Genomic DNA, 113,174 nt, shown 5'->3' with positions numbered 1-113,174 from the left:
GCCGCGCGCCGGGAGTTCGGCGAGGCGACGACAGGCATCGAGCGCTACCGCAACACCAACCCGCAGCGGATCCGCCAGACCGAGAGCGTCCTCTCCGCCCTCGGTGCCTACCGCGAGACCTTCGACGCCATCGAGACCGTCATCGTGCGCCGCAACGCGCTCCTCCGGGACGAGATCATCCCGCTGGAGACCCGGATCCTCGCCGACGTCCAGCACCTCGCCGAGGCGCAGGAGGCGGCGCAGCGCACCCTCGACGCCGAAGCCCCGTCCGCCGTCGCCTCGACGCAGTCGACGACGTTCCTGCTGTCGATCGTCGCCGTCCTCGTCGCCGTCGCCGCCGGGTTTGCCATCGTGATTACCGTCGGACGGCCGATCCGCGCCCTGACCGGCGTGATGAACCGCCTCGCCGACGGGGACACCGACTTCGCCGTCCGGCCGGACAACAGCCGGGACGAGTTCGGCCAGATGTGGACCGCCCTCGCCAAGATGCGCACCACCACCGAGGACGCCTTCAGCCGGGCGCAGATGATCGATCAGGTGCCGATGCCCGTCATGGTGGCGGACCCCAACGACGATTTCCGCATCACCTACATGAACAAGGCGACGCGCAAGCAGCTCGGCCTCATCGAGCACCTACTGCCGATCCGGGTGGACGAAATGGAGGGCGCCTCGATCGACCGCTTCCACAAGAACCCGGCGCATCAGCGGGCGATCCTCGCGAACCCGTCCATGCTTCCCTATTCAACGACGATCAACCTCGCCGGGGAGGAGCACCTGCACCTCACCTGCTCGGAGGTGCGCGACCGGGCGGGCCGCTACTCTGGCACGCTGCTGTCGTGGGAGATCGTCAGCCAGAAGGTCCGCAGCACCCGCGTCTTCGAGACGACGGTGAAGGCGACAATGGACCAGATGGCGGCGACCTTCACCGGCATGCGCCATCAGGTCGACGGGATCGTCGGCAGCGTGCGCACCACGCAGGGCGAGCTGACGGCCGGCGTCGGCGCCGTCGGCCAGGCGGCCGCCAGCGTCCAGATGGTCGCGTCCGCCGCGGAGGAGCTGTCGTCTTCCATCACCGAGATCACGCAGCGGATCTCGAGCTCGTCCGAGCGGATCCGGCGGGCGTCGCACGACACGCAGTCTGTGGCTGCGCAGGCCAACGAGCTCCTCGCCGTCAGCGGGCGGATCAGCAAGGTGGTGGAGACGATCTCCGACATCGCCGGGAAGACCAACCTCCTCGCCCTCAACGCGACCATCGAGGCCGCGAGCGCCGGGGAGGCCGGCAAGGGCTTCGCGGTCGTGGCGCATGAGGTGAAGGACCTCGCCACCCAGACCGCCGAGGCGACGCAGGAGGTCACCCAGCAGATCGACGCGATCCAGAAGCAGGTCGAGACCGTGGTCGGCGGCATCACGGAGGTGTCGCAGACCATCGAGTCGATGCGCGAGACCTTCAGCGGGGTCGCCGCCGCGGTGGAGGAGCAGCAGGCCGCCACGCACGAGATCACCGTCAACGCCCAGTACGCGGCGAGCGGCGTCTCGACCGCGTCGGACACGCTGCGCAACGTGGAGGACCTTTCCAAGGGCAACCTCACCGCCGCCCAGCTCCTGTCGACGGCGACGTCCGAGCTCAGCGAGGCGAACGACAACCTCGGCCGCGAATCCGACTCCTTCCTCGTCGAGATGAAGCGGAGCTGAGCGGGCGTCAGGCCGCGGCGCGTCAGTCCCGGGCGCCGGCGGGGTCGAACGCCTCGGGCGTCGCCGGGAGGTCGCTGAGGAGGAGGTCGTGCACGTGGCTGATCGCCATGGCGACGGCGCCCACCTCGGCCGCCTTGCCGCCGAGACGGCTCGCCTCCACCGGCACGGGGTCGGGCATGCACCGCGCGAGCTGGGCGCGCACCAGCGCCAGAAGCTCCGGCCGCACGCCGATGCTGCCGCCGAACACCACCGCCTCCGGGTCGAGCAGCGCCCGGATCGCGACGATCACCACTGCCAGCGTGCGCGCCACCTCGTCGAGCACCCGCGCGGCGGCAGGCGCGCCGGCGTTGTAGGCATCGAAGAGGGCGATCATCGACGCGTCCTTCGGGCCGCCGTACGCCCGGTAGCGCTCGAGGATGGCAACGCTGGAGATCGCCCGCTCCAGCGTGCCGGCGTGAAAGTTGCGGCTGTCGAACGGGTCCCCGCCCAGCGGGAGCCACGCGATCTCGCCCGCCGCACCGCGGGCGCCGCGCACGATCTGCCCCTCCGAGACGAGGCCGAGGCCGACGCCGGTCCCCATCGCCAGGAAGGCGAAGGTGCCGGTCGACCAGGGGCTCCCCCGGCTCAATTCGCCGTTGGCCGCCAGCGTCACGTCGTTCTCGGCGAAGACCGTCATGCCGAGCCGCGCGCCCAGCACCGCCTCGAGGTCCATCCGGTCGAGCCCGGCGACGTTGGTCACGAGGCTGAGACGGCGGCTCTGCCGGTCGTAGGCGCCGGGTACGCCGATCGCGCCGCAGGCGATCCGCTCCAGCGGCAGGCCGCGGCTCGCCGCCAGACGCCCGACCAGCGCGACGATCTGGTTCACCACCGCCTCGCCGCCGGCCGGTTCGGTGGGCTCGCGCGCCTCGGCGACCGTCCTGCCGGTGAGGTCGGCAATGCAGACGCGGAGGCTCGTGCCGCCGAGGTCGCCGCCCCACACGTGGCAGCGCGACGGGTTGAGTTCGTAGTTGGTGGCGCTGCGGCCGACGGCGCCGCGCTGCTGGCCCACCGCGCGCAGCCAGTCCTCCTCCAGCAGGTCGCGCACGATGTCGGACATCGTCTGCTTCGACAGTCCCGTGCGGCGCGACAGCTCCGCGCGCGAGATCGCGCCGGCCCGCACCACCTCCCGCAGAACCGTTCGCAGGGAGCTGCGACGGCTGTGCGAGTGCGCCGGAAAGCGAAGTAGGTGCTCGTTCATTCCAACAGCCAATCTTGTGTGCGTCGCGCGCGGCGCCGGTCCGGACGGATGCCCGGATCAGTGCCGCGGCAGCGCGAGGCCGCTCTCGCGGTCGAAAAGGTGCAGGGCGCGGGGCGATGCGGCGACCGTTACCGGACCGCCGGGCGCAAGGCCGTTCGCCGCCTCCGCCTTGGCGACCAGCGCCTGCCCGCCCGCCTTCAGATAGACAAGAGCGTCGTGCCCCAGCCGCTCGACGATCTCGACCTCGCCGGTGATCGCGCCGTCGCCCTCGCCGGCGGGTCCGACGCGAAGCTCGTCCGGCCTCAGCCCCACCGTGACCGGCCCGGCCGCCCCGCCGCCGGCCCAGGCGGCGGTGAAACCGGACAGCCCGTCGAGCGTCACGCGCCCGTCCGCGCCGAGCGCGCCCGGCACGAGGTTCATCGACGGGCTGCCGACGAACTGCGCCACGAACGTGTTCACCGGCCGCTCGTAGAGGTCGTCCGGGGTGCCGAGCTGCTCGATGTGCCCGTCACGCATGATGGCGATCCGGTCGGCGAGCGTCATCGCCTCCACCTGGTCGTGGGTGACGAAGACGATCGTCGACCCGAGCCGCTGGTGAAGGCGCTTCACCTCGAGGCGCATCTGGGCGCGGAGCTGGGCGTCTAGGTTGGAGAGCGGCTCGTCGAACAGGAAGACGGCGGGGTCGCGCACCATCGCACGGCCGATCGCCACGCGCTGGCGCTGCCCGCCGGAGAGCTGCGAGGGCTTGCGCTCCAGGAGCGGCGTCAGGTCGAGGATCGCGGCCGCCTCGCGGATCCGCTTGTCCTTCTCGCGCTTGTCGAGCTTCGCCGTCCGCAGGCCGAAGCCGATGTTCCTGTAGACGGTGAAGTGCGGGTAGATCGCATAGTTCTGGAACACCATCGCGATGTTGCGCGCCTTCGGCTCCACGTTGTTGACGACGCGCCCGCCGATGGCGATCTCGCCGCCCGACACCTCCTCGAGGCCGGCGAGCATGCGCAGGGTCGTCGACTTGCCGCAGCCCGACGGCCCGACGAGGACGATGAACTCCCCGTGCGCGATCTCGAGGTCGATGCCGTGCAGCACCTCGACCTGTCCGTAGCGCTTGACGAGCTTTCGGATGGAAACGTCCGCCACGGATCAGCCCCCCGCCCCGCTGAGCGCGCCGAACGCCTCCGACAGCGCCGCCGCGGCGACGGCCTCCCGCTCGGCGTGGTGGACCGCCGCCTCCTCCAGCGCGCCGAGGCGGGCACGATAGGTCTCCAGCGCGGCGGCCATCGCGGCCGGCCCCGGCCCGCCGTGCCGCTCGCGCACGGCGACGAAGTGCTCCGGACCGACGGCGGCGCGGAAGGCGTCCTCGTCGAGCCGGCTCGGCCGCCCCGCGAGCCGCTCGAACGCGGCCGCGAAGGCTGGGTACGCGTCGCTCAGCACGCCCTTTCCGGCGACCACCGCCGTCGCGACGGCCGACGCGATCTCGTGCCCCTCGCGGAAGGACAGGCCCTCGTCGCGCACCAGCGTGTCCGCAAGCTCGGTGATGGTGATGCAGGAGCGGTCGATGTTTCGCCGCACGTTCTCCGGCTCGACCCGCGCCCCGCCGAGCACCGCCGCGAGCAGGTCGAGGACGCGCCCGGCCGTCGCGAACGCCGCGAGGCCCGTCACCTGCACCTCCGCCTCGCTGTCGTTCATGTCGGTGAACGGCGTGTTGTGCATCGTGCGCACCACGGTCTCGGCCTGGCCGAGCGCCGTCGAGGCGAGGTGGCGCATATGCTCGATGGGCACCGGATTGCGCTTCTGCGGCATGATCGATGAGATCTGCACGAGGCTGTTGGCGACGTAGAGCTGGCCGACCTCGAAGCTCGTCCAGAACTGGAGGTCCTGCACCACGCGCCCGAGGTGCAGCATCATCAGCGCCAGCGCCGAATAGGGCGCCGTCACGTAGTCGACGCCGGCGATCGAGGCGTAGGAGTTGAGCGTCGGTTCGGCAAAGCCCAACAGCCCGGCCATCCGCGCCCGGTCGACGGGAAAGCCTGTCGTGGTGATCGCCGCCGCGCCCATCGGCGAGCGGTCGACCAGCGCCCGCGCCGCGTCGAGCCTGCCGATATCGGCGAGCAGCGTCTCCAGCGCGCCGGCGAGGTAGTGGCCGTACGTGGTCGGCTGGGCCGGCTGGCCGTGCGTGTAGGCGACGATGATCTCGCCCTTGTTGGCCCGCGCCGCGTCCAGCATCGTCCACGCCGTGGTGCGCGCGACGTCGAGCATGGCGTCGATGACCGCCTTGAGGCGCAGGCGGAAGATCGCGTGGTCGAGGTCGTTGCGGCTCCGCCCGGTGTGGAGCTTGCCGCCCAGCTCGTTGCCGACGCGGGCCTTCAGCGCGCCCTCCACCTCGAAGAAGAGGTCCTCGTGCGCGCCGGTGTAGGGCGAGGGGGCGAGGATGTCGGACGCCTCGATCGCGGCGAGCGCTGACGCGATCTGCCGTGCCTCGTCCCCGGCGAGGATCCCCGTCTCCGCCAGCATCACGCAGTGCGCCCGGTTGATGCGCATCAGCGGCTCCGCGAACACCGTCTTGGCGTGCCCGTAGAGCGGCGCCAGCACGGTCCGCGCGTAGACCGGATCCGGGAAGGTTGTCGTGTCGGTCGAGGTCGGACGATCGGTCATGTCAGCCTTTGAGTCCGGAGAGGACGACGCCGCGGATGATGTACTTCTGGAAGAGGATGAAGACGATCAGCGTCGGGATGGTCGACACGGCGGCGCCCGTCATCACCATCTCCCATCGCGTCAGGTTCTCGCTGGCGAAGGACGACAGGCCCACCGGCACCGTGAAGAGCGTCGACTCCGACGTCGCGATGAGCGGCCAAAGGAACGCCGTCCAGTTGCCGAGGAAGGTGAAGATCGCCAGCGCCGAAAGGGCCGGCGTCACCAGCGGCATCGCGATCTCCCACCAGATGCGGAATTCCGACAGCCCGTCGATGCGCGCCGCGTCGATCAGCTCGTCCGGCACCGTCATGAAGAACTGGCGCATCATGAAGACGCCGAATCCGGTGATGAGGCCCGGGAACATGATCCCCCAGTAGGTGTCGAGCCAGCCGAGGCTGGCGCTCATCAGGTACCAGGGGATGACGAGCATCTCGGTCGGGATCATCAGGGTCGACAGGATCGCGATGAAGACGACGCCGCGCCCGCGGAAGCGGTACTTGGCGAGCGTGTAGCCCACCAGACTGTCGAAGAAGAGCACCGACACCGTGACCAGCGTCGACGTCACCAGCGAGTTGACGAACCAGTCGAGGAAGCGCGCGTCCGCCAGCAGCGCCGCGTAGTTCTTCAGCGTCGGACGAACCGGGATGAGGCGGAGGTCGTAGACCTGCTCCGGCGTCTTCAGCGACGTCGAGATCATGTAGGCGAACGGCATGATCATGACGATCCCGCCGAGCATCAGGAGCGTCCAAACGACGATCCTGCCGGGCCGGATGCGGGGGCGGTGCAGCGCCTGGCTCATGGCGGCGCTCATGACGACCGCAGCAGCCGGAGCTGCACTACGGTGATCACGAGGAGCACCAGGAAGAGCACCATCGTCTGCGCCGTCGCGTAGCCCATGTCGTAGTCGACGAAGGCGGAGTTGTAGATGTTGAGGACGAGGGGCCGTGTCGCGTTGAGCGGCCCGCCCTGGCCGTCGACGGTCATGTTGTAGACCTGGTCGAAGATCCTCAGGAAGCCGATGGAGGAGATGACGATCAGGAAGAGGAGCGTCGGCCGCAGCAGCGGCAGCGTGATCTCCCGCAGGATCGTCCAGCTCCCGACGCCGTCGATGCGCGCGGCCTCGTAGTAGGTCTCCGGAATGGCGCGCAGGCCGGCGAGGAAGATGATGACCTGGAAGCCGAGGCCGGCCCAGATCGCCGGCGCGAGCACCGACGGCAGCGCCTGGTCGACCGAGCGCAGGAACGGCTGCTGCGGCAGACCGAGGCTCGACAGGACGTCGTTGAAGAGGCCGATCGGCACCGGCTCGTAGAACCAGCGCCAGACCCACGCCATCGCCACCGCCGTGGTGAGGTAGGGCACGAAGTAGAGCCCGCGGATCAGCCCGTGCATCACCCGCACGCGGTCGAGGAAGTAGGCGACGGTGAAGGAGATCAGCAGGCTGATCGGGAGCCCCAGCGCGAGGTACTTGAACGTGTTGGCGAACACCTTCCAGAAGACGGGATCGGCGAACATCTTCCGATAGTTGGCGAATCCGATGAACTTCGGCTCGCGGAACAGGCTCCAGTTGGTGAGCGAGATCCAGGCGGAATCGAGCGTCGGGTAGAAGCGGACCACCACGAAGAAGACGATCGGCACGGCGAGGAACACCCACGCCCAGAGCGCCTGCTTCTGGTGGATCGTCAGACTGTCGATGGCGCGCATGGGGCCTCCTCGCCTCCGTGGCCCGGCGACGGTGCCGCCGGGCCGCCGCGGGTGCGGCCTACTCGGCGTAGAACTCGTCGAGGAGCTTCTGCTCGGCCGTCGCGGCCTCGGCGAGCGAGTCCTCCACCGAGACGCCGCCGATGTTGATCCGGTCGATCATGTCGAGCCAGATCTGCCGCTGCGCCGATTCGTTGACGAACTCGGTCGTCTGCGCGCCGTCGAGGCCGGCGAGGAACGGGCCGTAGACCGGGTCGGCGAGGTTCTCCTCGGTCAGCGCGACCGACGGGCGGGCGGGAAGCTCGCCCACCACCTCGAGCCAGAGCTGCATCGCCTCGGGGCGGGTGATGAACTCCAGGAACTTCAGCGACGCCTCGAGCTCTTCGCCCTCGGTGCCGCGCGTGATCCCGTTCACCCAGTAGGAGGCGTAGTTGGACGAGACGCCGTTCTGCGTGGGGAGCGGCGCGACGCCCCAGTTCAGCCCCTCCATCGCCTGGACGGCGCCGATGCGGAACGAGCCGTCGATGAGGATGCCGGCGCGCTGCGCCGCGAAGGACGCCTGCGACTCGTTCATGAAGCCGTATTCGGTGGCGTCGTGGACCATGAACATGTCGGTGTAGTCGTGCAGCGCGGCCGCGCCCTCTGGCGTGTCGTAGGTGACGGTTCGGCCGTCGTCGGAGTACGGTGCGCCGCCGTGCTGGCGGATCAGCACCTCGCGCCACCAGTGCGCGTCCTGGGCGACCGGCGTCGCGGTGATGCCGGCGACGAGGAGGTTGCCGCTGCCGTCGTGCTCGGCGATGGCCTTGGCCGCGGTGACCAGCTCCTCGTACGTGGCGGGCGGGCTCTCCGGGTCGAGCCCGGCCTTCGTGAAGAGGTCCTTGTTGTAGAACATCGCCAGCGAGCGCACCGCGGTCGGCAGGCCGTAATACTGCCCGTCGACCTTCATGCGCTTGACGATGGGGAAGTACTCCGCGTCGATCGTCGCGGGGTCGAAGGTCTCGGCCGGCAGCGGCTCGAGGAGGCCCGCCTTCAGGAAGTCCGGCAGCCAGCCGTAGTAGAGCTGGACGACGTCCGGCCCCTGCCCCGCCATCACCGCCGCGGCGATCTTGGTGCGGTACTGCGCGTAGGGAAAGTGCGTGTGCTTGACGGTGATGTCGGGGTTCTCGGCCTCGAACGCCTCGATCAGCTGGTCGATCGCCTGGACGCGCCCCTCGAAGTAGTACTGCCAGTACTCGATCTCGACCGCCACCGCAGGGGTGGACAGAAGCGCCGCGCCCAGCGCGGCCGATGCGATCGCCGTTTTCAACGTCATCACTACCCTCCAGTGGTAAGGTCTGCGGCCCGTGCGGCGGGCCCTCCGTCGTGACCGTCCGTGGCGAGCGGCCGCCACAGCGCGCGGTCCGGCCCCGCCGCGATGCGGCCGAACTGGAGGCCGTCGCGGAAGTGGCCCGCGGCCAGGATCCAGCCCTCCCGCGCCGCCGCGTCGATGAAGGCGCGGCGGGAGATGCGGGCGCGGGCCGCGTCGTGGTCGGCGCGGTGGGACCAGTCCGGCCGCTCCACCTGCGCCGGTGCGTGGAAGACGTCGCCGCACACCGCGAGCGTCCGCCCGTCCGCCGTGAAGAGGATCGCCTGGTGGCCGGGCGTGTGCCCCGGCGTCGCGCGGTAGCTGACGCCCGGCAGGATCTCCGCCCCGCCGGCGAGCGGCGTGACGCGCCCTGCCGCGATCAGGGGCCGGATCGAGGCCTCGAAGGCCTCGGCGTGGTGGGCTCCCATCCCCGGCGCGCCGGCGGCGAAGAAGGCCGCGTCCGCCGCGGGCACGAAGTACCTGGCACGGCCGAACACCGGCGCGCCGCCGTCGCTCGCCCAGCCGACGTGGTCCATGTGGAGGTGGGTGAAGACGACCGCGTCGACGTCGTCCGTCGTCAGGCCCGCCGCCGCCAGCAGCGGCGGCAGCCGGCCCTCGAGCCCGCCGAGGTAGGCGTTCGGGCCCCGACCGATGCCGGCGTCGCACAGGACGCGCGTCGCGCCGATCGTCACCAGGAAGGCGCCGAGGCTCGGCTGGAAGCGGCCCGCGGGGTCGAGCCCCGGCAGGGTCACCGACGCCCACTCGGCCGCGTCGACGGCCGGAAAGGACCAGGTCACCGCCACCGGATCCGGCACGGCGTCGATCAGGGGATGAACCGTGATCCGACCGAGGTCCAAGGGCGGCAAGGGCCCCTCCCATTTAGTTCTGCAATGGAACTAAATGGACGACTTCGACTTGTGTCAAGGATATTTGAGCGCTACCTCACGGCCCGATGGCGCAATCATCGCGCTATTCGTCAGAAAATTTGCCAATTGAGGCGAAAGCGAGGTTCCCTTGGCGTCCCCGCCCCCTCCAGGCCCGCCCCCTGCCGGAATGCTGGCCGAAGCCGGTCAGGCCGCCGGCGCCGTCGCCACGATGCTCCCCCGCGCCGAGGGCGCGCTCGCCGACCTCGCCCGCCGCGTCGCCGCCCGTCCGCCGCCGGTGATCACCACCGCGGCGCGCGGCTCCTCCGACCATGCCGCGAGCGTCTTCAAGTACCTGGTGGAGCTCGGCGCCGGGATCCCGGTCGCCTCGATCGGCCCGTCCATCGCCTCGGTCTACGCGCGCCCCCTGCGCCTTTCGGACGCGCTCCATGTCACGGTCTCGCAGTCCGGCCAGAGCCCGGACCTCGTCGCGCTCCAGGATGCGGCGAAGGCGGGCGGCGCGCTCACCCTGGCGGTGGTCAATACGCCCGGCAGCCCGGTCGCGGCCGGCGCGGACATCGTCGTCGACATCTGCGCCGGACCGGAGCGCAGCATCGCCGCGACGAAGACGTTCATCGCCTCAGCCGCGGCCCTCGCCGCCGTTGCCGCCGCGATCGCCGCCGACGCGTCCCTCGAGGCTGCCCTCGCCGCGCTGCCCGAGGCGCTCGACGGATCGCAGGCCCTGCCGGACCCCGCTCTCGTCGCCGCCCTTGCGTCGACGACGAGCCTCTTCTGCGTCGGCCGCGGCCCGGCGCTCGGCCTCGCCGCCGAGGCAGCGTTGAAGTTCAAGGAGCTCGCGGCGCTCCACGCCGAGGCGTTCTCGCTGGCGGAGGTCATGCACGGCCCGCTCGGCCTCGTGCGCCCCGGTTTCCCCGTGCTCGGCTTCGTCCCGGAGGACGACGCGCTGTCGCTGGGCCGGGCGGCGCTGGAGCGGCTGGCGGAAGCGGGCGCCAACCTCGCCACCTTCTCCCCCGCGCTGCTGCCCGGCCGCACGCTGCCGATGCCGCGCACCGGCGCGGCGGCGATCGACGCCCTCGCCGCGATGCCGGCCTTCTACCGGCTCGTCCACGCGGTCGCCCTCGCGCGCGGTCGCGACCCGGAGGCGCCGCCGCACCTCGCCAAGGTCACCCACACCGCGTGAGGGCGCGCCGCCGGCTCAGCCGACCTCGGGCTCGAAGTCGAGATCCTCGTCGAGGACGGTCGCCGGATAGGCCGGCAGGACCCACCCGGTCTCGCGGATGGAGCAGCCCGTCACAGTGACCTCGCCGAAGGCGTCGAGCCGTTCGTCCCCGCAGGACCCGAACGACAGCTTCGCCTCGGCGAACATCGGCTCGGACGCCCACCCGCTGTGCGGCTCGATCCTGAGGAGCTGGCGGATGCGGTGGCGCGGGTCGCCGTCCGGCGCGACGAGATGGCGGACGGAGTAGAACCCGTCGAAGGGCGGGATCCGCGACGGTGCGATGTCGTCGCTCAGCGTCCCCTCGACCTCGATGATGGACTGGCCGTAGCGGCTGATGCGGGCGCCGAAGGTCTTGCGCGTCCCGACCGGGGCGTGGCGCACGCCGGGATCGGGAACGATCGGCCAGACGATGTCGATGTCGGCCATCTTCTTCGGCCAGCCGAGCACCTCGCGCGCCTTGTAGACCGCCCAGTCCCGGTCGAGCCACATGCCGAGATTGAAGTGCCGCTCGGCGGGGTCGCCGGGGATCGTCACCGCCACGGTCACGCAGACCTCGTGGTAGGCGTTGTAGCCGATGTCGCGCGCCGGCTCGCCGACCGGATTGCGCGTGAGGTGGTAGAGCTTCAGGAACGCCGAGTGCGGGTCGACGGGCCTGAGCGGCGCCGGCAGCCAGCGGCCGAGGTCCACCGGCGTGGTGAAGGTCAGATAGATCACGCGGCCGATGTAGCGCTCGTCCGCCATCCGGTAGCTGGACAGGACATCCACCCCGAACGGGGCCGAAGCGCCGATCAACTTTCCACTCGACGTCATACCGTCCTCATCCCTTTCCGCCCCTCGGGCACCGGCGGCACGCCGCCGCGCTGCCGCCGACCGTCACGCCCGGCCCCAGTGTTCCGCCAAGAGAAACATGTGGCACGTCTCCGAGCGTAAAGTCCTGCACCGGACCGAGCAAGTGTCTCATCCATCGTTGTTGAATATTTTCAAATCGAGACAGATTTTTGTGACCGCTTCGTCTTGCACTCTGGCTGCATTGCCCGAGAATACCGGCCGGACGCACGCGTGAATACACGTCGTCTGTTCCGCCCATCGGAACAGGTCGTGCCGTGCGGTCCGGGACGGATAGGAAGGAGCCTTCATGGCAACGGTCGTCGACTCTTCGATCAACTATCGCGGGCATACCAAGCTGCCCTTCTACCAGTCGGAACTGCGCCGGCCCGCGCGCGAACGCGCCTCGCGCCCGTGGACGGCGGAGACGCTCCTTCCCGTGCTCGACGACGCGGGCGTCGACAAGGCCGTCCTGCTGTCGAGCATCGCCGCCGCGGGCGTCGGTGGCGAACCCGACGCGATCCACGCCGACGAAGTCTACCCGGCACTCCTCAAGGCACCGGACCGGCTCTACGGCTACGTCGGCCTCAATCCGACGCTGCCGATCCGGGAGAACCTGCGCTACCTCGACTACGCCATCGGCGAGCTCGGATTCCGCGGCGCGCACGTCTACCCGCACTGGTGGGGCATCCGCATCGACGACCGGAGCTACTGGCCGCTCTACGCCAAGTGCGAGGAGCTGCAGGCCCCCATCATGCTGCAGGTCGGCTCGCCGACACCGCGCAACCGCGCCACGATCGCGGCCAGGCCGAGCTGGCTCGACCCCGTCGCCTTCGACTTCCCGGAGCTGACCATCCTCGGCATCCACATCGGCACGCCCTGGGCCGACGAGATGATCATGATGTGCCGCAACTACGAGAACGTCTACATGATCGCCGACGCCCACCACCCGTCGACGTGGGAGCCGCAGCTCGTCCAGTACCTCAACGGCGGCGGCCGCCAGAACCTCGACGGCATCCAGAAGATCATCTGGGGCTCCGACTGGCCGATCCAGGACATCAAGACGTCCCTCAACGAGGCCAAAGAGCTGCCGATCTCGCCCGAAGCCTACGACAACCTGATGGGCCTCAACGCGCTCCGGGTCATGAACCTCGGCTGACCGCGCCGCGCGGGCCGCGCCGTTCAGCGGTCCGCGCCCGCGAAGTGGCGGCTGATCCGCCGGGCGACCGCCACGACCATCGGCACGAGGCGCGCGATCACCGGGTCGTCGAACCGGTACAGTGGCCCGCAGACGCTGATCGCGCCCGCCACCCGGCCGCCGGCGGCGAAGATCGGCGCGGCGACCGACGCCGCGCCGGGCTGCCGCTCGCCCCGCGTCGCCGCGTAGCCCCGCCTCCGGACCTCCTCCAGCGCGGCCAGCAGCGTCCCGCGGTCGGTGATCGTGCCCGCGGTCAGCGCCGGCAGCGCGCCGTCGAGCACCCTGTCGCGGTCCCGCCCGTCGAGATTGGCCAGAATCGCCTGACTGGACGCGCCGGCATGGAGCGGGTAGCTGCGCCCCAGCTCCACCGTCATCGTGATCTCCTGCGGGGAGACGTACTGCTCCACGTACGCCCGGCCGTCGTTGACCAGCAGCGAGAGCGTCGTCGTCTCGCCGGTCGCGCTGCGCAGCTCGATCAGCTCCGGCCGGGAGATGTCGCGGATATCCATCTGCGAGAGCATCCGGGCGCCCAGCATCGCGGCCGCCGGGCCGAGGTCGTAGGCGCGCGTGCCCGCCGCGTACTGCAGCAGGCCCTTGGCGACCAGCGACTGCAGGATCCGGTGCACCACCGCCTTGCTGAGGCCGAGCTGGCGGGAGAGCGCCGTCACCCCGAGGCGCGGCTCGCCGGCCGAGAAGGCGAGGAGCACGTCGGCGACCCGGTCGGCCGCCGTCGTTCCCCTGACCGGATCCGCCGTATCGCCCTCGTCCGTCGCCATCGTTCCGTCCGTCCCCGCCGGCAGCCCCGTCCCGGGCTCCGGCGCATCACATCCCCGAACCACCTGCCCGGTCCGCGCGGCGCCTCAGTCCGGCCGTCTGCGCAGGTCGATGATCGGCTTCGCCTTCCAGTTCCCGCCGCCGAGCGCCGCGTCGTCGGCGGCGACCAGTTCCACGACCGGACTGACGCCGACGGTCGCCTTCACCTTGTCGGCAACGCGCCGCACGAGCGCATCGTCCGCCACCCCGCGCGGGGACAGCCTGATGACGAGCCGGTCCATCGACAGCGCATCGGCGGCGTCCTCCTTGTCCACGTAGGCCTGGAATGCGGCGATGCCGGCCTCAGCGGCCAGTCCGTCCACCAGCGCCTGCGGGTTCACCAGCATGCCCTTGATCTTCACGAACCCGTCGCGCCGGACCGGGACACTCACGAGCCGCTCCGTCAGCGCGCCGCAGTGGGGGCAACGCTCGCGGGTGAGGCGGGCGGTGTCGCCGAGCGCGTAGCGCAGCATCGTGGTGCCGCGACGGTCGAGATGGGTGAGGAGGATGAGGCCCTCCTCGCCGTCGGCCACCGGCTCGTGCGTCTCCGGGTCGACGGCCTCGAAGGCGAACTGGAGCGGCGCGGGATTGTGGTAACCGGCGCCGGGCACGCACTCGACCATGCCGCCCTGCATCTCCGTCGCGCCGTAGGAGACGCTGACCCTGGGGTCCGGCGCGCCGAGCCGCTTCAGCCGCTCCACGAGGTCGCGCCGCGCCTCCTCGCCGAACCCCTCGCCGGTCACGAACACGAGCCGGACCGACGGCAGGCGGACCCCCATCTCCTCCGCGCGGCCCAGCATCTTGCGGATGTACGACGGCACGCCCCAGAGGATGGTCGCGCCGGACCGGCCCGCCAGCGCACACACCTCGTCCATGCGGTTGCCGAGGTCAGGGTGGCGCGGGCTCGGCGAGCCCGGCATCGCTGCGACCACGGGGATGCCGTAGGCCGCCGCCGCGTTCATCGCCCTTGCGAAGGCACCGTGCGGATGACGCGTCAGCGGGAAGAGGTTGAGGATCGTGTCGTCCGCCGTCACCCCGCGCAGCCGCAGCATGTTCCGGTTGAGCGCCAGCACGTTGAGGAAGTCGTAGGACGTCGATGTGAACGGGGTCGGGTCCCCCGTCGACCCGGTCGTGTACATCACGTCCCAGACGATGCGCTCCTCGGCGTCGACGCTCGCCGGCAGGTCGAGCGTGAACCCCGCCGGGTTGCCGACATAGTCCGACTTGCCCGTCACCGGCAGGCGCGGCAGGTCGGCGACGCCGGCGATGTCCGCCCGGCGGATGCCCCGCTCCGCGAACAGCGCCCGGTAGTGCGGGTGGCAGTCGAAGATCCGGTCGAGAGTCGCGCCGAACACCTCGTCGCGGGCCCGCGTCAGGTCCTCGGGGGTCTGGAAGGTGAGGTCGTCGGCCAATGGGCTACTCCTGGCGGGGACGGGTGAGGAAGGCGGCCATCAGGAGCGCGGGCTGTCCGGGCTCCACAGCGCGGCGTTCTCCCCTTCCACCCGCGACATGGTCATGTGGTACTCGTAGACGTCGGGCCGGTAGAGCGCGTTGAGGTACTCGATCGGACGGTCGTTCTGGTCGAACACCGTGCGCTTGACCCAGAGGAGCGGCGAGCCCGTCTCGACGCCGAGGAGCGGCGCGACCATCGTGTCGGCGAGCTTGGCGGAGACCGACTGGTCCGCCGCGGAGATCTTCACCCCGGCGCGCTCCATCAGCATCAGGAGCGGCGTCTCGGAGAGCTCGCGCTCCTCGTACTGACGGCCGACATCCTCCGGCAGGTAGGTCGTGAGATGCGAGAACGGGACGTTCTCGTGGAAGCGCACGCGGACGGCGCGCTGCACCGTGGCGCCCGGCGCCAGCTTCAGCTTCTCGGCGACGGCCGGCGGCGCGGGCACGTAGCCGAACTCCTCGAGCCTGACGCGGGTGCGCAGCCCCATCGCCACCAGGTTCTCGAAGATGCCGCGCAGGTTGGCCGAGATCGCCTGCGGTGCGGCCGGCCGGCGGGCGAAGGTCCCGCGGCCGCGGCTGCGGCTGACCCAGCCCTCCTGCTTCAGCCGGTCCATCGCGCGGCGGATCGTGATCCGCGAGACGTTGAAGAGGTGGGAGAGCTCGTGCTCCGACGGGATCGGCGTGTCGGCGGCGAACTGCTCCTCCTCGATCTGCTGGCGCAGGACGAGGTAGACCTGATGGTGGAGCGGAACGACGCCGTTGTTCAAGCTGATGTCCTTGCGCATCCCGCGGCTCCCCCCGGTGTTCTCTCTCGTCGTCGGCCCATCGATCGGCGTCCCGCGCCCGTTCCCCGCCCGTTCCACGCCAGGGCGCTCCGCCGGCGCCCCGGTCTAGCCGCGCACCCCCATGTAGAGGCGCGAGACGCGCTCGTCGGCGATCAGCGCCCGCGCCTCGTCCTGGATGCGCACCTGGCCGAGCTCCAGGACATAGCCGCGGTCCGAGGCCATCAGCGCCTTCTTCACGTTCTGCTCCACCATCAGGATCCCCTTGCCGGCCTCGGCGAGGCGGCGCGCCGTGGAGAAGACGAGGTCCACCATCTTCGGCGCGAGGCCGATGGACGGCTCGTCCAGCATCACCACCTTGGGGTCCATGATCAGCGTGCGGGCGATCTCCAGCATGCGCTGCTCCCCGCCCGAGAGGCTCGCCGCATACTCGGCCCGGCGCGCCTTCAGGATCGGGAACATCTCCTCCACCATTGCCGTCCGCTCGTGGAGGAGCGCCTTGTCGTCGAGCAGGTAGCCGCCCATGCGCAGGTTTTCCGCGATCGTCAGCTTGGGAAAGACGCTGTGATGCTGCGGGATGTAGGCCAGGCCCACCGTCAGCATCCTGTACGGGCTGACGGACATGATATCCGCCCCGTCCAGCGCCACCGCGCCGCCGCGCACCGGCACCATGTTGAAGATGCTCTTCAGCATCGTCGACTTGCCGGCGCCGTTCTGGCCGATCACGGTGACGATCTCGCCCGCGGCGACGTCAAGGTCGATGCCGTCGACGATGAGCCGCCCGCCGTACCCGCCCTTGAGCCCGCGAACCTTCAGCATGCTCATGCGCCTACCCCAGATACGCGTCGATGACGCGCTCGTTCGCCTGGACCGCGTCGGGCGCGCCCTGCATCAGCACCTGGCCCTGGTGCATCACGACGATCTCCTGCGCCAGCGACATGATGAACTCCATGTTGTGCTCGACGATCAGGAAGATGATCTTCGTTTCCGCGTAGATCTCCTTGAGGAAGTCGTGCAGCGTGTTGAGGAGCGTCGGGTTGATGCCGGACGCGGGCTCGTCGAGCAGCAGGATGCGGGGCTTCGACATCAGGCAGGAGACGATCTCCAGCAGGCGCCGCTGCCCGTAGGAGAGCGCGCCGGCGGGACTGTCCGCGTACTGCTCCAGGTTGATCAGCTTCAGCATGCGGCGCGCCTCGGCCTCCGCCTCCCGGCGCCGGCGCGTGTTGCGGGTGAAGGCCTGCAGCAGTTCGGTGCCGATGTGCTTGTCCTGCGCGGCGAAGAGCACGTTGTCGAGGCAGGTCTCCTCCGGGAGCACGCGGCACTCCTGGAAGGTGCGCGCCAGCCCCTCACGGGCCAGCCTGTAGGGCGCGACCCCGTCGATCCGCTCGGCATGGAAGCGGACCGAGCCCGCGTCCGGGATCTGCCGGCCGCAGATGATGTCGAACATCGTCGTCTTGCCGGCCCCGTTCGGGCCGATCAGCCCGTAGATGCCGGCATGGTCGAGCGTGAAATTCGCCCCGTCGATGGCGCGGATGCCGCCGAACGTCTTGACGATGCCGGAGACCTCAAGAATAGCCGACAACGGTCTTCTCCCTGCGTCCCAGCTTCTTGTAGGCGCTCTCGGCGAGGCCGCAGATGCCGCGCGGCGCGAACCGGGCGAGCACCAGCAACACGAAGCCGAAGAAGATGAAGCGCATCTCCGCCGCGATGCGCAGGAACTCCGGCACCGCGATGAAGGTGATCGCGCCGACGACCGGTCCGACGAGGTAGCCCGCGCCGCCGAGGATGAGCATCATCATCAGGTTGATGCTCTCGTGCATGTCGAACGACATCGGCGCCGCGGCGCGCAGGAAGAGCACCTTCATCGCCCCGCCGGCGCCGGCAATCGCGGTCGACAGCGCGAACGCCATCAGCTTGTGGCCGAAGACGTTGACGCCCCGCGCCGAGGCGAGCGCCTCGTCCTGCCGCACCGAGGAGAGCGAGCGGCCGAAGTCGGAGCGGACCAGCACGAACTGCAGCGCGAAGATCAGCGCCGTGACGACGAAGGTGAGCATGTAGAAACCCGTCAGCGAGCGGAACTCGAAGTCGATCGGGCCGATGCTGAACGGGGCGGGACGCGGGATGCCGGGCAGGCCCTCCGCCCCGCCGGTGAGCGCGTCGAGGTTGTTGAAGAGCGTGAACAGGATCATCCCCACCGCCAGCGTCACGACGATGAAGAAGTGGCTGCGCAGGCGCAGGCACGGGATCCCCACCAGGACACCGAGGACGCCCGCCGCCAGCGCCCCGCCCAGCAGCGCCGGCACGAACGGCACCCCGACGTCCTTCATCAGCAGCGCCGTCGTGTACGCGCCGACCCCGGCGAAGCCCATGTGGCCGAGCGAGACGAGGCCGGTGTAGCCGTAGAGGATGTTCACGCCGATCGCGGGGATCGTGTAGCAGAGCGCGAGGGTCAGCACGTAGAGGACGTACGGCTGGCCGCCGAAGATCAGCGGAGCCAGCGCGCCCAGCACCAGGCACGCGAGCGCCGCGAGGTTCGAGAAGGATCGTGTCATCGTCAGTGCTCCCCGCGCACCCGAACGCCGAAGATGCCCCAGGGGCGGATGAGCAGCATGAGGATCAGGACCCCGAAGACGATCGTGTCGCGGTAGTCCGTCGGCACCACGAGCGTGGACAGCGACTCCACGATGCCGATGCCGAGCCCGCCGACGATGGCGCCCGGCACGCTCCCCATGCCGCCGATGATGATGGCCGAGAGCGCCTTCAGCATCGGCGCGTCGCCCATCTGCGGGAAGATCAGGAACAGCGGGCCGAGCAGCGCCCCGCCGAGTCCGGCGAGCGCCGAGGCGATCATGAAGGTGAGCGTGTAGACCCGGTTCGGGTCGATCCCGACGACGACGGCCGCCTCGGGGTGCTGGCTCGTCGCGCGCATCGCGGTGCCGAGCCGCGTGCGCGTCAGGAAGAGGTAGAGCGCGGCGACCGACACCGCGACGACGCCGATGATGACGAAGTGCTGCACCGTGAACGAGAGCTGGCCGATGCGCACCAGCGCCTCGACCGGAGGCGGGCGCATCTGCAGCGCGTGCGGCCCCCAGATCTGCACGACACCGTTCTGGATGATCATGATGAGGCCGAGCGAGGCGACGATCTGCATGCGCAGGTTGTCGCGCAGCGCCCGGAAGACGGCCCGCTCGAGCAGGACGCCGATCAGCGCGAGGGAGACCATCGCGCCGAGGATCGCGAGCGGATAGCTGCCCGTCAGGTTGAAGAAGAACAGGTGGGCCAAGTAGCCCCCGACCATGAACAACACGCCATGCGCGAAGTTGAGGACGTGCATGACGCCGTAGATCAGCACCATGCCCAGCGCCATGAGCACGTAGATCGAGCCCATCATGGTGCCGTTGATGAATTGTTCGAAGATGGCTGTCGTCATGGCCGATCCGGGTGTGAGCGGACGGGTGGGTCGGCCGCTCCGAAGAGCGGCCGGTCAGCGGATCAGCCCGCGCCGCACTCGGCGGCGAGGTCGGCCGGGGCGATGATCTTGCGCGTGCCGTCGTCGCACCACTCGGTGATGTAGACCGGCGGCGAGGCCTGGCCCGTCTCGTCGAACTTGATCGGGCCGATGACGCCGTCGAAGGAGATTTCGGAGAGCGCGTCGCGGATCGCCTCGGGATCGGTGGTGGTCCCGGCGGCCTTCATCGCCTCGACCGCGGCGAAGATGCCGTCATAGGACTGCGCCGCGAAGCCGTGCGATTCCTCGCCGTACTTCGCCTTGTAGGCGTCCGAGAAGGTCTTGATGCGCTCGATCGGGGCGTTCGGCGGGAAGGCGCTGTACTGCACCATGCCGCCCAGATACTCGGCGTTCAGGCGGTCGAGGAAGCGGTTCGAGCCCATCGCCAGGGTGCCGACGAGCTGCACCTCGAGGCCCGCGTCGCGGATCTGGCGGATCGCCAGCGCGCCCGGCTCCTCGTCCATCAGCAGCATGACCGACTTGCTGCCGGCGTTGCGGATGTTGGTGATGTGGTTGGCGAAGTCGACCTCGCCGACGTTGAAGAATCCGACGTAGCCGATCTCGTAGTTGTCGCCGAGCAGCTTCTGGATGCCGTTGGCGCCGCCGCGGCCGGCGTCGTTGTTCCAGGCGATGAAGGACAGCGGCGCGCCGTCGATCGACTGGATGTATTGCGCCAGCGCGGCGTTCAGCTGGTTGCTGTTGGCGTTGATGCGGAAATAATACGGGTTGTCCTGCTCGGTCAGGCTGGCGGCGGTCGGCACCGTCGTGATCAGCGGCACGCCGAAGTCCTGCGCGATCGGTCCCTCGGCCGCGGCGACCGGGCTGCACAGCTCGCCCAGCACCACCGGCACCTGGTCGACGGTCACGAGGCGCTGCATCGCCGAGGCGCCCTCGGCGGCATTGCAGCGCGTGTCGTAGACCTGAAGCGCCAGCTTGTAGGTCGTGTCGCCGACCTGGAAGCCGCCGGCCCCGTTGATCTGCTCGACGGCGAGCTCGAAGCCGTTCATCTGGAACTTGCCGGGCGCGGCGAGGGGGCCCGTCTGCGCGGTGACGATCCCGAACGTCACCGTCTCATCCTGCGCATACGCCGCCGACGCCATCAGCGCGGTGGCGAGCGCGGCCGTCAACATTCGCTTCATCATTGCTCTGTCGTCCCCCTGATCAGCTCAGTCCATAGACGCGCAATGCGTTGTCCCGCAGGAACAGGCGCTTGGCGGTATCGCGAAGGCCGAGACCGTCGATCTCGTCCATCGTCCTCTTGAAGGCCAGCACCGGGAAGTCGGTGCCGAACATCACTTTCTCACGGCCGTAGGTGTTGATGTAATGCGTGAACGACTGCGGCCAGTATTTCGGACTGTGGGCGTCCGACCCGATGAAGACGTTCTCGTGCTTCCACGCCATGGCGATCATCTCGTCCACCCACGGGATGCCGATGTGGATGCCGATGAGCTTCAGCTCTGGGAAGTCACACGCGATATCGTCGAGCAGGTACGGCCGCGCGACGCTGCGCAGCGGGCGCTTGTCATAGTAGACGAGCGACTGGCCCACCTGCATCTGGATCGGAATGCCGAGCTCCACGCACTTGGCGTAGAACGGGTAGTACTTGCGGTGGTTCGGCTCGAGCTCGAACCAGTGCGGGTACGTATGCGCGCCGATGAAACCCATGTCCCGCACCGCCGCCTCGAGGCGGCGCACCCCGGCCATCCCCTCGGTCGGGTCGACACCCGCGAGGCCGCAGAAGCGGTCCGGATAGGCGGCGACCGCCTCGGCCACCCACTCGTAGGGCATGTGCCAGGCACCGGGCGTGCCCTCCTGGCCGAGCTTGCAGGCGATGAGGAAGGACCGTTCGATCCCGGCCTCGTCCATCTGCCGGATCATGTCCTCGTGCGTCACCGACGCGACGTCCGCGTCCGCCCGGCCGATCTTTTTGGTGTGGAACGTGCGTGTCCACTCCGGCCGCGCCGCGACGATCTGCGGCGTCAGGGGGTTCACCACGATGTCGATGGCTTCGAATGACATTCCGGTGTCGTACCCCGTTGTAATCTGATATATTGTTATGGGAATAAGACAAAGCTGGCAAGGAAGTTTCGCCGTGAATTTTGCGCCCGAATCCGTCGGTGAAACATGGCTTTGGCTGCTCAAGGCGCGGGGGGTCGACTTCCTGTTCGCCAACGCCGGAACGGACTTTCCCTCCATCGTCGAAGCCATCGCGCGGGCCGGCCAGACGGGCGCCGAAATCCCCCGGCCCGTCGTCTGCGGCCATGAGAACGCGGCGATCTCCATGGCGCACGGCCACGCGATGGTGTCCGGCCGCGCCCAGGCCGCGATGGTCCACGTCAACGTCGGCACCGCCAACGCGTTGAATGGCCTCATCAACGCGGACCGCGACTACGTCCCGCTGCTGCTCGCGGCCGGCCGCACGCCCTTCCTGGAGGCGGGCGAGCCCGGCGCCCGCTCGCTCAACATCCACTGGGCACAGGAAATGTTCGACCAGGCCGGGATGGTGCGCGAAAGCGTGCGCTGGGACTACGAGATCCGCCACCCCGGCCAGCTCGTCACCGCCACCGACCGCGCCCTCGCCATCGCCCATTCCGAGCCCGCGGGCCCGGTCTACATGACCCTTCCCCGCGAGGTCTTGGCGATGGCGCCCGCCTCGCCCGAGATCCCCGCGGCGCCGGTGATGCGCCCCGCGCTCGCCGGCGCGCCCGACCCGGCCGGCATCGCCGCCGCCGCCGAGGCGCTCGCGGGGGCGAAGTCGCCCGTCATCGTCACGGCCCGCGCCGGGGCGGACAAGCAGGTCCCGGCGCTCCTCTCCAGGCTCGCCGCGCGGATCGGCGCGCCGGTGGTCGAGTACCGCCCGCGCCACCTCAACCTCTCCAGCGATGATCCCTTCCACGGCGGCTTCGAGATCGCGCCCTGGCTCGCCGCGGCGGACGTCGTCCTCGTCATGGAATGCGACGTCCCGTGGATCCCGGCCTACAACCACCCCGCCGAGGACCTCACCGTCATCCAGGTCGGCATCGACCCGCTGCAGGCCCGCTACCCGATGCGCGGCTTCCACTCGGACCTGACGATCCGCTCCGCGCCCCGCCTCTTCATCGAGGCGATGCTCGCCGAGCTCGGCGCTCCCCCCGACGACGCCGGGGACGAGCGCGCGGCCACGGTTCGCGCCCGTTGCGCCGGGATGCGCGACGAAGCCCGCGCCGGCGCGCAGATCCAGCCGCGCGAGATCACCATGGCCTGGGCCTCCGCCTGCCTCGACCGCGCCCGCGCGCCGGGCTCCATCCTCGTCAACGAATACCCGCTCGTGCGCTCGGCGATGACGACGACGGAACCGGGCGAGTTCTACGGCAGCTCCCCCTCCGGCGGCCTCGGCTGGGGGCTCCCGGCGGCGATGGGCGCCAAGCTCGCCGCGCCCGAGCGCGAGGTGATCGCGGCGGTCGGCGACGGCAGCCACCTCTTCGCCAACCCCATCGCCTGCCACCAGATCGCCGCGGCCGAGGGGATCGCCATCCTCGTGATGATCTTCAACAACGCCGGCTGGGGCGCCGTCGCCCGCGCCACGCGCGCCATGTACCCGGACGGGCACGCCGCCCGCGCGAACCGCATGCCGCTGACGAGGTTCGAGCCCGCGCCCGATTTCGCCGCCGTCGCCCGCGCCTGCGGCCTCTGGGGCGACACGGTGGAGGACCCGGCGCTCCTCCCCGCCGCCCTCGAGCGTGCCTTCGCCGAGGTGCGCGGGAACGGCCGCTCCGCCGTCCTCGACGTGCGTTGCGCCGGCTGACCGACACGCCCCGGAACGAGGCCACCATGACCGAGCCCCTCCCCCTGCACCCCCTCCTCCCCGAGGCCGTGACGAAGGCCGCCGCCGAGCGGCGCGGCCGCCCCCACGTCTTCCCCGACATCGACCCGGCGACGTCCGCGCTCGTCGTCATCGACCTGCAGCGCGCCTTCATGGACGAGGGCGCGCCCTCCGAGGTCAGACAGGCCCGCACCATCGTCCCCAACGTCAACCGCCTCGCCGCGGCGATGCGCGCCGCCGGCGGCCGCGTCGTGTGGATCCGCGCGACGTTCGACGAGGCGGGCTGGCCGATCTTCTTCGACAACCTCGTCAATCCTGCCCTTTCCGGCCGCATCCTCGACGCCCTTCAGGAGGGGGCGGAGCTCCACGCCCTCTACAGCGGCCTCGACGTGCGCAAGGGCGACATGATCGTCAACAAGTACCGCCTGTCGGCCTTCCTGCCGGGCGCGTCGAACCTGCCCATCCTGCTGCGCACCGCCGGCATCGACACGATCCTCATCGCCGGCTGCATGACCAACGTGTGCTGCGACAGCTCCGCCCGCGACGCCGCGATGACCGACTTCAGGACCATCATGGTGGAGGACGCCAACGCGGCGCGCACGGACGAGGCCCACATCGCCGCCCTCACCACCTTCCTCCAGGCCTTCGGCGACGTCCGCCGCACCGACGACGTGCTCGCCATGCTGGCCCCGAAGGGCTGAGGCACCGCCCGGAACGCGCCGGAGGCGACAATCAGACCGGCGGTCTCGCCGCCCACGGAGCGTTCGCGCTAGGCTCCGGGCCGTGACCCCGACGGAAGGCGGCCCGTGCTCAACAAGCTCGAAATGTTCATCATGGTCGCCAACGAGGGGCACTTCGGCCGCGCGGCCGAGTCGCTCGGCATCACCCAGCCGACGCTCTCGGCCGGCATCAAGCAGCTCGAGGAGCAGCTCGGCGTCCAGCTCATCTTCCGCGGCTCGCGCTTCGGCGGGCTGACCCCGGAGGGCCAGCGTGCGCTGGTCTGGGCCCGGCGCATCGTCGGCGACGCGCGCCAGCTCCGGGACGAGATGCGCTTCGCCCGCCACGGCCTCTCCGGCCAGCTCCGCCTCGGCGTGATTCCGACGGCGCTCACCTGGGCCGCCACCCTCGCCGCCCGCTTCGCCCAGGACCACCCGAACGTGCGCTTCACCGTCCTGTCGCGCCCCTCGACGCAGATCCTGTCGATGCTCGACAACCTCGAGATCGACGCCGGCATTTCCTACCTCGACCACGAGCCGATGGGGCGCGTCAGCACCGAGCCGCTCTACGAGGAGGACTTCGTGCTGGTCTGCGCCGCCGGCTCGCCGCTCGCCGAACGCGCCTCGATCCCGTGGGCGGAGCTGGCCGACACCCGGCTCTGCCTCCTCACGCCCGACATGCAGAACCGGCGCATCGTCAACGAGAACTTCGCCGCCGCGAACGTCACCCCGACCGCGGTGATCGAATCGAACTCGACCGTCGTGCTCATCCAGAGCGTCCTCTCCGGCGCCTGGCACACGATCCTGCCGACGGACATCGCCCTCTTCCTCGCCGAGGGCAAGCCGCTCAGCGCGGTACCGCTCTCCGGCCAGGTCGCGCGGCACCGCGTCGGCCTCGTAGCCCCGTACCGCGAGCCGCACACGCCGATGCTCGCGACCCTGCTGTCGGAAGCGCGGCGGTTGGCGAACGCTTGATAGAAAAGTTCTATCAAGCAACGGCATCTCTATATTGATTCAAGGAAAGGCCGGCGACATGGTCGAACTCTAGGTTCGCAACCCAGCCATGCACAACAAAGGCATAGAATGCCTGTCGCCTCCCCGACCCTCGACACCATCCGCGCCATCGTCGCCGAACACCGGCACCTCGAAGGGCCGATGCTCCCGATCCTCCATGCCATCCAGGAGGCGTTCGGCCGCATCCCGGCCGAGGCCGTCCCGGCGATCGCCGAGGCGCTGAACCTCGGCAAGGCGGAGGTGCACGGCGTCGTCAGCTTCTACCACGACTTCCGCGAGGCGCCCGCCGGACGGCGCGTCATCAAGCTGTGCCGCGCGGAGGCGTGCCAGGCGGTGGGCAGCGAGGCGCTGTCGGAGCGGGTCCTCGCCCGCCTCGGCATCGACTGGCACGGCACCACCGCCGACGGCGCGGTGACGATCGAGCCGGTCTACTGCCTGGGCCTGTGCGCCTGCGGTCCCGCCGCGATGGTCGACGACACGCTCATCGGCCGGGCGGACGCCGAGCGGGTCCTCGCGGAGGCCGCCGCGTGAAGGTCTACGTCCCGCTCGACAGCGCCGCCAGGGCCCTCGGCGCCGACGCGGTCGCGGCCGCCATCCGCGCCGAGGCGGACCGGCGCGGCATCGACGTCACCATCGTGCGCAACGGCTCGCGCGGCATGGTCTGGCTGGAGCCCCTCGTCGAGGTGGATCGCGGCGACGGCCGGGCCGCCTACGGCCCCGTCACCGCCGCCGACGTCCCGGCCCTGCTCGACGGTACGCTGAAAGGCCATGGCCGGGTCGAGGACATTCCCTTCTTCGCGCGCCAGACGCGCCTCACCTTCCAGCGCTGCGGCCTCGTCGACCCGACCGACCTCGACGACTACGCCGCGCACGGCGGCCTCGCCGGCCTCCGCCGCGCCGCCGCGATGAGCGGGCCGGAGATCGTCGCCGAGGTGACCGCCTCCGGCCTGCGCGGCCGCGGCGGCGCCGGCTTCCCGACCGGTATCAAGTGGAAGACCGTCCAGCAGGCGGCGGCGGACCGGAAGTACATCGTCTGCAACGCCGACGAGGGCGACAGCGGCACATTCGCCGACCGCATGCTGATGGAGGGCGACCCCTTCAGCCTCATCGAGGGCATGGCGATCGCCGGCCTCGGCGTCGGCGCCACCCGCGGCTACGTCTATATCCGCTCCGAGTATCCGGTCGCCATCGCGGTGATGCGCGAGGCCGTCGCCGTCGCCCGCCGCCGCGGCGTCCTCGGTCCCGACGTCGTGGGTTCCGGCCGCGCCTTCGACATGGAGGTCCGCGTCGGCGCCGGCGCCTACGTCTGCGGCGAGGAGACCTCGCTCCTCAACTCGCTGGAGGGCAAGCGCGGCACCGTGCGCGCCAAGCCGCCGCTCCCGGCGCTCGAGGGCTTCCTCGGCTGCCCGACCGTCGTCAACAACGTCATCTCCCTCGCCACCGTGCCGGTGATCTTCGAGAAGGGCGCCGCGCACTACGAGGCGTTCGGGCTCGGCCGCTCGCGCGGGACCGTCACCCTCCAGATCGCCGGCAACGTGAAGCGCGGCGGCCTCTTCGAGACGGCGTTCGGCATGACGCTGGGCGAGGCGGTGGAGGAGATCGCCGGCGGCACCGCGAGCGGCCGTCCGGTCAAGGCCGTGCAGGTCGGCGGCCCGCTCGGCGCCTACATGCCCCGCGACCGGTTCGACACGCCCCTCGGCTACGAGGACTTCGACGCCGCGGGCGGCCTCATCGGCCACGCCGGCCTCGTCGTCTTCGACGACACCGCCGACATGCTGAAGCTCGCCCGCTTCGCGATGGAGTTCTGCGCCGTCGAGAGCTGCGGCAAGTGCACCCCCTGCCGCATCGGTGCCGTGCGCGGGGTCGAGACCATCGACCGCATCGCCGCCGGTGACCCCCGCGCGGCCGCCCTCCTCACCGACCTCTGCGAGACCATGAAGGACGGCTCCCTCTGCGCGCTGGGCGGCTTCACGCCCTACCCCGTCATGTCCGCGCTCACCCACTTCCCCGCAGACTTCGCGACGATGAAGGAGGCCGCCGAATGAGCGCGTCCACGACGCACGGCGCCACCCCCGCCACGGGCGCGGGCCGCGACGACCGCGACATGGGGACCCCGGCCCGCGAGGGCGCCCCCGTCACCCTCACCATCGACGGTTTCGCCGTCACGGTGCCCGCCGGCACCTCGGTGATGCGCGCTGCGGCCGAGCTGGACAACCAGATCCCCAGGCTGTGCGCGACCGACACCCTCGACGCGTTCGGCTCCTGCCGCCTGTGCGTGGTCGAGATCGAGGGCCGGCGCGGCACGCCCGCCTCCTGCACCACCCCGGTCGCCGAGGGGATGGTGGTCCACACCCAGTCCGACCGGGTCCGCAGGATCCGCAAGGGCGTGATGGAGCTCTACGTCTCCGACCACCCGCTCGACTGCCTCACCTGCTCGGCCAACGGCGACTGCGAGCTGCAGGACATGGCCGGGGCCGTCGGCCTCCGGGACGTGCGCTACACCCCCGGCGACAACCACTTCGACCCCTCCGCCACCGGCGCCCGCTCCCAGGCCGAGGCGCGGCTGCGCATGCCCGTCGGCGAGGCGAACGCCCGCTACGCGCCGAAGGACACGTCCAACCCCTACTTCACCTACGACCCCTCCAAGTGCATCGTCTGCAGCCGCTGCGTGCGCGCGTGCGAGGAGGTCCAGGGCACCTTCGCCCTCACCATCGAGGGGCGCGGCTTCGACAGCCGCGTGAAGGCCGGCGCCGGGGCGGACGACTTCTTCTCGTCCGACTGCGTGAGCTGCGGCGCATGCGTCGCCGCCTGCCCGACCGCCACCCTGCAGGAAACGTCGGTCGCCGCGTTCGGCACCCCCACCCGCTCCGTCGCCACCACCTGCGCCTACTGCGGCGTCGGCTGCACCTTCAAGGCCGAGCTCTCCGGCGACACGCTGGTGCGAATGGTGCCGGACAGGAACGGCAAGGCGAACCGCGGCCACTCGTGCGTGAAGGGGCGCTTCGCCTACGGCTACGCCCACCACGGCGACCGCATCCTCGACCCGATGATCCGCGAGAGCGTCGACGAGCCCTGGCGCGTCGTGTCCTGGGACGAGGCGATCGCCTTCGCGGCGGACCGCATGCGCGGCATCCAGGCGCGCTACGGGCAGAAGAGCATCGGCGTCATCACCTCGAGCCGCTGCACCAACGAGGAGACCTTCCTCGTCCAGAAGCTCACCCGCGCCGTCTTCGGCAACAACAACACCGACACCTGCGCCCGCGTCTGCCACTCGCCGACCGGCTACGGCCTCGGCCAGACCTTCGGCACCTCCGCCGGCACCCAGGACTTCGACTCGGTCGAGCATGCCGACGTCGTCGTCGTCATCGGCGCCAACCCGACGGACGGGCATCCGGTGTTCGGCTCGCGCCTCAAGAAGCGCCTCCGGGCAGGGGCGAAGCTCATCGTCATCGACCCGCGCCGCATCGACCTCGTGCGCTCCGCCCACGTCGAGGCGGCGCATCATCTCGCTCTGCGACCCGGCACCAACGTCGCCGTGGTCACGGCGATGGCCCACGTCATCGTCACCGAGGGCCTCTACGACGAGGCCTTCATCCGCGAGCGGTGCGACTGGGACGAGTTCCTGCACTACGCCGAGTTCGTCTCCGAGCCGCGCCACAGCCCGGAGGCGAACGCCCTCCTCACCGGCGTCCCGGCCGAGGCCCTGCGCGCGGCCGCCCGGCTCTATGCGACCGGCGGCAACGGGGCGATCTACTACGGCCTCGGCGTCACCGAGCACAGCCAGGGCTCGACCACGGTCATGGGCATCGCCAACCTCGCGATGCTGACCGGCAACATCGGCCGCACCGGCGTCGGCGTGAACCCGCTGCGCGGCCAGAACAACGTTCAGGGCTCGTGCGACATGGGCTCCTTCCCGCACGAGCTGCCCGGCTACCGCCACGTCAAGAACGCCGACGTGCGCGAGATCTTCGAGAAGGCGTGGGGCGTGACCCTCGACCCCGAGCCGGGCCTTCGCATCCCCAACATGCTGGACGCGGCGGTCCACGGGACCTTCAAGGGCCTCTACTGCCAGGGCGAGGACATCCTCCAGTCCGACCCCGACACCAGGCACGTCGCGGCGGGTCTCGCGGCGATGGAGTGCGTCATCGTCCACGACCTCTTCCTCAACGAGACCGCCAACTACGCGCACGTCTTCCTCCCCGGCTCCACCTTCCTGGAGAAGGACGGCACGTTCACCAATGCCGAGCGCCGCATCAACCGCGTCCGCGAGGTGATGAAGCCGCGCGCCGGCTACGCGGACTGGGAGGTGACGCAGCTCCTTGCCAATGCCATGGGCGCCGGCTGGGACTACGCCCACCCGTCCGAAATCATGGCCGAGATCGCCGCGACCACCCCCTCCTTCGCCGGCGTCACCTATGATCTCCTGGACGAGAAGGGCTCGGTGCAGTGGCCCTGCAACGACGCCGCGCCCGAGGGCACACCCCTGATGCACGTCGACAGCTTCGTGCGCGGCAGGGGCCGCTTCATCGTCACCGAGTACGTGGCCACCGACGAGCGGACGGGCCCGCGCTTCCCGCTCCTGCTCACGACGGGGCGGATCCTGTCGCAGTACAACGTCGGTGCGCAGACCCGCCGGACGGCCAATGTCGTGTGGCACGACGAGGACCGGCTGGAGATCCACCCGCACGACGCCGAGGTGCGCGGCCTCAAGGACGGGGACTGGGTCAAGCTCGCCTCCCGCGCCGGCGAGACGACCCTGCGCGCGCGGATCACCGACCGCGTCAGCCCCGGCGTCGTCTACACGACGTTCCACCACCCGAACACGCAGGCCAACGTCATCACCACCGACTATTCGGACTGGGCGACCAACTGCCCCGAGTACAAGGTGACGGCGGTGCAGGTGGGCCTCTCCAACGGACCCACCGACTGGCAGGAGGACTACGCCGCCCAGGCCGAGCGCTCCCGCCGCATCCTGACCCCGGCGGAATGATATGACCGCGCACCCCCTCGTCCACACGCTGGCGGGCCGCGCCGTGCGCGCGGAGGGCGAGGCCCCCGTCTGGCGCACCCTGCCGGAGGAAGCGCCCGTCGCCCTCGTCTACGACGGCACCACGCACGCGGTGATGATGGCGAGCCCCGACCGGATCCGTGATCTCGCGACCGGCTTCTCCCTCACCGAGGGCATCATCGCGAGCCCGGACGACATCGCCGACTACGAGGAGGTCGCCCACGGCGAGGGCGTCGAGGCGCGCATGTGGCTCGCCGGCGACCGGAGCGCGGCGCTCATGGCGCGGCGGCGGACGCTCGCCGGCCCGGTCGGCTGCGGCCTGTGCGGCATCGACAGCATCGCCGCCGCGCTCGCCGAGCTGCCGGCGGTGCGCTCGCCCCTCCTCCTCGGAGCCGAGGACGTCGCCGCCGCGACGGAGCGGCTGCGGGCCTGCCAGCCGCTCCACGACGAGACCCACGCCGCCCATGCCGCCGGCTTCCTCCTGCCCGGGCGGGGCATCGTCCTGGCGCGCGAGGACGTCGGCCGCCACAACGCCCTCGACAAGCTCGTCGGCGCGATGGCGCGGGCCGGGATCGACGCCGCGTCCGGCGCCTTCGTGATGACGAGCCGCGTCTCGGTCGAGCTGGTCCAGAAGTGCGCCATGGCGGGCTGCCCGGCGCTGATCGCCGTGTCCGCGCCGACGGCGCTCGCCCTGCGCCGCGCCGAGGCCGCCGGCATCACCCTCGCCGCATTCGCGCGCGACGGCGCCTTCGACGTCTTCAGCCACCCCGAACGCATCCTCGCGTCCGTCCCCGAGCTCACGGCAGTCCCCGATGTCGCCTGACAAGATGGTCCGCATGGCGAACCAGATCGCCACCTTCTTCCGCACCCAGCCGGGCGACGACCAGGTCGAGCGCGTCGCGCACCATCTGCGCGACTTCTGGGACCCGAGGATGCGCGAGCAGCTCCTCGACCACGTCGCCCACGGCGGCGCGGGGCTCGACACGCTCGTCCGCCAGGCCGCCGAGCGCCTCTAGCGCCCCCACCCGCATCTGCCCGCGCCTGCCGTGCCTGCCGTGCCTGCCGCGCGCGGCGAATGACGGGCGGCGCCGCCCGCGCGCCCGCCCGGCCGCCCCCGCCAGCCCAATGCGCCGCCGAACGGACGCGCGCCGCGAGCGACCGCGCCGCCGTCGCTCGCCCGGCCCGGCGGACACCCTCCTCGCCATACCGCCCGCGCTGCCCCGTCCAGCGGCGCCGGCCGGCCCCGCCGCGATGCCCGCACACCGGAACGGCGGCACGCTGAAATGGCATGCAACTCGTCCAAAGCGCGTTCAGGTGGCACAGAGCCTGCAAGATCATCCATATGGTTGATCCAGTGGCGATAAATTCAGCGTTGGTCGAACCGACAGCGCCTCCACGCAGCGATCAGGCACCGCCGCCCTTGTGCCGACAGGTCCCGCCTGCCGCACGGCCCTTCGAACGCCCACGAACAGGACGACGTCTATGCTGAAAGCTCAACTCGCAAGGTCCACCCTTGCCGCCATGCTGCTGGCGGCAGGCGCAACGATGTCGGTCACGGCGGCGCAGGCGCAGTCGGTTCTGCGTGTCGTGCCCTACGCCGACCTGCGCAACCTCGACCCGGTGTGGACCACTGCGATGATCACGCAGCACCACGCCTACATGATCTACGACACGCTGTTCAGCTACGACGTCGACCTCAATCCGCAGCCGCAGATGGTGGGCGACTACTCGGTCAGCGACGACGGCCTCACCTACACCTTCACGCTGCGCGACGGGCTGAAGTTCCACGACGGCTCGCCGGTGACGGCCGAGGACGCGGTCGCCTCGATCGTGCGCTGGGAGGCGCGCGACAACGGCGGCGGGGCCCTTCAGGGCGTGACCGAATCGCTGTCCCCCGTCGACGAGGACACCTTCGAGCTGAAGCTCTCCGAGCCCTACGGCCTTGTGCTCGACACGCTGGCCTCGCTCACCGGCCCGTTCATCATGCCGAAGGCGGTCGCCGAGACCGACCCGTTCGAGCAGGTGAAGAGCTACATCGGCTCCGGTCCGTTCGTGTTCAACGAGGCGGAGTGGGTCCCCGGCAACCGCGTCGTCTACGACAAGTTCGAGGACTACGTGCCGCGTGACGAGCCGCCGAGCGGCGCCGCCGGCGGCAAGGTCGCCAAGGTCGACCGCGTCGAGTGGCTCTACCTGCCGGACCCCGGCACGGCGATGGCCGCGCTGATGAACGGCGAGGTCGACTACTGGGAGGCGCCGCCGGTCGACCTCGTTCCGGTGCTGGAGGCCAACCCCGACGTCGCCGTCGACACGCAGGACCCGTTCGGGCTCATCATCATCCTGCGCCCGAACCACCTCTACCCGCCGTTCGACAAGAAGGAGGCCCGCCAGGCGCTGCAGTACATGGTCGACCAGACCGAGTACATGACCGCCATGGTCGGCAACCCGAAGTACTGGCAGACCTGCGCCTCGCTGATGATGTGCAACACGCCGGGCGAGACGAGCGCCGGCAACGCCGAGATCATGGTCAAGGGCGACATGGCCAAGGCCAAGGAGCTGATGGACAAGGCCTATGACGGCGAGACCGTGGTCGTCATGCACCCGACCGACCACCCGTCCGGCCCGGCGGCGCTGATCACCGCCGCCAAGCTCCGCGAGCTCGGCGTCAACGTCGAGCTGCAGGCGATGGACTGGGCGACGCTCACCTCGCGGCGGGCATCGAAGAACGAGCCGTCCAACGGCGGCTGGTCGATCTTCCACACCCGCACCGGCGTCGGCTCGGCCTCGCCCGTGACCCACCTCGGCATCGCGGCCGGCGAGACCGCCTGGTTCGGCTGGCCCAGCAACGAGAAGATCGAGGAGCTGCGCATCGCCTGGGGCAAGGAGCCCGATCCCGAGAAGCGCGCCGAGATCATGGACGAGCTCCAGGTCGAGATGATGGACTACGCCCCGTTCGTGATGCTCGGCCAGTACCAGATGCCGTCCGCCTGGCGCTCGAACGTGTCGGGCGTCGTGAAGGGCGCCGTGCTCGGCTTCTGGAACGTGTCGGTCGACTGACCCGGCGGCGACCCGCCCGCATCGCCATCCGGCCCCCCGCCGCCGCACGGTGGCGGAGGGTCGCGGCCGTTCCGGCCGCACGATCCGACCGCCTCGGCCCCGCCGGAGGGACGGCCTTCCGCTCGAGCGGCGCCGCGACGGCCCGCAGCACTCCGAGGCGGCCGCACAGCGGTTCCTGACCGGACCGCCCGTCACCCCAAGGGTCCGCAGGGCCCGATCGCTCCGAGGCCCACCATGCTTGCCTACGCCGTCCGGCGTCTCCTCGCCACGATCCCCGTCCTCTTCGTCGTGGCGGTGCTGATCTTCCTCCTGCTCCACCTCGGGCCGAGCGACCCCGCCGCGGTGATCGCCGGCGACTTCGCCCAGCCGGAGCACATCGAGCGCATCCGCCAGGACCTCGGTCTCGACCGGCCGCTCTACGTCCAGTTCGGTACCTGGATCTGGGACGTGCTGCAGGGCGACCTCGGCAGCTCGATCTACAACGACCGGCAGGTGAGCGAGCTGATCCTGCAGCGCGTCGAGCCGACGCTCGCGCTGACGCTGTCGACGATCTCGTTCGCGGTCCTGATCGGCGTGCCGATCGGCGTGCTCGCGGCGTGGAAGGCCGGGAGCTTCGTCGACCGCGCGGTGATGATGGTCGCGGTCACCGGCTTCTCGCTGCCGGTCTTCGTGCTCGGCTACATCCTCATCTTCGTGTTCGCGCTGAAGCTCCAGCTCCTGCCGGTGCAGGGCTACGCGAGCTACCGCGACGGCATCGTCCCGTTCGTGCGCAGCCTCGTCCTGCCGACCCTGTCGCTCGGGATGATCTACGTGGCGCTGATCGCCCGCATGACGCGCGCCAGCGTCATCGAGGTGCTGAACCAGGACTACGTGCGCACCGCCCGCGCCAAGGGTCTCGCCACCGCGCCGATCCTGCTCATCCACGCGCTGAAGAACGCGGCGATCCCGATCGTCACCACGATCGGCCTCGGCGTCGCCCTCCTCATCAGCGGCGTGGTGGTGACGGAGACGGTGTTCGCGCTGCCGGGCATCGGCCGGCTCACGGTCGATGCGATCGTGCGCAAGGACTACCCGGTGATCCAGGGCGTCCTGCTCATCTTCACGGTCGTCTACGTCCTCATCAACCTCGCGGTGGACCTCAGCTACTCGCTGTTCGACCCGCGCATCCGCTACCAGAACTGAGGACCGGCCCGTGAGCATGACGACCCTGTCCACGGCCGCAGCGCCGGCGACGCCGAACCTCCTCGCCCGGGGCTGGACCTTCACGCGGCGCAACCCCACGCTCGTGGTGGGCGGGGCGATCCTCGCCCTGCTCGGCGCGATGGCGATCTTCGCGCCGCTCATCACGCGCTACGACCCGATCGCGCTAGACGTCGTCAACCGCCTGAAGGGGCCGACCGCGGACCACCCCTTCGGCACCGACATGATGGGACGGGACATCTTCTCGCGCGTCATCTACGGCAGCCGCGTCTCGCTGATGGTGGGCCTGTCGGTGGCCGCGGTCGCGACGGCGATCGGCCTCGCCATCGGCCTCGCCGCCGGACTGGTGCGGTGGGTCGACGTGGTGGTGATGCGGGTGATGGACGGGCTCATGGCGATCCCGTCGGTGCTGCTGGCGATCGCCTTCATGGCGCTGGCGGGCTCGTCGATCCGCAACATCATCATCGCGATCACGATCCCCGAGATCCCGCGGGTCAGCCGTCTGGTGCGGGGCATCGTGATGAGCGTGCGGGAGCAGCCCTTCGTCGAGGCGGCGGTCGCGGCGGGGGCGAAGGACCTGCCGCTGCTGACACGCCACATCCTGCCGACGACGATCAACCCGCTGATCGTGCAGGCGACCTACATCGCCGCCTCGTCGATCATCTCGGAGGCGTACCTCAGCTTCCTCGGCGCGGGCACGCCGCCGGAGATCCCGAGCTGGGGCAACATCGTCGCCGAGGGACGGTCGCTGTTCACGGTGGCGCCGGGCGCGGTGCTCTTCCCGAGCATCTTCCTCGCCGTGACCGTGCTGGCGGTGAACATCATGGGCGACGGCCTGCGCGACCGCCTCGACCCGCAGATGCAGCGCGGCCTGCGCTGACGCCCCGGAGCGGCGGTCCGGGCACCGCCGCGCCGTCCCTCCCGACGGGCGACGGGCGGCGCGAGCGCGAGGGAGGAACACCCTCGCGCCTGCCCCTCCGCCGGCCATGCGGGGACGATGCCCCCGGCGCCGCCCTGACGACGCCCCCTCAGTCGTTGAGGTGGCAGGCCGCGAAGTGTCCGGCCTTCACCTCTCGGTAGGCGGGCGGCTCGCTCCGGCAGCGGTCGAAGGCGTGCGGGCAGCGGGTGTGGAAGCGGCACCCTGACGGCGGGGAGACCGGGCTCGGGACGTCGCCGGAGATGATCGTCTTGTCCCGCTCCACCTCGGGGTCCGGGATCGGCACGGCCTCGAGAAGGGCCCGGGTATACGGGTGGAGCGGCTCCTCGAAGAGGTCGCGCTTTTCCGCCAGCTCGACGATCTGCCCCAGGTACATCACCGCGATGCGGTGGCTGATGTGCTCCACCACCGCGAGATCGTGGGCGATGAACAGGTAGGCGATCCTGTGCCGCTCCTGCAGCTCGGTCAGCAGGTTGATGACCTGCGCCTGGACCGACACGTCGAGCGCCGACACCGCCTCGTCGCAGACGATCACCGAGGGCTCGAGGGCGAGGGCCTTGGCGATGACGAGGCGCTGGCGCTGGCCGCCGGAGAACTCGTGCGGGTAGTGGTCCATCTGTTCCCGCCGCAGGCCGACCTTCTCCAGCAGGTCGCCGATATAGTCGCGGGTGGGGCGCTGGCCGAAGTTCACGAGCGGCTCGGCGACGATGTCCCCCGCCTTCATGCGCTGGTTGAGCGACGAATACGGGTCCTGGAAGATCGCCTGCAGGCGCTGGCGGTGCGGGCGCATCGCGTGGCGGTCGAGGTGGGTGATGTCGGTCCCGCCGAGCGCGATCGTCCCGTCCGTCGGCTCGACGAGACGCAGGATGCAGCGGCCCACGGTGGACTTGCCGCAGCCGCTCTCGCCGACGAGGCCGAGCGTCTCGGCGTGACCCAGCTCGAAGCTGACGCCGTCGACGGCATGGACCTTGGCGACCTCGCTGTTGAAGAGGCCGCGGCGCACCGGATAGTGCTTGGTCAGCCGGTCGACCACGAGCGGACGTGGATCAGGCATCGGCGCCCTCCATCAGGCGGTGCGCCTCGAAGCAGGCGGTCAGGCGGCCGGGGACCATCTCCATGAGCGGAGGTTCCTCCGCACGGCAGCGGTCGGTCGCGAGGGCGCAGCGCGGGGCGAAGCGGCAGCCGGCCGGCACGTCGCGCAGCGACGGCACGAAGCCCGGCAGCTCCACGAGCTTGCCCCGCCGGCCCTTCGGCACGGCGCCCTTCTGCGGCAGCCGCGGGATCGAGGCGAGGAGCCCCTTCGTGTACGGGTGCAGCGGCCGGCGGAACACCTCCCGCACGGTGCCGCGCTCGACGACCTTGCCGGCGTACATGACGACGAGGCGGTCGCACGTCTCGGCGACGACGCCGAGGTCGTGGGTGATCATGATGACCGCCATGCCGAGCTTCTGGCGCAGCTCCAGGATGAGCTGGAGGATCTGCGCCTGGATGGTGACGTCGAGGGCGGTCGTCGCCTCGTCGGCGATGAGGAGCTGCGGGTTGCAGGCAAGCGCCATGGCGATCATGACGCGCTGGCGCATGCCGCCGGAGAGCTCGAACGGGTACTGCGCGATGCGCCGCTCCGGCTCGGGGATGCGCACGAGACGCAGCATCTCGACGGCGCGCCTGCGGGCCTCGGCGCGGCCGAGCCCCTCGTGCACGCGGATCGTCTCGGTGATCTGGTAGCCGATCTTGAGCACCGGGTTGAGGCTCGTCATCGGCTCCTGGAAGATCATCGAGGCGACCTTGCCGCGGATCTGTCGCATGCGCGGCTCGGAGGCGCCGACGATGTCCTCCGCGCCGAGGCGGATCGTGCCGTCCACGATGCGCCCCGTCCGCTTGGAGAGGAGGCGCATGATCGACAGCGCGGTCACGCTCTTGCCGCTGCCCGATTCGCCGACGACGCCGACGGTCTCGCCGCGGCGCACGTCGAACGAGACGCCGTCGACGGCCCGCACGATGCCGTCGCGGGTGAAGAACTGCGTCTTCAGCCCGTCGATGGCGAGGACCGGGGCCGCCGTGGCGGCGGCCCCTGCGATCGCGGGTGCCTCCTCGATCACGGACATCGGAGCCGCCCCCCGATGTCCGCCCGGCCCGCGGCGGCTGCCGTCTCGCGCGTCCCGGCAGGGCGATCAATACGCAAGGGCACAGCCGTCCTTGCGCGGCTCGGATCCGGCGATGAGGACGTCGCGATCATGGTCGAACCAGATGGCCTGGCCGCCGCCGACCGGGTCCTGGCGCACGACCTTGTGGCCGCGGGCGGCAAGATCGGCGGCGACCTCGTCGGAGATCGTCGCCTCGAGGCGCAGCTCGCCGTCGAAGGCGAAGGAGCGCGGGGCGGCGAGCGCGTCCTGCGGGTCGAGGGCGAGGTCGAGCATGCCGGTGACGACGGTGGAGTGGCCGACGGGCTGGTAGTGCCCGCCCATGACGCCGAACGGCATCACCATCCGGTCTCCCTCGCCGAGCATCGCCGGGATGATCGTGTGCATCGGCCGCTTGCCGGGCTCGATGACGTTCGGGTGCCCGTCGATCAGGCGGAAGCTGGTGCCGCGGTTCTGCAGCATGACGCCGCTCTGCGGCCCCATGATGCCGGAGCCGAACCCGGAGAACAGCGAGTTGATGAACGAGATCGCGTTGCGGTCCTTGTCGACCACGGTGAGGTAGGTCGTGTCGGAGTGCATCATCGGCTCGACCGGGGCCGGTTCCCTGGCGCGCTTCAGGTCGATGTCGGCGCGGATGCGATCGGCCTCGGCGGCGGAGAGAAGGTGGTCGGTCGGCACGTCGACGAAGGCCGGGTCGCCGATCAGCGCGTTGCGGCGGGCGTACGCGGCCTTGGCGGCCTCCGCGAGGAGGTGGATGCGGTCGGCCTCGCTGTAGCCCGGATCCCCGTAGGCGTAGCCGGAGAGGATGTTGAGCATGATGAGAGCCACGATGCCCTGCCCGGCGGGCGGGATCTCGTAGACGTCGTAGCCGCGGTAGTTGACGCTGATCGGGTCGACGTAGGTCGGCGTGTTGGTGGCGAAGTCCTCCAGGGTGTGGAGGCCGCCCAGCGTCTTGAGGCGGCCGACGATGTCCTCGGCGACGGGGCCCTCGTAGAAGCCCTTGCGGCCTTCCCTGCCCACCCGGCGGAGCGTTTCGGCGAGCTCCGGCTGCACGTGGCGGTCGCCGGCCCTCGGCGCCTTGCCGCCGGGCAGGAAGCGGGCCTTGGTGTAGGGATCGAGCGCGAGCTTGCCGGCGAGCCTGGCCCAGTCGTGCGCAACCCGCGGGGCGAGGAGGAAGCCATCCTCCGCCGACTTGATCGCCGGCTGCAGCAGCTCCTCGATGGACTTCGTGCCGTGGTCCTCGACGAGGCGGCACCAGCCGTCGACGGCGCCGGGGACGGTCACGGCATGGGGCGTCTCGACCTGGATCTCGGCGATGCCCGCCTCGCGGTACCAGTCGAGCGTCGCGGCCTTCGGGGCGCGCCCGGAGGCGTTGAGGCCGATGGGCCGCGGGCTGCCGGCCTTCCAGTAGATCGCGAAGCAGTCGCCGCCGAGTCCGGTCGAGTGGGGCTCGATCACGCAGAGCTGGGCCATCGCGGCGATCGCCGCGTCGACGGCGTTGCCACCGGAGCGCAGCACGTCGATCGCGGTAAGTGTCGCGAGGGGGTGGGCGGTCGCGGCTGCTCCATTCTGGGAATAGACGGCGGATCGGCCGGCGTTGAAGTCGCGGCGGGTCATTCGGGTATCCTCTCTTTGCCCCGCCCCGTCAGCCGGCGCGCGACAGGCGAGGCAAGGCGGTCGTTTCTGGTGTGAAGCAGGACACGGGCCATCCGGCCCCGGCGGCACACCTTTCGGTAGTGCCGTGCCCCCGGCGCCCCGCCTCCGCGCGGCAGGATCGCCCGAACGCCCGCCGATGGGAACCGGCGCCGTGACGAGGTGCCACGACCCGACGGAGGGCCGCGCCGGCCACTCGCGGCGGACGCCGCGGACGGGCGAGGCGCCGTCGAGCCGCACGGGGGCGGCGGGGAATCGCACGCGCCGTCATCATACTGTCGCCTCCCTATGGCAGAACTTATTCGAATGACATAGTAGAAGTACGGATGACACTGCGTGCCGTCTGCGGCGCGCCCGACGGAGGGGGACGGACAGTGAGTGGGAACGACCTCGGAGGATCCGCCACCGGTGCGGCGGGCCCAGCATGCCCCGACGCGCACACGCTCGGCACCCTCGCCCGCGCCGAACCGGGCGCGCTCAAGCGCGTCGCCGAAGCGCTGCTGGAGGACCTCGGCGACATCGAGGTGTTGGCGAGCCGGACGGGCCTCGCCATGCTGCCGCGCGAGGACAGCGTGACGGGAACGCTGTTCCATCTCGGCGAGGTGCTGGTCGCGGAGGCGCACATCCGGCTCGGCGACGGTGTCGAGGGGTACGGCGCCGTCGTCGGCCGCGACCTGGAGCGGGCGATGGCGATGGCGGTGGTCGACGCCGCGCTCGCGGCCGGCCGCGCGCCGCGCTCCGTCCACGACTTCGTCGCCGGGGAGGCGGCGCGCCACGCGGCGGAGGACACCGCCCGGCTCGCCAAGGTCGAGGCGACTCGCGTCGAGATGGAGGCCTTCTGATGGACGCACTCGTCACCCCGACCCCCGAAGACATTCGAATGAGTGAGGCGTTCGAGTCGCTGATGTGGGCGCTCGCCCGCCCCGGCACGCGCCAGCGTCTCGCCGAGCCGGGCCTTCTGCCGCTGGCCGCCAGCCTCCTCGACCGCGAGACGACGGTTCACGCCGGCGACGGGACGATGGCCGCGGCCCTCGCCGCGACCGGCGCCCGCGCGGCGCCCCTCGAGACGGCGGAGTTCGTCTTCACCTCCCTCGCCGGCGAGGCGGACGCGGCGCGGGCGGCGACGGCGTCGGTCGGCGATCCGCTCTACCCGGACCGCGCTGCCACCGTCTTCGCGCCCGCAACGTTCGGCGGCGGCGGGACGGCGCTGCGGCTCGGCGGGCCCGGCATCCGCGGCACCGTCCGCCTCCCGGTCGGCGGCGTCCACCCGTCGTTCTGGGCCGCGCGCGCGAGGGCGATCCGCTACCCGCTGGGCTTCGACCTCTACCTCGTCGCCGAGGACGAGGTCGTCGGCCTTCCCCGCTCCACCCGCATCGAGGTGATCTGATGGCCTACGCAGCGACCCGCGGCGGCGAGGAGGCGATCGCGCAGGCCGAGCGCCTCTACCGCGACGACCTCGGCCCCCTCACGGCAGGGCGCATCGCCGAGGTGCGCCGGGCGCTCCCCTACCTCGTCGACCGCGTGATGGGCGAAGCCTCGCTCTACGAGCCGGACCTCGCGGCGCTGGCGCTGGCGCAGACGGGCGGCGAGCTCTACGAGGCGGTGCTGCTCCTGCGCGCCTACCGCACGACGCAGCCGCGCCTGTGGACCGCCGAGCCGGTCACCCACCGCGACATCCTCACCGTCCGCCGCATCTCCGCCGCGTTCAAGGACATTCCCGGCGGGCAGATCCTCGGACCGACGCTCGACTACTCGCACCGCCTCCTGAAAGTCGGCGTCCTCGCCGGCGAGACGGACGTGCCGGAGCCCGTCACCCCCGGCAGGACCTCCGCGCCTGCCACGCAGCCGGCGCTCGCCGACTGGCAGCGCGAGCAGGGCCTCGTCGCGCCCGAGCGCGCCGCGAAGGTCCCGCTCGACGACATTCCCGACGTGACGCGCGACGGGCTCCTCTTTCCGCCGCCCCGGGCGCACCGGCTCCAGACGCTGGCGCGCGGCGACACCGGCGGCATGCTGGCCCTCGGCTACGCCAACCAGCGCGGCTACGGCCCCGTCCACCCCGCCGTCAACGACCTGCGGCTCGGCGAGGCGGAGGTGCGTCTGCGCCACCCGCGCGGCACGGTCTTCAGCGCCGGGCGCGTGCGCGTCAGCGAGACGGAGATGGTGTCGAAGGACCCGAGGGCGGACACGCTGAAGCTCGGCTTCTGCGCGACGTTCGGCTGGAACGAGGTGAAGACCATCGCCGGCGCGACCCTCGACCTCTCGATGGAGGAGCAAAGCGCCTTCGCCGCCGCCGACGAGGAGTTCGTCCTCTACCACACCGAACCCACCGAGGCGTCGGGCTTCTGCATCCACTTCAAGATGCCGCACTACGTCACGTTCCAGTCGAGCCTCGACGCCCTGCGCGGCGCCAACGCCGACCGCGACCGCCGCGCCGCCCGGGCGAAGGCCAGGCCGAAGGCGGACAGGATGTCCGGGGCCGAGATCGAGGAGGCGCTGTCGTGAGCCTGTCCACCCTCACCAGGCCATGGCGGCCCTTCAACTACGGCTTCCTCGACGAGTCGGCGAAGCGCGAGATCCGCCGCCGCACGCTGAAGGCCATCGCCGTCCCCGGCTACCAGGTGCCGTACGCCAGCCGCGAGGTGCCGATGGCGCGCGGCTGGGGCACCGGCGGCCTGCAGGTGACGCTGACGCTCCTAAAGCCGTCGGCCGTCGTGAAGGTCATCGACCAGGGCGCGGACGACTCGGTCAACGCCGCCTCGATCCGCAAGTTCCTGCGCCGCGTCGGCGGCGCGGGCGAGACGCTCGACACCACCGAGGCGACGCTCATCCAGTCCCGCCACCGGATCCCGGAGGAGACGCTGCGGGCGGACCAGATCCTCGTGCTTCAGGTTCCCGACCCGGAGCCGCTGCGCTCGGTGGAGCCCGATATCTCGGAGGCGCGCTACCGCCACGCGGACGCCGACTACGGCCTCCTCTGGCTGAAGCTCTACGAGCAGATCGTGCGCTCGGGCCGCATCATGCAGGGCGCGAGCTACCCGAGCCTCGTCAACGGCCGCCACGTCATGAGCCCCTCGCCGATCCCGCGCTGGGACGTGCCGAAGCTGCACCAGGCGGAGAACCTGACGATCCTCTCGGCGGGGCGGGAGAAGCGCATCTACGCGGTGCCGCCGCACACCGACGTCGTGCCGCTCGTCTTCGACGACATCGCCTACCGGGTGGAGGACCACGCCGGCATCCCCTGCGGGCGCAGCGGCGTGACGGGCTACTTCCTCAACGAGCTGCCGCAGGCGGGCGGGGCGTCGCTCCACGAGATGTCCGACAGCCACTTCGCCACCAAGCACATCCAGAAGCGCGAGGGCGCCCCGGTGACGCTCGGCGATACCTATTACAGGAACGGGAGCATGGCGCGATGAGCCTCACCATGGCCATGCCGCAGCGGGAGCCGCCGGCCCTCGTCACCGCCGCCCCCCTCCTCGCGATGACGGGCGTCGCCAGGCGCTACGGCGACGTCGAGGCGCTCAAGGGCGTCGACGTCTCGGTCTACGCGGGCGAGGTGCTGGGGATCGTCGGCGAATCCGGCTCCGGCAAGTCGACCCTCCTGCGCGCCATGAACCTCGAGGAGGAGCCGGACGCAGGCCGCTACACGCTGGACATCCCCACCCACCGCGGCACCGATCTCTTCACACTCGACCGCTACGAGCGACGGATGCTGCGGGCGCGCGAGATCGGCATCGTCTACCAGAACCCGCACGCCGGGCTGCGCATGCGCCACTCCTCCAGCGGCAACGTCGCCGAGCGGCTGGTGATCGCGGGGGAGCGGCGGTTCGGCGAGCTGCGGCGGCGGGCGAAGGACGCGCTCATCGCCTCGGACTTCCCGATCGCACGGATGGACCGGCCGCCGGTGGAGCTGTCGGGCGGGATGCAGCAGCGCGTGCAGCTCGCCAAGGCGATCGCCCTGGAGCCGACGCTGCTGCTCCTCGACGAGCCGACCACCGGCCTCGACGTCAGCGTCCAGGCGCTGGTGCTCGACACCCTGAAGCGGCTGCAGCGCGAACGGCGGATCACCATGGTCCTCGTCAGCCATGACCTCGGTGTCATACGCACGATGGCGGACCGTGTCATGGTGATGCGGCATGGCGAGGTCGTCGAAGCGGGCCTCGCCGATCAGGTGTTCCAGGATCCCCAGCACGCCTACACCCAGCAACTCGTGCACGCGAAGCTATGAGCATCGACATGACCCACGACCGGGGCACGGCCCGGTCCCCCTCGCCTGCCCCGGCCGGCACGGTCCTCGCGGTCGCGGGACTCGCGAAGACGTTCACGATGCATCACCTCGGCCGCCTGCTGCCGGGGTTCGCGGACGTCACCTTCACCCTCGGCGCCGGGGAGTTCCTGCTGCTGACGGGGGAGAACGGGGCCGGGAAGTCGACGCTGCTGCGGACGATCTACCGCTCCTGCCTGCCCGGCGCGGGCTCGGCGGTGTTCACCATGGCCGACGGGCGGTCCATCGACCTCGCCCGCGCCGCCGACGTCGACATCGTCGAGCTGCGCAAGGGCGAGATCGGCTTCGTGACGCAGTTCCTCAACGCCCGCCCGCGCGTCTCGGCGGAGGAGCTGGTCGCCGAACCGCTCCTCCTCGCCGGCAGCGACCGCGAGGAGGCGCGGCGGGAGGCGCGGCGCATGCTGGGGGCCTTCGGCCTTAAGCGGGCGCTGTGGCCGGCCTATCCGTCCACCTTCTCGGGCGGGGAGCAGCAGAAGGTGAACCTTGCGCGCGCGCTGGTCCACCCGCCCCGGCTGCTCCTCCTCGACGAGCCGACCGCCTCGCTCGACCGGACGGCCCGCGCCGCCCTCGTCGAGCGCCTCGCGAGCATGAAGTCCGCAGGCGTTGCGATGATCGGCGTTTTCCACCATCCCGAGGACGTCGCGCCCCTGGTGGACCGCGACGTCCGGCTGGAGCGACGCCGCGAACACGAAGAGGCTGACGATGTGGCTGAGTGAGTTCGACCTCGTCCTCCCCGATCGCGTGGTCCCGAACGGGGCCGTGCGCATCGAGGACGGGCGGATCGCCGAGGTGCGCGAGGGTCCTGTCGCCGAGGCCGCGATCCGTGGCGGCGGCCGGCTCCTGATGCCCGGCTTCATCGACATCCACGGCGACATGGTGGAGCGCGAGGTGGAGCCGCGGCCCGGCGTCAGGATGCCGCTCGAGCTCTCCATCCTGGAGCACGACAAGAAGCTCGCCGCGACGGGCGTGACGACGGCCTACGCCTCGCTCTCCTTCAGCCCCAACTCGCCCATCACCGGCAAGGTGCGCACCGAGGAGACGACGCGCGGCATCATCGAGGCGATCGTCGGCATGCGGGACGAACTGCTGGTCGACCACCGCATCCACGCCCGCTTCGAGGTGACGTTCCCGCGCGCGGCGGAGGTGGTGCAGGACCTCATGCGGCGCGGCGCGGTCGACCTCGTCTCGCTGATGGACCACACCCCGGGGCAGGGCCAGTACCGCGACATCGAGAAGTACGCCGCGTTCATGGCGAACGCGCGCGGCATCTCGGTCGAGAACGCGCACACGCAGGTCAGGAAGCGCATCTCCGACGGTCTCGCCGCCGCCGGCACCACGACGGCGACGATCACCGCGATGACCGCGATCGCCGCCGAGCACGGCATCGCCATCGCCTCGCACGACGACGACACGGCCGACAAGGTGGCGCTGATGCGCGACTTCGGCGCCGGGATCAGCGAGTTTCCGGTCACGATCGAGGCCGCGCGCGAGGCCAAGCGGCGGGGGATGTGGACGGCGATGGGGGCGCCGAACGCGCTGCGCGGCGTCTCCTACTCGGGCAACCTCTCGGCCCGCGAGCTCTACGAGATGGGGATGCTCGACATCCTCGCCGCGGACTACCACCCGCCGGCGATCCTGCCGTCCATCCTCCTGCTGGCGGACCTGCGGGGCGGGCTGCCGGAGGCGGCGGCGCTCACCAGCCTCAACCCGGCCCGCGCCGCGGGGCTTCACGACCGGGGCGCCATCGCGCCGGGGCTGAGGGCGGACCTCGTGGTCGCCGACCACGCGCCGCGGCCGCGCCTGCGCGCCACCTTCAGCGCCGGGCGGATGGTCTACGGCGACGGCACGCTCGCCGTCGCGCCGCAGGGAGCGCCGGCCCTCGCCCTCTGACGGCGCGCGCTCGTCGGGCCGCCGTCACCGGGCCGCCGTCAGGACTCGCGCGGCACCCTGACCCGCGGCCCGGACGGCGCAGCGGGCGGCTCCGCCGCCTCGGCCGTGCCGGCGGCGGCGAGGGCGTCGAGCAGCTCGGCAGTGTTGTCGATCGAGAACTGGACGCGCTCGCTCGCCCACGCCGTCTCGGAGTAGCTGATGGGCACGCCCCGCATGTCGACGTCGACCTTCTTGGTGACGATGACGGGGACGGTGCGGGGCTGGTCGAGCTGGCGCGCCTCCTCGGCCGAGGGCATGCGCACGACGAGGTCGGTGCGCAGGCGGATGTAGTCCGCCACGCCGTACTCGGCGAGGACGGCCGTCGTGCCGCGGCCGGCGCGGCGGGCCTCGTTGAGGCCGGGAAAGCGGCGCACCGGGTAGTAGGCGTTGGAGTAGTTCACCACCTCGTCGTCGGCGAGGCCGCGGCGCACGATGTGATACACGCGCTCGCCGGGCGGCAGGCGCAGCGCCTCGGCGACGTGGCCGGGCACGTTGATCTCCTCCTCGCGCAGGGCCTGGCCGGAGGGCTCGCGGCCCTGACCGAGGAGGTTCTGCGAGAAGCGCGTACGGTTGGACAGGCGGTAGTCGAGCCGCCCCGTCCGCACGAAGACCCCCTTGCCGTGGCGGACGTCGACCAGGCCGCGCCGTTCGAGCTCGGCGACGGCGCGGCGCACGCTGTGGCGGCCGACGCCGAAGCGCTCCATCATCGCCGCCTCGGTCGGGAGCTGCATGGTGTCGCCGAAGGCGCCGCCCGCGATGTCCTTCGCGAGGGCCTCCTCGACCGCCTGCCACTGCCCGCGTGCCAGCTTCGCCATCGCCGCTCCACCCGTCCTCCGCGCGGACCGGCGCGGCGATGCTCCCGGTTCCCCCGGGCCACAGTCATTCGGATAACCTGTAGAGGCCGGTCCCCGGCCTGACAAGGCGGCGCCCGGCGGCCGGCGCGCGCCGCTTGCCGCGCGATGGCCCGGAGCGATGGCCCGGAAGCGCGGGTTGATCCGAATGAGTACGAGCGTGATCCGCCCCCGGGTGCCCCCGCCCGAGGGGTGGGGAGCCGCCGGGTGCGGCGCCGGTCAGCCGGCGGAGAGTTCGGAGAGCCTGTTGTAGGCGGCCGAGAAGCCGGCGAGGGAGACGCTGAGGTTCAGCGCGGCCTCGTTCTGCGCCACCACCAGTCCGACGGTCATCGCCTGACCGCGCCGCATGGCGCTCAGCACGGCGTCGGTCGGCGATTCCTGCACGATGCAGCCGGAGGGGTAGCAGGTGCGGAAGGCCAGCGTGCGCGCCGCCTCCTCGTCGATCGCGACCTTCACGCCCGGCGAGAAGAGGATGCCGAAGGGGAGCAGGAACACCATCGTGGAGGTATCGCCCGACACCGCCAGCTCGACCTGGAGGATGCGTTCCTCGGTGCCGGTGCGGTTGAGGCGCTGCACCATCCAGCAGCGGCGCTCGTCGCCGTCGGTCGTGCTGCACCGGACGGTCCAGTCCCGGTAGGTCTCGGTGAGGGCGTCGGGGCTCTGGGCGCGGGCGGTGACGCCGCCGAAGAGGGTCAGCGAGACCATCGTGACAACCAAGGCGCGGCCCGCCCGCCGCCATGCCGTTGTCCAGTTGCGCGTCAAAGTGCCCATTCCGCCCCGCTCTCCATTGTTCGATGCCCCCCGGCCCGACCGACCGCATTCCGGGCGGACGGTCTGGCGACCTGCTCGCCCGGTGGTGCGGCCGAGGCAGGGAATCATCGTATCTCTCCGCCGTCACGATGGCCGACTGAGGGGGGGCGTGGATAGGGGCGCGCGGCGGCTGCGGCCGGGACGGAGGCGCGACGGCTGCGGAAGCGGGCAAGCGTGCAACATCGCGGCGCCGGAACCGCGCCGCGGCGGAATGGCGCGCACCGTGCCGACCGGGCGGCGTCAGATCCGCAGGTGCTCCAGCATGCGCGCCTCCGTGTCGGGGCCGATCTCGCCGGCGTCGTCGATCTGGCCGAGCTTCATCACCGCCCAGCGGTCGGCGATCGACAGGGCGAAGGCGAGGTGCTGCTCGACGATGAGGACGGTGGTGCCGTTGGCCCGCTCGTCCCGCAGCGCGGCGGCGATCCGCTCGATGACGGTGGGCTGGAGCCCCTCGGAGATCTCGTCGATGAGGAGGAGCTTCGGCGCCGTCATCATGGCGCGGGCGATGATCAGCATCTTCTGCTCGCCGCCCGAGAGCGTGCCCGCCTTCTGTGCCAGTCGGTCCGCGAGGAACGGGAAGTGGCCGTAGACGCGCTCCAGCCCCTCGGCGAGCGCCCGGTCGGAGCGCAGGGCGAGGCGGAGGTTGTCGCGGATCGAAAGGTCCTGGAAGAGCGGCTGCTCCTGCGGGGCGTAGGCGACGCCCGCGTCCGCCATCGTCTTCGGCCCCTTCTTCGTCACGTCCGCGCCGTCGAGGAGGATGCGGCCGCGTCGCGCCGGGAGGAGGCCGACGATCGTTTTCAGGAGCGTCGTCTTGCCCATGCCGTTCTTGCCCATGAGGGCGAAGATCTCGCCGGGGCGCACGCCGAGCGAGAGCGACTTGATGATCTCGACGTTGCCGTAGCCCGAGGTGATGTCCTCGAGCGCGAGCTTGGCGGTCGTCGCCGCGGGCCGGTCGAGCACGTCAGTCATGGCCGCCTCCGGAGTAGATCTTCTTCACGATGTCGGCGTTGACGGCCTCTTCCACGGTGCCGTCGACGACGAGGCGGCCCTGGTGGAGCACGACGATCCGGCTCGAGATCTCGCGCACGAAGTCGAGGTCGTGCTCGACGAGGATGGCGGCCATCCCGCGCTCGGCGGTCAGCGTCCTGAGGACGGTGCCGATGGTGGTCCGCTCGGTCTTGGTGAGGCCGGCGGTCGGCTCGTCGAGCAGGATCAGCTCGGGCTCCAGGGCGACGACCATGGCAAGCTCCAGGCTCTGCTTCTGGCCGTGCGACAGGAGGGAGACCGGCGTCGCCAGCATCCGGTCGAGGCCGGTGAGGCGCAGGATGTCGATCGCCGACTGCGGCAGGCCCAGCGTGTCGGACGCGGTGACGAGGCTCGGCGCGTGGTGGGAGGCTCTCGCCATCCGCAGGCACTCGGCGACGTTGAGGTCCTCGAACACGCTGGCGACCTGGAACTTGCGGCCGATGCCGCGGGCGACGATCTCGTCCGGCAGCATGCCGGCGATGGAGGTGCCGTTGATCTTCACGGTCCCGCCGCTGGCGGCCGAGCCGTCGGTCATGCAGCGCATCAGCGTCGTCTTGCCGGCGCCGTTCGGGCCGACGAGGCTGACGAGCTCGCCCGGCTCCACGGTGAGGGTCACGTCGTCGAGCACCTTCTGGCTGCCGTAGGACTTGGCGACCTGCTCCATCACCAGAAGCGGCGCGGTGCCGGTCCGCTCGCGCGGGGCGGTCGGCACGGCGACGAGCGCCGGCACCGGGGCCGCGCGGCGCCAGGCCTTCAGCGGCGCCGCGAGCGCGGCGAGGCCGTTCGGCATGACGATGATGACGAGGACGAAGAGCGACCCGATGAGGAGCTGCCACAGGAACGGAAGGTCCCCGGAGAGCTCCGCCGAGAGGTAGCCGATGCCGACCGCGCCGAGCACCGGGCCGACGATCGTCCCGCGCCCGCCGAGCGCCGTCCACACGACGAGCTCGGTGCCGAAGACGAAGCCGGCGTTCTCCGGCGCCACCACCCCGGAGGCGTTGGCGTAGAGGAAGCCGGCGATGCCGGTGACGCCCGCGAGCGCCGCCGTCAGCAGGATCTTGATGCGCTGGGTGTTGAGGCCGAGGTAGGCGCAGCGCGTCTCGTTGTTGCGGATGGCGGTGAGGAGCCGGCCCGCGTCGGAGCGGACGAAGACGAGGGCGGCGAAGGTGATCACCACCAGGACGACGCCGACGAGGCGGAAGTAGCCCTCCAGCGACAGCGGCATGCCCCAGTAGCCGACGAGGCCGGAGGACGAGCCGGTCCACGTGCCGCCGGAGTAGATGAGCTGGGTGACGACGATCGGCACCACCAGCGAGATGATCGTCGCGTAGAAGGCCGAGGAGCCGGGGTAGAAGGTCAGCCAGCCGACCGCCGCGCCGACGATCATCGGCAGCACCACCGCCGCGAGCAGGCCGAGGGCGAGGTAGGGCGCGGAATCGCCGACGTGCGTGAGGATCATCGCCGTGGCGTAGGCGCCGATCCCGAAGAAGGCGGCCTGCCCGAAGGTGAGGATGCCGGTGAAGCCCCACAGGAGGTCCACCGTGATCGCCAGCATCGCGAAGATCATCGAGCGCGTCAGCACGTTGAGCGAGAAGCGGTCGAGGACGGCCGGGGCGAGGAGCATCACCGCGCAGGCGACGATCGCGAGGGCGAGGAGCACCAGGCCGCGGCGCCGCCGGACCGCGGGCGCCGCACCGGTCATGACGGCATCAGGCACGGGAGAACCCTTTCGGCGAGAGGCGGAGGATGAAGGCGGCGAGGACGGCGACGGTGATGCCGCCGAGGATGGGGCTGACGTAGGTGGAGACGACCACCTGCGCGCCGCCGAGCAGCAGGCAGGCGAGCGCGAGCGCGCCGAACGACTGCCCCGCCACCATCACCAGCATGAAGGAGCCGACGAGCCAGGCGACGCCCATGTTGGGGTCGACGCTGGTGAGCGGCGTCAGCAGCACGCCGGCGAGGCCGGCGAGGCCAGTGCCGATCATGAAGGTCACGGTGCGGATCTTCGAGGTGTCGAGCCCGAGGATCCGCGCCAGCGTCTCGTTCATGATGACGGCGCGGGCGGAGAGGCCGAGGCGGGTGCCTTCCATCAGCCATGCGAAGCCGAGACCGAGGAGCACCGCGGCGACCAGCGCGAACAGGCGGTAGGCCGAGTATGAGGTGCCGAGGACGTCGACCGTCCCGGGGATGAGGCTCGCGGTGAACTGCACGTCGCGGCCGAAGGTGAGCGTGATCAGCTGGCCGATGACGATGCCGAGGCCCCAGGTCGCGAGGATGGCGTCGAGCGGGCGGGAATAGAGTGGGCGGACGATCAACCGCTCCGTCAGCAGGCCGAGGACGCTGCCGGCGACGAAGGCGATGGGCAGCGCCACCCAGGGGTTGAGGCCCATCTGCGCCGTCGCGACCGCGCAGTAGCCGCCGACCGTGAGCCACGCGCCGTGGGCGAAGTTGATGATCTTGAGGACACCGAAGATCGTCAGCAGGCCCGTCGCGACGATGAAGAGGACGGCCGAGGTCGTCACGGCGTCGAGGAGGAGGGTCATGGTGTGGCTCCGCTGGTGGAGGCGGTGGGGGCCGGCGGAGCCGCAGGGCCCCGCCGGCACTCGTCGCGGTCGTCCGCCGCCCGTCGCCGTCGGCCGGCGCCGGGCGCGTCGGGTGGTCGGATCAGAGATCCGGGCACTGCTCGCCGGGGTCGACGTTCTCGAACGCCTCGACCACCTTCACCGAGCCGTCGGCCTGCACCTCGCCGAGATACATCGTCAGCGGCGCATGGTGCTGCTTGGACATCTCGATGGTGCCGCGCGGACCCGTGAAGGAGACCTCGCCGAGCGCCTTGAGGACGTCGCGCGGGTCGGTCGAACCGGCCTTCTCGACGGCCGCCTTGTAGAGGTACACGCCCTCGTACTGCGGCACCGAGAGGTCGTTCGGGGTGCGCAGGTCCTCGCCGAACTTCGCGTCCATCGCCTCGAGGAACGCCTTGTTCTCGGGGCTGTCGATGCCGGTGATGTACGAGGCGGAGATGAGGATGCCCTCGGCGTCGCCGCCCATGGACTTGGCCGTGCCCTCGTCCACCGCGAGGTTGGCGTAGGGGATGGTGACGCCTGCGCCGCGAAGCTGCTTGGTCAGCGTCACGTTGGGGGCGCCGCCGGCGGTGGAGGTGATCAGCGCGTCGGCGCCGGACTTCTTCAGCTGGGAGATGATGGCGGTCCAGTCGGTCCCGTCCATCGGCAGGTACTCCTCGCCGACGACCTCGCCGCCGGTCTCGCCGATGTATTTGCCGGCGAACTCGAGCATGCCGCGGCCGAAGGCGTAGTCGGAGCCGACGAGGAAGTACTTCGTCGCGCCTTCCTTCTTCAGGTAGTCCACCACCGGCGGCACCTGCTGCTCGGGCACCCAGGCGTTGACGTAGAGGAAGGGATTGCAGGAGCGGCCCTCATAGAACGAGGTGTAGATGTAGGGGATCCGCCCGCGCTGGACGATCGGCAGGCCGGCGTTGCGCGCCGCGCTCGTCTCCATCGAGATGAGGACGTCCACCTCGTCGCGGAAGACGAGGGCGTCGAAGGCCTTCTGCGCGCCGACCGCGCCCGACCCGTCGTCCGCCACCACCAGCTCAAGCGGCCGGCCGAGGACGCCGCCCGCCGCGTTGATCTCCTCGACCGCGAGCTCGGCGGCCTGGACGACGGAGGGGGCGACGACGCTGTTGGCGCCCGACAGGCCCACCGGCACGCCGATCTTGATCGGGTCCGCGGCCTGGGCGGCGACCGTTCCGGCAAGGACGGTGGCCGCGAGTAGTCCCAGGAACCTGGCGCTGTGGCACCTAGTGCTGGTCATGGCATCTCTCCTCTCAGCATGAAGAATGTCGTGTCGGTCCGGCGCGGGGGCCGGTCAGCGGTACACGTCGCGCCGGCGGTCGGCGTGGACGTGGTTGTACTGGTTGAGCTGTCGGACGGTGGCGATGCCGCCGATGTCCACCTCGGCGAGGAGGGTCTCCTCGCGGCTCCGGTCGGCCGGGCCGGCGAGCGGCCAGCCGTCGGGTCCGACGATGAGGCTCTGGCCGATGAAGGGCTGGTCGCGCTCGACGCCGACGCGGTCGGCGCAGGCGATGTAGAGGCCGTTGGAGTGGGCGGCGGCCTTGTGCAGCGTGTTCGCCATCGCCTCGGCCTTCGGGTCCTGGGCCGGCATCGGCACCCAGTTGGTGGGGATCGCGACGAGGTCGGCGCCCGCGTCCGCGAGGGTGCGGAAGGTCTCCGGGAACCACCCGTCGTAGCAGACGGCCATGCCGATCCGGCCGAGGGGCGTGTCGAACACCGGCAGGCCGAGGTCGCCCTTCGCGAAGAAGAGCGTCTCGCGGAACCACAGGTGAAGCTTGCGGTAGGTGCCGATGTAGCCGTCCGGCCCGGTCAGCATCGCCGCGTTGTAGAAGTGTCCGTCCGCCGCCTCGGCGAGGCCGGAGACGATGTGGATGCCGAGCTCCCGGGCGAGCGCGACGAGCCGCGCCGCGCTCTCCCCGTCCGGGACCGGGCCGGCGAGGCGGGCGAGCTCCTCGGCGCTGTCGAACACGTAGCCGCTGTCGGCGAGCTCGGGGAGCACGACGAGGCTCGCGCCGGCCGCGTGTGCGGCGCGCACCTTCGCCTCGATCTTCGCGAGGTTGCCCGCGCGATCGCCGATGACGGGCTCGAACTGGACGCACGCGACCGTATAGCGGCCGGGGCCGCTGTCTGGGGGCATGATGGTCTCCAAACGCAAAAAAGCCCCTGCCACGGTTTGCACCGCAGATCAGGGGCTACGTAGCCGGGATGTCAGACGGCAACCTTGCCGCCGAGCAATACTGCTCTTCTGCCCGGAAGCTGACACGCCCCGGGCCGATACTCAAGCCCAAGAGGGAGCCAGAATCTGCCTACCTTGCCTATTCTTTCGGCGCGGGCACGCGGGCGCGGTTGAGGCCCATGCGCGCCATCGTCTCGTAGGCGGTGACGATCTCCTCGGCGATGGAGCTGAGGGGGATGCGCTCTGCCGTCGCCTGGTCGCGCAGGAGGCGGTAGGCGGCGTCCTCGTTCATGCCCTGCTCGTCCATCAGCAGACGGATGGCACGGTCCACCATGCGGCGGCCCTTCAGCGTCTCCTCCAGCTTGCGGATCTTGCCGTTGAGCCGACCCTCCGTGCGGTGGCGGTACCGGGCGAGGGTGAACTGGGTGAGGATGCCGAGCGGACGCAGCGGCTTGCTCATCACCCCGTGGGCGTTGAGGTCGTAGATCGACACGAGCGTCGTCGGGCTCTCGTAGGTGACGATGGCGATGACGGCGACGTCGTGCGCGCCGAGGAGCTGCACCATGTCGCCGACCGCCGCGTCGTCGACCGAGACGAGCACGGTGTCGACGCCCTCGGGCAGCGTGGCGGGCGGCGGCCAGGCGTGGCTGACGGCGCAGCCGAGGCGCTTGAGGTGGGCGGCGAGCAGCTCCCCCTCCTCGTCCCGAGGGTGGATGAGGAGGACGCGTGCCCGGCGCAGCTCGTCGAGGATCCGGCGCGCCCCCTTCATCGCCGTGCCTCCACCGGGCGGACGCCCCCGCTCCCGGCCGCCGGCAGGTCCGGACACGCCATCAGACCCACGACTCCAGGGCCGGTTCCTCGATCCGCGTGGCGGCGAGGTAGGGGTCCGGGCGGATCGCGACGCGGCTCTCCCAGGCGATGTCGAACAGCCCGTCGGGGCGGGCGATGCCGATGCGCGGCGTCAGCCAGAGATGGCGCGTGTCGGCGTCCACGCGCACGCGCCCCTCGGGCGTGTCGAACTCGTCGCCGAGCGGGTCGAGCGCGATGCGGCGCGGATCGGCGCTGCCGACGCGCTCCAGCGCCCGGGCGAAGAGGTGGACCTGCATGTAGGCGACCTCGGACCAGGTGCTGGTCGTCGCGTCGCCGCCGAAGCGGTCCTTGAAGGCGGCGACGAAGGCGCGGTTCACGTCGCTGTCGATGGTCTGGAAGTAGGTGGCGGCGAGGATGTGGCCGGCGCACTTCTCGATGCCGATGGTCGCCATCTCCGTCTCGGCCATGGTGAGGCTGGCGATCGGGTGGCGCGCCCGGTCGAAGCCCGCCTCGTGGTAGAGGCCGTAGAAGGCCTGGGCGGGCTTGCCGATGATGGTGGAGAAGACCGCGTCCGGCGCCGCGGTGCGGATCTTCGGGATGAGGTCCTCGAGCGCCTCGGTCCCGGTCTCCAGCGGCACGTAGGTCTCGCCCACCACCTCGCCGCCGCGCGCCTCGATCAGCTCCTGCATGATGCGGTTGGATTCGCGCGGGAACACGTAGTCCGAGCCGACGAAGTAGATGCGGCCGCCGTAGTGCTTCAGCAGGAAGTCCGCGAGCGGCAGGCACGTCTGGTTCACCGTCGCGCCGCAGTAGAGGACGTTCTCGCAATACTCGAACCCCTCGTACATCGAGGGGTAGAAGAGGAGGCCGTTGTGCCGCTCGACGATGGGCAGCACCGTCTTGCGGCTCGCCGACATGGAGCAGCCGAAGATGATGTCGATCTCGTCCTCGGCGAGCATCCGGCGGGCAAGCGCGAGGTAGTCGGCGTTGCGGGCGCCCGGGTCGTAGACGATGGGCACGATGGGGCGGCCGAGGACGCCGCCGGCGGCGTTGATCTCGGTGATGGCGAGCTCGGTGCCGCGCAGGTGCTCGGTTTCGGTGACGACGGTGGTGCCGCTCTGGGAGAAGAGGACCCCGACGCGCCAGCCGTCTTTTACAGGATTCAAGGGCAGTTGTTCCGCATCCGGCATCAAGAGCGTGGGCCGCTGGGGCCTCGCGGCGATGGTAGAATCCGGCCGCGCCGGGCACAAGATCGGCGGCGGTGCCGCGCCGGGCACAAGATCGGCGGCGGTGCCGCGAGGGCCGCGCCGGCCGGAGGTCAGAGCCGCTCGGCGATGCCGTCCAGCGACTGGCGGCAGCCGCGCAGCGCCTCGACGACGCGCGTCAGGTAGGCCCCGTCCTCGAACCGGTCGCGGGCGTAGGACATGCCGATCGCCGCTCCCATGGTCTCCGCGCGCGGCAGCGGCATGGCGACGGCCACCACGCCCGCCTCGAACTCGCCGTCGCTGTAGACGTAGCCCGTCGCCCGCGCCTCCTCGACGAGGCGCGCGACCTCGGCGCGGTCGGTGATGCTATGCTCGGTGTAGGCGTCGAGCGGGGCGTCCGAAACCAGCTCCCGCGCCACCTCGGGCGCCTCCGACACCAGCAGCGCGCGGCCGATCCCGGTCTGCAGCAGCGGCAGGCGGCTGCCGACGCTGAAGCCGTAGCTGATGTTGCCCTCCTCGAGGCCGGCGTGGGCGAGGTAGACCGCGTCGAACCCGTCGCGCACCGCGAGGTAGATCGGCACGCCGATGGCCTTCGAGTGCTGGTTGAGCACGGGCACGACGCGCTTGGTGAACTGGCGGCTGTGCAGGAAGCCGCCGGCCAGCAGCAGGATCTTGGGCGTCAGGGTGAAGCCGCGCCCGCTCTGGCGCACGTAGCCGAGGTGGGCGAGCGTCAGGACGAGGCGGCGGCTCGTCGCCCGGTCGAGCTCGGCGAGGCGGGCGATCTCGGCGAGGGTCAGCGGGGCGGTGCCGGTCTCGAACGCCTTCAGGACGCGCAAGCCCTTGGCGAACGTCGTGGAAATGTCGTTGCCGGAGGGTTTGGACCGCGCCGTCGTCTCGTCGCTCACAGCGTCCCTTCCACGTCCCGAGTCGCTGCTCGCGAAACCCGCAAACCATGCTCAATATTCGATCTATTCCACTTAAAACTCCGCGTTGACAGCCCCCAAGTGTGCGATATCGTAACTTTCGGTCGGTATCCGACCATTTTGCTGGAACGGGACGGCGCCCACAACGGGCCGTCGGGCAGACCGGAGATCGAACATGCGCCTATTCACCCTTGCCGCGATCGCCGGGTGCGCCCTCGCCCCCGTCACCGCGTCCGCCGCTGAGAACCTCAGCTACGCACACTTCATGCCGGCGACGAGCTGGCAGCAGGACGAGATGTTCCAGGCGTGGGCCGACGCGGTCGCCGAGGAATCGGGCGGCGAGCTCGGCGTGACGGTCTATCCGGCGCAGACGCTCGGCAAGGCGCCGGCCGGCTACGACAACGCGCGCATGGGTGTCGCCGACATCGCCTGGACGGTCCAGGGCTACACCGCCGGGCGCTTCCCGCTCAGCCAGATCATCGAGCTTCCGGGCCTGTTCGACACCGCGGAAGTCGGCTCCTGCGCGTTCCAGAAGCTCTACGATTCCGGCGCGCTCGACGCCGAGTACGAGGACACGCACGTCCTCTTCGTGCACACCCACGGCCCCGGCCAGCTGCACACCCGGGACACGCCGGTCAGCAAGATCGCCGACCTTCAGGGGCTGAAGCTGCGCCGGCCGACGGCCGTCATCGGCACGCTCCTGTCCGAACTGGGCGCGGAGCCGGTGGGCCTGCCGGCGCCGCAGATCTACGAGAGCCTGCAGCGCGGCGTGATCGACGGCTACATGATCACATGGGAATCGACGACGAGCTTCCGCCTCGCCGAACTCAGCAAGTACCACACCGACTTCGGCTTCTACGCCCTCGCCTTCGTCACGACGATGAACAAGGACAAGTATGAGAGCCTGTCGCCGGCGGCGAAGGCGGCGGTGGACGCCAACTCGGGCATGAAGTGGTCGCTGGTCGCCGGCCGCGGCTACGACAAGGCCGACGCGGAGGCGCTCGCCGAGATCGAGGAGAGCTCCGAGGTGCTGAAGATCTCCGACGAGGAGCTGCCCGAGTGGCAGGCCGCCGCCGACCGCGCCACCGAGATCTACCTCGAGGAGCTGGAGTCGAAGGGCCTTCCCGGCCGCGAGACGTACGAGAAGGTGAAGGAATACGTCGCGTCGTGCGAGGCGGAGCTCGGCTGAGCCGCGCCGACCGCTTCCGATGGCCGCCCCCTCGCGCCTCAGCCAGCGCATCGACAGCCTCGCCGCCGGGCTCACCAGGCTCGGCTCGCTCCTCTCGATGGTGACGCTCGCCGCCCTCCTCGCGCTGGTCGCCGTCAGCGTCGCCACCCGGCTCGTCTTCGACCTTTCGGGCGGCTCCCTCAACCTCATGGTGCGCGGCAACATCGAGTCGTCGAGCTACCTGCTCCTCGTCCTGGTGCTGGCCGCGCTGCCGGTCTCGCTCGGCTCCGGCTTCGTGCGCGTCGACATCCTCGTCGAACACCTGCCCGCGCCGGTGCAGAGCGTGCTGGACCGGCTGTGGTCGGTGCTCCTCGCGCTCTTCGCCGTGCTCGTCGCGCGGCTCTTCGTGAGTGAGGCGATCACCGCGTACGAGCGGTCCTACGTCAGTCAGGACCTGCGGCTGCCGCTCGCGGCCATCTACGGGCTCGGCGCGGCGCAGCTCGCCCTCTTCGCCTTCGTTGCGACGATCCGCGTGGTGGTGCCGGTGCCGCACCGGGAGGACGCCTGATGGAGCGTGAAGTGATCGGCCTCGTCACCATCGGCGCGCTCTTCGTGCTGGTGCTGCTGGGCTGCCCGATCGGGCTGGCGATGATCGTCACCGGCGGCGTCGCCTTTTATACGCTGACGGGCCTCACCCCGGCGCTCGGCATGTTGCAGACGTCCGTGTTCGAGACCGCGTCCAACTACTCGTTCACGCTGGTCCCGCTGTTCCTGCTGATGGGCAACTTCATCTCCGAATCCGGGATGGCGCGTTCGCTGTTCCGCGGTTCGGAGCGGCTGACGGGTCGGTGGAACGGCGGGCTCGCGGCGGCCGGCGTCACGGCGAGCGCGCTGTTCTCCACCGTGTCGGGCTCCTCGCTCGCCACCGCCTCGACGATGACGCGGGTCGCCTATCCGGAGATGGTGGCGCGCGGCTACGACCCGCGGCTGGCGACGGGATCGCTCGCCGCCGGCGGCACGCTGGGCATCATGATCCCGCCGTCCATCGCGCTGCTGCTCTACGCGCTGATCACCGAGCAGTCGGTCGGCGAGATGTTCCTCGCCGGGATCCTGCCGGGCGTCCTCGCCTACGTCCTCTACATGGCGACGGTGGCGGTGGTGGCGCGGCGCTGGCGCGGGACGGCGGTGCCGGACATCGCCGAGGAGCTCTCCATCGGCCAGGCGATCCGCCTGTTCGCGCCGGCGGTGGGGCTCTTCGCGCTGGTGATGGGCGGGCTCTACGGCGGCGCCTTCACGCCCACTGAGGCCGGCGGCGTCGGCGCGGCACTCGCCTTCCTCTACGCCCTCGCCACGGGCGTCCCGGCGCACCGGATGGTGGCGGCGCTGCGCAACACCGTGTCGGTCACGGCGACGATCTTCATGATCCTCATCGGCGCGGAGGTGTTCGGCTTCGTCCTCTCGATCTCGCAGATCCCGATGGCGATCACCGACTTCGTACGCACCCAGGACCTCGCCCACTGGCAGGTGCTGGCGATCATCCTCGTCTTCTACATCGTCATGGGCTGCTTCATGGAGAGCCTGGCGATGATCCTGCTGACGGTGCCGATCTTCTTTCCGATCGTCATGGACGCGGGCTTCGACCCGGTGTGGTTCGGCATCATCGCCGTCGTCACGGTGGAGCTGGGGCTGATCACGCCGCCGATGGGGATGAACCTCTTCATGGTGAAGAGCGTCGCCGAGACGATCCCGCTGCGCACGGTGATGGTCGGCGTCCTCCCGTTCGTCGTCAGCGACCTCGTGCGCCTCGCGATCCTGATCGCCTTCCCGGCGATCACCCTCTTCCTGCCGGGGCGGATGTGACCCCCGCGGCGCCGACCGGCGCGGCCCTCCGCCCCGTCGTCCACGAACAGCGCGGCGGCCCCGGCCGAACCGCGAGAACCTTCCGGGAGGATCCCCCGTCATGCTGAGTCAGGAACTCAACGACACCATTTCCCGCGTCGGCCCCGGCTCGAAGGCCGGCGCCGTGCTGCGGCGCTACTGGCAGCCGGCCGCACTCGCGGTCGAGCTCGACCTCGAGCGGCCGGTGGTCCCCGTCACGCTGCTGGGCGAGCGGCTCGTCCTCTTCCGCAACGAGGACGGCGAGCTGGGGCTGATCGGCCGGCACTGCCCGCACCGCGGCGCGGACCTGTGCTTCGGGCGCCTCGAAGACAACGGCCTGCGCTGCCCGTTCCACGGCTGGCACTTCGACCGCTCCGGCCAGTGCGTCGAGCAGCCCGGCGAGCCGGAAGGCAGCCGGATGCACGAGAACATCAGGGCCAGGAACTACCCGGTGGTGGAGAAGAACGGCATCATCTTCGCCTACATGGGGCCCGGCGAGCCGCCGGAATTCCCGGCGTTCGACTGCTTCACCGCTCCGGACACCCACGTCTTCGCCTTCAAGGGGCTCTGGGAGTGCAACTGGCTGCAGGCGATGGAGGTCGGCATCGATCCGGCGCACGCCTCCTTCCTGCACCGATTCCTGCAGGACGAGGACCCGTCGGAGGGCTACGGCAAGCAGTTCCGCGACCGCGCCGCCAACACCGAGATCCCGATGACGAAGCTCCTGCGCGACTATCCGCGCCCGGAGATCAACGTCGAGGAGACGGACTTCGGCCTGCGCCTCATCTCGCTGCGGCACCTGGACGACGGGCGCACCCACGTGCGCGTCACCAACCAGGTGTTCCCCGAGGCCATCGTCATCCCGATGTCGAACGAGATGACGATCACCCAGTGGCACGTGCCGATCGACGACGAGAACTGCTACTGGTACTCGATGTTCACGAGCTACGGCGCCCCGGTGAACAAAGAGGTCATGTGGGAGCAGCGGGTCAAGGAACACCGCCTTCCGGACTTCGCGCCGCTGAAGAACAAGCGCAACAACTACGGCTTCGACCCCTCCGAGCAGCGCACCATGACCTACACGGGCATGGGCCTCGACATCAACGTGCACGACCAGTGGGCGGTGGAGTCGATGGGGCCGATCCAGGACCGCACGGACGAGCACCTCGGCCGCACCGACGTCGCCATCATCCGCTACCGCCGCATGCTGCGCGCCGCGATCGAGAAGGTCGCGGAGGGTTCGGCCGAGGGCCTGCCGATGACCAACGGCGACACCGCCTCGATCCGCGGCCCGATCGCCATCGACGCCATCGCGCCGGGCGATGCGTGGACCGACGTCTGGCGCGAGAGCGACGCGAAGCGGCGCGCCGCCTGCGCGTGGGACGCCTCGCTTTGAGCCACCGCGGCGCGCGGATCCGTCCGCCCGCCGTCCTTTCGTCCCTTCGTACGCTCGTCCCCGTGTCCCGGCCCCCGCGCCGGTCCGGCCCGCAGAGCCCGAGCGGCCACGCACCCCGCGTGCGCTGCGGCGCCGCGCGGGCGTAATCTTCCTGGAGTTGACCCCATGGCGACAGCCATCCGCCAGTCTCTCGCCGCGGGGCTTCTCGCGCGGACCGGGCACCTCGACGAGGCGGCGCAGGACACCGCCACCGAGGTGATCGCCCGCGTCGGGGCGGAGGGGCTGGAGACCGTCCGCCTCGTCTTCCCCGACCCGCACGGCATCCTGCGCGGCAAGACGGTCGTCGCGCGCGCCCTCCCCTCGGCCTTCCGCGACGGCGTCGGCATGCCGTCGACGATCATCCTGAAGGACACGTCGCAGCGCACAGTATTTCCGGTGTGGGAGGCGGACGCGGGCTTCGGCGCCGGCGAGCTGACGGGCGCGTCGGACGTCCTGCTGGCGCCCGACCCGGCCACCTTCCGCACCCTGCCGTGGTCGCCGACCTCCGGGTGGATGATGTGCGACGTCGTCACCAAGGACGGGCGGGCGATCCCGTTCTCCTCGCGCGCCGTCCTGCGCTCGGCGATCGACCGGCTGGCGGGGGCGGGCCTGCGGATGGTGACGGGCCTCGAGGTGGAGTTCCACGTCCTCAGGATCGAGGACGCGCGCGCCGCGCACGTCGACACCGGGATGCCGCCCGCGCCGTACGCGACGAGCGCGCTGACCCGCGCCTACAGCCTCCTGTCCGATGCGCACTACGACGCTCTGGAGGAAGTGATGGACGCGCTGCGGCGGGCGTGCGAAGGGCTCGGCCTGCCGCTGCGCACCATGGAGCCGGAGTTCGGCCCGAGCCAGGTGGAGTTCACGTTCGACCCGGCGGGGCCGATGGAGCACGCGGACGGCATGGTCCTTTTTCGCGCCATGGCCAAGCAGGTGTGCCGGCGGATGGGCCTCCACGCGACCTTCATGTGCCGCCCGAAGATCGCCAACGGCGCGGCGAGCGGCTGGCACCTGCACCAGTCCGTCGTCGACGCCGAGACCGGCGAGAACCGCTTCGTCCCGAAGGAGGACGGGGTGCTGTCGCCGACGGCGAGCGGATGGATCGCGGGGCTCCTCGAGCATGCCGCCGAGTGCTGCCTCGTCACCACGCCCTCGGTGAACGGTTACAAGCGCTACCAGGCGTTCCAGCTCGCGCCCGACCGGGTGCAGTGGGCGGTCGACAACAAGGGAGCGATGATCCGCGGGTTGATGCGCCCCGGCGATCCGGCGAGCCGCATCGAGAACCGCGTGCCGGAGCCGGCGGCGAACCCGCACTTCGTCATCGCCTCGCAGATCCTGGCCGGGCTCGACGGGATCGAGCGCGGCCTCGTCGCCCCGCCTCCGGCGGAGAACCCCTACGGGACGAACGCGCCCAAGCTGCCGACGAGCCTCCTCGACGCGATCGTCGCGTTCGAGGGCGGCCGCCTCTTCTCCGGGACCCTCGGGCCGTCGTTCACGGCCTACCTCTCCCGCCTCAAGCGCGCGGAGTGGGACCGCTACGTCGCCGCCCTCTCGGAGTGGGAGCAGCAGGAGTACTTCGACCTCTACTGATGTCCCATTCGGCGTTTCGCGGCGCGCCCGGCGGCCTTAGGATCGGCGCCATGCGCATGATCGATATCCGCACCTTCGTCGTTCTGGTCCGCACGCGCCATTTCGGCCGCACAGCCGAACTCCTGAACACCAGCCAGCCGGCCGTTTCCGCCCGGATCGCGGCGCTGGAGAAGGAGTTCGGCAGCCGCCTGCTGGAGCGCGGGCGCACGTTCGCGCTGACCCGGGAGGGCGAGCGCGCGCTCGTCGCCTTCGAAACGATGCTGCAGACGCTGGAGGACCTCGAGAGCGACCTCGCCGGGACCAGCGTGGGGCCGCGCGTCGTCAAGATCGGCGCCATCGACACCGTCGCCGCGACGTTCATGCCGCACATGATCGACGCGCTGCACGAGACGGTGCCGTCGCTGCGGATCGAGCTGTCGGTGGAGGGGTCCAACGCGCTCCTCGCGGGGCTGGCGGACCGGGTCTACGACATCGTCTTCGCGATCGATCCGGCGGTCGGCGACAACATGCGCTCGTTCCACTCCTGCATGCTGGAGATGGTGTGGGTGGGGGCGCCCGGCCTGGTGGAGGCGGGGCGCACATACACGGTGGACGAGCTGGCGCGCCTGCCGATCATCACGTTCCCCAAGGACACGCCCCCCTACCGCCAGATCGCCCCGTACTTCCAGGACGAGCGGGTGCTCGCGGAGAAGCTGACGAGCACCAACTCGCTGTTCGCGATCATCGCGCTGCTGCTGTCGGGCTTCGGAGTCGGGGCGGTGCCGGTGGTGACGATCGCGCGGGAGCTCGCCTCGGCGCGGCTGATCCCCATCGACGTCGCCAAGCCCTTCCCGCCGCTGCCGGTGATCGCGAGCTACCAGTCGGTCACCCACCCCGCGCTGATGGCGCTGGTGACGGCGGAGGCGCGCCGCAGCGCCGCCGCCTACTGCGACGCCCTTCCCGACCGCTCCATGTGGGTCGCGTAGGACCGGCGACGTCATCGCAATTTGTGATCGATAATCGCTCGTTTAGCCGATTGCGATAAATCGAGTTTATCGCAAAATCACGCAATTCGATTGGACAACCCCCGCTCCGCTTGGAAATCTTCCGGGGTTGACCATGCCAGGGACCCCAAATGGACCGCGAGCTCACTCTCAAATTCGTCGAAGCGAACGTCGAAGGGCGCATCAAGCTCTACTGGGAGAACGCTCCCAGGACGTGCGAGGCCATTTGGAACGCGCTCGAGACGCCGATCCGGGTCCCGGCGAGCCACGCGATCTTCTCCGGCCCGGAGATCATGATGGGTCTGCCGGAGGAGGCGCGCAATTTCGACCCGACGGCGCTGCCGCCGGAGAACCAGACGGTGCTGCCCGAGCCGGGTGAGCTGCTCTGGTTCTATCAGCCCAAGAATTTCTTCAAGATCGACCCGGACGAGTTCTGGGAGATCGGCATGTTCTACGGCGTCGGCGGCCGCACCTTCGGCCCGACCGGGTGGATCCCCTGCACCTACTTCGGCCGCATGGTCGAGGGGCTGGACGAGATCGCCGAGCAGTGCCGCCTGATCCGCCGCGAAGGTATCAAGACCGTCGAGCTCGGCCGCAGGGCCTAACCCCGGAGACCACCGATGAAGCGTACGACTATCGCCCTCGCTCTCCTGGCCGGCACCGCCGCTCCGGCGCTCAGCCAGACGCTGACCATCAACTCCTTCGGCGGCGCCTACGAGGAGGCGCACAAGCGCTGCATCATCTCCCCGTTCGAGGAGGAGACGGGCGCCACCGTCAACATCGTCACCGCCTACTCGGCCGACGCCTTCGCACAGCTCCGCGCCCAGGCGGCCGCGCCCCAGTTCGACGTGATCCACTTCTCCGGCGGACAGGAGATCGTCGGCGCGAAGGAGGGCCTCCTCGACCCGATCACCGAGACCGCCGTGCCGAACCTCGCAGCGCTCTACGACTTCGCCAAGGCGGGCGTCGCGGAGGGCCAGGGACCGGCCTACTCGATCGCCGCCATCGGCCTCATCTACTCCCGGGAGGGCCTCGAGATTCAGCCGACGAGCTGGACCGCGCTGAAGGACCCGGACGTCGCCGAGCACATGGTGCTGACCGACATCTCCAACGGCTACGGCATGCTCGGCTTCCTGATGCTGAACAAGGTCGAGGGCGGTGACCTCGACAACATCCAGCCCGGCCTCGACGCGGTGTCGGAGATCCTCGACAACGGCGGCCTCGTCGTGTCGACCTCGCCCGAGATCCAGCAGGAGTTCGCGCAGAACGACGCCTGGCTCGCCGCCTACGCGTCCGACTACGCCTACACGCTGAAGAAGGCGGGACTGCCGGTGGGCTTCACGCTCGCCGAGGAAGGCGTGCCGGCGAGCTTCATCACCGTGAACCTCGTCCACGGCCGTCCCAACCAGGAGCTGGCGGCGAAGTTCATCGACATGACGATCTCGGCCGAGGCGCAGACCTGCATGGCCGAGGCGCTGCGCTACACGCCGACCAACGCCAACGTGGAGCTGACGGGCGAGGCGGCCGAGGAGGTCCCGAACGGGCCGGAGGCGGTGAAGGGCCTGATCCGCTTCGACCCGACGGTGATCGAGGCCAACCGGTCGGCCTGGGTCGACCAGTGGAACCGCACGATCGCCCGTTGACGACCGGCGCGCCTGCGATGGGCAAGATGCCCGCTGACGATCACCGCGAGCGCGCCCCGGGCGCGCTTGCCTTGCGCGTCGTCGCGGCGACGCGTGCCACCCTCGGCGCGGACGCCGCGGACGCGGTCGCCCCTGCGCACGCGGCGGCGCGATGAACACCCGTCTCGAGGACAGCGCCCTGGTCCTGCCGGGGCTCCTGCTCGTCGCCTTCGCCTTCCTGCTGCCGATCGCGCAGATGATCGGCCTCTCGGTCCAGGGCGAGACCGGGCCGACGCTCGCCCACTTCACGCGCTTTCTCGGCGATCCGTACCACCTCGGCGTCCTGTGGCGCACGGTGCGCCTGTCGCTCCTCATCACGCTGATCTGCGTCGCGATAGGCTTTCCCTACGCCTACATCGCCGCGCGGGTCGGGCCGCGCCTCCGGCTGTGGCTGGTGCTCATCGTCGTGCTGCCGCTGATGACGAGCGTCGTCGTGCGCACGTTCGGCTGGATGGTGCTCCTGTCGCGCAACGGCCTCGTCTCCGAGGCGGTGCGCGAGCTGGGGCTCGGGCGGCGGAACTATCAGGTGATGCAGACCGAGGCGGCCATCGTCATCGGCATGGTGCAGGTGCTGCTGCCGTTCATGACCCTCTCGATTCTGGGCGTCATCACGAAGATCGACACGCGCCTCGAGGAGGCCGCGCGCACCATGGGCGCCTCGTTCCTCGGCACGTTGCGCACGGTCGTGCTTCCGCTGGCGATGCCGGGGATCGTGGCGGGATCGCTCCTCGTCTTCACCCTGTCGGCGAGCTCGTTCGTGACGCCGAATCTCCTGGGCGGCGCGCGCATCCAGATGCTCGCCTCGTCGATCTACCGCTCGATGACGCAGACGCTCGACTGGCCGTTCGCCGCCGCGCAGGCCGTCATCCTGTTCGTCGGCGTGTTCCTCGTGCTCATTCCCTACGTGCGCGTCGCGAGCGGGGGTGACCGTGGTTAATCGCGTCCCGTGGTGGCTCGGGGTCCTCGCCGTGCTCTTCCTGGTGCTGACGACGGTCTACCTGCTCGCCCCGCTCGTCGTCGTGGTGGGCGTCTCGGTGTCGGAGAGCCAGTTCGTCGCCTTTCCGCCGACCGGCTTCTCGCTGCGCTGGTACGGGGAGGCGCTGACGTCGGACGCGTTCCTGTCGGCGGCGTGGCTCAGTCTGCGCGTCGCGGTCCTCGTCACCCTGTCGACGGTCGTCGTCGGCGGCATGGCGGCGGTCGCGATCCATCGGCGCAAGCTGCCGGGGGCGAGCGTCATGGAGGCGCTCTTCCTGTCGCCGCTGGTGCTGCCGACGATCATCTACGCGGTCGGCATGCTGATGCTGTGGAGCCAGCTCTTCGGGCCGGTGTCGCTGCTGGCGCTCTGGGTCGGCCACACCGTGATCGCCCTCCCCTACGTGGTGCGCACGACGCTCGCGGTGCTGTCCCGCGCCGATCCGTTCCTGGAGGAGGCGGCGGCGACCATGGGGGCGGGACGCATCGCCCGGCTGCGCCACATCGTGCTGCCGCAGGCGGCGCCGGGGCTCGCGGCGGGCGCCTTCTTCGCCTTCAACATCTCCTTCGACGAGGCCGTGGTGGCGCTCTTCCTGCGCAACCCGAACCTCACCACGCTGCCGGTGCAGATCTACGGCCGGCTGGAGTTCAGCCCTGACCCGTCCGTCGCGGCCGTGTCGACGGTGATGATCGCCATCACCGTCGGACTGATCGTCGTGATCGACCGTGTCATCGGCATCAAGAGCGTCGCCTGAGGATCCAGAATGTCAGACGTCATCCTCACCGGTATCGAGAAGTCGTTCGGCAAGACGAAGGTCCTGCACGGCATCGACCTCACGCTGAAGGCGGGCGAGTTCGTCTCGCTGCTGGGCCCGTCCGGCTGCGGCAAGACCACGTTGCTGCGCACCGTCGCGGGGCTGGAGCGCGTGTCGGCCGGGCGGATCGAGATCGCCGGGCGCAACGTGACGCGCCTCGCGCCGGAGAAGCGGGACATCGCGATGATGTTCCAGTCGTACGCGCTGCTGCCGCACCTGACGGTCACCGAGAACGTTCGCTTTCCGCTGCGCATGCGGGGCATCGGCGCGCCGTCGGAGCAGGCCGAGCGGGTAGCCGAGGCGCTCGCCACGGTGCACCTCGAGGCGCTGGGCGAGCGGCGGCCGCGCGAGCTTTCGGGCGGCCAGCAGCAGCGCGTGGCGCTGGCGCGGGCGATCGTCTCGCGCCCGAAGGTGCTGCTGCTCGACGAGCCGCTGTCGAACCTCGACGCACGGCTGCGCGAGGACATGCAGGTGGAGCTGATCGAGCTGCACCGTCGGCTCGGCCTGACGACGCTGTTCGTGACCCACGACCAGGAGGAGGCGCTCAGCCTCTCGGACCGCGTGGTGCTGATGAACGCGGGGCGGATCGAGCAGCAAGGGACGCCGACGGCGATCTACGGCAGCCCGGCGACGCCCTACGCCTCCACCTTCCTCGGCGGCGCCAACCTTCTGGAGGCCGTGGTGGAGGTGGGCGGCGCGGGCCCGGTCGCCGTGGCGGCGCAGGGGCGCGTGCCGCTCGCCCCCGACGAGACGGCGCGCGGGCCGGTGACGCTGGCGCTGCGGCAGGAGGACCTCGCGTTCGCAGGGGACGGCCTCGCCGGGGAGGTGCGCGCGAAGGTCTACCTCGGCGCGCGCTCGCGCTACGTCGTGGCGCTCGGCGAGACGGAGGTGCGCGTCGTGGCCGGCAGCGAGGCCGCCGAGCCCGGCCAGCCGGTCCGCCTCGCCATCGATCCGGCGCGCGTCATCGTCATGCCGAAGGGGGAATGAGCGCCCGCGCCGGACCGCGTCACGCGGCGACCCGGCCCGGTCGGTCCGGGCGTCATCCGCCGGTGAGGTCCGAGCCGATGCGCAGGATCTCGTGGACGAGGAGGTCGAGGTCCGCGGTGCGGGTCCGGTGGTTGGCGATGGCGACGCGCAGGCAGTGTTCGCCGTTGACCGTGGTGTCGGACAGCGCGGCGATCCCCTCCTCCTGCAGGCGCAGCATGATCTCCGTGTTGAGCGCGCGCACGGCGTCGGCATCCATCGGGCGCGGCCGGTAGCGGAAGCAGACGATGTTGACGGTGACCGGCGCGAGGCGCTCCAGGGCCGGCTCCTCGTCGATCAGCGCGGCGAGGTGCCGGGCCTGGGCGATGTTCTGGTCGATCAGGCGGCCGAAGGCGTCCGTGCCGTGCTCGCGCAGTGCCATCCAGATTTTCAGCGCGCGGAAGCCGCGGGTGGTCTGCAGGCCGAACTCGTAGAGCCAGTCGCCCGCGGCGAGCCCGCGGGAGGTGGATTGCAGGTACTCCGGCGTCACGGCGAAGGTGCCGCGGTGGGCGCCGGCGTCGCGGATCAGCGCGCAGCCGGCCTCGAACGGGGCGTGCAACCACTTGTGCGGGTCGAGCGCCACGGAGTCGGCCCGCTCGAGGCCGGCAACGAGGTGGTGGTGCTCCGGCGACAGGGCGAGGAGCGCGCCGATGCAGCCGTCGACGTGGAACCAGAGGCCTTCCCCGGCGGCGACGTCGGCGAGCGCGTCGAGGTCGTCGATCGCGCCGGTGTTGACGGTGCCGGCGGTGGCGATGATGCAGGCCGGCGCCATGCCGGCGGCGCGGTCCTCGGCGATCGCCTCCCGCAGCGCGGCGATGTCGATCCGCAGGTGCCTGTCGGTGGGGATGCGCCGCAGGGCCTGGTTGCCGAGGCCCAGCACCTCGACGGCCTTGCGATGGCAGGCGTGGAGCTGGTCGGACCCGTAGTAGCGGAGCGGCGCGGCGAGGGCGGCGACGCCGCGCTCGCGCACGTCCGGACCGGCCTTGGCGTTGCGGGCGACGGCGAGGCCGATGAGGTTCGCCATCGATCCGCCGCTCACAAGCGTGCCGCTCGCCCCGGCCGGAAATCCGACGATCTCCTTCAGCCAGTCGACCACCTGCCGGTCCATCAGCGCGGCGGCGTGGTTGCCGCCGCCGAGGTTGGAGCCGTCGACCGCCGCCAGGAACTCGCCGAGCGCGCCGGTGTAGTTTCCGGCACCCATGTACCAGGCCCAGAAGCGAGGATGGGTGTTGCCCATCGGGTAGGCCGTCACGTTGTCGAGGACGTCCTGATAGACCTCGGCGAGCGGGGTGGGCGTGCGCGGCACCGGCGCGGTGAGCGCCTCGCGCACCGCACCCGGCACCTCGCGCCAGACGGGGCGGTCGCGCACCGTGCTGAGGCGATCGACCGCGTCGTCGACGATGCGGTGCGACAGCGCCCGCACCTGCGACCAGTCGCGCGGGTCGAGTGTCGCCTCGGAAAGGGCGATCTTCGCGTCGGTGTCCATGGGTCCGCTCCGTTGGTGGCATCCGGGCGCGATGGCGTCCCGGATGGAGGGCGCCCCGCGGGGCGCCGGGTTCGCTGGCGTCAGACGGCCATCTGGGCGCCCGCGGTGGAGCGCGAGATGGCGATCTCCTCCTCCGACATCTCCTCCTCGATGCCTTCGAAGAGCGGCGTCGAGAGGTAGCGCTCGCCGGTGTCGGGCAGCATGCAGAGGATCACCGAGCCCTCCGGCGCGGTCTCGGCGATCTTGTGCCCCACGGCGAAGGTCGCGCCGCCGGAGATGCCGGTGAAGATGCCCTCCTTCTGCGCCAGGAGACGCGCCCACTTGATGGCCTCGGGACCGGCGATCGGCATCACCTCGTCGTAGAGGTGGCCGTCGATCGCCTCCTGCAGGACGTAGGGGATGAAATCGGGGGTCCAGCCCTGGATCGGGTGCGGCTCGAACGCCGGGTGGCTGACGGCCGGGGCATGCTCGGCGTCGCGCTGCTGACCGGTGCCGCTGCCGACGAGCTGGGCGTTGGCGGGCTCGGAGAGGACGATGCGCGTCTCCGGCCGCTCGCGGCGCAGGACGCGGCTCACGCCGGTCACCGTGCCGCCGGTCCCGTAGCCGGTAACGAACCAGTCGAGACGCCCGCCGGCGAAGTCGTTGACGATCTCGCGGCCGGTCGTCGCCTCGTGGATGGCGGCGTTCGCCTCGGTCTCGAACTGGTGGGCAAGGAACCAGCCGTGCTCCCTGGCGAGCTCGACGGCCTTGCGGTACATGCCGAAGCCCTTCTCCGCACGCGGCGTGAGGATGACCTTGGCGCCGAGCATGCGCATCAGCTTGCGCCGCTCCACCGAGAAGCTGTCGGCCATGGTGACGACGAGCGGGTAGCCCTTCTGTGCGCACACCATGGCGAGGCCGATCCCGGTGTTGCCGCTGGTCGCCTCGACCACGGTCTGGCCGGGCTTCAGGGCACCGCTCTTCTCGGCCGCCTCGATGATGGCGATCGCCAGGCGGTCCTTCACCGAGCTCGCCGGGTTGAAGAACTCCGCCTTGACGTACAGCGTCGCGCCACCGGCGGTGAGGTTGTTGATGCGGATCGTCGGCGTGTCGCCGATGGTGTCGAGGATGCTGTCGAACAGCCGCCCCCGCCCGCTCGTCGTCCTCAATCCCATTTCCGTCGGCATAGGTTTGACCTCCCTAAAGTCATGTTGCCACCCCCGATCTTATGCCCGGTGACCAATCGGGATCGACCATACCGTCGTATCGAAGACGGAACGTGGTGAGGGGCGTGGAACGAAGCGTGGAAAATTCGCGCATCGAGGATCGCCCTCGCGGGGCGACGGACGCGGTCGCCGGGTGCCGTCAGGCGCGGTTGGCGGCGGCTCTCAGGGCCTCGACGGTGGCGCCGAGGGCGCGGTCGGCCGGCTCCAGCCGGCGCAGCGCGTGGGCGTGTTGCAGGGCGCGCGCCGGGTCGGTCTCGGCGAAACGGGCGACAAGCTCGCGCAGCGCCGCGCGCAGGACGAGGTCGGTCTCGTCGGACACCGCGATGCGCCAGGCCTCGAAATCGGGGCAGTCGCCGAGGCTGAGGTCCTCGAGGAAGCCGCCGCGGTAGAGCGCGACGATCTCCTCGATCCGGTCGTCCGCCATCTCGCGCACGGCGTCGGGATGGAGACCGGCAACGCGCCGGTAGTCGACGTCGACGGCGCCGGTGTCGAGGTGGATCGTGTCCCGCTCGGCGACGAGGTCGGCGGGGCCCGCGGCGATGATGCGGCGGATCTTGGAGAGGCTCCAGCGCAGGGCGCCGCGCGGATCGTCCGGCCGCTCCCACAGCATCTCGCACAGCCGCTCGCGCCGCTGCGGCTTGCCCGTCACGGCGAGGTAGGCGAGGAGTGCCAGCGTCTTGCGCGAGCGGGGCAGCGCGACGGCCCCCGCCTCGCCGCGGACCCGGAAGGCGCCAAGCGTCTCCAGCGCGAAGCGTTCCCTCGGCGCCGGATCGGTGCCGGCGGGCGGGATCCTCGCGGTCGCGGTCGGGAGGGCGGGCCGCGGCGAGGCCGGGCGGTCCACGTCGGACGTCGCCCCGAAGCCGAGATCGGCGAGGCTGGCGGCGACCTGTGCCCGGAGCGGCGGGTCGGCGATGGGCAGGCCGTCGAAGAAGAGCTCGGCGGTGACGTCCGGTTTGCGCTCGCGGGCGACGCTCGCCCAGTGCAGCGCGTTCGGCCGGTCGTCCGACAGGTGGTGCGCGACGGCGGCGATGAGGTCGATGATGACGTGCGCGCGGGGGGTGCGCGCGGCGGCGCCGGCCCAGTCCGCTGCCGCCACGTAGTCGCCGCGGGAGATGCCGGCGAGCGCCTTCACACCGCGCATCCCGTAGAGGAGCGGGTCGAGGGGGCTGAGGCGCATCGCCTGGTCGGCGCCCTCCGTGCCGAAGAGCGAGCGCCCGCTCAGCGTGTCGATCAGGGCGCGGGTGTAGATCCCCTGCGCGTAGTTGGGATTGATGGAGACGGCTCGCTCCAGCCACGTCACCGCTCCGTCGAGGTCCTTCTGCAGCCAGAGGCTCCGGCCGAGCACGAAGTTGGCGAAGGGGTCCATCGGGTCGAGGGAGATGCCGGTCTCCGCCTGGCGGTGCGCCGCCTCGATCGCTCCGCGCCGGTCGGAGACGTAGCCCATGAAGGCGTTCTGGAACGTCGCGAAGGAGAGGCCGGCGTGGGCGCGGGCGAAGGTCGGCTGCAGTTCGACCGCGCGGCGGAAGTAGGCTTCCGCGGCGGCGTTGTCGACGGCGGTGTACTGGTGCACCGACTTGAGGCCGAGGTGGAAGAGCTGCCAGGCGTCGAGATCCTCCGGCGCGCGCGCCAGGGCGCGGCGGGCCTCGTGGAGCGGGAGGTCGGTGTCGATCGCGCCGGTGACGCCGGCGACGATCTCGGCCCGGAGCTGCATCAGGTCGTCGATCCGGCCGCTGAACCGGTCTGCCCAGACGATGCCGCCGGTGGCGCAGTCGGCGAGCGTCGCGCCGATGGTGATCGACGGCCCGAACACCTCGACGATGCCGGTGACGGCGTAGCCGACGCCGAGGGCGCGGCCGATCTCGCGCATGTCCCGGTCGCCATGGAACTGGAACGACGAGTTTCGGGCGATCACGAGGAGCCAGCGCAGCCGCGACAGGGCGACGAGCACCTCGTGCGGGATCGCCTCCTCGAGGCCGGGGTAGCGGTCGGATTCGCCGAGCCGCGCGAACGGGAGCACGGCGATCGACGGACCGTCCTGCTGTGGCGCGGGCGCCTCGTCGGCCGCCGCTCCGACCGGAAGGCGCAGCCGGAAGCCCTGGCCGCGGACGGTCTCGATCACGCTCTGCCGGCCGGCGTCGTCACCGAGCGCCTGCCGAGCGGCCTTGATGGCGGCGGCGAGGGCGGCGTCGGTGGCCGTCCCGTCGCGGCACAGCTCGGCCAGCATGCGCTCGCGGGTGATCACCTCGCCGGGGTTGCGGGCGAACAGGGTGAGGAGGTCCAGAACCTGGGGTTCGACGCTGACGTCCTCCCCCGCGTGGCGCAGCCGTGCGGAGCCCACATCGAGGAGGAAGTCGCCGAACTTGAACTCCAACACCCATCTCCGAGCGGGAGGACCGAAGCCCAGAATCGAAACAGCATACCACACGTGCGCCCGATGCCAGCTTCAATCGCCGGTGCCAGTGGCCGGTCCGGGCGCCGGTCACAATGTGGGGCTGCGATCCGCCGGCGGAGGGCCAACACCGAAATGTGACGCGCGGCCGACGGGAGGCGCCGGGCAACAGGGCCGCCGGGACCCCGGCGACGGGGTGGCCGGGGCGGTTGGCGGGAGCGCGATCGACAGGCGCTGGCGCCGGCCGAACACCGCCGATCGCTGAGGACCGTCGTCGGGACCGCCGACATCCTTTCGGTGGCGTGCGTCCGGCCCCGGGCGAGGCGCCCGGCGAGGGCGTGCGCGTCCATAAGCCGAGCCGGGCATTAAACGCAGGGTCAGGACACCATGCCGCGCCTCGACCGTTCCGGACCGGTGCCGGACGCGTCGAAACCGGGGCCGCCGTTCGTGTCGGCGAACGGGGCGCCGGGCCGTGCTCCCTCCGGATCCGGACGCGATTCGGGGGTGTTGGCGCGAGGGTGCCGGCACCGCCTCGCGCATGTCGTCGCGTCCAGTGGGTGGTCGTTCATTTAAACGAACCATTTCCAAATAGCGCGCAATGCATTAATCCGTTGGCGAATGAAACTTCGTTACCGTTCCGTGCCTTAGGGCTTGGAAGCCCGTCGCCACCGGAGCGTCGGACTTCCGCCACGGGAGCGGCGCATCCTTAGATTCACCCCGCGACGGCGCGGGGGAGGAGTTCGAATTGGGCGCTCTTCTGGCCGCGTCGCGCGGCATCGACCGGATCACCGCTGCCATCGGGCGCGTGATCGCCTGGCTGATCCTTCTCGCCGTCATCGTGAGCGCCGCGAACGCCATCGTGCGCAAGGCCTTCGACATCTCGTCCAACGCCTGGCTGGAACTGCAGTGGTACCTGTTCGGCGCCGTGTTCATGCTGGTCGCCGCCTGGGCGCTGCAGCGCAACGAGCACGTGCGGATCGACGTCGTCACGCAGCGCCTCTCGCCGATGACGCGGGCGTGGATCGACCTCGTCTGCCACATCCTGTTCCTGATGCCGTTCGCGATCCTGATGACGTGGCTGTCGTGGCCGTTCTTCTGGCGCTCCTACTTCAGCGGCGAGGCCTCGATGAACGCCGGCGGGCTCATCCTCTGGCCGGCCAAGGGGCTCATCCTGCTGGGTTTCGCGCTCTTCGTGGTGCAGGGCGTCTCGGAGATCATCAAGCGCCTCGCCGAGGTGACGGGGCACATACCGCTGCGGGACGCGCACCCGCCGCGCGACCTCCCGCCGACGGCGGCGGAGGAGGCGCGCCTCGCCGAGGACGCCCACCGGGTCGGGATCCGCTAGATGCTCGACCTCATCGCGCATAACCTCGCCCCCATCATGTTCATCTCGGTGATGGGGCTGCTGCTTCTCGGCTACCCCGTCGCCCTGACGCTTGCCGCGGGCGGCCTGTTCTACTTCGTCGTCGGCGTCGGCCTGTCCGAGATCGCGCCGTCGCAGATCAACCTCTTCTGGCCGCTCCTCAACGCCCAGCCCGAGCGCGTCTTCGGCATCATGTCGAACGACACGCTGCTCGCGATCCCGTTCTTCACCTTCATGGGGTTGATCCTGGAGCGGTCGCGGATGGCCGAGGACCTCCTCGACACCATCGGCCAGCTGTTCGGCCCGATCCGCGGCGGTCTCGCCTACGCGGTCCTGATCGTCGGCGCGCTGCTGGCGGCGACGACCGGCGTGGTCGCCGCGTCGGTGATCGCGATGGGCCTCATCTCGCTGCCGATCATGCAGCGCTACGGCTACTCCCAGTCGGTGGCGACGGGCTCGATCACCGCGGCCGGCACGCTGGCGCAGATCGTCCCGCCGTCGCTCGTCCTCATCGTGATGGCCGACCAGCTCGGGGTGTCGGTCGGCGACATGTATCTCGGCGCGCTGTGGCCGGCGCTGGTGATCGTGGGCCTCTACTGCGCCTACATCTTCGTGCTGACGCTCGTGCGGCCGTCGCTGGTCCCGGCGCTCCCGGTGGAGGACCGCACGCTCGGCAAGGGGATCCTCTCGCTCGTCGTCCTCCTCGCGATCGCCGTCGGGCTCTACTTCGTCACCCGCCACACGATCTACGCGCACATGGTCTCGGCGACCGCCGTCGTGGCGTCGGCGGCGACGGCCGTCATCGTCGCCTACCTGGCGGCGGTCGTGAACGGCGTCTTCAAGCTGAAGATCCTGTCCTATCTCGCCGAGCGGGTCGTCATCGTGCTGATCCCGCCGCTGGCGCTCATCTTCCTGGTGCTCGGCACGATCTTCCTCGGCATCGCGACGCCGACGGAAGGCGGCGCGATGGGCGCGGTCGGCGCGCTGGTCCTAGCGTTCGCGAAGCGCCGGCTCGATTTCGCCACGCTCCGCTCGGCGGTGGAGGCGACGGCGACGCTGTCGGCCTTCGTGATGTTCATCCTGGTCGGCGCGCGCGTCTTCAGCCTCACCTTCTACGGGGTGAACGGCAACATCTGGCTGGAGGAGCTGCTGCTGGCGCTCCCGGGTGGACAGACGGGCTTCCTCGTCACCGTCACGGTGGTGATCTTCATCCTCGGCTGCTTCCTCGACTTCTTCGAGATCGCGTTCATCCTGGTGCCGCTGCTGGCGCCGGTGGCGGCGAAGCTGGGGATCGACCTCGTCTGGTTCGGCGTCATCCTCGGCATCAACCTGCAGACCTCGTTCCTGACGCCGCCGTTCGGCTTCTCGCTGTTCTACCTGCGGTCCGTCGCCTCCTCGCAGGACACGACCGACCCGGTGACCGGCCGCACGCTGGCCGCGATCCGCACGGCCTCGATCTACCGCGGCGTCCTGCCCTTCATCGTGATCCAGTTCCTGATGATCCTGCTGGTGATCATGGTGCCGTCGCTGGTGCAGCACGCGACGCGCCGTCCGGCCCCGCCGGCGCCTGTGACGACGCCTTCCACGGGCGGCACGACCGCCCCGGCGAACGGCGCGCCAGGGCTCGGGCTGCCGCCGCTCTTCGGCGCCCCCCAGTCGGGCGCGTCGGCGCCCGCGTCGACGGCGCCGGGAACGAGCGCACCGTCGATGGGCCTTCCGCCGATCACGTTCGGCGGCGGCGGCTCTAACGCCCCGGCAGCGGCCCCTGCTTCGCCCACCCCCGCGGCCCCGCAACTCGGCCTGCCGCCGCTCTTCGGACCGTCCGGCGGGGCCGCCCCGTCCGGCGGCAATGCCCAGCCGGCGGCTCCGGCGACTCCCGCGCCCTCGGGACAGGCGCCGTCCGGACAGGCTCCGGCCCAGGGCGGGGCGCAGTCGCTCGGCCTGCCGCCGCTCAACTTCGGCACCGGCTCGCCCGCACCGGCGCAGCCCGCCGCGCCGGCCGCGCCGCAGCCGCCGGCCCCGTCCACCGGACAGAACACCGGCGGCACTCCGAGTCCCGCGCAAGCGCCACAGCTCGGCCTGCCGCCCATCAATTTCGGAGCCCCTTCGGGGTCAACCGAACGTCCCTAAATCTCAAAGGAGGATCCCATGGATCGGCGTAAGTTCCTTACTGGCGCGGGTGCCGGCGCGGCCGGCGTCACCCTCGCCGCTCCCGCCATCGCCCAGTCGGCGCCGCAGGTGCGCTGGCGGTGCACCTCGTCGTTCCCGAAGTCGCTCGACACCATCTACGGCGGTGCCGAGGACGTCGCGAAGTACGTGCGCGAGGCGACCGACGGCGCGTTCGACATCCAGGTCTACGCCGCCGGCGAGATCGTTCCGGGCCTGCAGGCCGCGGACGCCGTCTCCAGCGGCACCGTCGAGATGTGCCACACGGCGGCGTACTACTACGTCGGCAAGAGCCCGACCTGGGCGCTCGGCGCGGTGGTGCCGTTCGGCCTCAACGCGCGCGGCATGTTCGCCTGGCTCTACTACGGCGGCGGCATCGACCTTCTGAACGAGTTCTACAACACGCAGGGCCTGCACTACCTGCCGACCGGCAACACCGGCGCGCAGATGGGCGGCTGGTTCAGCAAGGAGATCAACTCCGTCGCGGACCTGAACGGCCTGAAGATGCGCATCGCCGGCCTCGCCGGGCGTGTCATGGAGAAGCTCGGCGTCGTGCCGCAGCAGATCGCGGGCGGCGACATCTACCCGGCGCTCGAGCGCGGCACGATCGACGCGGCGGAGTGGATCGGCCCCTACGACGACGAGAAGCTCGGCTTCTACCAGGTGGCGCCGTACTACTACTATCCCGGCTGGTGGGAGGGAAACCTCGTCCTCAACTCGTTCGTCAACACCGAGAGCTGGAACCAGCTTCCGGACATCTACAAGAGCCTGCTCGAGACCGCCTGCCGCGCGGCGACGATCGAGATGCTCGCCGAGTACGACTTCAAGAACCCGCAGGCGCTGCAGCGTCTGGTGCAGCAGGGTGCGCAGCCGCGTCCGTTCCCGCAGGACGTGATGCAGGCCACCTTTGCCGCCTCCCAGGAGGTCTATGCGGAGATCAACGCGAACGACCCGGCGTTCAAGAAGATCTACGACTCGATGATGGGCTTCCAGGCGCAGACCTACCTCTGGCAGCAGGTGTCCGAGTACACGTTCGACACCTTCATGATGATCAAGCAGCGCGAAGGCGCGCTCGCCGGCCAGAAGTGAGCCGTCGGGCGGGGGCTCAGCGCCCCCCGCCCCACCCCTGCCGCCCGCGCGCGTCCGGGCGCGGCGCATGGCGGCCGGACCTGCTGCCCTCCCCTCCACGATTGTGATCGCCTGTAGGCGGAACTTATCGTTCCGGACGACGTCTCGTATCCGACGCCGGCCCGAAGGCCGGGGTGCATTGCGCGCGTCGGTCGCGTAGTGTCGCGCGGACAAGGGCGCCGCGTCGCCCGCAAAATAAGCAGGCCTTATATGGCGGCAGATGGCGTAACGGTCCTCGTCGGAACCACGAAGGGCACCTTCCTCGTTGCCGGCGACGAACATCGCGAGGGGTGGACCGTCCACGGGCCCTACTGCGACGGGTGGAGCATCAATCACGTCGTCGGCGATCCGGCCACCGGGACGATCTGGGCCGGCGGCGGCGGGGACTTCCACGGGGCCGGCGTCTGGCGCTCGACCGACGGGGGCAAGTCGTGGACCCTCGCCCGCCTCACCAAGGGCATGATGGACGACTGGGCGGCGAACGACCCGTCGTTCGCCGAGATGATCGGCTGGACCGCCGAGCCCCTCCCCTACGGCGACAGCTTCTCGCAGATCTGGAGCCTGTGCTTCGCCAACGGGACGCTCTACGCCGGGACCAAGCCCGCCGAGCTTCTGACCAGCGGCGACGGCGGCGAGACGTGGCGGAAGGTGGAGGGCCTCGCCAACCATCCGTCCCGCGAGAGCTGGTCACCCGGCGGCGCCGGACTGGTCCTCCACACCATCGTGCCGCATCCGACCGACCCGGGGACGATGTGGATCGGCATCTCCGCGGCCGGCGTCTTCGCCACGGAGGACGGCGGCGCCACCTGGGAGCGGCGCAACCGCCTCTCCAACGCACAGGGCGCCTCGACGCATACCCACCCGGCCGGCCCGCGCGACGGCGAGACCGGCCACTGCGTCCACAACATGGTGCGCGCGTCGGGCGATGCGGACGTCCTCTACCAGCAGAACCACTGCGGCGTCTGGCGATCGGGCGACGGCGGCCGGAGCTGGGACGACATCACCGACGGCCTCCCCTCGACGTTCGGCTTCCCGATCCGGGTCCACCCGCGCGACGCCGACACGATCTGGACCATCCCGCTGAACGGCGACATGGCCGGCCGCTTCCCGCCGGACGCCGCGGCTGCGGTCTGGCGCTCGCGCGACGGCGGCCGGACCTGGCAGGGCATGCGCGAGGGGCTGCCGCAGACGTCCTGCTACTTCACCGTCCTGCGGCAGGCGATGGCGGGAGACCGGCGCGAGCCCGCGGGCGTCTACTTCGGCACCAACAGCGGTTCGGTCTTCTTCAGCGGCGACGCCGGCGAGAGCTGGAGCGAGGTCGCCCGTCACCTGCCGACGATCCTCTCCGTCGAGGTGCTCGACCGCGCGGTCTGACCACCGCCCGGGTGTGCCTCCGCGGGCCGGCCACGGACGGCACGGCCCTCCCCTCTCCGGCCGTCAAGACAGCCGGCAATCGCGTTATTCCGTCGCCGATCCGCACTTGCGGGATTCTGAGGGACCGCTGCAAAAAGCCGGGACGATTTAAGCGGGCATTAAGGATAATGTCCGATGATGCATCTGAGTCCAACTCCGACGCCCACCTGCCACCCCAGTTCGGACGGAGCTTCCTGCGGTGTCATCAAGCTTTGCGTCGACAGGCCACAGACTCGAACGTCCACGTTCTTCGGACCCTCAATGAACACCCGATACAGATTTTGCGCCTCGCCCGAAGCCCCGCTAATCGGAGCGGGATGGCCGAACATGCGAGACGCCGGATGAGGGACCATACCGACCTCCTCACGATGAACGAGCGGAGCCTCGCGCAGCAGTCCGCGGTGCGCAAGGCGACGTTCTCTCCTTCCGAGACCAAGTCGCTCCGGCCGTTCTCGATCTGGGAAATCTCCACCTTCATGTTCGATATCGCGGCGGACACGCTGCGCAAGAAGCTGGCCGACGACCCCTCCCTCCCCCAGGGCCACGTCGAGGACGACGGGCGCCAGCGCTGGTTCACGCTCGACGAGATCAACGAGCTTCGCCGCCGGGTCCGCCTGCGCGGCAAGTCGCTGCTGCCGGAGCGGCCTGGCGGCCGGGCGATGCGCGTCGCGGTCTCCAACTTCAAGGGCGGCGTCGGCAAGACGGTGGTCGCGCAGCACTTCGCCAATGCTGCCGCGCTCGACGGCTACCGCGTCCTCGTCATCGACTTCGACCCGCAGGCGACGCTCACCCACTCCATGGGTCTCACCGAAGTGAAGGAGTGGAACACGGTCTGGGGCATCATGTGCCGCGACCTCTGCCGCGAGGCGGACCGGATCGCGGCGAGCTTCGATGACCCCGACGACTGCCCCTACCCCGCCTCGGACGAACTGCCGGAGTCGGTGCAGTCGATCGGCGCGCAGCGGTTCCAGGACTTCATCCAGAAGACCTGCTGGCCGACCATCGACATCATCCCGTCCTGCGCCAACGCGGCGTTCGTGGAGTTCGCCAGCGCGCAGTACCGCTCGCTGCACAAGGCGTGGTCGTTCTTCGGCTGCGTCGCGCGCTATCTCGACGAGCTGCCGGACGACCAGTACGACCTCATCATCTTCGACTGCCCGCCGGCGATCGGCTACCAGTCGCTGAACGCGGCGTTCGCGGCGGACATCCTCTACATCCCCTCCGGTCCCGGCTACTGGGAGTACGATTCCACGACGAGCTACCTCGGCCAGCTCGGCGACGCGCTCGCCGACATCGCCGAGGGCTACGCGACCTTGGCCGAGGACGCCGGCATCGCGCTGCCGAAGCGGTTCGCGGACGTCCGTCTGCTGATGACGCGCTACGAGTCGTCCAATCCGCTGCACTCGGCGATGATGGGCGCGTTCCGCAACGTCTTCGGGGCGGACGTGTGCGCCAACCCGATCGAGATGACACGGGCGGTGGAGCAGTCCGGCCGGTTCCAGATGTCGGTCTACGAGCAGGACTATCGCAACATGACGCGTGATACGTGGAAGCGCGCACGGCAGAGTTTCGACCGCGCTTACGCGGAACTGCGTGAGACGGTGTTGACGGCCTGGCGCGCCGAAGCGAGCAGCAACCGGAAGGGGTGAGACCCATGCGAAGCGGCAACAAGTTCGGGTTCGGACCGCTGGAAGAGGTGACCACCACGAAGCGCGAACGCTCCGTCGGGCCGATGGGCGCGGCCGTCCGCGAGGCGGCCGAGAGCCTGCAGGAGACCACCGAGGCGAAGATCGAGCAACGCCGCAGGAACGCCGAGGACGCCAAGTCCTGGCGCTCCGCGCAGGTCGAGGGCCGGGTGCTGGTGACGCTCCCGCTCGGCGACATCGAGACGACGGACCTGCCGCGCGACCGCCTCGACCTCGACGCGGTCGCCGGGTCGGACGAGATGGAGGAGCTGAAGTCCTCCATCCGGGCCCGCGGCCAGAAGGAGCCCGTCGCGGTCTACCTCGACGACGCGGGGCGTTACCAGCTGAAGCAGGGATGGCGGCGCCTGACCGCGCTGCGACAGCTTTTCGCCGAGACGGGCGACCCGTCCTTCGAGCAGATCGTCGCGCGGGTGGAGCCGGGCGAGGCGGGCGCGGCCGCCAACCGGGTGACGCGCTACATCGACATGGTCGAGGAGAACGTGATCCGTGAGGATCTGACCTTCGCCGAGATGGCGCAGGTGGCGATCGCGGCTGCGGCCGACCCGATGGTCGACGGCGACGACGCCGAGGCGATGGTCGGCCGGCTCTACGGCTCGCTCCACAAGATGAAGCGGTCCTACATCCGCAGCTTCGTCTTTCTGCTGACGGAGCTGAAGGGGTCGCTGAAGTGGCCGAAGGAGCTGAGCCGTAACGTCGGCGTCGACCTCGCGCGGATCGTCAAGGCGCAGCCTGAGCGTCTCGACGGTCTGCAGACGGCGCTCGCCGCGTGCGCCACGCCGGACGAGCAGGGGGCCGCGATCGCCGCCATCCTGTCTTCCGGCGAAAGCGAGCGGAGCCCGCGCAAGGCGGCGCCCGCGACCCGGCGCGACAAGGTGGAGTTCCGTGTCGGCGCCATGAGGATCACCGCCCGCGACGGCGAATGTCGCATCGTCACCGACTGGGACTTCACCGACGTCCCCCGCGAGACGCTCGAGCGCGCGATCCAGCGCTTCGAGGATGAACTCGGCCTCGCCATCCCAAAATCCAGCGCGGCGTAACCCACGGGTTACCGGCAGCGGTCGGCCCTTCGGCCGAAAGCACAGAGCGGCCCGGGTAACCCGTGGGTTACCCGGGCCAGCGCCTTCGAAACGCATCGAAATCACTCCGACCGATCAGTCCGTTTTCGGGAAATACGCCCCTTACGGTAATCCATTACCATATCGGTAAATGAAGACGCCTTCGAAAGACGGTCATTCCAGATGTGCGGAAGGAACCCCGACTGCCGCATCCGGGTCCGATTCCGGTCAGAGCCGGGGTGGGGAGGGCGACCCGGCGCATCACGACGTGACGGTAACCCCTTTCGCGACGACACCGGCCACACCTCTCGTCTGACCCGACCGATCGGCGAACGCGAGCACACATCCGAAACCCGTGCATTGCGCATCCGGGCGGGACCGCACTAGAGGGTGGATGCATGGACTACGACCGTGCCCACCTCGAAACAGCGTTCAAGTCCAAGTCGCGCCTGAAGTTCCTGTACTTCTGGGGGCACCAGCCCGCGAGGGACGGGCAGCTCACCACCGCCTGCTTCAGCCAGTGGTGGCCCGCCGCCTTCGAGGTGGACGGCATCCGCTATCCGACCGCCGAGCACTGGATGATGGCCGAAAAGGCGCGCCTCTTCGGTGACGAGCCGGCGGTGCGGCAGATCCACATGGCCGCAAGCCCGAAGCAGGCGAAGCAGATCGGGCGGGACGTGCGCGGCTTCGATCAGGCGACCTGGGACCGGGAGAAGCGCCGTATCGTGACGGAGGGCGGCCTCGCGAAGTTTTCGCAGAACCCGGCGCTCGGGACGTTCCTCCTGTCCACCGGCGACAGGGTTCTCGTCGAGGCGAGCCCGGTGGACCGGGTGTGGGGGATCGGCCTTGCGGCGGACGACAAGCGGGCGGCCAACCCGCTCCAGTGGCGCGGCGAAAACCTCCTCGGCTTCGCCCTCATGTGTGTGCGCGACCGTCTCCGGGGCTGACGGCCCGCGTCGGGGCTCAGAGCTCACGGCGGCTCCGACGCGCACGGCGCGTGACCGGACCGGTGTCACCCGACACCGCCGACCGGAACCAGCCTCTCGCGCGCAGTCCGGGCTCGGTCCAGGTGCCCGGCAGGGCAGGGGGCCTACGTCCCCATCCGGCGGCGGCGCATGGCGAGGAGGTCGGCCGCGAGATCGATCTTGCCGGACGCCACCATCCGGACGAAGGCACGCAGGTATCCACCGGGATTGCGGATGCGACTGTCGCCGCCGCGATTGAGGTCGTCCTCGTAGAGCTGCGTCACGTAGATCACCGCGACGGCTGCCCGCAGCGGCCCGATCGAGGCAACTGCCTCCGTCCACACCGTCTCGTTGGCGCCCAGCATGGGCCGCAGGAACGCGCCGAGGGCGACCACCTCCGATGGCGTTCGCGCCGGGCGGCCGTACGCCATCGTGGCGGGGCAGGCCTCGCGGATCGCGGCGGGGACCAGATCCGCAGCGAGGCCGCCGACCGGCTCGGCCTGTGCGGCGGCCCCCGGGGAGGGGCGAACGCGGCCGCCCGGCTCCGTTCGTCCCGCCGCCGTCATCGTCTCGCGGACTTCGTGCTCCTGCACTTCGTGCTCCTGCACTTCGTGCTCCTGCACTTCGTGCTCCGGGGGCTCGTCCTGCGAGCCGGATGAACCCGCAGATGCGGAGCGGCCGCCGTCCGGCACGGCTTCGCCGCCTTCATCCTTTCGAAAGCCGCTGTAACAAGTTTCACTAGAAGAATCGTTGTTGTCTTTATTGTGCCGGCACGTGGTGCCGCCATTGCCGGCATGAAAGAACGAACGTTCGACGGTGCAGCGAAGCGTCGACCAGGCGTCCAGCAGGCCAACGGGCGGCATCGCGGTGCCGCGCCTCGGGGTCCGGGCGAGGAGGGCGTCGTACTCCTGCTCCATTTCCGGCCGCCACATCTGCGGGTAGGTTTCGCGGAGCGCGTCGATCGCCTCCTCGGTGGCCCGCCGGGCGATGGTGATCTCGTCGAACGCGCGCTTGATCCGTTGCCGTTCGGCCTTCAGCTCGGCCACCCGCCCGGCCCAGCTCTCGCGCTGTGCATAAAGCGGGGTGAGGTCGAAGCCGAACGCGTCCACCGTCGTCCCGGCGGCATCGCGCACGGCATAGCGCTTCCCGTTGGGCGAGTCCTTGGGGACGATGAGGCCGAGGTCCGTCAGGGCGCGGAAGGCGACGCGCAGCGCCCGTTCGGACAACCCGGTCCGCAGGATGAGATGCTCGTTGGACGGCCACACCAGCAGCCTCTCCCACGGCTGCTCGCCCCAGTTGGCGACGAGCTCGCTGAGCACGAGGCGCAGCGTCGGCCGCAGGCCGAGCGCCTCCTGCGCCAGGCGGTAGGCGGCCGAAAGCTCCTTGCGCGTCACAATCCGGCCCGAATCGAGCGCGTGCTGACCGGCGACCAGGGCAGCATGTCTCAGCCGCCGGCCTCCGGAGGATGCAAGCTGCATCTCTCCCTCCAACAGTCAGGCAAAGCGGGAGGGTTCACCGGCGTCGGTGTTGTTGACACGATTCGCGGAGGGAGGCATAAGGGCTGTGCAGTAAGACCCTTCGCCACCACCGTGGTGAAGCCCAAAAGGCCTCGAAGCGCCAACTTCGGGGCCTTTTACTTTGCCGAGTTACATCACATGGTCTCCCGATCCTCTCGGTTGACCGTTTCCATTGCCGCGCTTCCGGCCCTCCGGCACACTCTCGACCCGACCGGACACGCGTGCAGTCTCGCGCGACGGCCCGCATGCGCCACGGCGCCATCGCCCGGTCGCCTCGCCAAAGGCGCCGGTCGTGGAGGCCTTGCGCACCACGGGTCCCATCGTATCGATCCTGCGTCTCCCACGTCTCGGTCGGTTCGCCTCGGGGCCAATTGCGGACAATGGGGAGGATTGCCCGATTCCGTGTCCGGTGTGGAGTCGCCCGACGCCATTTCGATGGCCTAATTCCGAACGGGCGGGGAAAGATCGGGATTACGCCCCACGGAACCGAAAGTCGGGACGATCAGGGATTCCGCCGCAATACGGTACCTTTCATCCTCGGCAAGGCGCCGGATCGGCAGGAATCGCGGGCAGATCCACGATTTCGACGAATCGACTCCATGGTAAACAGCGGCTTTCCGGAATCCATCGCTCTCGACGGATCGGCGGGCTCGTCCCGTAATTTCTCCGCCGCCGCCGGAAAGCCGCTCTTTGCCCTGCGCCCGGCGCATCGGGGGACCACAGGGCCCCCGCGCGCCGAACAGTCCCTCAGAGGGCGGCCTCGGCCTTGGCGGCGAGGCGGGCGCGGATGGTCTCCACCGTGGCCCGGGGCGTCGCGGCAAAGAGGGTCTTCGTGTAGCTGTGCTGCGGATCGGCGAAGATCGCATCGCGCGAGCGGTGCTCCACCACCTCGCCGTAGTACATCACCATGACGTCATCGGCGATGTAGCGCACGACCGAGAGGTCGTGGCTGACGAAGACGTAGGTGAGGCCGAACTCGTCCTGCAGGTCGGCGAGGAGGTTCAGGATCTGCGCCTGCACCGACAGGTCAAGCGCGGACACCGGCTCGTCCAGCACCAGGAGGAGGGGGTTCAGGATCAGCGCACGGGCGATCGCGATACGCTGCCGCTGCCCGCCGGAGAACATGTGCGGGTAGCGGTTGTAGTGCGCATGGGAGAGGCCGACCTTGACCAGCATGTCCATCGCCAGGTCGCGGCACTCCGCGGCGCTCTTGTCGGTGTTGAGCTTCAGCGGCTCGGTGAGGATGTTGCCGACTTTCTGGCGCGGGTTGAGCGAGCCGTAGGGGTTCTGGAACACCATCTGCACCTTGCGCCGCAGCTCCGGCGTGATGCGCCCGGCGGTGATGTCGATCGGCTTGCCGTCGATCAGCAGGGTGCCGGAGGTGGGCGGGTCGATCATCGCGATGATGCGGGCGAGGGTGGACTTGCCGCAGCCGCTTTCGCCGACGATGGCGAGCGTCTTGCCGCGCTCCACCGCGAGGTCGATCCCCTTCAGCGCCCGCACGGTACGCGGCCGGCCGAAGAGGCCGCCGGGAACGTGATAGTCGCGGGTGATGCCGCGGGTCTCGAGGGCCGTTTCGGTCATCGTGCGGCCTCCCCGGCGGTGGGGTCCTTGTAGTCGGCGATGGTCGGGAGCCGCGATCCCGTCGCGTTCTCCGGCAGGGCGGAGAGGAGGGCGCGGGTGTAGGCGTTCTGCGGGCTCTCGAACAGGGACAGGACGTCCGCCTCTTCCATCTTGCGGCCGTTGTACTGGACGATGACGCGGTCGGCGGTCTCCGCCACCACGCCCATGTCGTGGGTGATGAGGATGAGCCCCATGCCCCGCTCCTGCTGCAGGCGCAGGAGGAGGTTGAGGATCTGCTTCTGGATCGTCACGTCGAGCGCGGTCGTCGGCTCGTCGGCGATGAGGAGTTTCGGCTCGCAGGCGATCGCGATGGCGATCATCACGCGCTGGCACTGTCCGCCCGACATCTGGTGCGGGAAGGACTTCAGCCGCGACTTCGGCTCGGGGATGCCGACCGCCTCGAGGAGCTCGATCGCCCGCGCCCGACGCGCCCGGCGCGACAGGCCGAGGTGGGTGGCGAGCACCTCCTCGATCTGGAAGCCGACCGTGAAGCACGGGTTGAGGCTCGCCACCGGCTCCTGGAAGATCATCGAGATGTCCTTGCCGATGATCTCCCGCCGCGCCTTCGGAGTGAGCGCCATGAGGTCGTGACCCTCGAAGCGCATGACGTCGGCGGTGACGGTCGCGGTCGGCGGCAGGAGGCCCATGACCGCCAGCATCGCGACGGACTTGCCGGATCCGGACTCGCCGACGATCGCCAGCACCTCGCCGGTGTCGACCCGGTAGGAGGCGCCGTCGAGCGCCTTGAACGGGCCATTGGAGGTGTCGAACGTGACGCTGAGGTTCTCGATCTCGAGGAGCGGCCCCGAGGATGGATTCGTCATGGCCTCAGCTCCGCTTCAGCTTCGGGTCGAGCGCATCGCGCAGCCCGTCGCCGACGAGGTTGATGGCGAGCACCGTGAGGAGGATCGCGAGACCGGGGAAGGTCACCACCCACCACGCGCGCAGGATGAACTCGCGCGCCTCCGCGAGCATCGTGCCCCACTCCGGCGTCGGCGGCTGCGCGCCCATGCCGAGGAAGCCCAGCGCCGCGGCGTCGAGGATCGCGTTGGAGAAGGAGAGGGTGCCCTGCACGATCAGCGGCGCCAGGCAGTTCGGCAGGATCGTCACGAACATCAGCCGCAGGTTTCCCGCCCCGACGACGCGCGCCGAGACGACGTACTCGCGCCGGATCTCGGAGATGACGGCCGCGCGCGTCAGCCGGGCGAAGTGCGGCTGCAGGACGAGCGCGATGGCGATCATCGCGTTGACGAGGCCCGGCCCCAGCACCGCCACCAGCACGAGCGCCAGGAGCAGCGACGGGAAGGAGAGGATGACGTCCATGATGCGCATCAGCACCACGTCGACCCAGCCGCGGAAATAGCCCGCCACGAGGCCGATGAGGACGCCGCCGGTGACCGCGATCGCCACCACGCAGATGCCGACGAAGAGCGAGAAGCGCGCCCCGAAGATCAGCCGCGAGAGGATGTCGCGCCCCAGGGGATCGGTGCCGAGCACGAACTGCGAGGAGCCGCCCTCCAGCCAGAAGGGCGGGACGAGCAGGAACTCGCGGTACTGCGTGTCCGGCGCATGGGGGGCGAGATAGGGTGCGAAGATCGCCGTCAGCACGAGGGCGATGAACACCACGAGGCCGATCACGGCGCCGCGGTTTTGACGGAAATAGTGCCAGAATTCCGCGAGCACGGCGGCACGCATCCGCCATGCGGAGGTGACCTGCTCGGCCTGCGGAGCGTCTTGGAGACGGTCGGTCATCGAAGGTGCCCTCGCGTCATTTGTGCCGGATCCGGGGATTGATGAGGCCGTAGAGCAGGTCCACGACGAGGTTCACGACCATCACGAGCCCGGCGATGAGGACGAGTCCGCCCTGCACGACCGAGTAGTCGCGACGCGAGATGGAATCGACCATCCACTTGCCGATGCCCGGCCAGGAGAAGATCGTCTCGGTGAGGATCGCGCCGGCGAACAGCACGCCGACCTGGAGGCCGATGGTGGTGATCACCGGGATCATCGCATTGCGCAGCGCGTGGAGGCCGATGACGCGGCGCGGCGGCAGCCCCTTGGCGCGTGCGGTGCGGACATAGTCCTCCGCCAGCACCTCCAGCATCGCCGAGCGCGTCTGCCGCGCGATCACCGCGAGCGGGATCGTCCCCAGCACGATGGTCGGCAGGATGAGGTGGGAGACCGCGGACGCGAAGGCGCCCTTCTCGCCGGAGAGCAGCGCGTCGATCGTCATGAAGCCGGTGACCGTCGGGAAGTAGTACATCAGCGAGATGCGGCCCGACACCGGCGTCCACCCGAGGACGCCCGAGAAGAGGATGATGAGGAGGAGGCCCCACCAGAAGATCGGCATCGAATAGCCCGTCAGCGCGACGCCCATAGTCGCCTGGTCGAAGAACGACCCGCGTTTGACGGCGGCGACAATGCCGGCGGGAATCCCGATGATGACGGCGAACAGCATCGCGAAGACGCTGAGCTCGAGCGTCGCCGGGAACAGCGTCAGGAACTCCTGCAGGACAGGGCGCTTGGTGCTGATCGAGTTGCCGAAGTCGCCCTGGAGCAGGTTGCCGACGTAGGTGAAGTACTGCTCCCAGATCGGCCGGTCATAGCCGAACTGGACGAGGAGCTGCTGATATCGCTCGGGGGCGACGCCGCGTTCCCCGGCGAGCATCATCACGGGGTCGCCGGGCAGAGCGCGCGGGAAGATGAACGCGATCAGCGTGATGCCGATGAAGGTGGGAATGATGAGGCCCAGACGGCCAACGATAAATCGAAGCATTACACTGTACCGACGGGCGCGGGCGGTGAGGGCCCGCGCCCGTCATTGCACTTACTGGCTGAGGCTGACGCCGTCGAACCAGTGTCCGCCCAGCGGATCCATCACGTAGCCCTCGACGTTCTTGCTCATCGGCATGAAGACGACCGAGTGGGCGATGGTGTCCCACGGCGCCTCGCGTTTGAAGATGACCTGCGCCTCGGCGTAGAGCTCGGCGCGGGCCTCCTGGTCGGCGAGGGTCTTGGCCTCCTGGATGAGGTCGTTGAACTCCTCGTTGCACCACTGCGCGCGGTTGGCACCGCCGACGGCGTCGCAGCCGAGCAGCACGGCGAGGAAGTTGTCCGGGTCGCCGTTGTCGCCGGTCCAGCCGAGCAGCACCGCGCCGTCGCGCTTCACGTCCTTGGAGCGCTCCAGGTACTCACCCCACTCGTAGGAGACGATCTCGACCTTGACGCCGATCTTGGCGAGGTCGGACTGCATCACCTCCGCCATGCGGCGGGCGTTGGGGTTGTAGGGGCGCGAGACGGGCATCGCCCAGATCTTCATGGAGAGGTCGGTCACGCCGGCGTCCACGAGCATCTTCTTGGCGGTCTCGGGGTCGTAGGGATCGTCCTCGACGGCGTCGTTGTAGGACCACATCGTCGGCGGGATCGGGTTCTTGGCGATCTCGCCCGCGCCCTGGAAGACGGCGTCGAGGATCGCTTTCTTGTCGATCGCCATGTTGAGGGCCTTGCGGACCTCGACCTGGTCGAACGGCGCCTGCTGGGTGTTGTAGGCGAGGTAGCCGACGTTGAGGCCCTGCTGCTCCATCACGTTGAGGTTCGAGTTGTCCTGCAACGCCTTGATGTCGGCCGGGGCCGGGTAGGGCATCACGTGGCACTCACCCGCCTCGAGCTTCTGGCGGCGGACCGACGGGTCGACGGTGATCGCGAAGACGAGGTTCTTGATCGCCTGCTCGCCGCCCCAGTAGTCGGCGAAGGCCTGATAGCGGATCACGGCGTCCTGCTGATAGCCGACGAACTGGAACGGACCGGTGCCGATCGGCTCCTGGTTCAGCATCTCCTTGCGGCCGGCCGAGTCGAGCTGGTCGGCGTATTCCTTGGACACGATGGACGCGAAATCCATCGCCATGTTGGCGAGGAACGGCGCCTCCGGACGGGTCAGGACGAACTTGACGGTATAGTCGTCGACCTTCTCGATGTCCTTCACGAGGTCCGGCATCGACATCGCGTTGAAGTATTCCCACGAGATGCCGCTCGTGTACTCGTGCCACGGATTGTCCGCTTCGCGCTGACGGTCGAAGGTGAAGAGGACGTCGTCGGCGTTGAATTCACGCGTCGGCGTGAAATAGTCCGTGGTGTGGAACGGAACACCCTGGCGAAGGTGGAAGGTGTACTCGGTGCCGTCGTCCGACACCTCCCAGCTCTCGGCGAGGCCCGGCTGAACCTCGGAGGTGCCGCGCTTGAACTCGACCAGTCGGTTGTAGATCGGCTTCGAGGAGGCATCGAAGGTGGTGCCGGCCGTGTAGGGGGCCGGGTCGAAGCCTTCCGGCGATCCTTCCGAACAATAGACGAGCGTCTGGCTGAAGGCCGTTCCGGACAGAAGACATGCCAGCGCGGTGGTGGCGGCCAGCAGTTTTACATTGCGCATTCTTGCTCCCTTTTATGATCGTCGGTCGCCCCGTCATCACTGACCGGACGTGCGTCGTTCGCACTCATAAGTTCGGCTGATCGCGATCGCCGTCCAGCCGGCCACCGACTTATTGGCAGTCCCGCCACACGGTCTACCAAGTTCGCCATAGACGACTTTCAATATCGTCGATTTTATGGCGCGCCAGCCCATGGCGAGGCGCGCCAGTGTGTCTTCACACTCGCGGTCTGTCACGATTTCGTGCGCGGTCGGGCAGGGATTGTGACAGGACGCCGCAGAGGCGCGCTATGTGCGCCTCACCTTGAGCGGCGAGCGCCAGCTCGCAGGACCCGGGCGGATCAGTGGCACCTTATGGGTGCGCCGGGAGGAGCGCCGGCGCCCGCGAGGCGGCTAGAAGCGCAGGACGCCGCTGACGACCGGGCCGTGCAGGATCGTGTCGAACTCGTACCCGTCGTCCGAGTAATCGACGCCGACGGCGCGGTAGCCGGCGAGCAGCGAGACGTGCTTGTTGAACTCGTACCCGACGGCCGCCAGCACGTCCCAGTCGATGTCCGAGCCGACGCCGAAGCCGCCGATCATGCCCCAGCCCGTCAGGTACATGGGCCAGCTGCCCTTGAGGCGGCCCTTGGCGCCGATCATCGGGTCGACCCAGGTCTCGGTGTCCTTCAGGTCGAAGGTGCGGCCGTCGACAGCCCTGAGGTCGAGGTCCGCCTTGACGCTCCACACGCGGGCGCCCGCCATCACGTCGAGCGAGGACTGGTCCTGCTGGAGGACGCGGTACTCGGCCATGGCGGTGCCGGCGAAGATGCTGGTGCCGACGCTCACGTCGACGTAACCGTCGAGCACCGAGGCGGAGCTGGACGTCTTGGTGTAGAAGAGGTCGGTGAAGAGGCCGAACCGGTCGTAGCGGATTTCGCTCGCCGCCATCACCGCGATGTCGAGATCCTCGAGGATGTCGCCGAAGCTGAGGTTCACGTCCGCCGGGCCGTAGCCGCCGACGCCGACCTTGCCGTCCAGTCCCGCGCCCCAGAGGTAGACGCCGGCGGTGACGCTCCAACGCTTCTCGAACTCTTCCTGGGGAATCGGCGCCGCGAGACCGAGGTCGGCGGCGTGGGCGGCGATCGACGTGGTCAGGGTGGCCGCCGCGAAACACGCGGCAATCAGGGAGCGCATGGATCGATCATCCTTTCCGAGAGACAACCGTTCGTCGCTTGCGTCGGTGACGGAATCCTAAAACCATGGCGTGCGGCCGGATCAATCGAATCTGCGCATACGGTACCGCCGACGGACACCGTGCCCGGCGCGCTGTCACCCTTCGGCAACGTCCACGTGCCACGGCCGGCCGGCTTGACATCGGTGCTACCCAGTCACACCTTGAAGGGTGAGGTGTCCCAATGACCGTCAAATCATCGATCTCATTGAGCGACGAGCAGCACGCCTTCGCCCGCGCGCTCGTCAGCTCCGGCCGCTACTCCAGCGTCAGCGCCGTGCTGGCCCAGGGACTGGAGCTCCTGAAGGCACGCTCGGAAGCCGAGACGCTGGAGACCGAGGCGCTGAGGCTCCTGCTGGAGGAGCGCCGCCGGGGCCCGTTCGTCTCCGCCGGGGAGATGGGCGACCGCCTGACGGCCATGGTCGAACGCAAGCGGCGCGATGCCGGCCTACAGGGTTGAGTTCGCCGCCGACGCCGAGCGCGACTTCGAGCTGATCTTCGACTTCCTGGAGGAGAGCTACCGCAGCTTCGGCGAGGACGCCGGGGAGGCGATCATGCACGCCGCCCGCCGCGTCGAGGCGATCCGCATCGCCGCGGTGGCGCTCGGCCGCGCGCCCCACCGCGGGACGCTGCACCCGCAGATGATGGCGGACCTGCGGCACGTCACCATCGAGCAGGCGATCTACTGGTTCCTCGTCGACGAGGAGACGCGGACCGTGCGCGTCCTCGCCATCTTCTTCGGCGGTCAGGACCACGTCCGCCGCATGCTCGCCCGCCTCCTCGACCGGCGCTGACCGCGCCTAGGCGCTCCCGGACCGCATCGAGAAGAGGCGGCCCCAGCCGGTGATCGGCGACGGGTCCGCCCCGGCCGCGTCGAGCGCGCCCCACAGGAAGGCCGACACGGTGTCGATGAGGGGGATGTCGAACGCCGCCTCGAACCGCTCGGCGAGGCGGGCGCCGCGCATGTTGGTGCACATCACCACCACCGCGTCCGGCCGCGCCTCCGCCACCGCCTCGAGGTCGGCCCAGATCGTCTCCTCGTCGATCAGCGCGAAGTCGTAGTTGACCGAGATGCCCCGGTGCCGCTCGGCGACGCACTCGTAGCCGGCCGCGGCATAGACCTTCAGGATCCGCTCCTGCACCGCGTCCACGTAGGGGCTCACGAACGCGATCCGCCGCGCGCCGAACAGCCTGAGGAGCTGGTTGACCGCGATGACCGCCGACGTCGTCGCCACCTCGAACCGGTCCGAGAGGGCGGCCGCGAGCGCCTCGTCGCCGGCAAAGCCCATCCACGCCGGCGACGTCCCGTTCCAGCCCATCACGTGGACGTTCGCATCGGCGAGGAGGTCGGCCGCCGGATAGAACGCCTCGGGCGCGAACTGGGCGAGGGCGTCGCCCTCGGTGGAGATGGTGGTGACGCGCAGCCGCGCGACGTGGGCCGTCACGTCCGGCAGCGCGGTCAGGATCTCCGCGCTCAACGGCTCCAGCACGGTGTTGGAGGAGGGGGTGATCATTCCAATTCTGACGGTCATAGTCCGATTATCTCATGTGCCTTGATAGACCGACGGCCCGCTCGAACAGGACGAGGCACAGGAGCGTCAGTCCGACGAGGATGCCCGAGGCCGCCGCCGCCCTCACGTCGAGGCTCGCCTGGATGATCTGCCACAGCCGGATGGGCAGCATCTCCGTACGCGCATCGGAGACGAAGAGCGACACGGGGATGTTGTCGAACGACCACATGAAGGCGAGGAAGGCGCCGGCGATGATGCCCGGGCGGATGAGCGGCAGCGTCACCCGGCGGAACGTCATGAAGGGCGAGGCGCCGAGGCTCGTCGAGCTCTCGATCAGCGCCGGGTCGCTGCGGGCGAGGCTGGCGATCGTCGTGCGCAGCACGAAGGGGACGGAGATGATCGTGTGCCCGACGATCAGCCAGGTCTTCGACAGGGCGAAGCCCGCCGTCGTCACCACCATCACCAGGGCGAGGCCGAAGGCGAGCGCCGGCAACACCAGCGGCGACATGAAGAGCCCGTCCAGGAACCGCGCCCAGCGCGACCGGCTCGCGTGGAGGTGCAGCGCCGCCGGGACGCCGAGGAGCACGCACAGCGTCGTGGCGATCGCCGCCACCTCGAAGCTGTTCCACGCGGCACGCAGGATCTGCGGCGAGTTGAAAAGCTCGCGATACCAGCGCAGCGAGTAGGACTCGGGCGGGAACTGCAGCGAATACGAATCCGTGAAGGACGTGATGAAGATGATCACCGTCGGCGCGATCAGGAGCGCCACGGCGAGGAGGGTCACGCCCACCACCACGAGGTTGAACGACAGCCGGTCCCAGCGCGCCATCAGCGGGCCCCCTCGACCGCGCGGGACTGCGCCAGCAGGTTGGCCGCGAACATGATCCCCACGACCGACAGCGTGAACACCACCGAGATCGCGGCGGCGAACGCGAAGTTCTGCAACGAGATCGCCTGCTGGTAGATGTACTGCGGCATGTAGATGAGCCGCCCTCCACCGATCACGGACTGCGTCACGAACGCGGTCGCCGACGCCGCGAACACGAGGAGCCCGCCCGCCACCGCGCCCGGCAGCGTCATCGGCAACGTCACCTTGAGGAACGTGCGCCACGCGCCCGCGCCGAGCGAGGTCGACGCCTCCTCGACGCCGGCGGGGAGCTGCTGCAACGCCGTGATCAGCGGCAGCACCATCAGCGGGAGCTGGATCTGCGCGAGCGCGACCACGACGCTCATCTCCGTGTAGAGGAGCCGCAGCGGCGCCGGGGCGAGGCCGAGGTCGACGAGCGCGCCGTTGACGATCCCGTTCCGCCCCAGGATGACGAGCCAGGCGAAGGTGCGCACCACGACGCTCGTCAGCAGCGGCATGATGATTGCGAACATCAGCAGCGAGCGCGTCCACCCGGACAGCCGCTGGTAGGCGAGGGCGACCGGATAGCCGAGGACGAGGCACAGCGCCGTCGTCAGGAGCGCCAGGCGGATCGTGTCCCACAGGATCCCGAGGTTGATCGCGTTGCTGACGAAGGTCGCGTACTGCGTCAGGCTGAAGGTGAGCGGCATCGTGCCGTCGGTGAAGCTGAGCGTCGTCATCAGCGCCAACGGCAGCACGAAGAAGAGTCCGAAGAAGATCGCGAGCGGCAACGACAGTTGCCGCTCGCCCAGGGTGAAGACCCCGCGCATGGGACGATCCCGCGTCAGAGACGGATCTCCTGGTTGAAGCGCTCGATGAGCTGGGGCCGCGTCTTCACGATGGTCGGCCAGTCGAGCAGGATGCCCTTCTCCAGCAGGTCGCCCATGTCGGACGCGATCCTCGCGACTTCGCCCCCGAACGTGACGTCCTTGTTGGTCGGCACGAAGTAGAACGGCGGGTCGAGAAGCTTCTGCTGCACCGCCGCGGCGATCGCCGTGTCGATGTACTGGGCCGCCAGTTCCGGCGCCTTGGTATTCTTCACGACATGCATGCTGGTGCGGATGAGGACCGGCGCGCCCTGCGGGATGACGTAGTCGACGTCGACGCCCTTCTCCTTCAGCAGCATGACGTTGTTGAAGTAGTTCGGCGCGATGTCGACCTCGCCGGTCTGGAAGAGCGCCGCCAGCGCGCCCGGGCTCGGCGCGATCGCCGCGACGCTCGGCAGGAGCTCCTTCATCTTCTGGAAGGCCGGCTCGTAGTCGGTCTCGCCGCCGCCGAGGCGCTTGGCGATCTCCGTCATGTACGAGGTGCCGAGGGAGGAGCCCATGCCGGTCAGGCCGACGCGGCCCTTGTAGTCGTCCTTCCACATGTCCAGCCAGTCGGTCGGCGGCGGGACCTTCTTCGGGTTGTAGGCGAGGACGATGATCTGCACCGTCACGGTCGGGCCGTAGCCGCCGTTCGCCTCGCCCTGGAATTCGGCCGGCAGGCCGGCGAGGTTCGGCGTCTCGGGGTAGGGCTGCAGGATGTCCTTGTCGAGGGAGGCGAGAAGCGGGCCCTCGTCGAAGATCACCACGTCATAGGGCGGGTTGTTCTTCGCCGCGGCGATCTTGGCGACCTGGTCGACGCCCAGCAGCGGGGTCAGGATCGCGTCGGCACCGCTCTTCTCGGCGAACGCCGGCAGGAGGATCGACCGGTAGGCCTCCTCGAAGCTGCCCGGGTAGGAGGTGGCGACGATCTCGTCGGCCGCCCAGCCCATCCGCGGCAGCGCCGTGGATGCGCCCAGCGCGGCCGCGGTTCTGAGCAAGGTTCTGCGGTTCAGCGTATGACGCAACATAGCGGTGTCTCCCTGTTGACGGGTTAGGCGGAAGGCTGGGGTGCGCCGGCGGGAAAGACCGACAGGGCCTCCCCGCCGGCGAGCGTGAGGCCGATGCGCTCGCCCTCGGCGACAGGTGCCGCGAGACCGCGCGGGACGAGAACCTTCACCGAGGGTCCGCCCTCGATGGCGATGTCGTAGATCGTGGCGGGGCCGAGCGGCATCGCCATCACGGAGCGGCCGGTCAGCGCCTCGCCGCCGGGCGCGCCGAGGCGCCACCCCTCCGGCCGCACCGAGACGAGCACCTGCGCGCCGACCGGTCCCGGGGCCGGCTGCGCGACGTCGAGCGCCGCTCCCCCGGCGAACGCGAGGCGGCAGCGATCCGCCCCGGTCTCGGCGACCGTCGCGGCGATGAGGTTGGTCGTCCCGATGAAGCTGTTGACGAAGACGTTCGCGGGGCGGTCGTAGACCTCCGTCGGCGCGCCGTATTGCTGGAGCCGGCCGTCGGAGAGGACGGCGATCTTGTCCGCCATCGTCATCGCCTCTTCCTGGTCGTGCGTGACCATGACCGTGGTGATGCCGAATTCGCGCTGGATGCGGCGGATCTCGATCTGCATGTCGAGGCGCAGGTTCTTGTCGAGCGCGCTCAGCGGCTCGTCCAGCAGGAGGAGGCGCGGACGGACCGCGAGCGCCCGGGCCAGCGCCACGCGCTGCTGCTGGCCGCCCGACAGCTCGCTCGGCCGGCGCTTCGCGAGATGGCCGAGCTGCACCAGCTCCAGCATCTTTGCCACGGTACGGCGCGCCTCGTCCGCCGGCGTGCGGCGGGCCTCCAGTCCGTAGGCGACGTTTTCCGCGACCGTCATGTGCGGGAAGAGGGCGTAGTTCTGGAAGACGATCCCCATGCCGCGGCGCACCGCCGGGACGTGCAGGATGGACGCGCCGTCGATCCTGATGTCCCCCGCCGTCGGCCGGACGAAGCCGGCGACGGCGCGCAGCAACGTGGTCTTGCCGCAGCCCGAAGGCCCCAGAAGCGCCACCAGATCCCCCGGCGCGATGTCGAGCGTCACGTCGTCGATGGCGAGGGTGCCGCTGTAGCGGTGCGTGATCGCCTCGAGACGGAGGGCGTGACCCGCGGGGCGCGCCGCGTCCGCCATCAGTGCGTCTCGTCCTGGGCGCCGCCGGCGGCGCTGCGTCGATGGAACATCCCGAACCCCGATGACATGGCCGGCAAACCCCGACCCGCCTGCCGTTTCGCCCTCCGAACATCGCAAGTGACCATCGCGATATCTTCAGTGCGCAAGACGATCATTTTCCTTGGCGGCGATTGTTAGATTTGGTAATTCATAATTACAACACGTAATTACGAATTACTGTGCGCATATTTGGAGCAAAGGCGTGCACAATTCGTCGGCAGAGTGAAGGACTTATGAGCGACACTGGCACGCCCCGCATGAAGCGGCCCTCGCTCCACGAGGAGATCGTCGCGGAGGTGCGGCGCATGATCGTCGACGGCGAGCTCGCGCCCGGCGAATGGATCGCCGAGATGCAGCTCTGCGGCGACCTCGGCATCTCCCGCACCCCGCTGCGCGAGGCGCTCAAGGTGCTCGCCTCGGAAGAGCTGGTGCTGCTGGAGCAGAACCGCGGCACGCGCGTCGCGCCGATCACCTTCGACGCGATGCTGGCCCAGTTCGAGTTCATGGAGGCGCTGCAGATGTTCGCCGGGCGCCTCGCCGCCGAACGCGCCAGCGAGGACGAGCTCGAGCGCCTCAACGCGATGCACCGGGAGATGATCCGGCTGCACGAGACGGGCGACCGGTCCGCCTACTTCTCGCTCAACCAGGAGGTCCATACGCTGATCGCGAGCGCGGCGCGCAACCCGCCCCTCTTCAGTGTCCACGAGGCGAGCGCCGGCAAGATCCGCCGCGCCCGCTATCAGGCGAACCTGTCCTACGACCGCTGGGCGGAATCGCTGCAGGAGCACGGCGAGTTCGTGGCCGCGCTCACCGCCCGGGACGGCCAGCGCGCGGGCGAACTGCTGTCCGACCACCTGCGCCGTACGGGCATCGCCGTCTGCTCCGCGCTCAAGGCGTTCGAGGACGCCGGCGAGCGGGCGCCCGACGACAGGAAGGGGAGGGCGCGTTGAGCTCCCCTCCGGCCGGCGCGCTCCCGGGCGAAATCACCGCCCTCGCCGCCACCGAGCTCGCCGACGCGATCCGCGCCGGCAGCGTCAGCGCGGCGGAAGCCACCGAGGCCTCGCTCGCCGCCATCGCGGCGGAGAACCCGGCGCTGCACGCCTTCGTCACCGTCGACGCAGAGGGCGCCCGAACGGCCGCCCGCGCCCTCGACGAGCGGCGTGCCCGCGGCGACCTCGCCGGCCCGCTTCATGGCGTCCCCGTCGCGATCAAGGACCTCGTCGACGTCGAGGGGCTCCCCACGACCCGCGGCTCCCTGCGCCACGCGAACGACATCGCCCCGACCGACGACCTCGTGGTCGCCCGGCTGAGAGCCGCCGGTGCGGTCATCGTCGGCAAGACCAACACCCCGGAGTTCGGCTTCGGGGCGCTGTGCAGGAACCCCGTCGGCGGCAACACCGGCAACCCCGCCGCGCCCGGACGGTCGAGCGGCGGCTCGAGCGGCGGCTCCGCGGCCGCCGTCGCCGCCCGGATGGTGCCGCTCGCCCACGGCACGGACTTCGGCGGCTCGGCGCGTACCCCGGCGAGCTTCTGCGGGATCGTCGGCTTCCGTCCCGGCCCCGGGCTGATCCCCTCGGCCACCAAGCCGCTCGCCTGGAACGCGCTCGCCGTCCACGGCGTCCTCGCCCGCACGGTCGCCGACGCGGCGCTGATGGCCTCCGTCATGAGCGGCGGCGACCCGCGCGACCCGATCAGCCTCGATGCCCGCGCCGGGAGCTTCGCGCCGCGGGACGTCCCCGCCGCGGGCCTCGCCGCGAGCGCCGACCTCGGCGGCATCACCCCCATCGACCCCGCCGTCCGGTCCGTCTTCGAGCGCGCCCTCGGCCGGATCCCGGACACGTTCGGCGTGGTGCGCGCAGCGCCGGACCTCGGCGGGGCGCCGGAGGCGTTCGCGACGCTGCGCGCGGCGATCATCCTTCACGAGCTTGGCCCGCTGCTGACCGCCGCCGGCCCGCCGCTCTCGCCGACGGTGCGCTGGAACATCGAGCAGGGCATCGGCATCTCGGCCGCCGACTATCTCGCCGCCGAAGCCGCCCGCAGCCGTCTCTACCGCGCCAGCCTCGCCTTCTTCGAGACGCACGACTTCCTGCTGACCGTCGCCGCGAGCGTCCCCCCGTTCCCGTTGGACCAGGAGGACGTCGAGGCGATCGAAGGGACGCCGATGGCAAACCCCATCGCCTACCTCGCGGTCACCTCGGCCATTTCGCTGATCGGCCTTCCGGCCATCTCCGTGCCCTGCGGGCGGACCGGCGAGGGACTGCCGGTCGGCCTGCAGATCGTCGGACCGCCCCGCTCGGAGGCGCGTCTGCTCGGCCTCGCCGCCCGTCTCCACGCCATCCTGCCGCCGGAGTAGCCGGGCGAGCGGTCAGAGGTTGGTGAGGCGGTGGGACGACAGGATCTCGGCCAGCATGTCCGCCGCCTGCTCGCGGTGGGTGCGGTGGATCTGCCAGGCGAGCTTGGGGTCGCGCGCCTCGATCGCGTTGACCAGCGCCAGATGCTCCTGTGTGGAGCGGACCGGTTTCGGCCGCAGCCGCAGGGTCAGCATCCGCACCCGGTGCGCCTGCTCCCAGTACTGCGAGATCACGCTTCGCAACCGCTGGTTCGCGCTCGCCCCGACGAGGCTCCGGTGGAACCACGCGTCGGCGACCGCCCAGGCGTCGAGGTCGTCCGCCGCCAGCGCCGCGTCCATGTCCGCGACCGCCTTGCGCAGGGTGGCGAGCTCCTCGTCCGATAGTCCGCGGGCGGCGACCTCGGCCGCCACCTCCGCCTCCAGCGCGGTGAGGATCGTGTAGATCTCGCGCATGTCCTCCGGCGAGATGGGCAGGACGCGCATCCCGTGCCGCGGACGGATCTCCACCAGCCCCTCGTTGGCGAGCCGGACCAGCGCCTCGCGGATCGGCGTGCGGCTCATGTTGAGGAGATCGGCGAGCTCCTGTTCCAGGAAGAACGAGCCGACGGGGAACGCGTTGTCGAGCACGCGCCGCTTGAGCTCGACGTAGGCGAGCTCGGAGCGGGTCGCGGCCGTCGCGCGTCCGGCTTCGGCGCCGCTCTCCTCCATTGCCTCGTCATCTGCCATCACCGTCCGGGTGGCCTCCGTCATAGCAGGATCCGCTCGCCGACCGACGACGAGCGGTAGACCGCCTCCTCAACCTCAAGGTTTGTGAGATAGGCCCGTCCGGTATTCTCCAGCGGGGTACCTGCTTGCAAGTGCGACGTCACATGATGTTGCAGCGCGTAGACGCTGTCCCCGGCAAAACCCTGCATCTCCCACCGGTAGTTGTGCGCCCGTTCGTCGTTGCTGCCGAAAGCGCGGTGGAACAGGTTGCCGGACCCGTCGAGCCGGAGCGTGCCGGCCGATCCGTCGATCCACAACTCGCCCATCGTCAACCGGCGGTTCTCCGCGATGTGGTCCGACAGGCGGTTGCCGTCGAAGAGCGCCCGCACGCCGGACGCGTGGCCCAGCACCATGATCCCGGCGTCCTCCCCGGCGATCACCGGGTTGAGACGCCTGAGGTCAGCGTAGACGCTGGCGGTCTCGCCGAACAGGAAGCGGAAAGTATCGATGAAGTGGATGCCGGTCTCGTGGATGAGGAGGCGCTCCATCGACTGGAAGTAGGGCTGCCGGTCGAGGTAGGCCCGCGGACCCTGCCCGTCGCCGGGCCGGAGCCGGAAGCTCGCCGAGTAGACCTCGCCGATGCACCCCTCCGCGATCAGCCGGTGGATCTCCCTGAACCACGGCTGGAAGCGGAAGTTCTCGTGCACCACCAGCATGATGCCCGCCGCCTCGGCGAGCGCGACCGTCTCGCGCGCCTCCTCCAGCGACCGGGTGAACGCCTTCTGGCAGATCACGTCGACCTTCTCGGCCGCGGCGAGGGCGACGAGGTCGCGGTGGCTCGCCGGCGGCGCCGCGATGTCGAGGAGGTCCGGGCGCTCGGTGACGAGCATCTCGGCGGAGTCGGTGTAGGCCGCGTCGGCGCCGAACTCGCGGCGGTAGGCCTCGGCGCGCTCCGCATCGGTGTCGCATACCGCGACGAGCCGCACGCCCGGCATGCGGGACCATGCGTCGTGGTGGAAGCGGGAGAAGTACCCCGCGCCGACGGTGGCGACCCTGATCTCGCTGGCCATGCCGTCCCCCTCAGGCGAGCGCGGCGAGGACGGCGTCGGTGACGGCGCGCGTCCCCGCCGATCCGCCGAGCTCGCACGTCACCAGCGCCCCCTCCGCGAACGCGGCGTCGACCGCGCGGCCGATGCGGCGCCCGGCCTCGACGGCGGACGGCTCGCCGTGACGCGTGCCCAGCCAGTCCAGCATCATCGCCGCCGAGAGGATCGCCGCCACGGGGTTCGCCTTGCCGGTCCCGGCGATGTCCGGCGCGCTGCCGTGCGCCGGCTGGAACACCGCGCGGTCGTCGCCGATGTCCGCCGACGGGGCGTAGCCCATTCCGCCGACCAGCCCGGCGGCGAGGTCGGAGAGGATGTCGCCGAACATGTTCTCCGTCACCGTCACGTCGAGCCGCCAGGGCTGGGCGACCATCGTCAGCGCCGCCGCGTCGACGTAGAGGTGGTCCGCCGTGACGTCAGGATGCCGCCGGGCGACCTCGTCGAACACCTTGCGGAAGAAGGCGAAGGCGGTGAACACGTTCGCCTTGTCGATCAGCGTCAGCCGCCCGGGCCGCCCCTCGGCCCGCCGCCGCTCCGCCTCCCGGAAGGCGAAGTCGAACACCCGTTCGGAGACCCGGCGCGTGATCTGCAGCGTCTCGCGCGCGGTCTCGTCGTCCTCCACGGTGCCCTTGCCGCGGGAGTGGAACAGCCCCTCGGTGGACTCGCGCACGATCACGAAGTCGATCTCCGCCGCCCGCGGGTCCGCGAGCGTCCCCTTGACGCCCGGGATCGCCCGCGTCGGTCGCACTCCGGCGTAGAGGTTGTACATGAAGCGAAGGTCGAGCTGCGGGGCGATCTCCGTCCCGTCCGCATACCGCACCGAAGGCAGGCCCATCGCGCCGAGGTAGATGGCATCCGCGCTGTCGCAGACGGCGCGGCTCGCCTCGGGGAAGGCCGCGCCGGTCGCCTGGTAGTGCGCCGCGCCGGCCGGAGCGTCCTCGCGGGCGAGGCGGACGCCGCCCGTCGCCGCCAGCGCCGCATCGGCGACGGCGAGCGCCGCGGGCGTCACCTCCTGGCCGATGCCGTCGCCGGCCATCACCGCGATCCTGAAGTCGTTCGTCACCCGCTCCCTCCTGCGCAAGATCATGCCGTGGTGTCGAGGAGACCGGCCTCGATGAGCGGTCCCAGATCTGCCCGCCAGTGGACCGGCTCGACACCCGCCACAGGCATTTCGAACGTCGCGATGGCGTCCCCCTTGAGACAGCCGAGGTAGGCGCGCCGCATGTCCTCGCCGCCGAACGCGAGGCTCGAGATGTTGGCGAGCCGCGCGCCGAGGGTGAGGTTCAGCCGCGCGCTACCCAGCTCCCCGCGGGCGAACATCGCCTCGGTCTCGGCGACCGCCGCCCGGTCGCAGTCCTCCACCAGCGTCTCCGCCGTGCCGTCAGGCGCCACGCGGATCACGCGGTTCGATACGATGCTGGTGATCCAGAGGTTGCCTTCGACATCCGGCGCGAGCCCGTCCGGAAAGGTGCCCTCGCCGAAGACGGCAAGGGTCTCCCGGGGACCGAGCGAGCCGTCATCGCGGATCTCGAAACGCGACACGCGCCTGGCGAACGTCTCGTTGACGCAGAGCCGGCGGCCATCCGCCGACACGATGCACTCGTTGGTGTAGCCGAGGTCGTCGGCGACGACCCGTGCCGGCCCGTCCGGCGGCACCAGGACGATGAACCCGTCCGCCACGTCCGGCCGCGCCGCACCGTGGCGCGGGATCATGCGGGTGCTCACCGTGATCCACATCCGCTCCCACCGGTCGAGCTGCACGAAGTTCGTCGGGGGGAGGGGGCGGCCGCCGACCTCGGTCACCACCGGCTCGAGGCTCCCGTCCGCGAAGAGGCGGAACACGCCGCCGTTCTCCGGCCCCAGATGCGCGAGGAGGAAGCTCCCGCCGGCCTCGAGCGCGATCCCGTTGGGCCGCATGGGCTCGGGCGCCCCCTTCGCGGTGACACGCCTCACCATCCCGTCGGGCGAGACGATAGCGACACCGCCGTCGCCGGCCCAGTCGGCGGCGAAGAGCGCGCCGGAGGCGTGGGTCAGGACACACTCCGGCCGATCGAGCCCATGGCCGACGAAGTCGATGGCGGAGAGTGCGATCACGTCATGTGGCCCCTTTACGTATACGCTAATTCATACAATGATGCGCACGATATTCAACTGAAGAACGGTCGATCCAAAAGAACCGTCCAGTCCGGGAGGAAGGTCATGAGTCTGTTGCGCGATGTATCGCTGGCGCTCGCGGCGACCGCCGCCGTCGCCCTCACGATGCCGGCCGCGGCCGAGGATTATCCGAGCCGGCCGATCACCAACGTGGTGGTCTGGTCCGCCGGCGGCGGCACCGACACGGTGAACCGCCTCATCATGGCGGAGCTGGCCAAGACGCTGCCCGGCCGCGCACGCATCAACGTGGTGAACCGCACCGGCGGCGTCGGCGGCTCGGCCGGCATGAGCTACGTCCACTCCCAGCCGGCCGACGGCTATACCCTCGCCGGCATCTCCGAATCGGTCGTCACCGCCGGCGTCCAGGGCGGCTGGGAGGAGCGCATCGACGTCTGGTATCCGTTCATCGTCGGCGGCTCGCCCGACCTCGTCTCGGTGACGGCGAACTCGGACTTCGAGACCCTCGGCGAGCTGATCGACGCCGCGAAGGCAAACCCCGGCTCGATCCAGGCCGGCGCCAGCGCGGCGGGCTCCATCCACCACCTCAACCTCCTGGCGCTGCAGGACGGCACCGGGGCGGAGTTCAACTTCATCCCCTACGACGGCTCCGCGCCGGCGCAGAACGCGGCCGTCGCCGGCGAAGTGCAGGTCGTCGTCACCTCACTCGCCGAGCAGCAGCAGCTCCTGCAGGCGGGACGGCTGCGCCCGCTGGCGATGCTGACCGCCGACGCCTTCACCCTCGGCGACACCGAGATCCCCTCCGCCTTCGACGCCTACCCGGACCTCACCAAGTACCTGCCGATCAGCCAGGCGATCGGCTTCGCGGTCAGCCAGGACGCGCCGGACGACGTGAAGCAGAGCCTCTCCGCCGCCTTCGAGGAGGCGATGCAGAGCGCCGCCGTGAAGGACTTCGCGCAGAAGAACTACTACTCGCTCTCCGGCAAGCACGGCGAGGAGGCGACGGAACAGTTCAACAAACTGGAATCGCTCTTCGCGTGGACCCTGTGGGACCTCAACGCGGCATCCGTGAACCCCGAGACGCTGGGCATTCCGAAGCCCGAATAGTCCCCTCGCTCACCGGGTCCCGGGCCAGTCCGGGGCCCGTTCCCGCGACCCGACGCGTCAACGAGAATGGATCCGGACGACATGAGTGAGATGGAGCCTGCGCCCCGCGAGGGCGAGGCGCTCGCCAGCCTGCGCAAAGCCGACGTATGGACCGGCCTGGTCCTTGCCGTGGTGGCCGCAGCGATGGTCGCCAAGGCGCTGACCTTCCCTCTCGCGGGGACGTACGCCGGCGTCAAGAACGCGTGGTACGTCTCTCCCGCGCTCTTCCCGCTGATGGTCGGCGGGATGCTGTTCGCCCTCTCCGCCGGTCTCGTCGCCCGCGCGCTGCGGGACTACCGTGCGCTCCGTCCGGACGGGCACATCTTCGGCGTCTCCCTCGCGGTGGCGGGCGGGCGCGACGCGGTCCTGATCGCGGGATTGCTGGCGGCCTACATCGTCGGTCTCGTGCCGCGGACGGACTTCGTCGTCGCCACCGCCCTCTTCCTGCTCGTCTTCATGGGCGTCTACGTCATCGCCTCCCGCACCGGGCGGACCGTGCTCGTCGCGCTCATCGCCCTGCCGTCGGTGCTCGCCCTCGCGGTCGCGGTCGGCGGGGGCTGGCCGGCGCCGCGCTCCGGCGGGCAGTTCACGGCGGACGGCGCCCTCGCGGTCGTCCTCGCCGCCGCGGCCCTCGCCTTCGCGGCCTTCGCCAGAGGGGAGGAGCGGCGGCGCATCGTGCCGGTGCTGGCGTCCGCGGCCGGGACGTCGGTCGTCCTCTCCGCGGTCTTCAAGTACGGCCTCCTCGTGCCGCTGCCGCGCGAGGGTGCCGGCGTATTCCTCATGGACGGCGTGGCGGACCGCATCGCCGCGCTCTTCGGATAACGGGCGATGGGCGGTCTTCACGAACTCGCGGCCTTCGGCGGACAGCTCGTCGCGATCCTGGCGGTGCCGCAGAACTGGTTCGTCCTCATCGGGGCGAGCCTCCTCGGCATCGTCTTCGGCGCGCTGCCGGGTCTGACGGCGACTCTGGGCGTCGGCCTTCTCGCGACGCTCACCTACGGCCTCGGCTACCAGACGGCGCTGATCGCCCTCATCGCGCTCTATGTCGGCGCCATCTACGGCGGCTCCTACCCGGCGATCCTCCTCAACATTCCCGGCACCGCCGCCTCCGCCGCCTCGGCGATGGACGGCTATCCGATGTCGGCGCGGGGGGAGGGCGGCAAGGCGCTCGGGCTGACCACGACCGCGTCCTTCATCGGCACGCTCCTCGGCATGCTGGCGCTGGCGATCCTCTCGCCGCTCATCGTCGAGATCGCGCTCGGCTTCACGAGTTACGAGTACTTCCTGCTCGCGCTCTTCGGGATCCTCATCTCCGGAACGCTGCAGAGCCCGGACCTCGTCGTGAAGGGGTGGATCGCCGGCTTCATCGGCATGGCGCTCTCCGTCATCGGGCGCGACCCCCTGATGTTCTACCCGCGCTACACCTTCGGCCAGCCCGCGCTCGACCAGGGCCTCGAGGTCGTCCCCGTCCTCATCGGCGCCTTCGCCATCCCGCAGATCATCTCGACGCTGGCGAGCCGCGCGCCGCTCGCCGTGACGCAGGTGCAGGGCCGCGTCGTCCCCGCCCTCGGAACGCTCCTCAAGAACAGCCGCCACATCGTGCGCTCGGCGGCCATCGGCATCGGCATCGGCGCGGTGCCCGGCGTCGGCGAGGACATCGCCGGCTGGGTCTCCTACGGGACCGCCAAGAGCACCTCGCGCCATCCGGAGACCTTCGGGACCGGCGAGCCGGCCGGCCTCGTCTCGGCCGAGACGGCCAACAACGCCTGCATCGGCGGCGCGCTGATCCCGCTCGTCACGCTCGGCATCCCGGGGAGCCCGCCGGCGGTGATGCTCCTCGGCGCCCTGATGCTGCACGGGCTGACGCCGGGGCCGATGCTGTCGATCAGCAACCCCACCTTCATCGCCGAGCTGGCGGCCATCATGGTGCTCGCCTCGGCGGCGATGTGCGTCAACGGCCTCCTCCTCGCCAAGCAGGTGGTGAAGGTGCTGGCGCTGCCGGCGGAGATCTTCCTGCCGGTGGTGGCGGTCCTCTCAGTGCTCGGCTCCTACGCGCTCGGGCTCAACGTGGAGAACCTCTACCTCATGCTGGCGGTCGGGCTCGCGGCCTATCTCCTCACCATCATGAAGTATCCGATTGCGCCGCTCGTCATCGGTGTCATCCTCGGTCCGATGGCCGACGAGAACTTGCGCCGGGCCCTGATGGTCGGGCAGGGAAGCCCCGCCGGCTTCGTCGAACGGCCGGTGAGCCTGGTGCTGCTGGCCGCGACGCTGCTCCTCGTCGTCGCGCAGATTCCCCAGGCGCGGCGGTTCATTGCCCGTGCCTGGCCCGGCCGCTCGGCCGCCGCCGATCTCAGAGACCACAGACCATGACCGACACGTCCATGCCTCTCGTTCCCCTCGGCCGCAGCGGCCTCAGGGTCTCCCGCCTGTGCCTCGGCACGATGATGTTCGGAGGCCGAGCCGACGAGACCGAATCGGCCCGCATCACCGACCGCGCCCTCGACGCGGGCGTGAACTTCCTCGACACCGCCGACGCCTACAACGAGGGCCGCTCGGAGGAGTGCCTCGGGCGCATCCTCAAGGGGCGGCGCGACCGGCTCGTCATCGCCAGCAAGCTCGGCAACCCGATCGGCGACGACCCCAACCACCGCGGCCTGTCGCCGGCGTGGATGCTGGCCCAGGTCCCGCGCATCCTGAACCGGCTCGACACCGACCGGCTCGACGTCCTCTACCTCCACAAGGAAGATCCGCACACGCCGCTCGAGGAGACGGTGCGCGGGCTCGAGATCCTCGTGCGCCAGGGGATGGTGCGCCACATCGGCGTCTCGAACCACAAGTCCTGGCGGGTCGCCCAGCTCACCCGCTACTGCGAGGAGGCGGGGATCGGCCGCCCGGTGGTCTGCCAGCCGCTCTACCACGCCCTCAACCGCTCCATCGAGGTGGAGCTCCTGCCGGCCTGCGCCGACATGGAGATCGCGGTCTACCCGTACAGCCCCATCGCGCGCGGAGTCCTGACCGGCAAGTACGCGCCGGGGGCCGAGGCGCCCGTCGGCAGCCGCGCCGCGGCACGCGACAAGCGCATCATGGAAACCGAGTTCCATCCCGACACGGTGGCCGCCGCCGCCCGCCTCGCCGAGCACGCGAAGGCCCGCGGCATGGACCTCGGCGCGCTCGCCCTCGCCTTCGTGCTTTCCAATCCCATGGTCTCGGGCGCCATCGTCGGCCCGCGCACCCTGGAGCAGCTCGACAGCTACCTCGCCGCGCTCGCCGTGACCTGGACCGCCGAGGACGAGGCCGCGTTCGACGCCGTGGTGCCGAAGGGCTCCACCGCGATCCGACACTTCGTCGACCCCGCCTACCCGATCGAAGGCCGCCCCGCCGCCCCGGCGCGGTAACCGGCCCCTCCCGCCGCCCCCTGCAAACTGGAACGCCCACATGACGGACTATACAATCGCGGTCTTCCCAGGAGACGGCATCGGCGTCGAGGTGATGGGAGCGGCGATGGCGGTCCTCGAGGCCGTCGAGGCGCGCCACGGCTTCACCCTCGACAAGCAAAGCTGGGACGGCGGCGCCGCCTACTACCGCGAGACGGGCAACGACCTGCCGGAGGGCGCGTTCGAGGCCGCTCGTGCCGCCGACGCCATCCTGTTCGGCGCGATGGGTCTTCCGGACGTTCGCCTGCCCGACGGCACCGAGGTCGCGCCGCACCTCGAGATGCGCCGCGCCTTCCGCCTCTTCGCGGGCGTGCGGCCGGCGCGCAAGTATCCCAACACGCCGGCGCTGCTGGCCGACCCGCGAGCGGAGGGGATCGACCTCATCGTCCTGCGCGAATCGACCGAGGGCCTCTTCGCGTCGCGCGGGCGTGGCACCGTCGAGGACGGCCGCGTCGCGCGGGACACGATGGAGATCACCCGAGAGACCAGCGAGGACCTCTTCGATTTCGCCTTCGGTCTCGCCCGGCGGCGGGCCGAGAAGGGGCGCGGCCAGCGCACGGTGACCTGCGTCGACAAGTCGAACGTCTTCGTCTCGATGGCGTTCTTCCGCTCGATCTTCGACGAGCGCGCTGCGCAGAACTCCGACGTCACGGCCAGTCACGCCTACGTCGACGCCGCCGCTCTCGACCTCGTGCGCAAGCCCTGGGCGGCGGACGTTCTCGTCATGGAGAACATGTTCGGCGACATCCTGTCGGACCTGTGCGGCGGTCTCGTCGGCGGCATGGGGATGGCGCCGTGCGCCGAGATCGGCACGGACCACGCCCTCTTCCAGCCCGCGCACGGCTCCGCGCCGGACATCGCGGGGAAGGGGATCTCCAACCCCACCGCGATGCTCGTCTCGACCGCGATGATGCTCGACTGGATCGGCGAGCGTGCCGGCGACGCGCGCCTCGTGGAGGCGGGCGACAGCATCGACCGCGCGGTCTGGCAGGCCTATGCCGACGGCGCCATCCTGCCCTACGAACTCGGCGGCACCAGCGACACGCGCGCCGTGACCGAGGCCGTCATCGACGCCCTGCGGTAAGCCCCCACCGCCATCGTCGGCACGAACTCGACCCGTCGGTCCGGGTGGTCGCCCCCCATCGCCGGCCGAACGCCTCGGCCTCCGCTTCCACGGCGTGCGCCAGCACTCAGCGGGCGCCCTCCCTCGGCACCGACGTCGGGGGATCGTCCATCTCTTCAGGGCGTTGGAATGGCAGGACGGTACTATCTCTCGTCATGGGCGTATCGCTCCTTCTGGAGGTCCTGGCGGGCTCGTCACCCGCCTCGAAACGCCGGCTTTCTCAATGCGCCATCACCCAGCTTCGCCCATAGCGCGCCACAAATCCTCGGAGGCGCCGCGCAACTCGTCTGTCCGAAGACCCACTTCACAGAGGATGCCGCGCGTGCGCCCATCAGCATGATTTGTGGAGGTTGCCGTTCCGAGAATCCGAACGCCGCCTTCGATCTAGCGCCAGGGATCGATAGGTTTCAGCGATCTCGTGGCGCGTCGCGTTCACACGGCGCCGGTCAATTGGCTTCGCGGAGCGTAATCGATCGAACCGCGCAGAGTGGTAGATGGCAAATGATGTTATCGCCACTTGAGACTAAATCAGAGTGGAAAATTCCGCCTCGGAAGATTCGGAAATCCGAGCTTTCACAGCGGGCGGTCCTTCGTTCGTCTCCCCCGCCCGCGAGCCAGCTCTTCAGCGCGGGGTGGTTCCTGACGTGGCTCGCCGCGCGGCGACCTTCTTCTGCATCTCTGCCCATTGTGGAGCCATCATAGCGTCGATGCGGGCGGCGCTGTCCTCGATGTGCACTTCCAGAATCGCCTCCGCTCCGGCGGCGTCGCGCGCGAGAGCGGCCTCGACGAGCTGATCGTGCGTCGCAGGGACCGCGGGATGCTCGCCTGACGCCTGCACAGCGATCCGCCGGTACCGGTCGAACTGGTCGTAGATCGAATGCCAGATCGCGGTGAGGCGGGCCGAGTGGCAGGCCGCAACGAGCGACAGGTGAAAGGCCCGGTGCAGCACCTCCCACTCCTCGTCGATCAGCCGGTCGGGCGAGCGTGGCTGTCGCTTGAGCCGATGGTGCGCGGCGAGGATTCCCGCCTCCCAGTCGGTATCGCCCGCGGCAATCGAGAGGCGAAGCGCGAGACCCTCGATGTGGCAGCGCGTCTGCGTCAGGTCTTCAAAATCGCTTTGCGACACCGGCGCGATACGAAAGCCACGCTGGCCCTCCTGAATGACGAGGCCGCGCCCCGCGAGATTCGCCATCGCCTCACGGAGCGGGCTGAGGCCGACGCCGTAGGTCTCCTGCAGCGTCGCGAGGCGCAGCCACGTGGTCGGCGCAAGGCGCCCGGTGAGGATGTCGTTGCCGATGGCGTCCTGGACAGACTGCGCGAGCGTCTGTGGCTTTGTCATGCTCGATCACCCTCCGGAACACGCCGTGCATCGCGAATCCCGGAAAGCGGGTTCCGGGCCGCAGTGGGGTAGCCGGCCACGCAAGTCATCGAAATGTCCATCCCAGCTTCAGGCCCACGGCGGGCACGCCCTCCCGATTGACACAAGATCGACCAATCCCGGAACAAAAAACGTGCATTCGCCAATATTATACGCATTTCAATAAAAAATCGATGTTTTGCCTTGATCGCATATGAATGCTCCGAATATCGGTGTTGTTGCAGGTCAAAGCAATTGCGGTCAGGAAGCGCAACTTGTCAGGGGTGAAAAATTTCGGAGAGGCGGGAGGGGCAGCAAAAACCCTCGTGAGCCTCGTTCGCCCGCGGCGCCCGGTCCGGAAAGTGCTGATGGATGCCGGCGAGCGGCAGATCGAGATCGACGCGAGCCGCACTGCGGTCCTCGTTGTCGACATGCAGAACGATTTCATGTCCGAGGGGGGCTGGTTCGACGTTCGCGGGATCGACGGTCGGTGGGCGCTCGATCTCATCGAGCCCATCAACGCCGGGACGGCTCTGGCCCGCGGGGAGGGTATCCCCGTCGTCTGGCTCAACTGGGGAGTGCGGGCCGATCTCCTCAACGTCCATCCGAGCCATCGCCGCACGATCAAGCCGGACCCCGCTGATCCGAGCTATGCGCCGCGGATGGCGAGCGGCAAGGGGCCGGTCCTGGAACGGGGGAGCTGGGGGGCTGAGATCGTCCCGGGCCTCGTCGTCGGCCCTGACGACATCCACGTCGCGAAGCACCGCTACAGCGGGTTTTGGGACAACGAGCTCGACAGCGTCCTGCGCAACCTCGACGTTACGACGATCCTCCTCTGCGGCATCAACCTCGACCGTTGCGTCTTTGCGACGGCGATCGACGCCTGCAACGCCGGGTATGACGTCGTGCTCCTGCAAGATCTGACTGGGACGCATTCGGAGCAATACTGCGCCGATGCTTCGCTGTTCCTCGTCGATCGATGCTTCGGCTTCGTCTCCGACCTCCCCTCGCTCGCGGCCGGACTGCGGCCGCCCCCTTCGACCGCTTCATGATCGACCGACACGAGATGGACCGAGGGACGCCACAGGCTCCCGCCGACGACAAGACAGGAAGGATGAACACGATGACCAACGATGTGAACGCACACCGCACCTCCGTCAGCCGTCGCACCGTCTTGCGGTGGGGCGGAGCCGGGCTCGCGGGTCTCGGCGCCGCCGGGCTGATGCCGGCGCACCGGGTCCTGGCGGACGACCTCACGAAGCTCTCCTTTCAGCTCTCGTGGCTGAAGAGCATCCAGTATGGCGGCTACTTCGCGGCGCTCGAAAATGGCTATTTTGCCGACGAAGGCCTGGAGGTCACCTTCGTGTCCGGTGGGCCGAACATCGATCCTCTGGCCAACGTCGCGGCCGGGCAGTCCCAGATTGGTGACCGCCCGATCGGCCCGATCCTGGTCGCCAGGGAGAAGGGCATCCCGATCAAGGTGATCGGGACGGTGTACCAGAAGTCTCCGTTTGCCATCATGAGCCCGGCCGACAAGCCGATCACCTCGGTCGAGGATCTGAAGGGCAAGGTGCTTTCGACCGGCAGCTCCTCCCGTCCGCTCATCGAGTACCTCCTCAAGCAGGCCGGCATGTCTGCCTCGGACGTGCAGATGGTGCCGCACTCGCCCGACCCGGCCGCGCTCGTCGCCGGCCAGATCGACGGATATCTCGGCTACGCCACGAACCAGGGCGTCATGCTGAAGAGCCGCGGATTCGACATCTATTCGCTCAACGTCTCCGAGATGGGCGTGCCCGAGACGACAGGCACCATCTACGCCCGCGAAGACTATCTCGAGGAGCATGGCGACGAGGTGACGAATTTCCTCGTCGGCGCGATCCGCGGCTGGAAGTGGGCGATCGCCCATCCTGACGAGACCGCGAAGCTGATGGTGGAGACCTATGGGGCGCCCGGTCTCGACTTCGACGCGCAGAAGGCGGAGATCATTGCCAGCGAAGAGCTGATCGCCACCGGCGCGGCCGGCGGCGACAAGCTCCTCAACATCGACGTTCCCTTCTTCCAGACGGTCATCGACACCTACGCGGCGGCCGGTCTGATCGCGGGCAACATCACCGCCGATGAGCTGTGCGCGCCACAATACATCGAGGCGGCGCTCGCCCGCGTCGCCTGATGTCCAAGAGTCTTGAGGCGCGCGGGGTCGGCAAGGTCTTCGATGGGCGCGGCGAGGTCGTCGCGCTCCAAGGGGTCGACATGCACGTGCCGGGTGGCGGCTTTGCCGCCATCGTCGGCCCGTCCGGGTGCGGGAAGTCGACGCTCCTGCGGATCTTCGCGGACCTCCTCGCCCCGAGCAGCGGGACGGTGGAGATCGGCGGTCTGCGGCCGGAGGCGGCCCGACGCGACAAATCCATCGGGTTCGTCTTCCAGGCCGCGACGCTGCTGCCCTGGCGTACAATCCGGCGGAACGTCGAGTTGCCGCTCGACGTTGCCCGGCGCAGCACGCGCGAGCAGGGGCGTGCGGACGAGCTGCTGCGGCTCGTTGGGCTCGACGGGTTCGGCGACGCACTGCCGCACCAGCTCTCGGGCGGAATGCAGCAGCGTGCCGCGATCGCGCGGGCGCTGATCCTCGAACCGGAGATCCTCCTCCTCGACGAGCCGTTCGGCGCCCTCGACGAGATCACCAGGCAGCGCATGAACCTCGAACTGCTGCGGATCTGGGGCGAGACACGAACGACGGCCGTGCTCGTGACCCACTCGATCGCCGAGGCCGTGCTGATGGCCGACCGGGTCTTCGTGATGACGCCGCGACCGGGTACCGTCTCGACCGCGGTGGACGTCCCGCTGCCCCGCCCGCGCACGCTCGCGATGATGCGCACCGCAGAATTCTTCGAGACCGCGAACCGCCTGCGGGACGCTCTGTTCGGCAATGATGCCACGCCGAACAGCGAGGCGCAGCCGATGGAGGTCGCCCTGTGAGCGCCGCCGCGTCCGCTTCGACGAGGCGGCTCGCCATCGCGATGGCGCCGGTTCTCGCGGTCGCACTCGCACTCGTGGCGATCGAGGTCGTCGCGCGGCAGGGCGGGCTGCCGATGTTCCTGCCGTCGCCGAGCGCTGTCTGGAAGGCGTATAGCGCGCGGCCGGCGCTTTTGTGGGAAAACCTCTGGGTCAGCGGCTGGAAGGCGATGCTGGGGTTCGGCATCGCGATCGGCCTCGCGCTCGCCGCCGCGGCGGTCGGCGTCATGGCGGAACGCGTGCGTGAGCCGATCTATCGCGCCGGCGTCTTCATCCAGGCAGTCCCGTTGATCGCACTGACGCCGCTGCTCGTCGTCTGGTTCGGCAACACCGCCAAGACGCATGTCATCATCGCCGCGCTGTCGAGCTATTTTCCGATGCTCGTGGCGGGCATGCAGGGCTTCCGCGCCGCCGAGCCCGCGCGGATCGAGCTGATGTCGGTACTTTCCGCCTCGCCATGGCAGACGTTCGTGAATCTCCAGGTTCCGACGGCGCTGCCCTACCTCTTCGCCGGCCTCAAGATAGCCGCCCCGCTCGCGGTCCTCGGCATCATTACTGCGGAGTGGACCGGCGCGGACCGCGGGATCGGCGCGATGATGCTCTACGCGCTGTTCTCCTACAACGTGCCCACGGTGTGGCTCTCGGTGGTAGCCGCTTGCGGTCTCTCGGTCAGCTTCTTCGCCGTGGCGGCGCTCGCGGAGCGCTTCGCCATCACGTGGGAGCCGGCGGGGACGACAGCATGAT

The 113,174-nt window shown here is 70.1% G+C and carries 101 protein-coding genes and 1 pseudogene (1 of these 102 running past the window's edge); 52 read left to right on the top strand and 50 right to left on the bottom strand.

Going from position 1 to position 113,174, the window contains the following annotated elements:
- Positions 1-1,692, top strand: the 3' portion of a protein-coding gene (locus DLJ53_RS29430) for a methyl-accepting chemotaxis protein (protein ID WP_111351832.1). 630 nt of this gene lie to the left of the window's left edge; only the last 1,692 of its 2,322 coding nucleotides appear in the window; its start codon lies beyond the left edge, outside the window; the stop codon is at positions 1,690-1,692.
- A 22-nt stretch (positions 1,693-1,714) separates the two neighbouring features.
- Here DLJ53_RS29430 and DLJ53_RS29425 read toward each other — a convergent pair whose 3' ends face one another.
- The 7 genes from DLJ53_RS29425 to DLJ53_RS29395 are packed head-to-tail and all read right to left on the bottom strand — an operon-like array spanning position 1,715 to position 9,526.
- Entirely contained in the window at positions 1,715-2,929 is a 1,215-nt protein-coding gene (locus tag DLJ53_RS29425; RefSeq protein ID WP_111351830.1) for an ROK family transcriptional regulator, read from the bottom strand.
- Positions 2,930-2,986: 57 nt separating this feature from the next.
- Positions 2,987-4,063, bottom strand: coding sequence for an ABC transporter ATP-binding protein (locus DLJ53_RS29420; protein WP_111351828.1), 1,077 nt, complete (start codon positions 4,061-4,063; stop codon positions 2,987-2,989).
- A 3-nt stretch (positions 4,064-4,066) separates the two neighbouring features.
- On the bottom strand, positions 4,067-5,578 hold the full coding sequence (locus DLJ53_RS29415) for an argininosuccinate lyase (RefSeq protein WP_111351826.1): 1,512 nt from the start codon (positions 5,576-5,578) through the stop codon (positions 4,067-4,069).
- Position 5,579: 1 nt separating this feature from the next.
- Positions 5,580-6,416, bottom strand: a complete 837-nt coding sequence (locus tag DLJ53_RS29410) for a carbohydrate ABC transporter permease (protein ID WP_111351825.1) — start codon at positions 6,414-6,416, stop codon at positions 5,580-5,582.
- 8 nt (positions 6,417-6,424) lie between these two features.
- A complete protein-coding gene (locus tag DLJ53_RS29405; protein WP_111351823.1) occupies positions 6,425-7,318 on the bottom strand; it encodes a carbohydrate ABC transporter permease in 894 nt (297 codons plus the stop codon).
- A gap of 58 nt (positions 7,319-7,376) precedes the next feature.
- The gene (locus DLJ53_RS29400; RefSeq protein ID WP_111351821.1) at positions 7,377-8,627 is read right to left on the bottom strand and encodes a sugar ABC transporter substrate-binding protein; all 1,251 of its coding nucleotides are present in this window, start codon (positions 8,625-8,627) and stop codon (positions 7,377-7,379) included.
- A 2-nt stretch (positions 8,628-8,629) separates the two neighbouring features.
- Complete coding sequence (locus DLJ53_RS29395) at positions 8,630-9,526, bottom strand: MBL fold metallo-hydrolase (RefSeq protein WP_111351819.1); 897 nt, start codon at positions 9,524-9,526, stop codon at positions 8,630-8,632.
- 187 nt (positions 9,527-9,713) lie between these two features.
- On the opposite strand from DLJ53_RS29395, the gene DLJ53_RS29390 reads away from it, so the two are divergent.
- Positions 9,714-10,724 carry an SIS domain-containing protein gene (locus DLJ53_RS29390; protein WP_111351817.1) on the top strand — a complete coding sequence of 337 codons (1,011 nt, stop codon included), beginning with the start codon at positions 9,714-9,716 and terminating at the stop codon, positions 10,722-10,724.
- A 15-nt stretch (positions 10,725-10,739) separates the two neighbouring features.
- On the opposite strand, the gene DLJ53_RS29385 is transcribed toward DLJ53_RS29390, so the two are convergent.
- Positions 10,740-11,573, bottom strand: a complete 834-nt coding sequence (locus tag DLJ53_RS29385; protein ID WP_111351815.1) for an acetoacetate decarboxylase family protein — start codon at positions 11,571-11,573, stop codon at positions 10,740-10,742.
- Positions 11,574-11,898: 325 nt separating this feature from the next.
- Here DLJ53_RS29385 and DLJ53_RS29380 point away from each other — a divergent pair, with 325 nt between their 5' ends.
- Complete coding sequence (locus tag DLJ53_RS29380; RefSeq protein ID WP_111351813.1) at positions 11,899-12,747, top strand: amidohydrolase family protein; 849 nt, start codon at positions 11,899-11,901, stop codon at positions 12,745-12,747.
- 23 nt (positions 12,748-12,770) lie between these two features.
- On the opposite strand, the gene DLJ53_RS29375 is transcribed toward DLJ53_RS29380, so the two are convergent.
- From DLJ53_RS29375 to DLJ53_RS29335, 9 genes are all read right to left on the bottom strand, one after another.
- Positions 12,771-13,562, bottom strand: coding sequence for an IclR family transcriptional regulator (locus DLJ53_RS29375; protein ID WP_111351811.1), 792 nt, complete (start codon positions 13,560-13,562; stop codon positions 12,771-12,773).
- Positions 13,563-13,646: 84 nt separating this feature from the next.
- Positions 13,647-15,011 carry a phenylacetate--CoA ligase family protein gene (locus DLJ53_RS29370; protein WP_111351810.1) on the bottom strand — a complete coding sequence of 455 codons (1,365 nt, stop codon included), beginning with the start codon at positions 15,009-15,011 and terminating at the stop codon, positions 13,647-13,649.
- A 39-nt stretch (positions 15,012-15,050) separates the two neighbouring features.
- Positions 15,051-15,836: a GntR family transcriptional regulator gene (locus tag DLJ53_RS29365; RefSeq protein ID WP_111351809.1), complete on the bottom strand. Its 786-nt coding sequence runs from the start codon at positions 15,834-15,836 to the stop codon at positions 15,051-15,053.
- A gap of 105 nt (positions 15,837-15,941) precedes the next feature.
- Entirely contained in the window at positions 15,942-16,658 is a 717-nt protein-coding gene (locus tag DLJ53_RS29360; protein ID WP_111351807.1) for an ABC transporter ATP-binding protein, read from the bottom strand.
- 4 nt (positions 16,659-16,662) lie between these two features.
- On the bottom strand, positions 16,663-17,415 hold the full coding sequence (locus DLJ53_RS29355; RefSeq protein ID WP_111351805.1) for an ABC transporter ATP-binding protein: 753 nt from the start codon (positions 17,413-17,415) through the stop codon (positions 16,663-16,665).
- Complete coding sequence (locus DLJ53_RS29350) at positions 17,399-18,385, bottom strand: branched-chain amino acid ABC transporter permease (RefSeq protein WP_111351803.1); 987 nt, start codon at positions 18,383-18,385, stop codon at positions 17,399-17,401. The genes DLJ53_RS29355 and DLJ53_RS29350 overlap by 17 nt, the downstream gene beginning before the upstream one ends.
- A 2-nt stretch (positions 18,386-18,387) precedes the next feature.
- Complete coding sequence (locus DLJ53_RS29345) at positions 18,388-19,263, bottom strand: branched-chain amino acid ABC transporter permease (RefSeq protein ID WP_111351802.1); 876 nt, start codon at positions 19,261-19,263, stop codon at positions 18,388-18,390.
- A gap of 62 nt (positions 19,264-19,325) precedes the next feature.
- Positions 19,326-20,483 (bottom strand): ABC transporter substrate-binding protein, encoded by a 1,158-nt coding sequence (locus tag DLJ53_RS29340; protein WP_111351801.1) that lies wholly within the window; start codon positions 20,481-20,483, stop codon positions 19,326-19,328.
- 19 nt (positions 20,484-20,502) lie between these two features.
- Positions 20,503-21,360 (bottom strand): amidohydrolase family protein, encoded by an 858-nt coding sequence (locus DLJ53_RS29335; RefSeq protein WP_162409671.1) that lies wholly within the window; start codon positions 21,358-21,360, stop codon positions 20,503-20,505.
- A gap of 73 nt (positions 21,361-21,433) precedes the next feature.
- Here DLJ53_RS29335 and DLJ53_RS29330 point away from each other — a divergent pair, with 73 nt between their 5' ends.
- From DLJ53_RS29330 to DLJ53_RS29280, 11 genes are all read left to right on the top strand, one after another.
- The gene (locus tag DLJ53_RS29330) at positions 21,434-23,125 is read left to right on the top strand and encodes a thiamine pyrophosphate-requiring protein (RefSeq protein WP_162409669.1); all 1,692 of its coding nucleotides are present in this window, start codon (positions 21,434-21,436) and stop codon (positions 23,123-23,125) included.
- Between the two features lie 26 nt (positions 23,126-23,151).
- Positions 23,152-23,844, top strand: coding sequence for a cysteine hydrolase family protein (locus tag DLJ53_RS29325; protein WP_146620134.1), 693 nt, complete (start codon positions 23,152-23,154; stop codon positions 23,842-23,844).
- 105 nt (positions 23,845-23,949) lie between these two features.
- The gene (locus DLJ53_RS29320; RefSeq protein WP_111351796.1) at positions 23,950-24,834 is read left to right on the top strand and encodes a LysR family transcriptional regulator; all 885 of its coding nucleotides are present in this window, start codon (positions 23,950-23,952) and stop codon (positions 24,832-24,834) included.
- A gap of 108 nt (positions 24,835-24,942) precedes the next feature.
- Positions 24,943-25,404, top strand: coding sequence for a formate dehydrogenase subunit gamma (locus tag DLJ53_RS29315; RefSeq protein WP_111351794.1), 462 nt, complete (start codon positions 24,943-24,945; stop codon positions 25,402-25,404).
- Positions 25,401-26,918: a formate dehydrogenase beta subunit gene (locus DLJ53_RS29310; RefSeq protein WP_111351793.1), complete on the top strand. Its 1,518-nt coding sequence runs from the start codon at positions 25,401-25,403 to the stop codon at positions 26,916-26,918. Before DLJ53_RS29315 ends, DLJ53_RS29310 begins: the two co-directional genes overlap by 4 nt.
- On the top strand, positions 26,915-29,863 hold the full coding sequence (fdhF, locus tag DLJ53_RS29305; RefSeq protein ID WP_111351792.1) for a formate dehydrogenase subunit alpha: 2,949 nt from the start codon (positions 26,915-26,917) through the stop codon (positions 29,861-29,863). The genes DLJ53_RS29310 and fdhF overlap by 4 nt, the downstream gene beginning before the upstream one ends.
- Position 29,864: 1 nt before the next feature.
- Positions 29,865-30,704: a formate dehydrogenase accessory sulfurtransferase FdhD gene (fdhD, locus tag DLJ53_RS29300; RefSeq protein ID WP_111351790.1), complete on the top strand. Its 840-nt coding sequence runs from the start codon at positions 29,865-29,867 to the stop codon at positions 30,702-30,704.
- On the top strand, positions 30,694-30,897 hold the full coding sequence (locus tag DLJ53_RS29295) for a formate dehydrogenase subunit delta (protein ID WP_111351789.1): 204 nt from the start codon (positions 30,694-30,696) through the stop codon (positions 30,895-30,897). The genes fdhD and DLJ53_RS29295 overlap by 11 nt, the downstream gene beginning before the upstream one ends.
- Positions 30,898-31,363: 466 nt before the next feature.
- Positions 31,364-32,935 (top strand): ABC transporter substrate-binding protein, encoded by a 1,572-nt coding sequence (locus tag DLJ53_RS29290; RefSeq protein ID WP_111351788.1) that lies wholly within the window; start codon positions 31,364-31,366, stop codon positions 32,933-32,935.
- A gap of 234 nt (positions 32,936-33,169) precedes the next feature.
- Positions 33,170-34,117, top strand: coding sequence for an ABC transporter permease (locus DLJ53_RS29285; RefSeq protein ID WP_111351787.1), 948 nt, complete (start codon positions 33,170-33,172; stop codon positions 34,115-34,117).
- Between the two features lie 16 nt (positions 34,118-34,133).
- Entirely contained in the window at positions 34,134-35,015 is an 882-nt protein-coding gene (locus DLJ53_RS29280; protein WP_111351785.1) for an ABC transporter permease, read from the top strand.
- 148 nt (positions 35,016-35,163) lie between these two features.
- Here DLJ53_RS29280 and DLJ53_RS29275 read toward each other — a convergent pair whose 3' ends face one another.
- From DLJ53_RS29275 to ggt, 3 genes are all read right to left on the bottom strand, one after another.
- Positions 35,164-36,126: an ABC transporter ATP-binding protein gene (locus tag DLJ53_RS29275; RefSeq protein ID WP_111351784.1), complete on the bottom strand. Its 963-nt coding sequence runs from the start codon at positions 36,124-36,126 to the stop codon at positions 35,164-35,166.
- Positions 36,119-37,177, bottom strand: coding sequence for an ABC transporter ATP-binding protein (locus tag DLJ53_RS29270; RefSeq protein WP_111351783.1), 1,059 nt, complete (start codon positions 37,175-37,177; stop codon positions 36,119-36,121). Before DLJ53_RS29270 ends, DLJ53_RS29275 begins: the two co-directional genes overlap by 8 nt.
- A gap of 66 nt (positions 37,178-37,243) precedes the next feature.
- Positions 37,244-38,830, bottom strand: a complete 1,587-nt coding sequence (gene ggt, locus DLJ53_RS29265; RefSeq protein ID WP_111351782.1) for a gamma-glutamyltransferase — start codon at positions 38,828-38,830, stop codon at positions 37,244-37,246.
- Positions 38,831-39,240: 410 nt separating this feature from the next.
- Between ggt and phnG the strand changes: the two genes are divergently transcribed.
- The 7 genes from phnG to DLJ53_RS29230 are packed head-to-tail and all read left to right on the top strand — an operon-like array spanning position 39,241 to position 45,038.
- Positions 39,241-39,708: a phosphonate C-P lyase system protein PhnG gene (phnG, locus tag DLJ53_RS29260; protein WP_244935188.1), complete on the top strand. Its 468-nt coding sequence runs from the start codon at positions 39,241-39,243 to the stop codon at positions 39,706-39,708.
- Positions 39,708-40,253, top strand: a complete 546-nt coding sequence (phnH, locus tag DLJ53_RS29255) for a phosphonate C-P lyase system protein PhnH (protein WP_202913419.1) — start codon at positions 39,708-39,710, stop codon at positions 40,251-40,253. Before phnG ends, phnH begins: the two co-directional genes overlap by 1 nt.
- Positions 40,253-41,368: a carbon-phosphorus lyase complex subunit PhnI gene (locus DLJ53_RS29250; protein WP_111351780.1), complete on the top strand. Its 1,116-nt coding sequence runs from the start codon at positions 40,253-40,255 to the stop codon at positions 41,366-41,368. Before phnH ends, DLJ53_RS29250 begins: the two co-directional genes overlap by 1 nt.
- Complete coding sequence (locus tag DLJ53_RS29245; protein ID WP_111351779.1) at positions 41,365-42,279, top strand: alpha-D-ribose 1-methylphosphonate 5-phosphate C-P-lyase PhnJ; 915 nt, start codon at positions 41,365-41,367, stop codon at positions 42,277-42,279. Before DLJ53_RS29250 ends, DLJ53_RS29245 begins: the two co-directional genes overlap by 4 nt.
- Positions 42,276-43,091 (top strand): ATP-binding cassette domain-containing protein, encoded by an 816-nt coding sequence (locus DLJ53_RS29240; RefSeq protein WP_111351778.1) that lies wholly within the window; start codon positions 42,276-42,278, stop codon positions 43,089-43,091. The genes DLJ53_RS29245 and DLJ53_RS29240 overlap by 4 nt, the downstream gene beginning before the upstream one ends.
- A gap of 8 nt (positions 43,092-43,099) precedes the next feature.
- Positions 43,100-43,864: a phosphonate C-P lyase system protein PhnL gene (locus DLJ53_RS29235; protein WP_211100701.1), complete on the top strand. Its 765-nt coding sequence runs from the start codon at positions 43,100-43,102 to the stop codon at positions 43,862-43,864.
- Positions 43,851-45,038, top strand: coding sequence for an alpha-D-ribose 1-methylphosphonate 5-triphosphate diphosphatase (locus tag DLJ53_RS29230; protein WP_111351777.1), 1,188 nt, complete (start codon positions 43,851-43,853; stop codon positions 45,036-45,038). Before DLJ53_RS29235 ends, DLJ53_RS29230 begins: the two co-directional genes overlap by 14 nt.
- Before the next feature lie 38 nt (positions 45,039-45,076).
- Here DLJ53_RS29230 and phnF read toward each other — a convergent pair whose 3' ends face one another.
- From phnF to DLJ53_RS29180, 10 genes are all read right to left on the bottom strand, one after another.
- A complete protein-coding gene (gene phnF, locus DLJ53_RS29225; RefSeq protein WP_111351776.1) occupies positions 45,077-45,892 on the bottom strand; it encodes a phosphonate metabolism transcriptional regulator PhnF in 816 nt (271 codons plus the stop codon).
- A 255-nt stretch (positions 45,893-46,147) separates the two neighbouring features.
- Positions 46,148-46,699 (bottom strand): invasion associated locus B family protein, encoded by a 552-nt coding sequence (locus DLJ53_RS29220; RefSeq protein WP_162409667.1) that lies wholly within the window; start codon positions 46,697-46,699, stop codon positions 46,148-46,150.
- 279 nt (positions 46,700-46,978) lie between these two features.
- Complete coding sequence (locus DLJ53_RS29215) at positions 46,979-47,707, bottom strand: ABC transporter ATP-binding protein (protein ID WP_111351774.1); 729 nt, start codon at positions 47,705-47,707, stop codon at positions 46,979-46,981.
- The gene (locus DLJ53_RS29210) at positions 47,700-49,466 is read right to left on the bottom strand and encodes a branched-chain amino acid ABC transporter ATP-binding protein/permease (protein ID WP_111351773.1); all 1,767 of its coding nucleotides are present in this window, start codon (positions 49,464-49,466) and stop codon (positions 47,700-47,702) included. Before DLJ53_RS29210 ends, DLJ53_RS29215 begins: the two co-directional genes overlap by 8 nt.
- Positions 49,467-49,473: 7 nt before the next feature.
- Positions 49,474-50,307 carry a branched-chain amino acid ABC transporter permease gene (locus tag DLJ53_RS29205; protein WP_111351772.1) on the bottom strand — a complete coding sequence of 278 codons (834 nt, stop codon included), beginning with the start codon at positions 50,305-50,307 and terminating at the stop codon, positions 49,474-49,476.
- 121 nt (positions 50,308-50,428) lie between these two features.
- Positions 50,429-51,595, bottom strand: a complete 1,167-nt coding sequence (locus tag DLJ53_RS29200; RefSeq protein ID WP_111351771.1) for a substrate-binding protein — start codon at positions 51,593-51,595, stop codon at positions 50,429-50,431.
- 54 nt (positions 51,596-51,649) lie between these two features.
- Positions 51,650-52,492, bottom strand: coding sequence for a nitrilase family protein (locus DLJ53_RS29195; protein WP_111351770.1), 843 nt, complete (start codon positions 52,490-52,492; stop codon positions 51,650-51,652).
- Positions 52,493-52,670: 178 nt separating this feature from the next.
- Entirely contained in the window at positions 52,671-53,300 is a 630-nt protein-coding gene (locus DLJ53_RS29190) for an ANTAR domain-containing response regulator (protein WP_111351769.1), read from the bottom strand.
- Positions 53,301-53,361: 61 nt separating this feature from the next.
- Positions 53,362-54,507 (bottom strand): transporter substrate-binding domain-containing protein, encoded by a 1,146-nt coding sequence (locus tag DLJ53_RS29185; RefSeq protein WP_244935187.1) that lies wholly within the window; start codon positions 54,505-54,507, stop codon positions 53,362-53,364.
- A gap of 152 nt (positions 54,508-54,659) precedes the next feature.
- A complete protein-coding gene (locus DLJ53_RS29180) occupies positions 54,660-55,451 on the bottom strand; it encodes an IclR family transcriptional regulator (protein WP_111351767.1) in 792 nt (263 codons plus the stop codon).
- Positions 55,452-55,644: 193 nt separating this feature from the next.
- Here DLJ53_RS29180 and DLJ53_RS29175 point away from each other — a divergent pair, with 193 nt between their 5' ends.
- The 11 genes from DLJ53_RS29175 (at position 55,645) to DLJ53_RS29125 (ending at position 66,979) form a co-directional block, all read left to right on the top strand.
- Complete coding sequence (locus DLJ53_RS29175; RefSeq protein ID WP_111351766.1) at positions 55,645-56,658, top strand: TRAP transporter substrate-binding protein; 1,014 nt, start codon at positions 55,645-55,647, stop codon at positions 56,656-56,658.
- Positions 56,659-56,677: 19 nt separating this feature from the next.
- Positions 56,678-57,205, top strand: a complete 528-nt coding sequence (locus DLJ53_RS29170) for a TRAP transporter small permease subunit (RefSeq protein ID WP_111351765.1) — start codon at positions 56,678-56,680, stop codon at positions 57,203-57,205.
- On the top strand, positions 57,205-58,497 hold the full coding sequence (locus DLJ53_RS29165; RefSeq protein WP_111351764.1) for a TRAP transporter large permease: 1,293 nt from the start codon (positions 57,205-57,207) through the stop codon (positions 58,495-58,497). Before DLJ53_RS29170 ends, DLJ53_RS29165 begins: the two co-directional genes overlap by 1 nt.
- A 100-nt stretch (positions 58,498-58,597) precedes the next feature.
- Positions 58,598-59,911 (top strand): aromatic ring-hydroxylating dioxygenase subunit alpha, encoded by a 1,314-nt coding sequence (locus tag DLJ53_RS29160; RefSeq protein ID WP_111351763.1) that lies wholly within the window; start codon positions 58,598-58,600, stop codon positions 59,909-59,911.
- Between the two features lie 165 nt (positions 59,912-60,076).
- Complete coding sequence (locus DLJ53_RS29155) at positions 60,077-61,540, top strand: glutamine synthetase family protein (RefSeq protein WP_202913418.1); 1,464 nt, start codon at positions 60,077-60,079, stop codon at positions 61,538-61,540.
- A 50-nt stretch (positions 61,541-61,590) separates the two neighbouring features.
- Complete coding sequence (locus DLJ53_RS29150) at positions 61,591-62,505, top strand: LysR family transcriptional regulator (protein WP_111352028.1); 915 nt, start codon at positions 61,591-61,593, stop codon at positions 62,503-62,505.
- 149 nt (positions 62,506-62,654) lie between these two features.
- Positions 62,655-63,128 carry a DUF3830 family protein gene (locus DLJ53_RS29145; protein ID WP_111351762.1) on the top strand — a complete coding sequence of 158 codons (474 nt, stop codon included), beginning with the start codon at positions 62,655-62,657 and terminating at the stop codon, positions 63,126-63,128.
- Positions 63,129-63,143: 15 nt separating this feature from the next.
- Positions 63,144-64,166 (top strand): ABC transporter substrate-binding protein, encoded by a 1,023-nt coding sequence (locus DLJ53_RS29140; RefSeq protein WP_111351761.1) that lies wholly within the window; start codon positions 63,144-63,146, stop codon positions 64,164-64,166.
- A 151-nt stretch (positions 64,167-64,317) separates the two neighbouring features.
- Complete coding sequence (locus DLJ53_RS29135) at positions 64,318-65,142, top strand: ABC transporter permease (protein WP_111351760.1); 825 nt, start codon at positions 64,318-64,320, stop codon at positions 65,140-65,142.
- A complete protein-coding gene (locus tag DLJ53_RS29130) occupies positions 65,135-65,932 on the top strand; it encodes an ABC transporter permease (protein ID WP_111352027.1) in 798 nt (265 codons plus the stop codon). The genes DLJ53_RS29135 and DLJ53_RS29130 overlap by 8 nt, the downstream gene beginning before the upstream one ends.
- Before the next feature lie 9 nt (positions 65,933-65,941).
- Positions 65,942-66,979, top strand: coding sequence for an ABC transporter ATP-binding protein (locus tag DLJ53_RS29125; protein ID WP_111351759.1), 1,038 nt, complete (start codon positions 65,942-65,944; stop codon positions 66,977-66,979).
- Between the two features lie 52 nt (positions 66,980-67,031).
- Here DLJ53_RS29125 and DLJ53_RS29120 read toward each other — a convergent pair whose 3' ends face one another.
- From DLJ53_RS29120 to DLJ53_RS29110, 3 genes are all read right to left on the bottom strand, one after another.
- Positions 67,032-68,501: a pyridoxal phosphate-dependent decarboxylase family protein gene (locus DLJ53_RS29120; RefSeq protein ID WP_111351758.1), complete on the bottom strand. Its 1,470-nt coding sequence runs from the start codon at positions 68,499-68,501 to the stop codon at positions 67,032-67,034.
- A gap of 80 nt (positions 68,502-68,581) precedes the next feature.
- On the bottom strand, positions 68,582-69,655 hold the full coding sequence (locus tag DLJ53_RS29115; RefSeq protein ID WP_202913436.1) for a PLP-dependent cysteine synthase family protein: 1,074 nt from the start codon (positions 69,653-69,655) through the stop codon (positions 68,582-68,584).
- Positions 69,656-69,845: 190 nt separating this feature from the next.
- Entirely contained in the window at positions 69,846-72,077 is a 2,232-nt protein-coding gene (locus DLJ53_RS29110; protein WP_162409665.1) for a winged helix-turn-helix domain-containing protein, read from the bottom strand.
- A gap of 763 nt (positions 72,078-72,840) precedes the next feature.
- Here DLJ53_RS29110 and DLJ53_RS29105 point away from each other — a divergent pair.
- The 7 genes and pseudogenes from DLJ53_RS29105 (at position 72,841) to DLJ53_RS29075 (ending at position 81,873) form a co-directional block, all read left to right on the top strand.
- Positions 72,841-73,440, top strand: a complete 600-nt coding sequence (locus DLJ53_RS29105) for a TRAP transporter small permease subunit (RefSeq protein ID WP_111351755.1) — start codon at positions 72,841-72,843, stop codon at positions 73,438-73,440.
- Positions 73,441-75,180 (top strand): annotated as a pseudogene (locus tag DLJ53_RS29100) (TRAP transporter large permease); the annotation flags it as partial. It lies immediately after the preceding gene.
- A 426-nt stretch (positions 75,181-75,606) separates the two neighbouring features.
- Positions 75,607-76,713 carry a TRAP transporter substrate-binding protein gene (locus DLJ53_RS29095; protein ID WP_111351753.1) on the top strand — a complete coding sequence of 369 codons (1,107 nt, stop codon included), beginning with the start codon at positions 75,607-75,609 and terminating at the stop codon, positions 76,711-76,713.
- Between the two features lie 249 nt (positions 76,714-76,962).
- Complete coding sequence (locus DLJ53_RS29090; protein ID WP_111351752.1) at positions 76,963-78,126, top strand: WD40/YVTN/BNR-like repeat-containing protein; 1,164 nt, start codon at positions 76,963-76,965, stop codon at positions 78,124-78,126.
- A 380-nt stretch (positions 78,127-78,506) separates the two neighbouring features.
- Positions 78,507-79,814 (top strand): AAA family ATPase, encoded by a 1,308-nt coding sequence (locus tag DLJ53_RS29085; protein WP_111351751.1) that lies wholly within the window; start codon positions 78,507-78,509, stop codon positions 79,812-79,814.
- A gap of 5 nt (positions 79,815-79,819) precedes the next feature.
- Complete coding sequence (locus DLJ53_RS29080) at positions 79,820-80,908, top strand: ParB N-terminal domain-containing protein (protein ID WP_111351750.1); 1,089 nt, start codon at positions 79,820-79,822, stop codon at positions 80,906-80,908.
- A 416-nt stretch (positions 80,909-81,324) separates the two neighbouring features.
- On the top strand, positions 81,325-81,873 hold the full coding sequence (locus DLJ53_RS29075) for a riboflavin biosynthesis intermediates N-glycosidase (RefSeq protein ID WP_111351749.1): 549 nt from the start codon (positions 81,325-81,327) through the stop codon (positions 81,871-81,873).
- Between the two features lie 143 nt (positions 81,874-82,016).
- Here DLJ53_RS29075 and repC read toward each other — a convergent pair whose 3' ends face one another.
- The 7 genes from repC to DLJ53_RS29040 form a co-directional block, all read right to left on the bottom strand.
- Positions 82,017-83,369, bottom strand: coding sequence for a plasmid replication protein RepC (repC, locus tag DLJ53_RS29070; RefSeq protein ID WP_111351748.1), 1,353 nt, complete (start codon positions 83,367-83,369; stop codon positions 82,017-82,019).
- Between the two features lie 786 nt (positions 83,370-84,155).
- Positions 84,156-84,992: an ATP-binding cassette domain-containing protein gene (locus DLJ53_RS29065; RefSeq protein WP_111351747.1), complete on the bottom strand. Its 837-nt coding sequence runs from the start codon at positions 84,990-84,992 to the stop codon at positions 84,156-84,158.
- The gene (locus tag DLJ53_RS29060) at positions 84,989-85,855 is read right to left on the bottom strand and encodes an ABC transporter ATP-binding protein (protein WP_111351746.1); all 867 of its coding nucleotides are present in this window, start codon (positions 85,853-85,855) and stop codon (positions 84,989-84,991) included. The genes DLJ53_RS29065 and DLJ53_RS29060 overlap by 4 nt, the downstream gene beginning before the upstream one ends.
- A 4-nt stretch (positions 85,856-85,859) precedes the next feature.
- The gene (locus DLJ53_RS29055; RefSeq protein WP_404801211.1) at positions 85,860-86,726 is read right to left on the bottom strand and encodes an ABC transporter permease subunit; all 867 of its coding nucleotides are present in this window, start codon (positions 86,724-86,726) and stop codon (positions 85,860-85,862) included.
- A gap of 73 nt (positions 86,727-86,799) precedes the next feature.
- Positions 86,800-87,807, bottom strand: coding sequence for an ABC transporter permease subunit (locus DLJ53_RS29050; protein WP_111351744.1), 1,008 nt, complete (start codon positions 87,805-87,807; stop codon positions 86,800-86,802).
- Between the two features lie 51 nt (positions 87,808-87,858).
- The gene (locus tag DLJ53_RS29045) at positions 87,859-89,454 is read right to left on the bottom strand and encodes an ABC transporter substrate-binding protein (RefSeq protein WP_111351743.1); all 1,596 of its coding nucleotides are present in this window, start codon (positions 89,452-89,454) and stop codon (positions 87,859-87,861) included.
- Positions 89,455-89,844: 390 nt separating this feature from the next.
- A complete protein-coding gene (locus DLJ53_RS29040) occupies positions 89,845-90,627 on the bottom strand; it encodes a hypothetical protein (protein WP_111351742.1) in 783 nt (260 codons plus the stop codon).
- A 221-nt stretch (positions 90,628-90,848) separates the two neighbouring features.
- Between DLJ53_RS29040 and DLJ53_RS29035 the strand changes: the two genes are divergently transcribed.
- Both DLJ53_RS29035 and DLJ53_RS29030 read left to right on the top strand, forming a co-directional pair.
- Entirely contained in the window at positions 90,849-91,124 is a 276-nt protein-coding gene (locus tag DLJ53_RS29035) for a ribbon-helix-helix domain-containing protein (protein ID WP_111351741.1), read from the top strand.
- Positions 91,105-91,458, top strand: coding sequence for a type II toxin-antitoxin system RelE/ParE family toxin (locus DLJ53_RS29030; RefSeq protein ID WP_111351740.1), 354 nt, complete (start codon positions 91,105-91,107; stop codon positions 91,456-91,458). Before DLJ53_RS29035 ends, DLJ53_RS29030 begins: the two co-directional genes overlap by 20 nt.
- Before the next feature lie 6 nt (positions 91,459-91,464).
- Here the strand turns inward: DLJ53_RS29030 and DLJ53_RS29025 are convergent, their stop codons facing one another.
- Genes DLJ53_RS29025 through DLJ53_RS29005 form a run of 5 tightly spaced genes read right to left on the bottom strand, consistent with a single transcriptional unit; the run spans position 91,465 to position 96,049 of the window.
- Positions 91,465-92,196 (bottom strand): maleate cis-trans isomerase family protein, encoded by a 732-nt coding sequence (locus tag DLJ53_RS29025; RefSeq protein ID WP_111351739.1) that lies wholly within the window; start codon positions 92,194-92,196, stop codon positions 91,465-91,467.
- 7 nt (positions 92,197-92,203) lie between these two features.
- Entirely contained in the window at positions 92,204-93,004 is an 801-nt protein-coding gene (locus tag DLJ53_RS29020; protein ID WP_111351738.1) for an ABC transporter permease, read from the bottom strand.
- Positions 93,004-93,852 (bottom strand): ABC transporter permease, encoded by an 849-nt coding sequence (locus DLJ53_RS29015; RefSeq protein ID WP_111351737.1) that lies wholly within the window; start codon positions 93,850-93,852, stop codon positions 93,004-93,006. The genes DLJ53_RS29020 and DLJ53_RS29015 overlap by 1 nt, the downstream gene beginning before the upstream one ends.
- A 14-nt stretch (positions 93,853-93,866) precedes the next feature.
- On the bottom strand, positions 93,867-94,916 hold the full coding sequence (locus tag DLJ53_RS29010) for an extracellular solute-binding protein (RefSeq protein WP_111351736.1): 1,050 nt from the start codon (positions 94,914-94,916) through the stop codon (positions 93,867-93,869).
- 23 nt (positions 94,917-94,939) lie between these two features.
- Positions 94,940-96,049, bottom strand: coding sequence for an ABC transporter ATP-binding protein (locus tag DLJ53_RS29005; protein WP_111351735.1), 1,110 nt, complete (start codon positions 96,047-96,049; stop codon positions 94,940-94,942).
- 272 nt (positions 96,050-96,321) lie between these two features.
- Here DLJ53_RS29005 and DLJ53_RS29000 point away from each other — a divergent pair, with 272 nt between their 5' ends.
- Together DLJ53_RS29000 and DLJ53_RS28995 are read left to right on the top strand one after the other, a co-directional pair.
- Entirely contained in the window at positions 96,322-97,038 is a 717-nt protein-coding gene (locus DLJ53_RS29000; protein WP_111351734.1) for a GntR family transcriptional regulator, read from the top strand.
- Positions 97,035-98,441, top strand: a complete 1,407-nt coding sequence (locus DLJ53_RS28995) for an amidase (RefSeq protein WP_111351733.1) — start codon at positions 97,035-97,037, stop codon at positions 98,439-98,441. The genes DLJ53_RS29000 and DLJ53_RS28995 overlap by 4 nt, the downstream gene beginning before the upstream one ends.
- Positions 98,442-98,453: 12 nt before the next feature.
- Here DLJ53_RS28995 and DLJ53_RS28990 read toward each other — a convergent pair whose 3' ends face one another.
- From DLJ53_RS28990 to DLJ53_RS28975, 4 genes are read right to left on the bottom strand one after another with little or no spacing between them, the layout of a single operon-like run.
- Entirely contained in the window at positions 98,454-99,188 is a 735-nt protein-coding gene (locus DLJ53_RS28990) for a GntR family transcriptional regulator (protein WP_226582561.1), read from the bottom strand.
- Entirely contained in the window at positions 99,185-100,213 is a 1,029-nt protein-coding gene (locus DLJ53_RS28985; RefSeq protein ID WP_111351732.1) for a Gfo/Idh/MocA family protein, read from the bottom strand. Before DLJ53_RS28985 ends, DLJ53_RS28990 begins: the two co-directional genes overlap by 4 nt.
- A gap of 10 nt (positions 100,214-100,223) precedes the next feature.
- The gene (locus DLJ53_RS28980; protein ID WP_244935194.1) at positions 100,224-101,282 is read right to left on the bottom strand and encodes an isocitrate/isopropylmalate dehydrogenase family protein; all 1,059 of its coding nucleotides are present in this window, start codon (positions 101,280-101,282) and stop codon (positions 100,224-100,226) included.
- Positions 101,283-101,329: 47 nt separating this feature from the next.
- Positions 101,330-102,340: an SMP-30/gluconolactonase/LRE family protein gene (locus DLJ53_RS28975; RefSeq protein WP_162409663.1), complete on the bottom strand. Its 1,011-nt coding sequence runs from the start codon at positions 102,338-102,340 to the stop codon at positions 101,330-101,332.
- A gap of 105 nt (positions 102,341-102,445) precedes the next feature.
- On the opposite strand from DLJ53_RS28975, the gene DLJ53_RS28970 reads away from it, so the two are divergent.
- The 5 genes from DLJ53_RS28970 (at position 102,446) to DLJ53_RS28950 (ending at position 108,025) form a co-directional block, all read left to right on the top strand.
- Positions 102,446-103,465, top strand: a complete 1,020-nt coding sequence (locus DLJ53_RS28970) for a tripartite tricarboxylate transporter substrate binding protein (protein ID WP_111351729.1) — start codon at positions 102,446-102,448, stop codon at positions 103,463-103,465.
- A gap of 81 nt (positions 103,466-103,546) precedes the next feature.
- Positions 103,547-104,326, top strand: coding sequence for a hypothetical protein (locus DLJ53_RS28965; RefSeq protein WP_146620133.1), 780 nt, complete (start codon positions 103,547-103,549; stop codon positions 104,324-104,326).
- A 6-nt stretch (positions 104,327-104,332) separates the two neighbouring features.
- Positions 104,333-105,877, top strand: coding sequence for a tripartite tricarboxylate transporter permease (locus DLJ53_RS28960; RefSeq protein ID WP_111351727.1), 1,545 nt, complete (start codon positions 104,333-104,335; stop codon positions 105,875-105,877).
- Positions 105,874-106,902 carry an aldo/keto reductase gene (locus tag DLJ53_RS28955; RefSeq protein WP_111351726.1) on the top strand — a complete coding sequence of 343 codons (1,029 nt, stop codon included), beginning with the start codon at positions 105,874-105,876 and terminating at the stop codon, positions 106,900-106,902. The genes DLJ53_RS28960 and DLJ53_RS28955 overlap by 4 nt, the downstream gene beginning before the upstream one ends.
- Before the next feature lie 40 nt (positions 106,903-106,942).
- Positions 106,943-108,025 carry an isocitrate/isopropylmalate dehydrogenase family protein gene (locus DLJ53_RS28950; RefSeq protein WP_111351725.1) on the top strand — a complete coding sequence of 361 codons (1,083 nt, stop codon included), beginning with the start codon at positions 106,943-106,945 and terminating at the stop codon, positions 108,023-108,025.
- A 661-nt stretch (positions 108,026-108,686) separates the two neighbouring features.
- On the opposite strand, the gene DLJ53_RS28945 is transcribed toward DLJ53_RS28950, so the two are convergent.
- A complete protein-coding gene (locus DLJ53_RS28945; protein WP_111351724.1) occupies positions 108,687-109,403 on the bottom strand; it encodes a GntR family transcriptional regulator in 717 nt (238 codons plus the stop codon).
- A 386-nt stretch (positions 109,404-109,789) separates the two neighbouring features.
- Here DLJ53_RS28945 and DLJ53_RS28940 point away from each other — a divergent pair, with 386 nt between their 5' ends.
- The 4 genes from DLJ53_RS28940 to DLJ53_RS28925 all read left to right on the top strand — a co-directional run bounded on the left by DLJ53_RS28940 (position 109,790) and on the right by DLJ53_RS28925 (position 113,173).
- The gene (locus DLJ53_RS28940; RefSeq protein ID WP_162409661.1) at positions 109,790-110,473 is read left to right on the top strand and encodes a cysteine hydrolase family protein; all 684 of its coding nucleotides are present in this window, start codon (positions 109,790-109,792) and stop codon (positions 110,471-110,473) included.
- A 71-nt stretch (positions 110,474-110,544) separates the two neighbouring features.
- Positions 110,545-111,591 (top strand): ABC transporter substrate-binding protein, encoded by a 1,047-nt coding sequence (locus DLJ53_RS28935; RefSeq protein WP_162409659.1) that lies wholly within the window; start codon positions 110,545-110,547, stop codon positions 111,589-111,591.
- Positions 111,591-112,394 carry an ABC transporter ATP-binding protein gene (locus DLJ53_RS28930; RefSeq protein ID WP_111351721.1) on the top strand — a complete coding sequence of 268 codons (804 nt, stop codon included), beginning with the start codon at positions 111,591-111,593 and terminating at the stop codon, positions 112,392-112,394. Before DLJ53_RS28935 ends, DLJ53_RS28930 begins: the two co-directional genes overlap by 1 nt.
- Entirely contained in the window at positions 112,391-113,173 is a 783-nt protein-coding gene (locus DLJ53_RS28925) for an ABC transporter permease (RefSeq protein ID WP_111351720.1), read from the top strand. The genes DLJ53_RS28930 and DLJ53_RS28925 overlap by 4 nt, the downstream gene beginning before the upstream one ends.
- Position 113,174 lies beyond the last annotated feature (1 nt).

This window comes from Acuticoccus sediminis (genome assembly GCF_003258595.1).
Lineage (GTDB): Bacteria > Pseudomonadota > Alphaproteobacteria > Rhizobiales > Amorphaceae > Acuticoccus > Acuticoccus sediminis.
Note: the sequence above shows the minus strand (reverse complement) of the source record. Positions and strands in the feature narration are given on the sequence as shown.

What these genes read in the sequence shown, in the direction of transcription:
- DLJ53_RS29115 (WP_202913436.1), bottom strand. Translation starts at nt 69,655, where the DNA reads ATGGGATTGAGGACGACGAGCGGGCGGGGGCGGCTGTTCGACAGCATC.
- DLJ53_RS29195 (WP_111351770.1), bottom strand. Translation starts at nt 52,492, where the DNA reads ATGCCCCCAGACAGCGGCCCCGGCCGCTATACGGTCGCGTGCGTCCAG.
- DLJ53_RS29120 (WP_111351758.1), bottom strand. Translation starts at nt 68,501, where the DNA reads ATGGACACCGACGCGAAGATCGCCCTTTCCGAGGCGACACTCGACCCG.
- DLJ53_RS29160 (WP_111351763.1), top strand. Translation starts at nt 58,598, where the DNA reads ATGCTGAGTCAGGAACTCAACGACACCATTTCCCGCGTCGGCCCCGGC.
- DLJ53_RS29375 (WP_111351811.1), bottom strand. Translation starts at nt 13,562, where the DNA reads ATGGCGACGGACGAGGGCGATACGGCGGATCCGGTCAGGGGAACGACG.
- DLJ53_RS29250 (WP_111351780.1), top strand. Translation starts at nt 40,253, where the DNA reads ATGGCCTACGCAGCGACCCGCGGCGGCGAGGAGGCGATCGCGCAGGCC.
- DLJ53_RS29240 (WP_111351778.1), top strand. Translation starts at nt 42,276, where the DNA reads ATGAGCCTCACCATGGCCATGCCGCAGCGGGAGCCGCCGGCCCTCGTC.
- DLJ53_RS28945 (WP_111351724.1), bottom strand. Translation starts at nt 109,403, where the DNA reads ATGACAAAGCCACAGACGCTCGCGCAGTCTGTCCAGGACGCCATCGGC.
- DLJ53_RS29045 (WP_111351743.1), bottom strand. Translation starts at nt 89,454, where the DNA reads ATGCGCAATGTAAAACTGCTGGCCGCCACCACCGCGCTGGCATGTCTT.
- DLJ53_RS28940 (WP_162409661.1), top strand. Translation starts at nt 109,790, where the DNA reads ATGGATGCCGGCGAGCGGCAGATCGAGATCGACGCGAGCCGCACTGCG.
- DLJ53_RS29405 (WP_111351823.1), bottom strand. Translation starts at nt 7,318, where the DNA reads ATGCGCGCCATCGACAGTCTGACGATCCACCAGAAGCAGGCGCTCTGG.
- DLJ53_RS29090 (WP_111351752.1), top strand. Translation starts at nt 76,963, where the DNA reads ATGGCGGCAGATGGCGTAACGGTCCTCGTCGGAACCACGAAGGGCACC.
- DLJ53_RS29285 (WP_111351787.1), top strand. Translation starts at nt 33,170, where the DNA reads ATGCTTGCCTACGCCGTCCGGCGTCTCCTCGCCACGATCCCCGTCCTC.
- DLJ53_RS28970 (WP_111351729.1), top strand. Translation starts at nt 102,446, where the DNA reads ATGAGTCTGTTGCGCGATGTATCGCTGGCGCTCGCGGCGACCGCCGCC.
- DLJ53_RS29155 (WP_202913418.1), top strand. Translation starts at nt 60,077, where the DNA reads ATGGCGACAGCCATCCGCCAGTCTCTCGCCGCGGGGCTTCTCGCGCGG.
- DLJ53_RS29220 (WP_162409667.1), bottom strand. Translation starts at nt 46,699, where the DNA reads ATGGGCACTTTGACGCGCAACTGGACAACGGCATGGCGGCGGGCGGGC.
- DLJ53_RS29060 (WP_111351746.1), bottom strand. Translation starts at nt 85,855, where the DNA reads ATGACGAATCCATCCTCGGGGCCGCTCCTCGAGATCGAGAACCTCAGC.
- DLJ53_RS29150 (WP_111352028.1), top strand. Translation starts at nt 61,591, where the DNA reads ATGCGCATGATCGATATCCGCACCTTCGTCGTTCTGGTCCGCACGCGC.
- DLJ53_RS29215 (WP_111351774.1), bottom strand. Translation starts at nt 47,707, where the DNA reads ATGACTGACGTGCTCGACCGGCCCGCGGCGACGACCGCCAAGCTCGCG.
- DLJ53_RS29030 (WP_111351740.1), top strand. Translation starts at nt 91,105, where the DNA reads ATGCCGGCCTACAGGGTTGAGTTCGCCGCCGACGCCGAGCGCGACTTC.
- DLJ53_RS29040 (WP_111351742.1), bottom strand. Translation starts at nt 90,627, where the DNA reads ATGCGCTCCCTGATTGCCGCGTGTTTCGCGGCGGCCACCCTGACCACG.
- DLJ53_RS29425 (WP_111351830.1), bottom strand. Translation starts at nt 2,929, where the DNA reads ATGAACGAGCACCTACTTCGCTTTCCGGCGCACTCGCACAGCCGTCGC.
- DLJ53_RS29095 (WP_111351753.1), top strand. Translation starts at nt 75,607, where the DNA reads ATGGATCGGCGTAAGTTCCTTACTGGCGCGGGTGCCGGCGCGGCCGGC.
- DLJ53_RS29325 (WP_146620134.1), top strand. Translation starts at nt 23,152, where the DNA reads ATGACCGAGCCCCTCCCCCTGCACCCCCTCCTCCCCGAGGCCGTGACG.
- DLJ53_RS29400 (WP_111351821.1), bottom strand. Translation starts at nt 8,627, where the DNA reads ATGACGTTGAAAACGGCGATCGCATCGGCCGCGCTGGGCGCGGCGCTT.
- fdhD (WP_111351790.1), top strand. Translation starts at nt 29,865, where the DNA reads ATGACCGCGCACCCCCTCGTCCACACGCTGGCGGGCCGCGCCGTGCGC.
- DLJ53_RS29190 (WP_111351769.1), bottom strand. Translation starts at nt 53,300, where the DNA reads ATGAAGGGGGCGCGCCGGATCCTCGACGAGCTGCGCCGGGCACGCGTC.
- DLJ53_RS29005 (WP_111351735.1), bottom strand. Translation starts at nt 96,049, where the DNA reads ATGGCGGACGCGGCGCGCCCCGCGGGTCACGCCCTCCGTCTCGAGGCG.
- DLJ53_RS29140 (WP_111351761.1), top strand. Translation starts at nt 63,144, where the DNA reads ATGAAGCGTACGACTATCGCCCTCGCTCTCCTGGCCGGCACCGCCGCT.
- DLJ53_RS29350 (WP_111351803.1), bottom strand. Translation starts at nt 18,385, where the DNA reads ATGACACGATCCTTCTCGAACCTCGCGGCGCTCGCGTGCCTGGTGCTG.
- phnH (WP_202913419.1), top strand. Translation starts at nt 39,708, where the DNA reads ATGGACGCACTCGTCACCCCGACCCCCGAAGACATTCGAATGAGTGAG.
- DLJ53_RS29385 (WP_111351815.1), bottom strand. Translation starts at nt 11,573, where the DNA reads ATGACGTCGAGTGGAAAGTTGATCGGCGCTTCGGCCCCGTTCGGGGTG.
- DLJ53_RS29345 (WP_111351802.1), bottom strand. Translation starts at nt 19,263, where the DNA reads ATGACGACAGCCATCTTCGAACAATTCATCAACGGCACCATGATGGGC.
- DLJ53_RS29065 (WP_111351747.1), bottom strand. Translation starts at nt 84,992, where the DNA reads ATGACCGAAACGGCCCTCGAGACCCGCGGCATCACCCGCGACTATCAC.
- DLJ53_RS28965 (WP_146620133.1), top strand. Translation starts at nt 103,547, where the DNA reads ATGAGTGAGATGGAGCCTGCGCCCCGCGAGGGCGAGGCGCTCGCCAGC.
- DLJ53_RS29175 (WP_111351766.1), top strand. Translation starts at nt 55,645, where the DNA reads ATGCGCCTATTCACCCTTGCCGCGATCGCCGGGTGCGCCCTCGCCCCC.
- fdhF (WP_111351792.1), top strand. Translation starts at nt 26,915, where the DNA reads ATGAGCGCGTCCACGACGCACGGCGCCACCCCCGCCACGGGCGCGGGC.
- DLJ53_RS28950 (WP_111351725.1), top strand. Translation starts at nt 106,943, where the DNA reads ATGACGGACTATACAATCGCGGTCTTCCCAGGAGACGGCATCGGCGTC.
- DLJ53_RS29290 (WP_111351788.1), top strand. Translation starts at nt 31,364, where the DNA reads ATGCTGAAAGCTCAACTCGCAAGGTCCACCCTTGCCGCCATGCTGCTG.
- DLJ53_RS28990 (WP_226582561.1), bottom strand. Translation starts at nt 99,188, where the DNA reads ATGACGGAGGCCACCCGGACGGTGATGGCAGATGACGAGGCAATGGAG.
- DLJ53_RS28955 (WP_111351726.1), top strand. Translation starts at nt 105,874, where the DNA reads ATGACCGACACGTCCATGCCTCTCGTTCCCCTCGGCCGCAGCGGCCTC.
- DLJ53_RS29315 (WP_111351794.1), top strand. Translation starts at nt 24,943, where the DNA reads ATGCCTGTCGCCTCCCCGACCCTCGACACCATCCGCGCCATCGTCGCC.
- DLJ53_RS29380 (WP_111351813.1), top strand. Translation starts at nt 11,899, where the DNA reads ATGGCAACGGTCGTCGACTCTTCGATCAACTATCGCGGGCATACCAAG.
- DLJ53_RS29165 (WP_111351764.1), top strand. Translation starts at nt 57,205, where the DNA reads ATGGAGCGTGAAGTGATCGGCCTCGTCACCATCGGCGCGCTCTTCGTG.
- DLJ53_RS29170 (WP_111351765.1), top strand. Translation starts at nt 56,678, where the DNA reads ATGGCCGCCCCCTCGCGCCTCAGCCAGCGCATCGACAGCCTCGCCGCC.
- DLJ53_RS29295 (WP_111351789.1), top strand. Translation starts at nt 30,694, where the DNA reads ATGTCGCCTGACAAGATGGTCCGCATGGCGAACCAGATCGCCACCTTC.
- DLJ53_RS29125 (WP_111351759.1), top strand. Translation starts at nt 65,942, where the DNA reads ATGTCAGACGTCATCCTCACCGGTATCGAGAAGTCGTTCGGCAAGACG.
- ggt (WP_111351782.1), bottom strand. Translation starts at nt 38,830, where the DNA reads ATGACCCGCCGCGACTTCAACGCCGGCCGATCCGCCGTCTATTCCCAG.
- phnF (WP_111351776.1), bottom strand. Translation starts at nt 45,892, where the DNA reads ATGGCGAAGCTGGCACGCGGGCAGTGGCAGGCGGTCGAGGAGGCCCTC.
- DLJ53_RS29050 (WP_111351744.1), bottom strand. Translation starts at nt 87,807, where the DNA reads ATGCTTCGATTTATCGTTGGCCGTCTGGGCCTCATCATTCCCACCTTC.
- DLJ53_RS29230 (WP_111351777.1), top strand. Translation starts at nt 43,851, where the DNA reads ATGTGGCTGAGTGAGTTCGACCTCGTCCTCCCCGATCGCGTGGTCCCG.
- DLJ53_RS29000 (WP_111351734.1), top strand. Translation starts at nt 96,322, where the DNA reads ATGAGCGACACTGGCACGCCCCGCATGAAGCGGCCCTCGCTCCACGAG.
- DLJ53_RS29200 (WP_111351771.1), bottom strand. Translation starts at nt 51,595, where the DNA reads ATGACCAGCACTAGGTGCCACAGCGCCAGGTTCCTGGGACTACTCGCG.
- DLJ53_RS29205 (WP_111351772.1), bottom strand. Translation starts at nt 50,307, where the DNA reads ATGACCCTCCTCCTCGACGCCGTGACGACCTCGGCCGTCCTCTTCATC.
- DLJ53_RS29035 (WP_111351741.1), top strand. Translation starts at nt 90,849, where the DNA reads ATGACCGTCAAATCATCGATCTCATTGAGCGACGAGCAGCACGCCTTC.
- DLJ53_RS29415 (WP_111351826.1), bottom strand. Translation starts at nt 5,578, where the DNA reads ATGACCGATCGTCCGACCTCGACCGACACGACAACCTTCCCGGATCCG.
- DLJ53_RS29365 (WP_111351809.1), bottom strand. Translation starts at nt 15,836, where the DNA reads ATGCGCAAGGACATCAGCTTGAACAACGGCGTCGTTCCGCTCCACCAT.
- DLJ53_RS28935 (WP_162409659.1), top strand. Translation starts at nt 110,545, where the DNA reads ATGACCAACGATGTGAACGCACACCGCACCTCCGTCAGCCGTCGCACC.
- DLJ53_RS29275 (WP_111351784.1), bottom strand. Translation starts at nt 36,126, where the DNA reads ATGCCTGATCCACGTCCGCTCGTGGTCGACCGGCTGACCAAGCACTAT.
- DLJ53_RS29270 (WP_111351783.1), bottom strand. Translation starts at nt 37,177, where the DNA reads ATGTCCGTGATCGAGGAGGCACCCGCGATCGCAGGGGCCGCCGCCACG.
- DLJ53_RS29080 (WP_111351750.1), top strand. Translation starts at nt 79,820, where the DNA reads ATGCGAAGCGGCAACAAGTTCGGGTTCGGACCGCTGGAAGAGGTGACC.
- DLJ53_RS29075 (WP_111351749.1), top strand. Translation starts at nt 81,325, where the DNA reads ATGGACTACGACCGTGCCCACCTCGAAACAGCGTTCAAGTCCAAGTCG.
- repC (WP_111351748.1), bottom strand. Translation starts at nt 83,369, where the DNA reads ATGCAGCTTGCATCCTCCGGAGGCCGGCGGCTGAGACATGCTGCCCTG.
- DLJ53_RS29235 (WP_211100701.1), top strand. Translation starts at nt 43,100, where the DNA reads ATGACCCACGACCGGGGCACGGCCCGGTCCCCCTCGCCTGCCCCGGCC.
- DLJ53_RS29360 (WP_111351807.1), bottom strand. Translation starts at nt 16,658, where the DNA reads ATGAGCATGCTGAAGGTTCGCGGGCTCAAGGGCGGGTACGGCGGGCGG.
- DLJ53_RS29340 (WP_111351801.1), bottom strand. Translation starts at nt 20,483, where the DNA reads ATGATGAAGCGAATGTTGACGGCCGCGCTCGCCACCGCGCTGATGGCG.
- DLJ53_RS29020 (WP_111351738.1), bottom strand. Translation starts at nt 93,004, where the DNA reads ATGGCGCGCTGGGACCGGCTGTCGTTCAACCTCGTGGTGGTGGGCGTG.
- DLJ53_RS29055 (WP_404801211.1), bottom strand. Translation starts at nt 86,726, where the DNA reads ATGCGTGCCGCCGTGCTCGCGGAATTCTGGCACTATTTCCGTCAAAAC.
- DLJ53_RS29015 (WP_111351737.1), bottom strand. Translation starts at nt 93,852, where the DNA reads ATGCGCGGGGTCTTCACCCTGGGCGAGCGGCAACTGTCGTTGCCGCTC.
- DLJ53_RS29410 (WP_111351825.1), bottom strand. Translation starts at nt 6,416, where the DNA reads ATGAGCCAGGCGCTGCACCGCCCCCGCATCCGGCCCGGCAGGATCGTC.
- DLJ53_RS28980 (WP_244935194.1), bottom strand. Translation starts at nt 101,282, where the DNA reads ATGGCCGGCGACGGCATCGGCCAGGAGGTGACGCCCGCGGCGCTCGCC.
- DLJ53_RS28985 (WP_111351732.1), bottom strand. Translation starts at nt 100,213, where the DNA reads ATGGCCAGCGAGATCAGGGTCGCCACCGTCGGCGCGGGGTACTTCTCC.
- DLJ53_RS29210 (WP_111351773.1), bottom strand. Translation starts at nt 49,466, where the DNA reads ATGACCGGTGCGGCGCCCGCGGTCCGGCGGCGCCGCGGCCTGGTGCTC.
- DLJ53_RS29010 (WP_111351736.1), bottom strand. Translation starts at nt 94,916, where the DNA reads ATGTTGCGTCATACGCTGAACCGCAGAACCTTGCTCAGAACCGCGGCC.
- DLJ53_RS29085 (WP_111351751.1), top strand. Translation starts at nt 78,507, where the DNA reads ATGAGGGACCATACCGACCTCCTCACGATGAACGAGCGGAGCCTCGCG.
- DLJ53_RS29390 (WP_111351817.1), top strand. Translation starts at nt 9,714, where the DNA reads ATGCTGGCCGAAGCCGGTCAGGCCGCCGGCGCCGTCGCCACGATGCTC.
- DLJ53_RS29025 (WP_111351739.1), bottom strand. Translation starts at nt 92,196, where the DNA reads ATGACCGTCAGAATTGGAATGATCACCCCCTCCTCCAACACCGTGCTG.
- DLJ53_RS29135 (WP_111351760.1), top strand. Translation starts at nt 64,318, where the DNA reads ATGAACACCCGTCTCGAGGACAGCGCCCTGGTCCTGCCGGGGCTCCTG.
- DLJ53_RS28930 (WP_111351721.1), top strand. Translation starts at nt 111,591, where the DNA reads ATGTCCAAGAGTCTTGAGGCGCGCGGGGTCGGCAAGGTCTTCGATGGG.
- DLJ53_RS29145 (WP_111351762.1), top strand. Translation starts at nt 62,655, where the DNA reads ATGGACCGCGAGCTCACTCTCAAATTCGTCGAAGCGAACGTCGAAGGG.
- DLJ53_RS28960 (WP_111351727.1), top strand. Translation starts at nt 104,333, where the DNA reads ATGGGCGGTCTTCACGAACTCGCGGCCTTCGGCGGACAGCTCGTCGCG.
- DLJ53_RS29280 (WP_111351785.1), top strand. Translation starts at nt 34,134, where the DNA reads ATGACGACCCTGTCCACGGCCGCAGCGCCGGCGACGCCGAACCTCCTC.
- DLJ53_RS29335 (WP_162409671.1), bottom strand. Translation starts at nt 21,360, where the DNA reads ATGTCATTCGAAGCCATCGACATCGTGGTGAACCCCCTGACGCCGCAG.